The following is a 115,343-nucleotide window of genomic DNA, read 5'->3' on the forward strand; positions in this document are numbered from 1 at the left end:
TGTCACCGTCACGCTGCCCGCGTTGGTGTGCACCGTGACCGGGCCGAGCCGCTCGCCCGCGTGACCGGAGACCGCGGTCGGGGCGAGAGTCAGCGAGGCCTCGGGCTCCGGCAGGTTCCGCGCGTTCTTCTGCAGATAGTCCGCGAGCTTCTCCGCCCGCGGGTCCACGGCGTCCACGTCGGCGCCGTCCGAGTACCGCCAGATGGCCACCTGGGTGCCGGCCGCCGCGTCCTGCTCGGTGAGGCCGGTGACACCGGCCTTCTGGGCCAGCGCCGCCAGGTCGTTCACCTGCGGGTAGGAGTTCTGCAGGATCCAGCGGATCCTGCCCGCGTCCTTGTTGCCGTTCAGCGATGTGCCGCTCCAGGAGGTCTCCTGGTACTTGGCGTCCTGCTGTGTCGGGTTGCGGAGGTCGATGCAGTAGGTCTGCAGCATGCCGCCGTTGTCGACGGACATCTCGAACAGGCCGGCCGAGACCCAGGAGTCCTCGCCGTTCTCGTGAATGACCGCCGACCCGTATGTCTTCAGGTCGCCTATGGTGGCGGTCGCTCCACCCTGGCTCTGCGGGGTCCCGTCGGCGGCGGCCGTACCGGCTGCGGCGATCGTCCCCGCGGCCGCGAGCCCCCACACCAACGCCGCGGTCGCGAGGCGGGCTGCCCCTCGCCCGCGCTGGGACAACACAGAGAACGCAGAAGACACAGAATTCCCCTTCGCGCAGGACCCTTTGACATGGGGGACGGTCCCGCCAGCAGAATCAGAAGCCCCGAGAGCTGTGTTCGGCATCCTAAAGAAGCGCTGCATCGCTCCCCCCGCTCATGTCATCCGATAACCGATCCGACTCGGAATCGTTATCGCGATCACGTCCGTGAGCTGCGCCTATCGACAAATCCACGAGGGTCGTTCGCAGTGTATTTGTCGATAAGCCGCAGTTCGGTCAGATGGTGGTTCTCTCTGACATCACGTCACCCCGGCCGGTTCGGAACGCTGTTGGGACGAGCCCTCGGACCGGGCCTCCGGCGCCGATTCCCAACTGGGCTCGGGGCGGTGCGCGGGAGCCGGCTCGCCCTCCTTGGACGGACGCCGGAAGGCCGACGTACCGCGGGAGAGGTCGTGGCCGATCGCCACCGCGTCGATGTCCGCCGACGTCCAGCTCTCCCCGTCGCGTGTCTCGGTCCGCACTTTCAGCCTGCCCTGCACCATGACGGGATCGCCCACGGACACCGAGGCCCCCACGTTCGTCGCGAGCGCGCGACTGGCCCACACCGTGAAGAAGTTGGTGTGCCCGTCCGTCCACCCGCTCTTCTCACGGTCCCAGTACCGCGAGGTCACCGCCAGCCGGAACCGCGCCGACGCGCCGTTCGCCAATTCCCGGTACACGGGCCGTGTCGCCACGTTGCCCACCGCGCACACCATCGTCTCGTTCATCGTGAATCCCTCCCGTGCGGATACGTCTGCCGCGGCGAGCGCATGCGCTGCGATCGCCGCGGGATCAGACTGCCTCCGGCGGGCCCGGCCCGCTGGGCGCTGTGTGCTACCAGCCGGTTGTGGAAAACCGCGTCATCCGACCGGGGTGCCCGTGTCATCCGACCGGAGCAACCGCGTCCTCCGACCCGGGTGCCCATGGCATCCGACCGGGGCACCGCGTCATCCGACCGGGGCGACCGCCGTCGTCGTCCCCATGACCCGCCCGTACTGCTCCCGCACCTCGCGGTACCGCAGCAGCTCCGCGGCCACGGGATCCAGTACCCGGGCTCTTCCGCACCCGGCGGCCGCCTCGCGCAATCGTCGTTCCGCTTCGAGGCCGTAGCGCCGGGCCGGGCCCCGGGCCGCCATTCTGCTGCCCCACTCGACGACCGGGCCGCCGACGATGCCCGACACCATCAGCAGGACCGGAACCCCGAGGTTCGGTGACATGACTCCGATGATCTGTCCCACCAGCCAGAGCCCGCCGATGACCTGGAGGATCGTCATCGCGGCCTGTGCCAGCACCGCGACGGGCCACCAGCCGGGCCGTGGCGGCCGTCCCGCCGGTGTCGTCGCGCGCGCCGCCATGTCGTCCAGCGCCTCCGGCAGCCCCTGCGCGCCGCGTACGGCCGCCTCGCGCACCGCCTGCGCCCAGGGCGCGGGAAGCCCGTACGCGGCCCGCTCGGCGACCGTCCGCACCGCCTGCTCGACGCGCTGCCGTGCGGTGGCCTCCTCGTCCGCGGGAGCGCGCACGGGCAGGCGCCCGGTCGGGGGTTCGCGCCGGTCCAGATACCAGCGCCACAGCCGCAGCCAGGGCGTGCCGCAGGCGCGGTTGGCGTTGCGCAGCCAGGCCCGCTCGGCGGCCTCGCCGGTCGCCACGGCGCCCACCGCGTCCGCGAGCCGGTCCGCGAACTCGTCGCGCGCCTCCTCGCTGAGCCCGACCCGCCGCCCGGCCGCGTAGACGGGCCGCAGCCGTGCGGCGGCCGCGTCGAGATCGGCCGAGATCCGTCGTGCGGCGGCGCCGCGCTCCGCCACGAACTGGCCGAGACACTCCCGCAGTTCGGGGACTCCGGCCCCGGTGAGCGCGGAGAGCGAGAGGACGGTCGCGCCCGGTTCGCCGTACTCGCCGAGCGCGATGCCGTCCTCGTCGAGCAGCCGCCGCAGATCGTCGAGCACCTGATCGGCCGCTTCGCCGGGGAGCCGGTCCACCTGGTTGAGGACCACGAAGGTGACTTCCGCGTGCCCGGCCAGGGGCCGCAGATAGCGCTCGTGGAGGACGGCGTCCGCGTACTTCTCCGGATCCACCACCCAGATGACCGCGTCGACGAGCGCCAGGACGCGGTCCACCTGCTCGCGGTGCTGGACGGCCGCGGAGTCGTGGTCGGGCAGGTCGACCAGGACCAGGCCGCGCAGCTGCGCCTCCGCCTCCGCGCTCTGCAACGGCCGTCTGCGCAGTCGCCCGGGGATGCCGAGCCGGTCGATGAGGGTGGCCGCGCCGTCGCTCCAGGTGCAGGCGATGGGTGCCGAGGTGGTCGGCCTGCGCACGCCGGTCTCCGAAATGGCCACGCCCGCGAGCGCGTTGAAGAGCTGCGACTTGCCGCTGCCCGTCGCCCCGGCGATGGCGACGACGGTGTGCTCCCCCGAGAGTTTGCGGCGGGCCGCCGCCTCGTCCAGGACCCGGCCCGCCTCGGCGAGCGTCCTGCTGTCGAGGCGGGCGCGGGAGAGGCCCACCAGTTCGCGGAGCGCGTCCAGGCGCGAGCGCAGCGGCCCGTCGTACGCGAGGGGAGCCGGCACCGCCGGGACGGCGGCCTTGGCCTCCACCAACGGTGTCTGGTACCGGCCGGGGGCCGCCTCCATCACCCGTCGCGCGATGAGGCCGTCGTCCCAGACGGGGCCGTCCTCCGCGCGCGTCGGGTCGTCGCCCTCCCCGCGCGCGCGGGGCTCCGAATCGGACGTGCCCTGCGGGGTGCGCTGGCCGGCCCCGCCACCGCTCCGCGCGGTCTTGCCGCTCCTGCCCCCCTTGGCATTCTCGGTGGCTTCTTCGGTGGCCTCCGGGGCCCCGGAGCTCGGAGCGCCGGGCGCACGGTTCTCCGAGCGGTTCTCCGAAGTGGTCTCGGTGTCCCCGGCGCGGTTGCCGCTCGCGGCGCCCGCGGTGCCCGAGGTACCCGCCCCGGAGGGCGCGTTTTCGGGGGCGCCGTCTTCGGAGTGGTCCTCTCCGGGACGGCCATCTCTTGAAGGGCCATCTGCGGGACGGCCGTCTTTGGGGCGGCTGTCTTCGGGACGGCCGTCTTTGGGGCGGCCGTTTTCGGGTCGCTCGTCTCCGGGGCGGTCGGCCTGATCCGTGCGGTCAGTGACGGCAGTCACCGCGGTCACCTCTCCTTCTGCAGTACGGACAGCGCGGCGATGAGTTCGGCCTGGGGTTCTGGATGGACGTCAAGCGCTTCAAGCGGTGCGAGACGGCGCTCGCGTTCGGTCTGCAGGGCCTTGTCGATGAGCTCCGTGAGCAGCCGGCCGCCCTTGTCGCGCAGCCGCAGCGCGCCGTGCGCCCCGATCCGCTCGGCGAGCCCCTCGCCCGCGCTGCGGGCCCTGCGGCCGCCCAGGAGCGCCGTGGCGACCAGTGCGGTCACCACCGCGGGGTCCGGAGCGACACTCTTGTCGAGGTCGCGCACTTCGTCCTCGGCGTACTCCTCCAGGACGCGCCGCCAGCGTCGTACGGCCAGACCGATCCGGTGCTCGGCGCTCTCCAGGGTCGGATCACGATCCGTCAGTCCCGGCGCGCCCGAGGCCGGTTCGCGGCGCCAGGCGTCGTCCACGCGTTCGTCGGCGGCCGTGACGGAGCACAGCAGCAGGGCGGACAGGCTCTCCACGAGCGCGTCCAGGAGTTCCTCGGCGGTGCAGTCGAGGGGATAGGCACGCCAGCGCTTGAGTGCGTCCCCGGAGAGCACGGCTCCGGCCTGCAGACGCCCCTTCGCGCGGGTGTGCTCGCTGTCGTACGCCCCGTCGACGGCCGCGGTGAGCCGGGTCGCGGCGGCGTACTGAGCGGCTGCGGCACTGGCCAGTTCCGGCATCCGCGACTTCAGTGAGTCGAGGACGCCGTGGGCCGTACGGGCCATCGCCCCGTGCCGGGCTCCCGGGTCCTGGGCCTGGTGCGCGAGCCACGTACGCAGCGGTGCGACGGCCGTGGCGGGCAACAGACCGCCGCCCCAGGCGGACTCGGGCAGTTCGGGCACGGTGAAGCGGGGTGCCTCGCCGAGCCCCGCCTTGGCGAGCAGCGCGCCGTACTGTCGTGAGACCTCGGACACCACCTGGTGCGGCACCCGGTCCAGGACCGTCACCAGGGTCGCCTTCTGTTCCTTGGCGGTACGCAGCAGATGCCACGGCACGGCGTCGGCGTACCGCGCGGCCGTGGTGACCATCACCCAGATGTCGGCCGCGCAGATCAGTTCGGCGGCCAGCACGCGGTTGTCGGCCACCAGGGAGTCGACGTCGGGCGCGTCGAGGAGGGCGAGGCCGCGGGGGAGCGTGTCGGCGGTCTCGATACGCAGCACCCGCTCCCCGCGGTCGGTCAGGGCGGGAAGATCGTCGCCGGGTTCCTGATGGGGCACCCACACGCGCGTGAGCTGCGGCAGCACGCGCATGCCGCTGAACCAGTGATGGTCCTCCGGATGGCACACCAGCACCGGTGTACGGGTCGTCGGGCGCAGGACGCCCGCTTCGCTGACCCGGCGCCCCACAAGGGAGTTGACGAGGGTCGACTTGCCGGCACCGGTGGACCCTCCGATGACGGCGAGAAGGGGTGCTTCGGGTTCTCTCAACCGGGGCACCAAATAGTCGTCGAGTTGTGCGAGCAGTTCGTCGCGGTTGGCACGCGCGCGTGGAGCCCCTGCCAGGGGCAGCGGAAAGCGTGCGGCGGCGACACGGTCGCGCAGGGCGGAAAGTGCGTCGAGCAGCTGAGGCCGTACGTCCAAGGTCACCACATGCGAAGAATGCCCAATTTTGGAGTCTTTCTGAAGCATATGGGTATGTCTGCGCGCCGACGGGACAGACGGGGCGGAAGGGATGACTGGGACGCAGGCATAACGAGTGCACAACACCCGATGCGCGAGACGTCAAAAGCGGTGCACGATTCGTACCCGCCTGCGATTATCAGGACCGCTTCACTGAACCTCCACATCGAGCCACGGAGGCGAAGCGCGAGGGACAGGGATGCGGGAGCCCTATTCTTGTCCCCGGCAAGGTCACGGATCAGCCCACACCCGGGCACCAGGACACAGGCCGACACACCCGGCCCCCGTAGCTCAGTGGATAGAGCAGGCGCCTTCTAAGCGCTTGGCCGCAGGTTCGAGTCCTGCCGGGGGCGCCAGTCTCCGCCCTCCCTTTTGGGAGGGCTTTTTGCTGGTCAGAGTAGGTTTCACTCGACACGGCGAAGCCCCGAACACCTCCCCGATGATCAAGGGGAAGGTCCGGGGCCGTACGGCTGTCACCGGGTTTTCGCGGGTGGCCCTGTCGAATACGTGTCGAAGTTTTCGGCGAGGGGCCTCAGCCCGCGGCGGGCGGCTCGGGAAGATCTCCGACGGCTTCGAGGCGCCTTTTCAAGTCAGGGAGCTGTCCCTCGACGCATCGCGCGTAGGTCGCCAGGAGCACCGGGACGCTGTTCCCGGCCCAGTCCGCCACCTGGGCGGGTGGAATCCCGTCGTTGAGCCATTTGGTCAGGCGCGTGTGTCGGTTGTCGTACGCCCGCCTTCCCGTGGGCGAGTCGAAGACGTGCGGGGGCAGGACGGCCTTGCGCGCGTGAGCAGCCCAACGGGTCCCCGTTCCGCGCGGACATGAAGGCCGTCGGCAGGCAAGACGACTGGGAGAGCCGGACCGATGCCAAGGTGCCGGCTCCGGCGGAGATCGCGGCGCGGCTCGGGATCGGCGAAGGCGATCTGTGCGTCCGAACGGCTTACGAGTTCCCTGCCGACGGTCGGCCTGTGCAGGTGTCGACGAGCTGGGAGCCGTACGACCGGCCTATGGACATGTCCCGCCGAGACGGCAAACGGGCAAATGCATCCCAGCCGCCTGGTCGTCACGGGGAAGGCCAGTCGGAGTCGGGGGACAACGGCCGTGAGGCGGCCTGGTGTTCCGTCCGCACGGCCCAGCAGCTGTCGCCGCCGGTCACCTCAGTGTGTGTGATGTCCTGCCCGAGGCCGCGTCGATCTCGTCGTGGGCCTTGGTGAGCAGTTGCATGGCGAGTTCGTTCAGGGCCCTCGCGCCCGCGACCTCCTCGCCGACCCTTGGCTGGTTCGAGTCGGAGGGGTGGCGGCTGGCGTACCCGTGGGCGCGTACTTCGTTCCCGTCGGGGAGTCGCAGGAGGGCGGCCGCGCGGGTGCGGTGGTCGTCCTCCTGGAATTCCATCTCGACGTGCCATCCGACCGTGGTCCGTGCCTGCATCGCTGCCATCTGTGTCATCGCGATCACCTCCGAAGCCGCCGCCCCCGGTGCACCCCCGCGGAGACTGATTGAGCCCCTCAGTAGAAGTGTCCTCCTCGGGCAGGCGGGGCACGAGGCGAGGCCGCGGGGGGTCACACCGAGTAGTGGGGCCGTGTCGGCGGGTGGTGCCGACGGCGGTGCCGGGCGTTCCCGAAGGGACGGCGAAGACCCGCGAGGTGCCGGTGGACGGACGCGTGTGGGCCCGGGATCAGGTGCCCTGACCAGGAATCCGGGCCTGGCAAGGGTCAGAGGCCGGCAAACGGTCCTCCGCCGCGTGGCCGAGGAGGCAGAACTGGTCGTGAGCGAGCCGAGCGCGAACATGATCAGCCATACGGCCAGGGGCAGCGACGCCGTGCAGCCGCCGGTTTCTGCCCCCACTGCTGACATCAACGCTGCCGGACGAAGGCGCAGAACAAAGGGCCGGCTCAGGAGGTTTCCCTCCCGGGCCGGCCCTTTGTCCGGTTCGACTCGGCGCCATGCACGTGCCACCGGCGCCGAAGCCGTCCGTCTCGCGGACCGCGTCCGGCGGACTCGCCGGGGTGCCCTTCAGACGCCCGCGCTCATCACATGCGCCGGGCGCTCCTGCGCGCCAGGAATTCGGCGGCCGCTCCGGTCAGCAGGGCAAGGCTCAGGCCCAGGACACCTGCGTTGATGACCGAGGGACCCTGAGACCAGGCCCAGGCGCAGCCGACCGCGAAGGCCACAGCCACGGCGATCCGCCCGGGCGTTCCGCTGACCGCGAGCAGGGGAACCTGCCCAGCCGCGCGCCGACGGTACTTGAGAACGACGATCACCGCGGCGATCAATACCAGGATGGTCGGTCCTGCAAAGCTGTCCATAACCTACGTGTGCCCTCTCTGCTTCCCCGTGGGTGAACTTCCCCGTGGGTGAACTCCCCCGTGGTGAACTCCCCGCGATGTCCCCTCGCGATGTACCCCGCGACGTACGGCGGATCTACTTGCAGTATCCGCCCTTGTATTCGTACGGAAGGAAGGTCGGCACCTTCACCTCGACGCACTTGCCGTCGGAGCCCGCGTTCCAGGCCACCCGGGATATGTTCGCCGCGTTCAGGATGCCGTACGCGTCGAACGGCGGCGGGGCGGCCGCGAACAGCACGGCCACGAACCCGGCATTGGAAGCTAGGTGGGCCGTCTCCTTCTTGTTGAAGTAGACCGTTCCGCTGATGATTCCCCAGGTCCACTTCGGGTCGGCGACGATGGGGTACACGGTGTTCGCACCGGTCTCCACGGTCTGGGTGACGGTGTCTCCATCGACCTGGTAAGCGGTGGGCACCGGGGCGCCGTTGGCGTCCTTCGCCCACGGCGTCTCCAGCCCGCCGATGATCTTTCCGGAGGCGTCGAAGACGACCAGGCCGCCCTCGGCGGTCTGCCGGATCGTGGCGCCCGTCGGCAGCGTCAGCTTGAACGACTGCTGCCGTGGAGCGTTGGCGTCCTCCAGCGTGAAGAGCGCGCGGAAGCCGCCGTCCGTCGTCGCCTGCGCGGCGGTGGAGACCGAGTCGTCGCGGCCGGCGAAGACGGTCGTGCCGCTCGTGCTGGAGGCTTCCTTCTCGCCGACTCCGGGAAGGGCGAGTTCGACGGTGTCCTCTCCCTTGGTCGCGCTGATCGGATCGTCGGCGCGGGTCGGAAGCGACACCCGGGCGCCTTCTGCGGCCACGGTGCCCGAGCCATTGAGAATTTCCTGGGTGCCCGTCGCCTTCTCGATCACCGTCGACGGTGTCGCGGTGTGTGATGACGTGTCAGCCATGGCGCACGGTGCGGCGAGCATGGTCAGTGCCGCCGCCCCGGCGACGAGGGCCAGATGTCCAACTCTCGATATGCGCAAAACAGTTCCCCCTGTTTGGTCTGTTTGGTCTGTGCCGATCTCGTCGGCCGGGGGATCTTCACACGGTTGACCAGGAGCCAACAAGATCAACTTCTCGCGGCCGTCGCCCTCGCACCTGCGGCATACATGACTCATTACCTGCATATTGAGGTCTCATGGTGAACCTTGGATGATTCGTCCTCTTTTGGAGAGGGGTATCGCGGGGGCTGAACGAGCCATGTGAAGTGAGCCACTTGACCGGAATCATGCGCACAGGGTCACTGCCGCCGACCGCGATCGGCAGTGAGGGGCTGTTGTCGGACTCGGCGTCAGACGTTTTGCTCGCAGGGTGCGTCGTCCGCCGCCTCCCGCTCACCCGGGCCGGGTGAACTCCCTTGCTTCTTGAGCGGGTTGAGCCACACATGGCCCGGCCCCGGGATCGCTACGATGCGCCGGGGCCGCGCCCCAGGAGGCGCGGAAACGTTTCCAGAGGGGGATCTCCGTGTTCGTGCTGTCCATCGTGCTGCTCATAGCGGCGGTAGTGCTCTTGCTCGTCGGCCGGGGCCGCACTGCCGCGGGCCGCTGGAGACTCGGGGCGGCACTCAGTGCCGTGGCGGGGCTACTGGCGGGCGCCTTCGCCTGTGTCCATGTCGTGAGTGCCTCCGAGGTCGGCGTGCCGGTGACCTTCGGCAGGATCGGCACGCCGATGGTCTCCGGCATCCACTTCAAATCGCCGTTCACCGACGTCGCGTCCTTCTCCACCCGCCCGGTGGATCTCGACCTCATCGACAAGGACGTGGTGGAGGTCCGCTCCTCGCAGGGAGGGGTGCTCTACGCGGACGTCACCATCAAGTGGGCCGTGGTGCCGGCCAAGGCGGTCGAGCTGTACCGGCTGGCGGGCAGCGAGGAGGCCGTCGAGGGGCGGCTGGTGCTGCCGGACAGCCGCGAGATCATCCGCAACGTCTTCGCGAAGCACACCAGCGAGGAAGGTTATGCGTCCGCCCGCGAACAGATCGGCTCGGAGATCGCCGGCCTGGTCAAGGAGCGGTTGGCACCCCGCGGCATCGACGTCACGTCCGTCAACCTGCGCAATGTGAGGCCCTCGGAGAAGCTTCAGGACCAGATCGACAAGAAGATTCAGCAGGAGCAGGCCACCGAGCGGGCCACCGAGGCGGCGCGCACGGCCAAGGTGGAGGCGGAGCGCAAGCGGATCGAGGCGGAGGGCGTAGCCCGCGCCAACAAGATCATCGAGCGGTCGCTGAGCGACAAGGTGCTGTACAACCAGTGCCTCGAGGCGTACAAGGAGGCCGCGAAGGCCAACCCGGTGTACGCGGTGCCGTGCGGCACGGACTCCAACGGCACGCCGGTCATCGTGGACGGCCGGAAGAAGTGATGCCGCTGTCCGGCTGGTGACGACGTCCGTCGGCCTTCGTCCCCCGAGCGGGAGGGCGAGGCCGACGGGCCTGTCGGCAGGTCCGGGCCGTCCGGGGCCGGCGCCGTCGCCCGGCAGTGGCCCACCGTGACAGTCGGTGACAGATCAGCCACGAGTGACCGCCATGAACCGCCAGGTCAGCGGCCCCGTCGCCAAGTTGGAAAGCGTGTGGCCCAACGCCCCCTCTCGCCTGGGGAGGGCGTCAGCTGCTTGTCTCCGGACCCCAGCGCTCCGGCCCCACTTCGCGCCAGTCGATCCACGGCGCCCCCGCAACCTCCGCCGGGTCGATCTCCAAGCCGGCTCGGCGGAGGAACTCGGCGACGTCGGCCACGTTGTGGGCCAGACCGAGGATCTCGCCGTCCACGCGCACGCGCCGGCCACCGGTGGGCGACGGCGGATGCACGATCACGCGAATCGGTCCGGACACGCCTTCAGCATCATCCGAGATGCACGGCCCCGCATTTCAGCGCGTCATTCGAGGACCCTCAGCCGCCGGACGGCAGAGCGCGTCATGTTGAAGCCGCAGGTAGATCCGGTGATGAATCCACTCAGCTCACGTCCCGGTCCGACTGTCCCAGCTCACGCAGTTCCCACCACTCCGCGGCGCTTGGTCGCCGTTGCCGCCAGTAGGGGTGGAAGAGCAGCTGCGCCGACAGCCGGTACAGATGTCGGCGCAACTCGGTTCTGCCGGGCTGCTCCGCAAGCTGCCGGTAGGTGGCACTCCACTCCTGCTGCGCCTGAGCGAGGTCGGCGGGAAGCGGTCGCATGCACAAATTCAAGCATGTGTTCGATTTATGGTCCAGCGAGGAGCGGAGGGACCTCCTCGCCTGCGATGTTGTGGCTCGGCTACCCGACCACGGCTCGCGTGAGCTGGTCGTGTTCAGCGTGGCCATCTATTGGTGAGCGAACACACTCGCGCCCCCCTTTGCACCGCGCTCTCGCCCCGGCCGCAGTCGAGGGAGGAGCATAGGAGTTGAGCGAGCAAGGGAGGCCTGCCATGAAGACCGGAGCCTCGGATTACGACCGCTGGCTGTACTCTCACACGCCCTCTCAGGCCGAGGGCGAGCGTGACGAACCGGCCGAGAGTGCGGCAATGGAGCAGCACCCCGACGTCCCCAGGACCGAACCGTCCCAGGCGGAGGGCGAGCGGGTGGACGACACCAGGACCGCCTGACCGTCGAACGGCGCCTGAGTGTCTAACTGCGTGACAACGCCAACGTACGGCGGCGGACAACGGCGCACGCCTGCGGACAGCCGCGGCAGGTGAGCAACCCACCGTTCCAGGTGGAGCGTGCACTCAGGTTGCTTCGGGACGAAGAAGTCCCCAGCTAAAGGCCATCGTGCTCGATCAGTGAGCCGTCAGGACCCATGGTGAAGAATCGCGGTGGGCCCATGCTCTCCATGATTTTTTGCCGCGCCGCTTCCTGCTCCGCGTGATCAGGGCCGTGCGGGTCCCGCACCCGGAAGCCGTGCAGTCGGATGGTGTCGGTGTCGATGTCGTCCGGTTCGGGGAGGCCCTCGCGGACGAAGCCGCAGAGTGCTCGTAGTGCATCTTCGCCCAGCTCCAGGGGGTGGAACGGCAGCGGGTACGGCTCTTCGTCCTCGTCCGGCCAGGGGATGACGTCGACCGGACGGTCTCCCGCCCAGTAGGGCAGTTCGAAGGGGAGAGGTTCGCCGATGTTCTCGATGATGCCGCTGTCGGGGGACAGGCTCAGGGAGCGGACGAGTCGGCCGTCTTCCCATACGGCGAACGCGAGCCAGTCCACGACGCTGTGCATGGCGTGCAGCACGAGCAGTCGGCCGGTGCTCGCCGCCACCAGGTGTTCCGGGAGCTCGGAGGGTCTGTCGACCATCACCCTCTGGTCACCGATGACCTCCACGCCGGGCCAGCTCGCCGCGTACGCCGTCCCTTCCGGGGGGTACACACCTCTCCAGAGGTTCGAGCCCTTGCTCACCTCGATCTCCCAGCCCGGGTAGAGCCGCCGCATCATGCCGACTGTGCGCTCAAGGTCTGCTGTGCCCACTGCGCGCAGAAGCCCCGGAACGTCGCCGTCGGCGTACACCAGAAAGCCCGTCTCGGCTCCCAAAGCCCCTCCCCAGGGTGTCGCCCTCGCTGGCGGATGCACCGTAACCGCCCCCACTGACAAAGGAGGCGACTCAGTCCGCGGGTCCGGCTGAGCCGTCTCTGGGCCGTCCGAGGCTGGCCGAGGCCGACCGACGGCGACCGACAATGACAGACGAGCCACAGACGTCGGCGATAGAACCCCAGGTCGGAGCCCCCTGACCGAACGGGTTTCCTTCAAGGGCTAGCCGTCAGGCAAGATGGGGTGTATCTGCCCACTGCCGATTTCAAGCGTCCGGACGGTTTCTCTTGGCTGAGTTCATTTACACCATGCGCAAGACGCGCAAGGCGCACGGCGACAAGGTGATTCTCGACGACGTCACCTTGAGCTTCCTGCCGGGTGCGAAGATCGGTGTGGTCGGTCCCAACGGTGCCGGTAAGTCCACCGTTCTCAAGATCATGGCGGGCCTCGAGCAGCCCTCCAACGGTGACGCGTTCCTGTCGCCCGGCTACAGCGTGGGCATGCTCCTCCAGGAGCCCCCGCTCGACGAGTCCAAGACCGTTCTGCAGAACGTGCAGGACGGCGCCGCCGAGATCATGGGCAAGCTGAACCGGTTCAACGAGGTCGCCGAGCTGATGGCGACCGACTACTCGGACGCGCTCATGGAGGAGATGGGCAAGCTCCAGGACGACCTGGACCACGCCAACGCGTGGGACCTGGACACCCAGCTGGAGCAGGCCATGGACGCCCTGGGCTGCCCGCCCGGCGACTGGCCCGTCACCAACCTCTCCGGTGGTGAGCGCCGCCGCGTCGCGCTGTGCAAGCTGCTGCTCGAAGCCCCTGACCTGCTGCTTCTCGACGAGCCCACCAACCACCTGGACGCCGAGTCCGTGCAGTGGCTGGAGCAGCACCTCGCGAAGTACCCCGGCACCGTCGTAGCCGTCACCCACGACCGGTACTTCCTCGACAACGTCGCCCAGTGGATCCTGGAGCTCGACCGCGGCCGCGCCATTCCGTACGAGGGCAACTACTCCACGTACCTGGACAACAAGGCCTCCCGCCTCAAGGTCGAGGGCCAGAAGGACGCCAAGCGCGCCAAGCGGCTCAAGGAAGAGCTGGAGTGGGTGCGGTCCAACGCCAAGGGGCGTCAGGCCAAGTCCAAGGCGCGTCTGTCGCGGTACGAGGAGATGGCGGCCGAGGCCGACAAGATGCGGAAGCTGGACTTCGAGGAGATCCAGATCCCGCCGGGCCCGCGTCTGGGCTCCATCGTCGTCGAGGTCAACAACCTCTCCAAGGCCTTCGGCGACAAGGTCCTCATCGACGACCTCTCCTTCACGCTGCCGCGCAACGGCATCGTCGGCGTCATCGGCCCGAACGGCGCCGGCAAGACCACGCTCTTCAAGATGATCCAGGGCCTCGAGACCCCGGACTCCGGCACGATCAAGGTCGGCGAGACCGTCAAGATCTCGTACGTCGACCAGAGCCGCGAGAACATCGACCCGAAGAAGTCGCTGTGGGCCGTCGTCTCCGACGAACTGGACTACATCAACGTCGGCCAGGTCGAGATGCCGTCCCGCGCCTACGTCTCCGCGTTCGGCTTCAAGGGCCCCGACCAGCAGAAGCCGGCCGGTGTCCTCTCCGGTGGTGAGCGCAACCGCCTCAACCTCGCGCTGACCCTCAAGCAGGGCGGCAACCTGCTGCTCCTCGACGAGCCCACGAACGACCTCGACGTGGAGACGCTGTCCTCGCTCGAGAACGCGCTGCTGGAGTTCCCGGGTGCGGCCGTGGTCGTCTCCCACGACCGCTGGTTCCTGGACCGGGTCGCGACCCACATCCTCGCGTACGAGGGTGACTCCAAGTGGTTCTGGTTCGAGGGCAACTTCGACTCGTACGAGAAGAACAAGGTCGAGCGGCTCGGTGCCGACGCCGCGCGCCCGCACCGCGCCACCTACAAGAAGCTGACCCGGGGCTGATCGATCTTGCGCCACATCTACCGCTGCCCGCTGCGCTGGGCGGACATGGACGCGTACGGCCACGTCAACAACGTGGTCTTCCTCCGCTACCTGGAGGAAGCCCGTATCGACTTCCTGTTCCGCCCGGAGAAGGACTTCAAGCAGGGGTCCGTGGTGGCGCGCCATGAGATCGACTACAAGCGGCAGCTGGTCCACCGGCACGCGCCGGTGGACATCGAGCTCTGGGTGACGCAGATCCGGGCCGCGTCCTTCACGATCTCCTACGAGGTGAAGGACCCGGACCAGGTCTACGTCACGGCCGCCACGGTGATCGTGCCGTTCGACTTCGAGCAGCAGCGCCCGCGCCGGATCACCGCCGAGGAGCGCGACTTCCTGGAGTCGTACCGCGACGACGAGGACGAGGCCGTCGCGGCATGACCGTCCTGCACCTCGCCGACGCGGGGGAGGCGGCCGATCTCGCCGCCTTCCTCTCCCGGCTCGTCCACTACGACCGCGCGGCCGCCGTGCGCCTCCAGGTGCACGGCACCACGCTCGCGGTCTTCGGCCGGCCGCCGTCGTTCGAGGTCCTCGCGATCCGTACGGCGCGGCTGGCCAAGCCGTACGAGAACGGGCTCGACGTCTCTCTCGACGTGACCGTCTCCGCCGGTGAACTCCTGGAGTCCGTCGAGGAGTCGGCGGCCACCGTCGGCGTTCCCGTCGCGGTCACCGGGCCCCCGTGGGCCGGGGTGCTGCCGCCCCGCGGCGGCTGGCGGCAGGAGCCGGGGCTGCCCGCCCCGGACGCCATACGGGCGAAGGTCGCCGCCGCGGTGGCCGAATTCCGGTCGCGCACCGAGGAGTTGGCGCCCGAGCTGCGGACCCGTGCCGAACTCGACCGTGTCGGGCGGGAGATCTGGTCCCGGCCGATCGGTGACACCGGACTTCCCGTGCGGGCCGCGCATGCCGCTCAGGCGCTGGGATTCCTGCGGCCCGTGCCGCCCGCGGCCGCGTCCGTCCCGGAGCAAGTCCCTTCGGGCGAGAGCCCGTTGAGCGACAGTTCTTTGAGTGAAAGCCCGTTGGTGCTGTACTCGTCGGGCGCCTGGCTGCGCCTGCGGACGCCGTTCGGGTCGGTCGCCGTCCGCCGGGCGGGACTTGGCGCGCTGGACGTCAGCGTTCGCTGATCCCCGTGCTCCTGTTCCGCCGTCGCGAGGCGGTCAGTCGGGTCGGCTGTCGTCCGGCCATACGCCGATGTGGTCCGGCTCAAGTTCCAGTGCCACGCGGTCCTTCATGCCCAGTGCCCGGGTGTACTCGGCGGGGAGCTGGAGGCGGCCGGCCCGGTCGAGCATGGCGTACTCGCGGGCCACGACCGCTTCCTGACCGGTCGTCGCGTCGACCTCCGTGCGGCGCAGGACCTCCGTGGAAGTGCGGCCGTCCCGGATGGCGACAGTGCGGCGTACCTCGGAGGCGACCGCCTGGTCGTGGGTGACGATCACGACGGTGGTGCCGAGGAGCTCGTTCGCCGTGCGGAACGCGGCGAAGATCTGCTCGGCGGTGTGGGAGTCCAGCTCGCCGGTGGGCTCGTCGGCGAGCAGGACGGCGGGGGCGTTGGCGAGGGCCACGGCGATCGCCACGCGCTGCTGCTGGCCACCCGACATCTCGTACGGGCGGCGACCGCGGCAGTCGGCGACCTCCAGCAACTCCAGCAGTTCCAGAGCCCGTTCGGACCGGGCGCGGCGGCTCGTGCGGCCCCCGGCCAGTTGCATCGGCAGGGCGACGTTCTGGGCCGCCGTCAGGTAGGGCAGGAGGTTGCGGGCCGTCTGCTGCCAGACGAAGCCGACGGCCTCCCGCTGGTAGCGCAGGCGGTTTTTCGCTCCCATCGTGAGGAGATCACGGCCCGCGACCCGCGCCGCGCCCGCGGTGGGCGTGTCCAGGCCGGCCAGGATGTTCATCAGCGTCGACTTGCCGCTGCCCGACGCACCCACCAGCGCCATCAACTCGCCCTTGCGGACCAGCAGATCGAGGCCCTGGAGCGCCTGCACCTCCACGCCGTCCGTGGAGAAGATCCGGACCAGGCGGTCGCAGGTGATCAGCGCATCGTGGCCGTAGGCGGGGAGGTCCCGGCGGGCGGCGGCACGGTCGGCGAGATCGGCGAAGGTGGGGCCCACGGGGTGTGCAGGGTCGGTGGCGCCCGTGGTGCCAGTGGCATCCGTAGGGTTGGCGGTGGTCATGGGCGACTCCTGGTGACGACGACGCTGACGCCGCTGGTCGGGCTGACGCTGGGCAGGTGGGTGCCCAGGGCCGGGGCCGGGGCCGAGCCTTGGACCGGGGTGTCGGCCGAGTCTTGGATCGGGCCGGTGGCCGATTCTTGGGCCGGGCTGGTCGCCGATTCTTGGACTGGGGTGTCGGCCGGGTCTTGGACCGGGCCGGTGGCCGGGGCCCGGGCCGGGGTCTCGGGCCGCGTGGGCAGCGCGTCGTACGCCCCGGGGCGTACGACGTACCCGGCGGCCCGCCTGCTCGCCGCCGCGCCGGACACCGGAGCGTTTCCCGGCGATGCGGGAGTGCTTCTCATCGGCTGTCGCCCGCCCTCAGCTCCCGGACCGATCCGCGTCTCCCCGTCCACCACGCCTGCGCCACCGCGATGCCCGTCGCGAGCGCCAGGACGATCGCCGACGGCAGGAGCAGCGAGAGCGTGTCCGTGCGGAGCCGGGCGGTCCCCGATGGTGTGCTGTGGGAGGCGAGGGCGATGGTCGTCAGGTCGATGCCGGGGGACAGGAGGCGGATCGCCGCCCAGCCCGTGAGCGCGCCGCCCGCCGCCGCGAGGAGGGCCTGGGGGAGCGACTCCAGAACCAGGAGGTGGCGCCCCTGGGCACGGGTGAGGCCCATCGTGCGCAGCCGGGCGAGGAGCGCCGCGCGTTCGGGGGCTGCGCGTACGAGGGCCAGCAGCAGGGCGAGCAGGGCGTACCCGGCGCTCGCCGCGACCGCCGTCGTGTAGATCCGCTCCGCCCCGGACTGCAGGGGCGAGTCGACGTACCGCGCCCGCGCCTCCGCCCGCAGCCGTACGTCCACGCCGGTGCCCGCCGCCTTGCGCAGCGCGCCTCCGTCGAGGCGGCCACCGGTCACGAGCAGGGCGGTCGGGCGGGCGGCACGGGCGTCGAGGCCGCTCCGGTCCACGACCAGGAAGTCCAGGTCGGACAGGGCGGGCGTCAGGTCCCGCACCGCCGCGATCCGCACGCTCACCTGACCGCCGTCCTCCATCCGCACGGCGAACGGGCGGGTGCCGTAGCGATCGGCGACGGCGGGGGAGGCGACAGCGGTAAGCACAGTGCCACCCGCACCGGACCCGGCCCCGGCGTCACCCGCACCGGACCCCGCGCCGCCCGCACCGGCCCTGGAGTCCGCCGTGGACGCACCGGCGCCGGACGCACCGGCGCCGGACCCCTGTCCGACCCCCGGCCGGGCAACCCTCAGCGTTCCCTCCGGGAAGCCGCCGAGTCCGAACTGTCGGGCCAGGCGTCCGTACGTCTTCGGTTCCACGCCCACCACCGCCACCGTCTCTTCCGCCGTGCCCGACCCCACTCCGGCCTCGGCCCGGTAGGCGATGCTCACCGGCGCGACCTCGCGTACGCCCGGTGTCCGGCCGATCTGGGCCGCAAGAGGGCCGGGCAGGGCGTGGGTCGCCTCGATACGGGCGTCGGCGCCGGTGGCGAGGAGGGCCGCTCGGTCGCGGGCCTCGTGGACGCCCGCGAGGACCGAGCCGCCGAAGGCCGCCGTGGTGAGCGCGGTGAGAAGCGCCAGCAGCGGCAGCACCGTGGAGCCGGACGTGCGGCCCGCGCGGGCCAGCGAGAGATGGGCGACCGCCCCGCGCAGCCGACCCGCCGGACGGGACAGGCGCCGCAGGGGCAACGGGTAGAGCCGCACCAGGACCAGCGCCGCGATGACACCCACCAGCACCGGTGCCAGGGCGACCAGTTGATCCCCGGAGGCTCCGGCGGAATCCGCGGCGCCGGTTCCCCTGCGCCGCAGAGCCGCCACCGCCCCCGTCGCCAGCACCAGCAGGGTGAGTTCCGCGACCGTGCGGCGCCGTGAGGGGCGTACGGTCGCGATGTCCCCGCGCGCCCCGTGGACGTGTACCGCGCGGTGGGCCAGCGCGGCGCGCACCGGCAGGGCGGCGCAGGCCAGGAACGTCACCGCGGACGCGGCGGCCACCGCTTGCCCGCTGCGGCCGTGCGGGACGGCGAGCAGGGCCCCGGCGAGGCCAAGGGCCCCCGCCGGGACGGCGACGACCGCCGTTTCGGCGAGCAGACGTCCGAAGGCCTCGCGGGCGTGCCGAGCATGACGGGCGCCGCGTCCGGCGGCAGCAGCAGGGCGCCGAGCCAGTACTTGTCCGCGTCGCCGCCCTGGATGGGCAGTTGGACGAGGGACGGCTCGCGCAGCACCGGCTGGGCCGTCCAGTACGCGCCGCCCGGCTCGCGCGGGTCGACGACGCCGGTGATCCGGACGGCCAGTGGCGCGCGCTGCACCGCGGGCAGGTGGATCACCGAACCCACCTTGATGTGAAGGGTCCTGGCGGTCTCGGCGGTGACGGCGGCCTCCACCTCGGGAGTCGCCGCGGTCACCGTGCCGGGCAGGCGCGGAACGCGCCCGGAGCGCAGCCGGGAGTGATCGCCGAGGCCGTTCTGCGCGACGAGCGCTATGCGGGTCGGCAGCCCGGTCGGCCGGGGGAGCCAAGGGTCCAGCGCGGCCGTGGGGTTGGTGGTGCGCACGCCGTACGAGGACTGCCCGGCGTCGACGGCCAGGGGTTCGTCGACCGAGGCCAGCACCTCGGCGTACGCGGTGCGCAGGGTGGCCGCGCGCACGGCCTTTTCCCTCTCCTCCTGCGGGAGTTCGACACCGGGCTGCGGGGCGAAGAGCTGGATGGTGGTCCGCCGGGCCGAGGCGTCGGCCAGCACCCGGCGCAGCCCCGCGTCCTCGTACCGGTCGAGCGCGCGCGGGAACACGGCGGCCAGGCAGGCGGTCAGCGCGACGAGCACGGCCAGGGCGAGGGCCGCCCCGGGTGCGGTGCGCAGCCGGGTCCGCACCCAGGGGGCCGCGACCGCCGTCCGGCCCCGTTGGGCCAGGACCGTCGTTCGGCCTCCATCGGCCAGGACCGTTGTTCCGTCCCCGTGGTTCAGGACAGCCGTCCCGTCCCCGTGGTTCACGGGAGTCGTTCCGTCTCCGTGGTTCACGGGAGTCGTTCCGTCTCCGTGGTTCACGGGAGTCGTCCCATCCCCGTGGTCCACGGGAGTCGTTCCGTCTCCGTGGTTCACGGGAGACGTCCGGTCCCCGTGGGCCTCGGCCGTCGGTCTGCCTTTGTCGGCGACCCCGTCGTGGCCGGTTCCGGTCAGGTCACTCACCTCCCAGCCGGCGCAGCGAACCCGCCGTGTCCGGGCGGCGCAGCGCCAGGAACGCCGTGATGGCCAGCGGCGCCACGGCCACCGCCGCCAGCAGCACGGCGACGTGCGTGAGCGGGAGCCGGGCCAGGACCCCGGGGACCGGCCGGGTGGCCTCCGACGTCAGCACGATCAGCGGGACGACCGCCCGAGCGAGCACCGTGCCCAGAGCGACCCCCACCAGCAATCCGAGAGCCACCAGGACGCCCTGTTCGGCGGCGATGAGCCGGGCCAGTTGGCGGCGCGGGGCACCCAGTGCTCTGAGCACCGCGAACTCGGCGCCGCGTTCGCGCAGCGATCCGGCCGTGCTCACCGCGAAACCGACCGCGGCCAGCGCCGCCGCCACCACGGCCGCCGCGGCGAACGCGGCCCGGGGACCCGCTCCGAACGGGTCGTCGCGCAGCCCGTCGGCGATCTCGTCGCGCACGACGACCTGCGCAGGATCGATGCCGGGCCGCGCCCGCAGAGCCGCCGCCACCCGAGCCGCGTCGCCTGGCGCGGTGTGCAGCCACCACTCCGTCGGCACGACGCCCTGCCCCTGCCGCGCCTGCAACACCCGGTTCACGGCCCGGAGATCGACCAGCAGCGCCCCACCCCCGCTGTCGCTGTCGCTGTCCGAGGTCGTCGGCAACGCCCGTACGGTGTCCACGATCCGCACCGGGACCGTCCCGCCGCCGTACGGCACATCCAGCCGCTGTCCCTTCCGAGCGCCAGCCGACGCCAGGAAACGGTCGGTCGCGATCGCGGTGATCCCCGGAACCGACGGCTGGGCGGCCCGCAGACGGACCGTCAGCGAGGTGATCTGCCAGGCGGATTCGTGCGGGACGTAGCCGGTGCCGTAGCGGACGGAGAGAGCCCGGTCCGAGGACTTCGTGGCCTTCGGGGGCGTGGGGCGGGTGGACGCGTCCGGTGCCGCCGCCGTGCTGTTGGTCTGCGAGGTGGTGTCCCAGGCCGTCGGCAGCGGAAGCCTCCGCGGTGTCCCGTCGGCGCCGGTCGCGTTCAAGTCCTCGACGTCCAGCCGGTGTTGCTGTGCCCTGTCGAGGGGCTGGCTCATGTCGAGTTGGAGTCCGGTGAACCGCAGCGGGCCCGGCGCGAGGTCCAGCGAGAGCGGGTGCCGCCTTCCGTCGCCGGGCAGTTGACCGATCCGTACGGTGTACGGCGTCCCGAAGAGGTCCTCCAGAGTGACCGACACGTCCGCGCCGGCCCCTTCCCCGGTGCTGCGCATCCGCAGCGTCAGGCCGAGCCGGGTCGAGCTCTTCGGGATCGCGGTGCCCTCGGTCGTGCCCTTCGGGGCGAGGTCCGCCAGCAGCGGTCCCACCGGGCGCCCGGCCAGATCGCCGCGCAGCAGGACCCCGTCCGCCGCGTGTGTCGTGTCCAGCGCGAGGACCGTCGCCGTGCGGCCGCCGGACAGCGGCAGGGTCGTACGGGCGGCGGGCGCCGCGGCGCGGACGTCCGGGAGTCCCGGGTACGTGGCGGCCTGGCCCAATCCGGTGTCGTCGCCCGCGAGCACACGCACGGACGTACCGGCCCGGAAGTCCGCCTGGTCGGCCTGCGAGCGGTCCCAGGAGGCGCCCTGACCGATGGCGAGCATGCCCATGGCCACGGCGAGGACCAGAAGCAGGACCGGTCCCGCGCCGCGCGCCGGGCGGCGGCCGATCTGCCAGCCCGCGAGGGCCGCGGGCAGTCCCCGGCCGCTCGCCGCCCGGCGCTCCGCGAGCCGGGCCACGGGCGGCAGCAGCCGCAGAGTGAGCACGGTTCCGGCGAGCAGCGCGAGGGCGGGCGCAGAGACCAGGAGCGGATCGATGCCGAGGGTGCCCCGGCCGCCTCCCCCGGAACCGGACGCGGGGGAGGCGCCGCCGCTCAGCGTGCCGGAGGTCTGCCGGTCCAGCTGCCAGTAGGCGACCGCGGCGATCACGAGCAGGCCGACGTCCGCGCCCGCCCGCACCGGAGCCGGCAGCGAACGCGCCCGGCCCACCGGCCCGGCCCCGGAGGTGAGCGCCGGGACCGTCACGGCCAGCGCGCACCCCAGCGCCACGCCCGCCGCCACCAGCCACACCCCGCCGCGCCCCGCGGTGAGGTCGAGGTGCAGTCCGATGCGCGCCGGTGCCCCCAGTCCGGCGAGCAGCCCGGTGAATGGCCCGGCGGCCAGAGGAGCGCACAGCGCCGCGGGCACGGCGAGCAGCAGCGCCTCCAGGGCGGCGAGTCCCGCGATCCGGCCCCGTGAGGCTCCTCGCGCCCGCAGCACCCGTGTCTCGGCCGCCCGTTCGGCGCTCAGCAGCCGGGCGACCAGCAGCAGCGCGTAACCGGCGAGCAGCGCCAGTTGCAGGGCGACGATCAGCAGCGTGGAGCGGGACACCAGCAGCGAGCGGTCGACACTGTCGAGGACTTCGGGCAGCGAGGTCGTCACGGCCGTCGCCCCGCTGAGGGCGTGGTCCTTGCGCAGCCCCGACTGGCCCGCACGGGCCGCCTCCCGGAGGGCGCCGATCCCGCCGGGCGTCAGTGTCGAGAAGTCGGCCGACGCCAGCCACGCGGACTCCCCGGCGCTCACCCGGCCGTCGGCGAGGGTGCCGGGATCGGCCAGCAGGGGGCCGTACGTGGTGAAGTCGACCTTCTTGATCCCGCGTCCGCCCAGTTCGTCGAGCTGCCAGTAGGCCGCGGAGGGCCGGGCGGGCCGGTACAGGCCGGTGATCCGGACGCGCACCTTCGCGCCGCCGAGCCGGTCGACGAGGGTGAGGCGCGCTCCCGGCCCCAGACCGAGCCTGTCGGCGGCCGTCGCGGGCAGGGCCACCTCGATGACGGGGGAGCCGGACGCGCCTGAGGCGACGGAAGGGGCGGAAGCGGCGGATCGCGCGGGCAGCCGTCCCGCGGTGACCCTGACCTGGGTGCGGTCGAGGGCGGCGAAGTGGGTGAGGTCCGGGTCGCCGGACCGTGCGGCGGGCGCCTGGAGCGAGCGGGGGAGCGCGTACGGGCCCGAACGCACCAGGGTGCGCACGGTGAACGGGAACCCGTCGAAGGTGCGCCGGGCCCCCTCGCGTACCGCGCGGTCGGCTGTGGCCCGCCGGCCCGAGGGGACGTCGGTGCGGACGATCAGCGAGGTGTCGGCGCTACGGTCGGGGTCCTGGAGCGCGTGGCGCAGCGAGGCGTCGCCGATCGCGCCCGAGTACGCGGTGAGCGTCGCGAGAACCGCCGTGGTCAGCAGGACGGTGAGCAGCGCGGCGACGAGCAGCAGCCGGTGTGCCCGCGCGCGCAGTAGGACGAACCCCGTCACCCGGCCCCCCGCCGCTGTCCCGGATCTCGGACTCTCGCGCGATGTTTTCAGAGGGGAAGGCCCGGGTGTAAGCGCCTGTAGGGCCGCCTTGACCGGATTGTGATCGGAATCCGGCGTCGCACGACCGGAATCCACGCGTCAGTGACCGGTGATCAGCTCGCTGTGTTCACCGTCGACGGCCGACGACCCGCTCGCTGTGTTCACCGTCGACAGCGGGCGACCGGCTCGCCGTGGTCACTGTCGACAGCGGGCGATCAACTCGCCGTGTTCACCATCGAAGCGGCCGCGTACGTCAGGTAGTTCCACAGCGTGTGCTCGTGCTCCTCGGAGAGGCCGAGCTCGTCGACGGCGACGCGCATGTGCTTGAGCCAGGCGTCGTGCGCGGCCTGGTCGACCTTGAAAGGGGCGTGCCGCATCCGCAGCCGGGGGTGGCCGCGGTTTTCGCTGTACGTCGTCGGGCCGCCCCAGTACTGGATCAGGAACAGGGTGAGGCGCTCCTCGGCCGGGCCCAGATCCTCCTCGGGGTACATGGGCTTCAGCAGCGGATCCCCGGCGACACCCTCGTAGAAACGGTGCACGAGGCGCCGGAAGGTCTCCTCGCCGCCGACCTGCTCGTAGAAGGTCTGCTCCTGAAGCGTGCCGCGCCGAATCTCTTTCACGCCCCCATGCTCTCAGACGGGGTGACCGAGGACTCAAGGCTTAGGACCACTCACGAAGCGCTCCGGACGCGCCCGCCGCGGACCCGGCCGGTCCGGCGCTCGCCTCACGGCCCGTTCGGCAGCACAGTGGAGGTATGGGCGCGCACGCTCTCGAATCCGACCCCGACCCGGGCCCCGAAGACCTCGCCGATGCGGCGCGGGCGTCCATGGTGCGCGGGATCGACCGGAGCGGGGCCTGGGAGAGCGACCCGGTCTGGCGGGAGGCCTTCGAGGCCGTGCCTCGCCACCTCTTCGTGCCCTACTACTACATCGGCGGCACCGGCGGCTTCGAGCGCGTGTGGGGCGAGGACCCGGACCCGCGGGCCAGGGACCGCTGGCTGCGCGGCGCGTACGCGGACGCGCCGCTGGCGACGCGGGTACGGGACGGGGAACTGGTCTCCTCCAGCAGCCAGCCGTCGCTGATGGCGACGATGCTGACCGAGCTGGCGGTACGGGACGGGGACGCCGTCCTGGAGATCGGCGCCGGGACCGGCTACAACGCGGCCCTGCTCGCGTACCGTCTCGGCGACGACCTGGTGACCACGGTCGATCTCGACGTGGAGATCACCGAGGCCGCGGGACGCCATCTGGCCGTCGCCGGGTACCACCCGACCGTCGTCACCGGCGACGGCGCCCGCGGGGTACCCGAGCGCGCTCCCTTCGACCGGATCATCGCGACCTGCACGCTGACCACGATCCCGCGCCCCTGGCTGCCCCAGTGCGTCCCCGGCGCCCGCATCCTCGCGCCGCTGGCCACCGGCCTGATCGCGCTGCAGGTCCGGGACTCGGAGCACGCCGAGGGACGCTTCCTGCACACGTCCGCCTTCTTCGTACCGCTGCGGGGTGCCAGCCGGTCCGGGCCGGAGCCGGAGCCGGCCCGGCTCGGCGACCTGCCGCGCCGGGCCCGCGGCCACGATCTGTTCCGGTTCCTGCTGGCCCTGACGGCGGGCAGCCTGGACCCGCTCGACGCCTACGCACTGTGGGAGCGCGAGGGGCGGCCGCAGCGCGAGCGGTACGGGATCACGGTCGGCGAAGAGGGTGCCCGGGCCTGGCTGGACCACCCCGAGGGGCCGTACACCTGGCCGCTGCCCTGAGCCGTCCGCGACCGGCGTTCCGTACGGGCCCCGAAGCGGCCGAGCGGCCCCCGGCGGCGGAAACCCCCGGAGCCGCCGTGAAAGGCCTGCTCAGCCCACCGGAACGGGTTCAGCGCCCGGGTGGCCAGGGTGCTGCCCTGGCCTCGGGACGGCCGGGATGGTGCCCTGCCTCCGGGGCGGCCGCGATGGTGGCCTGCCCCGGACGGCCGGGACGGTGCCTTGGCCCCCGGGGTGGCCGCGATGGTGCCCTGGCCCCCGGGGCGGCCGGGATGGTGCCCTGGCCCCGGACGGCCGGGATGCTGCCTTGGCCTCCGGGGCGGCCGCGATGGTGCCCTGCCCCCGGGACGCCCGGGGTGGTGCTCAGCCCCGCCTGATCGTGATCGTCGTCCAGGCGCCGACGTGCACCCGGTCGCCGTCCTGCAGTTGTACCGGCACGAACGGCTGGATGGGCTCCTCGCCGCCGTTGACCGTGGTTCCGTTCGTCGAGTTCTGGTCGACGACCGCCCAGGTGCCGTCCGGCTGCTGGACCAGCATCGCGTGCTGGTGCGAGACCCCCGGGTCCTCCGGGGGCACCGACAGATCGATGTCAGGGGATTCGCCGGTGGAGTGCCGGCGGCGGCCGATGGTGATCTGGTTGCCCAGGAGCGGGCGCTGCAGCTCCGGCGAGTACGCGGGCAGGTTCAGGCCCGCGGCCTCGGGCCCGGAGCGCTGCATCATCGCCATGAAGTACTCGCGGTCCGGTGCGATGGTCGCGCTCCAGGACAGCGACTGCTGTTGCTGGTAACCGGGAGCGGGCGGGGCCTGGGTGGCGCCGGGCTGCGGGTAGCCGTAGCCACCGCCCTGACCCGGGCCGTTCGGGCCGCCCTGACCACCCGGGCCGCCGGACGAACCGGACGACGGCGGGGGAATCACCCAGTCGTCGTCACCGCCGCCGAAGGCCGGGCCGCCGGGCTGCGGTCCGCCCTGCTGCTGCGGCGGTCCGCCCTGCGTGAAGGGCGAGGCGGGCTGCTGGGTGTAGGCCTGCTGCGGGGCGCCGGGGCCGCCGGGCTGCGGCGCCTGACGTGACGGATCGCCGCCGAAGCCCTGGGGGCCGCCGTACGGCGGGGCCTGCGGGGCCGGCGGGATCGGTTCGGCCGGCCGGTTCACCTGCGAGGGCCGCGAGCTCTGGTACTCGAACGGGTCGTGAGCGGGGCCACCGGCACCCGGACCGCCCGGCTGTCCCGGACCCTGCTGCTGGAACCGCTGCGCGGGATTCTGGCCACCGGAACCACCCGGACCACCCGGACCACCGGAGCCGCCGGGGCCGCCAGGACCGCCGTACGGTGACTGCCCACCGGGACCGCCCGGCGCGCCGGCGGGCGGACGCGGTGCCGCCGGTGTGTACGAGGTCGCCGTGTTGGTCAGGAAGTTCCACCGGCACTCCTCGCAGAACGGCGCCGCGCCCTCACGGGGCGTACGGCACTGCGGGCAGAGCTCCGGGTCGGCGCCCGGCATGCCGGACTGGTGGGGCCGGCCGCCGGGTCCCGGCGGCGGCGAACCGGGCGCCGGGTAGCCGTAACCGGCGCCGGGCGGCGGCGGGGGAGGGAGCGGGGGCACGGAACCGGCCATGCGGTGACCGCAGACCTCGCACCAGTCGTCGGAACCCGACTGGTGTCCGTTCGGGCATGTCGGCATGTCGGCGCTTCCCCCTTTCCTTTTCCGGCCGTTGTGACCGGGTTTCTCCGGCTCCCCACGGGAACCGGGCTCGCTACTTCTTTACACGAACAGTCTTTGTGGATCGTGTTTCGAGGGTCATCTCGTCAGCCTCTGCGACCCTTGCCTTCAATCGCACAGTACCTGCCGCGACGTCGACCACGTCCACCACCTTCGCGAGCAGTTTCGCAGTATCGGCGTTTCCGGAGGCTCCGGCGAGCTGAACGGCCCGTCCCAGCTTGGCCGTTGCTCCATCGACATCTCCCGCTTTACGAAGATCCAGCCCCTGTTGGATGACTTGTGCCAGTTCGGCCTGACCTGTGTAGTGCGCGACCTGCGGGTTGATGGACGTCGAGGCGACCATGTCGTCGGTCCACACGGCCCGTACGAGCCCCTGCGCGCCGAGGTTCTGCACACTGCCGTCGCCCTGCGGGATCACCAGCGAGACCCGGGCGGCGAGCATCTCCTGGCCGACCGCGGCCGTCGGGACCTGGACGCACACGTGGTAGTCGCGGGACTCGTCGCCCCAGGAGCCGGTCGGGTAGTCCCCCGCACGCGGTCCCGCCTCGGTCCGACGCTCCGTCAGTTCCTCGACGGTGGGCGCCACTTGCTTGATGAACTTGATCTCGGTGCCGACCGGCGTCCACAGTCGCAGGGCCACGTCGGCGACCTCCTTGCCCATGGCCGTCTCCATCATGTGGGTGAAGTCGGCGGCGAGGGCGGCCGGGTCGGCGACGATGTCGGCGGTGCCGAGCAGCGCCGAGGCGATCCCGGTGACCTCCTTGACCTCCCAGTCGGTGCCGACTCCACGCGCGTCACAGGTGAAACGTCCGGCACAGGAGTCGAGCGCGGCCCTCAGGTCCCCGGGCGACTCGTGCTCGTTGCGGCCGTCGGTGAGCACGATGCCGTGCCGGATCGACACCTCCGCCGAGGACAGCAGCCGGTCGGCGAGCCGCAGCCAGGTACCGATCGCCGTGCCGCCGCCCGCGCTCAGCTTGCGCAGTGCCTGCTTGGCCTGGTCGCGAGTGGCCGTGTCCGCCACCGCGAGCCGTCCGTTGCCCGGATAGACCTCCTTGGCGATGTGCGTGCCGCCGATCACCGCGAAGTGGACTCCGTCGCGCAGGGTGTCGATCGCGGCGGCGGTCGCGTCGCGGGCGTTGCGCATCTTGGCCGGCGGGTAGTCCATCGAGCCCGAACAGTCGACCATGATCGCCACGGCGGCGTCCGGGCCCTGCCCCGCCGTGTACAGGTGCGGCGCGGCGACCGCGCTTCCGATGGTGCCGCCGCCGGTCGCGCTCACCGTGACGATCGCGTTGACCTCGCGACCGCCCTCCGGCAGGTACTCGTTCTGGTACACGTCGACCGAGAACTGCGGCACGTTCGACTTCGAGAAATTGGCCATGCCTTCTCTGTCCCCCTCGGGCCTCCGGCTCTGGCGGAGGTGCTGACTGTGTGCGGACCGGTCCCCTCCGGTCCGCGGCCGCCCCCGTTCGTTCGCGGCCTCAGGCCGATCCTGCCCCCTGCGAGGGGGCGGGGAACGGCATGACGGCCACTGTTACGTTGTCGTGGCCCCCGCCGTCCAGGGCGTGGCCGACCAGAACCTGGGCGCTGCGCAGCGGCCTTTCGGCGGCGTCGAGGGGGACGACCTCGGCCATGTCCTCGGCCGCCTCCGCGTAGTTCCACAGACCGTCGGTGCACACCACGACCACTCCCGGCCGGTCCGGCTTGAACGAGACGGTGTGCGGCTCCAGTTCGTAGGCGTCGGCGCCGAGCCAGCCGGTGATCGCGTGGGCGCGCTCGTCGGCGTACGCCTCCGCCTCGTTCATCAGGCCCGCTGCGACCATCTGCGCGGCCCACGAGTCGTCCTCGGTGAGCCGGGCCGGCAGCGAGGAGCGGTCGACGGGAACCCAGTAGACGCGGCTGTCGCCGACCCAGCCGACGATCAGCAGGGTCGGCGTGACGACGGCGCCGACGATCGTGCAGGCGGGCGCGTTCACATGCGGAGCGTGCTCGCCCTGCGCGGTGGACGGGTCGGCCAGCGCGTTGACGGCCTCCGAGGCCGCGACGATCGCCTCGTGCATGGCCTGTTGGGGGTGCGTGCCCAGCGGAAGAGCGGCCAGGAGCGACTCGTTGGCCGCACGGGACGCGGCGAGCGAGGCCTCGTCCGGGCGGGTCGCGGAGGAGACCCCGTCGCAGACGATCGCGACGACCGCGGGGGAACCGTCGGGCAGCGCGGTCGAGGAGATCGCGAACGCGTCCTCGTTGCGGTGGTGGCGCAGACCCCGGTCACTGACCGCGGCGACCGCACCCAACTCCTGTTCCATGTGGTCCCGTTCCCGTGGCTGCGCATGCCCGCAGTTCTCGCAGTAGCCGTCGGTGTCCACCTGGCCCGAACGGCAGGCCACGCACACCTTGGCGCCCGCGGGGGGAGCCGGGAGGTCGGCGGTCCGGGGATCGGCGGGGACCTCGCGGTCCGGGCCGTCGGCCGGGTGGCCCTCCGGGGTCCGGACTTCGTCGGCCGGAGGGGCGAGCGGGTACTCGTCCGGCTCCGAAGGCCGGTCGAACCGCACGCCCGACGGCTGCCCGGCGGGCCGCTTGGCGACGGACGGCCGGATTCCCGCCGGATCCCCGCGCGGGTGCTCCGGGTGCTCGGCGTGCTCAGGATGCGGCAGTTCGGAACCACCCGAATCGGTGCCGTGGATGTCGGCGGCGCGGTGCACCGGCGCGGGCACGTCGGCGCTGTCGACCTCGGGGGCCAGGGGCCAGTCCACGGACGGGGCGGCCGGCGCAACGCCGGCCGAGGTGCCGTTCATGGTGATCGTGGGGTGGTCCTGCGGCGGTGCGGACACCGCCGACAGGTCGTAGCCGCACGCGCCGCAGAAACGGTCGGCCGCCTCCAGCGGCTCCTCGCAACTGGGGCACCGCGAAAGGGCCGTCGGCTGGGGCATCTGGGACATCAATCACACCCACGTCCGGGGGCGGTAACGGTTGGCACGTTCCACCAGGTCGATCCTCTCCTCGCCGCCCCGCGCGAGCCGGGCCAGCGTCCGGTACGAACGTTCGAGGCCGAAACGGAGGCCGCGTTCGTCCAACTCGCTGCCGAGCAGCGCAGGTCCGCCGCCGGAGGCCGGAGCGGAACCCTGGCTACCGGAGAGTACCCAGTCCAGCGCACAGCCGAGGACCTCCGTCGACAACTGCTCGCGGCGCACGGCGTCCAGACCGAATCCGTCGAGCGCCTCGACCTGCCCGGCGGCCGCCGTCAGATCGTCCAGGAACGGCCGCGCCGCCGCCTCCGTGGCCGGCCGCTGCCGCAGCCGCGCCCGCACGGCGGCGACGCGGGCCGCCGTGTAGTGGATCGACGACTCCGGTACGGATTCCAGGGTACGTACGGCGCCACGGCGGTCCCCCGCCGCGAGCTGCACCCGGGCCAGCCCGAAGGCCGCGCTCACATAGCTGGGGTCGGTCGTCCACACCAGGCGGTAGTACTCGGCGGCGTTGTCCAGCTGGCCGAGCACCTCCGCGCACACGCCGAGGGCCAGCTTGGGCGCGGGCTCGCCGGGGAAGGCGTCGTAGATCGCGTCGAAGGACAGTGCCGCGATCTCGTTCTGGCTGGCCGCCAGCGCCGTGACACCGCGGTACCAGACCACCCGCCAGTCGTCCGGGTGATCCGCCTCCAGGGCCTCGACGGCCCAGCCCGCGCCGCTCAGTTCGCCCATTTCCAGGCGGGCCCGCAGCTCCCGTAGCCGCAGCTCCGGCGAACCGGCCGGTGCCGCCCCCAGCGCCGCGATCAGCTCCGAGGGCGCGGACGCGATGAGCCCCGCGAGGAAACCGGCGTTCGGGTCGCCCGGGTCCACCCGGGGGACGGGCAGCGCGAGCGCGGTGGCCGCCGCCTGCACGGGCTTGACCAGGATGGCGGAGGCCGGCGGACCGGGAGGCAGCGGCCGGGTCCCGTTCGTCCCCGCGGGCAGCGAAGACGCGCTCCTTCTCCCCCGTACGGGGACCACGCGGGCCCCCAGCCGCGACACGTCCTCGGCCGCCCTGCCGAACAACTCCGTGTCCGTGACCTTGGTTTCGGGACCGAACAGGGTCGACAGCGCCGGCCGCGCACGCCCCGTCTGGAGGGAGACCACCTCGCGCAGCACGCCGGTCAGCTGCTCGGACATCTCCTGCGCGGAGGCGAAACGGCGGGCCGGGTCCGGGTCGGTGGCCCGGACGAGAAGCCGGTAGAAGGACTCGTACTGGCGGAAGACCTCGATGTTGTCGGGGTCGGGCAGGGAGTCCACGAAGACGTTCGTATAGCCCTGGAAGTCGAAGGCGAGGACGGCGAGCGTACGGGCGACGGTGTAGAGGTCGGAGGCGACCGAGGGGCCCACCTCGGCCACCTCGGGGGCCTGGTAGCCCACCGTGCCGTAGATGGCCGACTCGTCGTCGTCCATCCTGCGCACCGCGCCCATGTCGATCAGCTTGAGCTGGTCCTCGGTCTGGATCGCGTTGTCGACCTTGAAGTCGCAGTACAGCAGGTTGCGGCTGTGCAGATGACCGAGGGCCTCCAGGGCCTCGATGCCGTACGCGCAGGCCTGCTCCACCGGCAGCGGGTCGCGCTTGCCGTCCGCCGTACGGCGCTCGTTGGCGAGCTCCTTCAGCGACTTGCCGCCCACGTACTCCATCACGATGTACCCGTCCAGCGAACCCGTCCGCTGGTCGAGGTGCTCGACGAAGTTGTAGATCCGCACGATGTTGGCGTGCTCGATCTCCGCGAGGAAGCGCCGCTCGGAGATCGCGGCCGCCATCGCGTCCTGGTCGCCCGTGTCGAGCAGACCCTTCAGGACCACCCAGCGGTCGGACACCGCGCGGTCGACGGCGAGGTACACCCAGCCGAGCCCGCCGTGCGCCAGACAGCCCATCACCTCGTACTGGCCGTGCACGATGTCACCGGTGCGCAGCTTCGGCACGAACGAGTACGGGTGGCCGCACTTCGTGCAGAACCCCTCGGTGCGACCGGGCCGGTCACCGCGCGAACGCCCCACCGGGGCACCGCAGTCGGAGCGCGAACAGAACCGTTTGCGCTCGGGCACCTCCGGGTTCTCCAGGACCATCTCGCGCGGGTCGGGCCGCGGCACGCCCGGGACCTCGACGAGCCCGGCACCGAGCCGGCCCCGCCCGGAGGAGGAGGCCGTCGAACCGGAGCTGCGCACCGAGACCGAACGGCCCGTCGACGTGCCCGAAAGCGACCGCGACAGCCGGCCCGAGACCGAGCGCCGCGACTGCGACGAGCGCGACGACGTACGCGAGCTGGCGCGGGAACTGCCGCGCGCACTGCTGCTGTTGGAGCCGCCCGACCCCCGGCCGCCCCCTGTCGCGCCGGTCGACGGCGACCCCACCATGCCTTCGCCGGGTTCCCGGCCGCTCCCGGACCGGGACGACCCCGATGCCGACGCGACCGGGGCGAGCCCGCACGTGTCGCAGTACAGCTCGCCGCCGCCCATGTCCTCGTACGACCCCTCGCAACCGGGCCGTGCGCACTTCTGTTCATTCACCGGCTGCTCACTCCCGCCGCATCCCCTTCAACGCTCACGCGTCGGGCCCCCTCCGGTCCGCACGGTCATGAGGCCCGCCCTGCTCGGGCACCTGCGGGCTCAGCAGCTCGGCGGCCGCCCGCTGATAACGCAGCACCGCCTCCTCCGCCACCCGCAGATCACAGGGAGCGCTCCACAGCATGCGCCGGGCCGCGTCGTAGCGTTCCACCAGGAACGGGTCCTCGGCGAAGCCGTGCCGGGCCACCTTCGCCTTGTACGCGTCGAGACGGCCGCGCAGCTCGGCGCGGACCGCCAGCGGCTGGGTGACCGCCGTCAACGACTCGCGGGCGCGCAGGAGTTCGTCCTCCGCCTTCTCCTCCAGCGCCTCCAGAAGCGGCGAGAGGCGGTGCCACTGCGCGTGCCTGCGGTACTCAGCGGCCGTCGCCAGCTGCTCCTGCAACGCCGTCGGCGGACCGCTGACGGCCGGCACCTCGGACGCGGCGATCTTCGCGAGCACCTCGCCGCGGGCACTGCGCGCCTCGGCGAGCGTGCGGTCCGCGCGGCTGAGCACGTCCCGCAGCTTCACCAGCCGCGCCTCCGCGTCCTGCCGCACGGTGAGCACCGCGTCGATCTCCCGGCGAACCTCCTCCAGGGCGCGCGCCTCACGGTCGTACGCCTTGGTGTCGGGGCGGCCGCCGCCCGGGGCCGAACTCCCCTGCGCGGGAACCCAGAAGGCCAGTGGGTCGGAGACCACCCGCTCGCGCAGGGTGGTCAGCGTCCGGGTGATCCGCTCCAGGTCGTCGCCCGACGGGTGCTCGCCGGGGCGCACGCCCACGGAGTGCGCGAGCGTGCGGGTGCGCTGGAGCTCCGCGGCCAGTAAATCTATCCGGGCGGGCAGCGCGGACCACACGGCGTCCGCGGTGACGACCATGTCGAGCGAGGTCGCGTACAGCTCGTTCATCCGGTCCACCAGCGCGGCCAGCGAGAACCGTTCGCTGAGCTTGCCGGTGCCGGCCAGGGTCGGCGCGTTCGCGGTGGCCGTGGTGGAACCGGCGACCGTGATGCCCGAACCGCGCAGCAGCTCGGTCAGTTCGACCAGGTCCTCACGGCTGGACCAGCGTCTGCGGGAACGGATCTCGCGCGCAGAGCGCAGCGCGTCCGCGTACGCGTCGAAGTAGGCCCACAGCAAGGTGATCGACGCCTCCGCGGACGCCCAGCGCTCCTTGGTCGTGCCGGTGAGTTCGGCGCCTTCGAGGAGTCTGCGGCCCGCGTGGTCCTGCAGGGCGAGGAGCGAGGTCTCGATGGCCTCGTGCTCCGCGCCGAGGCGCGCCAGCGCACGGTCCGCCTCGTCCCGGTCCATCACCGGCCCGGGGGGTCCCGTGACGCCCATCGATCACCTCTCGTTCTCGTGCGTTTCCCGCGCGCTCGGTGTGAGCGGCCGGTCAACTCTCCAGTGGTATCAGGTCGGTCACTTGTACTGGGCGACGGGCGGGTTCTCCGAGGCGGAGTTCGCCCCGAGGGTCGGAGCGAGCCAGTGGTCGTACGACTGCTGCCAGCCGTCCTTGCGGTAGTCCGCGAGGATCCGGTTGACCCGGCGTACCAGATCGTCGGAGTGCAGGTTCATCGCCACGCCGTAGTACTCGGTGGTGAAGGTGCGGCCCTTGAGCTCGACCGTGGGGTCCTGGGCGGCCTGGCTGGCGGCGAGCGCGCCGTCGGTCACCACCGCGTCGACCTCGCCGAGCTGGAGGCGCACCAGACAGTCGAGCTGGTTGGGCACGGGTGGGGCGATGATGGCGGACGAGACGAGCGTGCCCGCGTCCCGGTCCGCCGTCAGCTGGTCGTACGCGGTGGAGCCCGCCGCCGAGCAGATCGTCTTCTTGGCGAGGGACTTGTCGTACCCCGTGATGCCGGACTCCGTCGGGGCCAGCACCTGCTGGCCGGTCTTGAAGTAGGGCGCGGAGAACGCGACCTGCTGGAGACGCTCACACGTGATCGTCATGGTGCGCACCACCATGTCGACCTTGCCGCCCTGGATCGCGGGGATGCGCTGGCTGGTCGGTATCGCCCGGAACTGGACGGCGTGCTCGTCGCCCAGGATGTCCTTGGCGATCGCGTGGACCAGGTCGATGTCGAAGCCCTCCAGGTCGCTGCCGGCCTTCGGGTTGTTCGGGTCGCGGTAGCCCCAGTGGTAGCTGTTCTGGTCGACGCCGACGATCAGCCGCCGGTCCTTGCGGTTCTTGATGGCGTCGATCGTCGTCCCGTCCGCGCCCGACGGGGCGAGACTCTGGTTCTGCGGGTCGCTGCAGTTGGCGGCCTTGGCCTGGATGCCACGGGCCAGGCCCTGCCCGCCGATGGCCGTGCCGCCGTCCCCGCGCGCGGAGTTCGGCAGCAGCAGCGCGAGGACCAGGGCCGTCGCACAGGCGACTGCCATCGCGCCCACGCCGCCCCAGCCCTTCAGGCTCGCCCTCAGGCGTCGTGCGATCATCGCCGCTCCCCCTCTCACCGGTACTCCGAAAGCCTGCGCCCGATGCCGAACACCGCGCCCGCCGCAGCCAGCACCGCGAGGACCGCCGCGCCGACCGGGAGGCCGGTCATCGCGCCCAGGCCGTTGGCCGCCGCCCGCTGGAACTCGCTCTCCTCGTGCGTCAGCGCGGAATTCAGGTTCGTGTCGACGCCGTCGAAGCACTCGCCCGTGGGCTTCTTGTCGGCGGAGCCGATGACCCGGTCCAGCGCGAGCTGGTAATTGCCGTCGTTGTCGGCCGTACGGGCTTCCTGGTGACGGGCCTTCCACACCTTCATGTTGGCGGTCGCGGCCTGTACGGGCTTCTTGCCCGACTGGTCGTCCGCGAGGTCCGCCGCCACCGCGAGGCCCTTGGTGAGCGCCTTCATGTCCTGGTCGAAGTTGTAGTCGTACAGGTCCACGGTCGTCTTGTCGGCCAGGGTCTTGGTCTCGGCGCCCCGGCTGACCAGGGTGAGGTTCTCGTTGCCGCGGGCCTTCAGGGACGCGATCTGGGCCGTGTGCAGCACGTTCAATGAACGGACCCCGTGGTCGTAGGACTCGTTCAGCCCGGACCGGGCGACCGTGTGCCCGACGGTGAGCCACAGCAGGACGACCACGGACGCCGCGGTGGCGGCGGCCATGCCCTGGTTCAGCACCCGGTTCGTGAGGCGGTAGTTGCGCCGCTGGGCCCAGGCGAGGGCGCCGAGCGCGACGAGACCGAGGGCGATCGCGGCCCACGGGTACGGCTTCGCGTCGGCGTAGTCGGCGCTCAGCCGCTGGTTCTCCCGGTTGTAGAGCTGCTCGGCCTTCGGGAGCATCTCGTGCTGCATCTTGTCGTTCGCGTACCGCAGATACGCGCCACCCAGCGGGTAGCCCTGCCGGTTGTTGGCGCGGGCCCGCTCGATCAGGCCCTTGTACTCGGGCAGCAGCTCGTTCAGCTGGGAGATGGTCTTGGCCGAAGGGGAGCCGGGATCCGAGCTGTTGGCCGCCGTGATCAGCTTCGCTGCCGCTGTCCTGATGTCCTGCTCGTAGCGGTCGCGGGAGGCCTTCGTCTCCTGGCCGCCCGCGAGGAAGCCGCTGGAGGCCGCGGTGTTGGCGTCGGCGAGCGAGCGGTAGATGTCCGCCGCGCTCGCGCTCAGCGGCTGGCTGCTGTGCAGCACGTTGTCCGCGGCGGCCGAACGCTCCGTCATCTGCCAGGCGGTGACCGTGCCGAACGCGACGACCAGCAGGGCGAGGACGGCGCCGATGATCCGCAGCCGCCCGGGCTCCGTCGTCGCCGCGGCACGCAGCCGGTCCACACCCTCCGCCCACGCCGTTCGCCGCGGCGGGGCGCCGGGAGCCGGGGGGACGCTCTGCGGGGTGGCGAACCCGGACTGAGGCACGGGGGATCCGCCCGGCGGCCCGGGAGGCCCGGACTGTGCCGGTACGGCCGACATCGTGGGCGCGCCCCGGCCCGGTGGCGCCGCGCTGCCCTTCGGCGGGTGTGTCACTGTTTGACCTCCCCCATGGTCATCCGGTCGGTCACGCTCGCCGCGGACGCGGATGCGTGGCCTGCCGGCGTACGTGCACGGCGGCAAGTATCGCCGCCGGGACCGGCATCCGCACAGGCCTTGCCTGGATCTTGTTCGGATCACGGCGCAGCACGATTTCCCCGCGCCACCCCCTTCCCATGAACACGTGTTCCGGTTCTGTTTGGTTCCCGCCCCTTCGCGCCAGGTCATGGCGGTTCGGGAGCTGTCGTACGTCCGTACCGGCGCCACTCGCCGCGCGGGCCTCCTCAGCCCCTTTCGTAGAACGCCCGCACCCGCGCGTGGATCTCGCCGGCGGCCCGTACATGGTCCAGGCCCAGGAGCGCCGCCCCCAGCACCGGCGGGGCCGTGACCACCCGGGGGACCGCCTTGGGCGCGCGGGCGGCCAGGAGTTCGTGGATGCGGTCGTCGAGCTGGGGATGACGGGCGGCGAGGATGCTGCCGCCGAGGAGGACCGGGGTCTCCTCGGCGAGGAGACCGAGGCGGGTCAGGGCCACCGTGGCCATGGCGACCACCTCGTCCGCGAGCCGGTCGACGAGTCCGCGGGCCACCGGATCGCCGTCCACCGCCGTGGCGAACAGGACCGGGGTCAGCTCGTGGCGCCGCGCGTTGCCGATGTGCTCCAGGTGGAGCGCCTCGATGAGCGCGTACATGGAGTCGAGGCCGAAGTGGGCGGGCAGCGTGCGGGCCAGCGCGGTCGGTCCGCCCCGGCCGTCCTCGGCCCGCGCCGCGTGCCACAAGGCCTCCTCCGCCAGGCCCCAGCCGCCGCCCCAGTCCCCGGAGATACGGCCGATGGCGGGGAAACGGGCGGTGCGGCCGTCGGGCCGCATGCCGACACAGTTGATGCCGGCCCCGCAGACCACGGCGACACCGCGCGGCTCGGCGATCCCGGCCCGCAGGATCGCGAAGGTGTCGTTGCGCACCTCCACCCCCGCGCCCCACGCCCGTGCGTGCAGCGCGGCCGCCAACTGTTCCTCCTCCACCGGCAGATCGGCGTTGGCGAGGCAGGCGGAGACATGGTCGACCGAGGTGACGCCCGCCTCGGCGAAGGCGCGTCGCACGGCGTCGGCGACCGCGTCCACCGCCGTCTCCACGCCGACCGCCGGGGGCCGGAACCCGCCCCCGCGCGAGGTGCCGGTCACCCGGCCGTCCGCGGCCACCACGGCGACGTCGGTCTTGCTGTTCCCCGCGTCGATGGCCAGTACGAGGCCCGCGGGGCGGGATCCGGCGGCCGTCCCGGCGCCGGATTCCGTTGACGTCATGCCCACGCGAGGTGCTCCCGGTTGTGCGCGATCAGCTGGTCGGTCAGGGTGTCGGCGTAGGCGTACTGGCCGATGAGGGGGTGCGCGAGCAGGGCCCGGAAGACCCGGTCGCGCCCGCCGCGCAGCGCCGCTTCCAGCGCGAGGTCCTCGTACGCGGTCACGTTCGCCATGAGACCCGCGTACAGCGGGTCCACGGCCGGCACGGGCAGCGGCGCGGGCCCCTTGGAGCTGACCGCGGCCTGTACCTCGATCACCGCGTCGTCCGGCAGGAACGGCAGGGTTCCCCGGTTGTACGTGTTCACCACCTGGTAGGGGCTGCCGCCCCCGCCGAGCAGCGCGGCCGCGAGATCGACGGCCGCCTCGGAGTAGTACGCGCCGCCCCGCCTGGCCAGCAGCTCCGGCTTCTCGTCGAGCGCCGGGTCGCCGTACATCGTCAGCAACTGCCGCTCCATCTCGGCCACTTCGGCCGCCCGGGAGGGCTTGGTGCGCAGCTCCCGGACGACCTCGTCGTGCGCGTAGAAGTAGCGCAGGTAGTACGAGGGGACCACGCCGAGGCTCTCGACCAGGGCGCGCGGCAGACGCAGGTCCGCGGCGACGGCGTCGCCGTGCTCGGCGAGCAGCTTGGGCAGGACGTTCTCGCCCTCGGGACCGCCCAGGCGCACACCGGTCTCCCAGGTGAGGTGGTTGAGGCCCACATGGTCGAGATGCACCTCGGCGGGGGAGACCCCGAGCAGTCCGGCGAACTTCCGCTGGAAGCCGATCGCCACGTTGCACAGCCCGACCGTCTTGTGGCCCGCCTGCAGGAGGGCGCGCGTCACGATGCCCACCGGGTTCGTGAAGTCGATGATCCACGCGTCCGGGTTGGTCCGGCGGACCCGCTCCGCGATGTCCAGCACCACCGGAACCGTGCGCAGCGCCTTGGCCAGACCGCCCGCGCCCGTCGTCTCCTGTCCGACGCAGCCGCACTCCAGCGGCCAGGTCTCGTCCTGCTCGCGGGCCGCCTGACCGCCGACGCGCAGCTGGAGGAGCACCGCGTCGGCGCCCTCGACGCCCGCGTCCAGGTCGGACGTGGTGACGATCCGGCCCGGGTGGCCCTGCTTGGCGAAGATCCGGCGGGCCAGGCCCCCCACCAGCTCCAGGCGTTCGGCGGCCGGGTCGACGAGGACCAGCTCCTCGACGGGCAGGGTGTCCCTGAGCCGCGCGAAACCGTCGATGAGTTCGGGGGTGTAGGTCGACCCTCCGCCGACCACGGTGAGCTTCATGGTTAGCCCTTCACTCCGGTGAGCGTGACACCCTCGACGAACGCCTTCTGCGCGAAGAAGAACACGAGGATCACGGGGGCCATGACCAGCACGGTCGCGGCCATGGTGAGATTCCAGTCGGTGTGGTGCGCGCCCTTGAACGACTCCAGGCCGTACGACAGGGTCCAGGCGTTCTGGTTCTCGGAGGCGTAGATCTGCGGGCCGAAGTAGTCGTTCCACGCGTAGAAGAACTGGAAGAGCGCCACGGCCGCGATGCCGGGCCTGGCCATCGGCAGGACGACCTTCAGCAGCGTCCTCAGGTCCCCGCACCCGTCCACCTTGGCCGCGTCCAGGTACTCGTTCGGGATGGTCATCAGGAACTGGCGCAGCAGGAAGATGGAGAACGCGTCCCCGAACGCCATCGGGATGATCAGCGGCCACAGCGTGCCGGACAGGTCGAGCTGCTTCGCCCAGAACAGGTACATCGGGATGATCACGACCTGCGGCGGCAGCATCATCATCGAGATGACCAGCATCAGCGACAGATTCCGGCCGCGGAAGCGGAACTTGGCGAGCGCGTAGGCGACCGGGATCGACGAGACGACGGTCAGCACGGTGCCGAAGCCGGCGTACAGCAGGGTGTTCTTCCACCAGGTGAGGAAGCCGGGGGTGTCGAAGACCTTCTTGTAGTTGCCCCATTCCCAGGTGTGCGGGATCAGATCGCGGCTGAGTGCCTGGCTGTCGCTCATCAGCGAGGTCAGGAACACGAACACGAACGGCAGCACGAAGAACAGGGCGGCCGCGACGCCGAGGGAGTGGATCGCGACCCACTCCAGGAGAGCCCTGCGGCGGGCGGTGCGCTCGGCGGGGGAGACCTGTGCGGTCAACTCCACCGGCTTGTCGAGTACTTGAGTCATCGGTCAGTCACCTGCCTGGATGAGACCGCCCCGGCGCCGCATCAGGAACGCGGTGAACACCATGGACAGGGCGAACAGCACAAGCGCGACCACACAGGCGGAGCCGTAGTCGAAGCGCTGGAAACCGAGGTTGTAGACGAGCTGGGGCAGGGTGAGCGTCGACTTGTCGGGATAGCCGGGCTCGAACTGCGTACCGGCGCCCTGGATGACGCCCGAGGCGACCTTCCCCGCGATCAGCGGCTGCGTGTAGTACTGCATGGTCTGGATCACGCCGGTGACCACGGCGAACATCACGATCGGCGAGATGTTCGGCAGGGTGACGTAACGGAAGCGCTGCCACGCCGAGGCGCCGTCCAGTTCGGCGGCCTCGTACTGCTCCGTCGGAACGTCGAGCAGCGCGGCCATGAAGATGACCATCAGGTCGCCGATGCCCCACAGGGCCAGCAGGGTCAGGGCCGGCTTGGACCAGGAGGGGTCGTTGAACCAGCCGGGAGCCGAGATGCCGGCCTTCTCCAGGAGCGAGTTGACCGGCCCCGTACCGGGGTTGAGGAGGAAGGCGAAGGCCATGGTGGCCGCCACCGGCGGGGCGAGGTAGGGCAGATAGAAGAGGGTGCGGAAGACACCCGTGCCCGTCTTGATCTTCGTGATCAGCAGTCCGACGCCGAGTCCGAACAGCACCCGCAGGGTCACCATGACGAGGACCAGCCACAGGGTGTTGCGCAACGCGGGCCAGAACAGCGGGTAGTTCTCGAAGACGTACGTCCAGTTCTTCGTTCCGCTCCACGTCGGCGGTTTGAAGCCGTCGTAGTGCATGAAGGAGAAATAGACGGTCGAGATCAGCGGGTAGGCGAAGAAGACCGCGAAACCGATCAGCCAGGGCGACATGAAGGCGAGGGTCCGAAGCGCCGAACGGCGGCGCTTCGAAGCCAGCGTGACAGTACTCATCGGCGTGCGGCTACTTCGCCTGCGCGATGTCCGTGTCGATCTGCTTGGCGGTGGATTCCAGACCCGCCTTCAGATCCTTGGTCTTGCCGCTCTCGTAGTCGTATCCGAACTGCTGGATCGTCACGAGGTAGGTGCCGCCGTTGATGGACGCCGGAGTCGTCGTCGAGTTCGGGTTCGAGGCGATGTCCAGGAACGTCTTGAACCGCGGGTCGTACTTCAGCTTGGGCGACTTGAGGGCCGCGAGCGTCGAGGGCACGTTGTGGATGTCGTTGGCGAAACCGACGACGGCGTCCGTGTTCGTGGTCATGTATTTGACCAGTTCCCAGGCCGCGTTCTGCCTCTTGCTGGTGGCCGCGATGCCCGCGATGGTGCCGGTGATGTAGCCCTTGCCGTACTGGTCCGCCTGGTCGTCGGGCACGGGCAGCGGGGCGACGCCTATCTCGAAGTCCGGCTTGGCCTCCTCGGCCATCCCGAGCCGCCACTCGCCGTCCAGCTGCATGGCGACCTGACCGGTGTGGAAGGGGTGCTTGGGACCCCACTCGTCACCGAGCTTGGAACGGTAGGTTTCCAGCTTCTTGAACCCGCCGAGTTCGTCGACCAGCTTCTTCTGGAGGGTGAACCCGGCCGTGAAAGCGGGGTCCTTGGCGATGTTCGACTTGCCGCTGCTGTCGAAGTACGTCGGCGAGAACTGCCCGAAGTAGTGCTCGGTGGTGGACTCCCAGCCGTGGTAGTCCGGCATGAAGCCCAGCTGGGAGTACGAGTCGCCCTTGGAGACGGTCAACTTCTTGGCGTCCGTCTCGAATTCGGACCAGGTCTTCGGAGGGCTGCCGATCCCGGCCTTCTTGAACGCGTCCTTGTTGTAGTAGAGCCCGTACGCGTCACCGAGGAGCGGCACCGTGCAGCGGTTGTCGTCGAACTGGGTGTACTCGTTCATCGCCTTCGGGAACGTCGCCTCGGGGTCGATGTGTGCCTTCTTGAAGAAGGGGTTCAGATCGATGAAGGCGCCGGACGAGCAGAACTTGCCCACGTTGTTGGTGGTGAAGGAGGAGACCACGTCGGGGGCCTTGTCGCCGCCCGCGCGCAACGCCTGGTTGATCTTGTCGTCGGTCATGTTGCCGACGATGTTCACGTGGATGTTGGGGTGCGCCTTCTCGAAGCCCGCCACCAGCGACTTCACGGCCTGGACCTCGTTCGGGGCGCTCCAGGCGTGCCAGAAGTTGATCGTCTGTTCCTTGGACGCGTCGTCGCTTCCGCCGGTGCCCGACTGGCCGGTACAGGCGGTGGCGAGGAGGACTGTCGAGGCGGAGGCGGCGAGCGCGACAGCCGCCTTTCGGGACATTCCGAGCATGGCGAGATCTCCCTGCGAGGGATGGGACGGGACGGGGGAGTTGCGGGCTTGGGGCGGGTTCAGCGGGAGGTGTCGAATACCTCGTCGCGGGTGGCTGCCAGGGCGCTCTCCAACGCGCCGCGCAGCACTGGGTGTTCGTGTACGTCACCGACGACGAGGCGCGGCCGCGACGCGGCCAGCTCCTCCAACTCGGCCTGAACCAGGGCGCGCAGCGGTTCCCCGCCCGCGGTGAGCGACGCTCCGCTGAGGACGACCAGCTCGGGGTCGAGCACGGAGACCAGGGAGGCCAGACCGGTGGCGAGCCCGGTCGCGTAGCTCTCCAGGAGCCGCCGGTAGGGGCCTTCGTCGACGGCGGCGGCCCGTTCGACGACGGTGGCCGCGACCTCGGCGTACGGGCCCGTGGGCAGGTCCTTGATGCCGAGCTCGCGCGCCAGCTTGGGGATGGCCTGTGAACCGGCCAGCTCCTGGTAGCCGCCGCTGTTGGCCCGGGTCACCTGGCGCACCAGTGGCGCGCCGGGCACCGGCAGGAAGCCGACCTCGCCCGCGCCGCCGGTCCAGCCGCGGTGCAGCCGGCCGCCGAGGACGAGCGCGGCGCCGAGACCGCCCTCGTTCCACAGCAGGACGAAGTCCTCGTGGCCCTGGGCGGCACCGAGCCGCTGCTCCGCGATGGCGACGAGGTTGACGTCGTTCTCGTACTCGACGGGCATCGGCAGCGCGGCCGCGAGCTCGTCGAGAAGGGTGGGGGAGTGCCAGCCCGGCAGGTGGGAGGCGTAGCGCAGCCGGCCGGTGTTGGGGTCGAAGGCGCCGGGGGTGCCGATGACGAGCCGGCGGACGTCGTCCCGGGCGAGCCCGGCCGCCTTCACCGCGCCGTCGAGGGCGTCGGTGACCTGGCGTACGACGGGCTGGGACTGGCGGCGGCCCGGGGTGGGCAGTTCGTACTCGCCGACCGTCCGGCCGGTGATGTCGGCGACGGCGGCGAGGATGCGCTCGGGGGTGACGTCCAGGCCCGCCGCGTGGGCGGCCCCCGGATTCACCTCGTACAACTGGGCGCTGGGGCCCGGCCGTCCCTCGCTGGTGCCGGTGGCCAGGACGAGTCCGGCGGCTTCCAGCCGGGCGAGGAGCTGCGAGGCGGTGGGCTTGGACAGCCCGGTGAGCTTCCCGATCCGGGTCCGTGAGAGCGGTCCGTGCGCGAGCAGCAGATCGAGGGCGGCGCGGTCGTTCATCGCGCGCAGAACGCGGGGAGTGCCCGGCGTACCGGCGGATCCTGCCATGTCTGTCGCCACCTGCCCTTCTTGGCCGACCAGTTTCCCAGGGGTGCCTTCGGGAAGTCCACCGCAAGATCATTGTTAGGAAAGTTTCCTATTGCTGGTGCGAGGAAAGTAGGCCGGACTGGGTGGAGGCGTCAAGAGAAACCGCCTCCTGGGCAACAGAGTCGTTACCCGGGAGGCGGTGGCGGTGGCAGTGGCGGGAGGACGCGAGCCGCCCCCGCCGCTGACGAACTCGTCTGCGGCGGGGGCGGCTTGGGGTGCTGGGGGCGCTGGGGGCGGGTCCGAGGAGGACCCGGCCTCGGTTACTTCACGTCGACGTAGTCGCCCGTGGCCGTGGCGGTGCCCGTGGTGGTCGTGCCCGCGAACGTGTAGCGGTACGAGCCGTCGGCCGAGGCCTTGACCGTGGTGGTCAGCGCGCCAGCCGTGCCGGACGTCACCGTCTTGACGGTCTTGTAGGCGGTCGCGCCCTTGGCCTTGAACTGGAGGGCGACCGGCTGGCCCGTGTAGCCGGCGTACTTGGTGGTCGCCCAGTCGGCGCGGGTCAGCGCGCCCTTGACCGTGAGGGTGCTGCCCTTCTTGACGGGCTCGGGGGTGGCGTTGGCAGTGAGCCTGGCGGCGCGCTTGACCTGGACGGTGCCGGGGAGGCCCCACATGTCGTAGCCGAAGGTGAAGCTGATGTGGTTGCCGGAGTCCTCGGTGGTCGAGGTGGAGCGGCCGTAGAAGCCGGCCACCTTCCAGGTACCGGCGTCCGCCGCATCGAAGAAGTAGTCCTGGGGCGCGATGGAGATGACCTCGGTGCAGGACGCGGTGACCGTCGTGGCGGTCGTGGCCGTCGTGGTGCACCTCGCGGCTTCGTCCGACTCCATCTCGTTCTGCATCTTCGAGAGCGACGGTCCGCGGTACAGAGCGATGCCCACGTCGTTCGTCAGGCCGTCGATGACGAGGCCGGCCGGGCGGACCAGGGTGTACTTGACGGGGACGTTCACCGTGCTGGCGGTGCCCACGACGATGGCCTTGCCGTTGTTGACCACCACGTTGGAGAAGGTGAGGTCCGGCGTGGCGGCCGAAGCGGACGGCACGGCCAGGGCGGACAGGGCCAGGGCGCCGGAAACGACGGCGCCTATGGCGTACTTGCGCATGGATTTCCCCACATTCGAAGCGGGCCCCCGGGCGTTGAGCTCCAGAACAAGGGCCCGCTGTTGGGGCGACAGTAGACGGTTGAACAATGTGGCCGAAATGCGGGGGTCGTGTGAAGGGGTCGCGTCCGCGAGCGTGTGCGGGGGCAGACGCGGAGGCGATTCCGGCACGTCGGCAACGGGGTGGGCCTTGCCCATCACGGCATCGTCACGATCGACCCGCGTGCGGTGGGGCGGGGTGCGGGACTTTGTGGTGATCCGCCCCCTCGAACGGGGTGACTTCGCCGCGCGGGTGACGGTGGCCGAGGTGCTCCGCCGTCACCGTCACAGGATCCCCTTCTTATGATCCACCGCATGAAGGCGAACCGTTTGGCGTGGGCTGTGGCGACCTGTCTGGCCACGGCCTTCGTCGCGTCCCGCGGGGGCGGTGACGGCGAGAATCGTTCGTTGCCGGGGACAGGTTCCCGGGTGGCGCCCACGACCTCCAGTGCCTCACCGGACTGCTCCAAGGCCTCCATACGGTGGGGCGAGGTGACGGTGGGCAGGAAGCTGATCGCCGTGTCGCAGCTCGTGACGGTGGAGGACGGCCGGAAGCCCGGGTGGGTGGAGCTCGCGCCCCACCACGTGCGGACCGTGACGTCCCGTATCGAGGCGGGCGGTACCGGTGTGCCGACGCGGCGCCTCTTCGCCTCGCTGGAGAAGCGGCTCGGGTACGACTCGCCGATCTTCAAGAGGCCCGGGACATCGACGTCCGCCCGGCTGGAGAAGGAGGAGCTCGGCCGTGTCGACTTCCTCGGGCATCCCGGGCGATTTGTAGAAGCCGCGGGAGTCGGAGTCGTCGACGCGAGCTTCGCCCTCGGCTGCTCAGGCACGCACGGCGCCACCGGCACACCGGTCTACGGCACGCTCACCTCGTGGTACGGGAACAGCGGGGCCTCGATGAAGTGCGGGATCGTGCCGGACAAGGGCGAGTGGTTCCGGGAGGCCTACGACATGGTGTGCCCGGAGGCGCACTCATGAAGCTGCTCATGGCGTGCTGGCGCGCTGCCGCCGGCAAGTGCGTGCCCATGGCGCTCAGTCTGATGGGCGTCGACTTCGTGAATGACGGTTTCACGCGGGAGACCGTGGTCTTCGGGCCTCTGGCGTGGGGAATCGTGTCGCTCGCGATGGCGGCCTTCGGGGTGTGGTCGCTGCGGCGGCGGGCCGGTGCGGCCGGCATCGCCCTCTCCGCCGACAGGCTGGAGGCGCGGCAGACACACGTACTGCGCCCGGTGCGGTTCTCGAACGGGTGGCGGGAACGGGTCCACGAGGAACTGGTGGCCTCGGAGCGGGCGTTCCTCGTCTCCGGGCAGGGCCATGAGGAGATCCGCTTCCTGTGGCGTCCCAGTTGGGGGAATCAGTCCGTCCGGGCATCGATGTGCTTCGACCTGCCCTCGGGAGAAGTCGTCCTCGACGTCCGTGACGCTGAGGGGCTCCTGGGGGTGGCCGGACTGGGCAAGGGGTCCTCGTTCGCCGCGGTGTGTCAGATAGCAGGGGCCACCGGGCTGGAGTCCGGGAACGCCCGTGCATGACCCGTCGCGGCACGGCCTCCGGACCGGCTGACGACGAGGGCTGACGACGAAGGCTGATGACAAAGGGGCGGCGCCCGGAACACCCGGGTGCCGCCCCTCTCACGTCAGTCGGCCCTGTCTCGGCCTCTCACGTACCGCCGGTCCTACCCCGGCCTCCTGCCTGGAGCCGGCCTACTTCGGCGCGCTCGACGGAGCCGGGACCGAGCCGGGGGCCGGGATGGGGGTGGTCGCCTCCGACTGGGGCGAAGCCGGGTTCCCCAGGGCCGACGGGGCCGCCACCGCGGACGTCGGGTCGAGGGGCTCCTCGTCCACCGGTGCCGTGGGGCCGCCCACGATGCGGATGTCCGCCGCGTCGAAGGCGCGCTTGATGCGCCAGCGGAGTTCGCGTTCCACGGAGCTGGCCTTGCCGGGCATGGTCTTGGCCGAGACGCGGACCACCATGGAGTCGAGGAGGACGCTGTCGAGGCCCAGGATCTCGACCGGGCCCCACAGGCGCTCGTTCCAGGGCTCTTCCTTGCTGATGGTCTCGGCGACGTCGTCGATGACGGACCGGACGTGGTCCAGGTCCTCCGAGGCGCGGACCGTGACGTCCACACCGGCCGTGGCCCAGCCCTGGGAGAGGTTGCCGATGCGCTTGACCTCGCCGTTGCGGACGTACCAGATCTCGCCGTTGTCGCCGCGCAGCTTGGTCACGCGCAGGCCCACCTCTATGACCTCGCCGGAGGCGACGCCCGCGTCGATCACGTCGCCGACGCCGTACTGGTCCTCGAGGATCATGAAGACGCCGGAGAGGAAGTCGGTGACCAGGTTGCGGGCGCCGAAACCGATCGCGACACCGGCCACACCCGCCGAGGCGAGCAGCGGGGCCAGATTGATCTCGAACGTGCCGAGGATCATCAGCGCGGCCGTACCCATGATCAGGAAGGACGCGACCGAGCGCAGCACCGACCCTATGGCCTGGGAGCGCTGCCGTCGGCGCTCCACATTCACCAGCAGACCGCCGAGCGCCGTGCCGTCGACGGCCTGGACGGTCCGGGTCATGCGATCGATGAGCTTGGTGATCGCCCGCCGCACGAACACTCTCAGTACGGCGGCGACCACCAGGATCAGCAGTACGCGCAGACCTATGGCCAGCCAGGTCGACCAGTTCTCCTCGACCCAGCTCGCCGCGTGGGTCGCGCTTTCCTGGGCGTCCTGAAGCGTGGGGGTCACCGGACCGGTCGACGTCGAGGGAGACGGCGACGGGGTCGAACCGGCGGCCAGGGCCAATAGGACGGGCAGGGACACAGCAGGTACCTCCAGGCGTAGCGGTCTGCCCGCGGCCGTGGACACAAGAGGGGTGCCGTTCGGGCAGAACCACAACCCTAACGGGGCAACGCGCGAGGCTCGTTGCCATGTTCAGGGGAGAGACCGTGCTCACCTGGGGATGAAGGGGGTGTGGTCGAAAACACTCCCAGCCCGTTACCGGGACATGGTGGCGCTTCCACCAGGCATGAGGAGAGACTGGCTACAGATCGTCCCGGCGCGAGCCACGCGCCGCCGGCGTACAAGGAGGCATCCGTGCCGCACGTCCTGGTCCTCAACGCGTCGTACGAGCCGCTCGGCGTCGTACCGCTCCACCGCGCGCTCGTCCTCGTCCTTGAGAACAAAGCCGTCTCTCTCGAGGAATCCGGCGCCTTCATGCACAGCGCGACCGTTACTGTCCCCGCACCCAGCGTGGTCCGGCTGAAGAGGTTCGTACGGGTTCCCTACCGAGGGCCCGTCCCGCTGACCAGGCGAGCTCTGTTCGCCCGTGACGGCGGCCGGTGCATGTACTGCGGTGGCGTCGCAACCAGCGTCGACCACGTCATCCCGCGCTCCCGCGGGGGTCAGCACGCCTGGGACAATGTGGTGGCGTCCTGCCGCCGCTGCAACCACACCAAGGCCGACCGCCACCTGGTCGAGATCGGCTGGCGCCTGCGCCACAAACCCGCCCCGCCGACGGGGCTCGCATGGCGCATCATCGGAACCGGGCACAGGGACCCACGCTGGATGCCTTACCTGCAACCGTACGGCGCGGACGACGCCATGGCCCGGATCGACGGCATTTCAGCCTGACGATCCGGGCCTTCGTGTTGGCGGCGGCACCCTTGGCCGCCGCCTGTTCCGGCTCCCCAGGAGGACCCCCGTGCCTCCCGGGGAGCTCGTCGTGCCCGTGGGCAGGACGGGGCAGGGTCACTGGTGGCGCAGCTCCGCGGGGCGCACCGAGCGGCGCAGCAGGGGCAGCGAGGTGGCCGCGGCCAGCAGGCAGGCCGCGTAGACGATCACGGGGACGATCACCGGCAGCAGCGGCACCGTTCCACCGCCCGCGAGCTGTCCGTACCCGACGCTGATCCCGAGGCCTCCCGCACCGGCCAGCGCGACCGCCGGGGCCAGCGGCAGGGCTGTCTCCAGGAGCATGGCCCTGCCGAGCACGGCCTGCGGCACCCCGGCGGCGGCCTGCGCGGCGAGGCCGCGGCGGCGGGTGGCCAGCGATTCGGCTGTCCCCACGGCCAGCCCGGAGAGCGTGATCGCGAGGGCGAGCAGGATCGCGGCGCCCGTGAGATCGATACCGGTGGTGTAGAAGGACAGGCTCTCGGAGAGCGCGTCGCGGTCGCGCCCAGTGATGTCATCGAGCAGCACCTGGCGTACGCCCACGAAGCCCGTCCCCACCACGGTCACCAGCAGCACCGCCGCATGGGTGCGCGCGCCGGCCCAGGGATCGTCCCGCAGCCGCTCGGCCGCGATCAGGGTCGCCGGGTTCCCGGTCCGCTCGGCGAGCACGCGGCCCGTCAGCCGGGCGCTCGCGCCGACGGCCCGGATGGCCCCGAAGCCCGTGAGAATCACCACGATGAAGACGAGCGCCGGGGCCGGGGCGAGCCTGCCGAAGCTTCGCGGGGCGATGGCGAGTCCGGTGAGAAGCATCACGAGCGCCGTCACGAGGAGGGCGAGACCCGGACCCCGCCCGCCGCTCGGGCGCACGCGGCGCACCCGGCCCAGTGGCGAGGCGACCACCCGGCGCAGAGCGAGCCTGCTCGCCAGAGCGCCCAGTACGGGTACGGCGACCGCGACCGCGACGCATCCGGCCCAGACGGCGGCCGGCGGGTTCTGCCACTGGCTCAGCAGGATCCATACGGAGAGGACGGTGGCGACGGTCGAGCCGATGAGGCACGCGAGGCCCGCCTCCAGCGCGGCGATCCGCCGAACCTGCGCCGGGGTGGCCCCGGCGAGGCGCAGCCCGGCCAACCTGCGGTCGCGGTGCACGGCGCCGATACGGGCGCACTGCCCGAGGAAGCCGAGCACCGGCACCAGCAGGAGCAGCAGGGTGAGCACCACGCCCGCCCGCTCGCCGGGCTGCTCGAGCAGGCCGTCGGCGAGGGTCAGGTGGTACTGCCCCTGGAGCGAGGCGATCGCGACGGCGGCCAGGCAGAGTCCGGTGGCGAGGGCCGCCCCCACGGCCGTGAGGGTGACCCGCCACCACTCACGCCGGTCGGAACCGCTGGTCAGGAGCAGCGCGAGCCTGAGGTCGGTCCTCACCGGGACACCTCCGCCGCGGCCGAGGTCGCGAAGGCCGTCGGCAGGGCGCCGGGGTCGGCCACGGTGCCGTCCCGCAACGACACCTCCCGGTCCGCGTACGCCGCCACCTGGGCGTCGTGCGTGATCAGCAGGACCGCCGTGCCGGCCTCCCGGGCGGTGTGGATCAGGGCGGTCATCACCTGCTCCCCGGCGAGGGAGTCGAGCGCGCCGGTCGGCTCGTCCGCGAAGACGGCCTTCGGGGCCGTCACCAGGGCCCGCGCCAGCGCCACCCGCTGGGCCTGCCCGCCGCTCATCTCGCCGGGCCGCAGCGCCTCCTGTCCCCGTACGCCGAACCGCTCCAGCCACTCGCCCGCCCGCTCCCGCGCCGCCGCCCGCGAGGTGCCCGCGAGCAGCAGGGGCAGTGCCACGTTGTCGGCGGCGGTCAGCTCCGGGATCAGCTGGCCGAACTGGAACACCACCCCGAAGTCCGTGCGGCGCAGCTCGCTGAGCCGCTTCTCGGGCAGCAGGTCGAGACGCTCGCCCCCGTACTCCACCGTGCCGCTGTCGGGTCTGACGATGCCCGCCAGGCAGTGGAGCAGGGTGGATTTTCCGCTGCCGCTGGCCCCGGTGACGGCGAGAACCTCGCCCGCGGCCAGCTCCAGCGAGGCGCCGCGCAGCGCCGGGGTGGGACCGTGCGCCTTGACCAGGTCCCGGGCGGCCAGAAGGGGGGTGCTCATGCTGTGTGGACCTCCGCGGTCAGGTGGGTGAGCCGGTCCGCCGTGGTGGTCATCCAGCGGAGGTCGGCGTCGAGGTGGTTGAGGGCGTAGTCGGCCGAGAGGACGGTGGCGAGATCGGCGCCGGGCGCCGTCTTCACCGCCGTGAGCTCGCGCATCCGCGCCATGTGGGCCGCGCGCTGGGCCAGCAGGTAGCCGGCCGGGTCCGCCGAGGCGAGGATCGAGACGACGACCTTGGCGAAGATCTCGTTCGTCACGAAGGGCGCGGGCGGTGCGATCTCGCCCGCCCACTGGGTCAGTTCACGCGATCCGTCGTCGGTCGAGCGGTACAGGGTCCGCTCGGGACCGCCGTCCGAGTCGGTGCCGTCGACCGCGGCGAGACCGTCGCGGACCAGCCGCTGCAAGGTGGTGTAGACCTGCCCGTAGGCCAGTGGGCGGGCCTGCGGGAAGCGTTCGTCGTGCCGTCGCTTGAGGTCGTAGCCATGGCTGGGGCCTCCGGCGAGCAGCCCCAACAGGATGTGACGGGTGCTCATGGAGATCAGTATGTACTCAAGATATGTACTGAGTGAATAGCTAGGCGGGAGGTGGTTGAAGATCACCGGTGATCGATCGTGGGAGTGCCGCCCCGGTGCCGACCGGCGGGGTGACCCCCTGTGCGGTTCTGGTCGGGCGTCAGTCCGCGACGGCGTACGCCTGGGCCGACCACAGCGAGTATCCGTACCGCGTCGCCCGGTGGATGCCCTGGACGCGCACGTAGCGGACGTCGCGTTCGTCGAAGCGCAGGGATTCCTGGCCGCCGCGGCCGTCGTTCACGGTCGTCGCCGTGCGCCAGACGCGTCCGTCGGCGGAGACCTGGACGCGGTAGGCGGAGGGGTACGCGTCCTGCCAGCTCAGCACGAGCCGGCCGAGGCGCACAGGCTCGGCGAACTGCACCTGCCACCAGGCGCCGTTGTCGACGGGGGAGGACCAACGGGTGGCCGGATCACCGTCGTTGGCCGCCGACGCCGGGAAGTCGGGGGTCTCGTCGCCGGACGAGGAGGCCGTGCCGGTGCGGGCCAGGTCGGGGCCCGCCGTGCGCGGGAAGGCGCGGACGGTCAGGGTGCGGGTCTGCGCGCCGAAGGCGACCGTGACGTCGTACGTGCCCGCCGGCGTCCCCGGCGGGACCGTGACCTCGACGAGGCTGTCGACGACGGCGCCGCGGGAAAGGGTCGGCGAAGGCCGCGAGACCTTGACCTCGATGCCCTTCGGGGCCCGCGCGGTCAGTTCGCCGCTGATGTCGGTGGGGCGCAGTGACGTCAGCCGGGCCGTGATCCGCTGCGTGCCGCCGATCTCCACGTCCGTCGAGGAACGGGTCAACTCCAGTGCCGCGGCGGGGGAGTCGGCGAACCACGGCACGAGATGGCGGACCTGTGCGGGCGCGGGACCGCTGACCCGGAGCGCGTCCGCGCGCACGCCCGCCGCACCGACCTCCGTCGCGCCCCCGGCCACGAGCGCGCCGAGGTACCGCCAGCCCTCGCCCGGGACATGCGCCTCGACGAAACCCGGCGTGCCGGGGTCGGTGAGCACGCTCACGACGGTGAGCGTGCGGGGGTGCGGGAGACGGACGACGCGGCCGTCCAGCGCGGTCCCGTCCCCCGGCACGCCGCCCTCCTGCTGCCGGTCGCCCTGGCCGGTACCGCCGTTGTCCGCGCGTCCGTCGTCGCCGGTCCTCGCGCCGTCGTCCCCCGCAGCACCGGGGTCCTTCGGGGTGTCGTGGCCCGCGGAGGGCTCGTTGTCGAGGCCCGCCCACCTCTCGTACGCCGTGCGTGCCCGCGTGAGGAACGGGTCGAGCACGCCCTTGCCGACCGTCACCCCGCTCGCCGCGAGCTCGGCCCGCAGCCGGTTCAGCGTGCGGTAGGCCGTCCACGCCGCCGTCGCGTCGCCGCTCGACTGGGCGCTCAGCAGTGCGACGGCGGTCTCACCGGCCTCGCCGTACCGCGCCAACTGCTCGGTCCAGGGCTGCACTTCGGTGGCGATCGGGCGCCCCGCCAGCCGCTTCGGAGTCTCGCGCATCACCGTGAACGCGGCGCGCAGCCGCTCGGCCGCGCTCTCGTCGGCGGCCCGGTCCGTGGTCGTCCGCGCCTGCCAGAAGGCCTCCATGAGCGGGCGCAGATACGCCGACTCCTCGCCGCCCAGAACGGAGGACGCGTCGTTCCCGGCCAGCGCGCGGAGCGCGTCCGCGCTCCGGGCGTCGCCGCCCGCCAGGTCCTCGATCGCCGCTCCCCAGGACTCCTGGGGCCGGTAGTCCCGCGGGTTCCAGGCGTAGTCGGCCGCGGTGAACAGCGGGATGCGGGAGGCCTCCGCCTGGGGCATCGCGTTCGCCAGCAGGGCCGCCGAGCCCGAGGCCACCGCCGGCTCGCGCCCCTGGTAGGGACCGAGGAACACCCGGTCCTGGGCGTAGTCGTTGACGGGATAGTTGTCCATGGTGACGAGCGGATGGCTGCCGAACACCGCGCGGGTACGGGCCAGTTCACCGCCGGTGATCGTCTTCGGCACGACACCGACACCCGTCCACGCGACCTCGACGCCCCCGTCCAGGGCGCTCGCCAGCTGCCGCCGGTAGTCGGTCGAACCGTCCTCGTAGTACTCCGTCGGCATCAGGGACAACGCGGCCACGTCCGGGTGGCGGGCGGCGAGATGCCGGGCCACGGCGTTCGCCACCCGCGCCTGCGCCTTCGCCGCCGCCTCGGAGCCGGAGCCGAACGCGTCCGCGTCCGCCCCGCAGTGCCATTCGGTGTAACTGACGTCCTGGAACTGCAGTTGGAAGGCCCGGAACCCGAGCGCCCACATGGCGTCGAGCTTGCGCGTCAGCGCCTTCACGTCGGCGTCCGAGGAGAAGCACATCGCCTGTCCGGGGGCCACCGCCCAGGTCAGCGTGACGTGATTGCGGCGCGCCCGCTCCACCAGGTCGCGGAAGTGGGCGCGCTCTCCGGCCGGGTACGGCTCACGCCAGCGCGCCTGTCGGAAGAGGTCGTCGCCGGGCGCGTAGACATAGCGGTTCTGCTTGGTCCGGCCCATGAAGTCCAGCTGCGTGAGGCGCTGTTCAGGGGTCCAGGGGCTGCCGTAGAACCCCTCGGTGGTGCCGCGCACGGCGGTGCCGGGCCAGTCCCGGACGACGGCACCGGCGATCCGGCCGTCGGCGCCGAGGAGCTGACGCAGCGTCTGCACCGCGTGGTACAGGCCGTCCTCGCCCACTCCCGCGAGGGCGACGGTGTCGCGGCCGTCGGTGCGGCCGACGGCCAGCCGGTAGCCGCCGGAGGGGAGATCGGCGCGGGGCGCGGCGCCGAGCGCCGTGAGCGCCCGCTCCAGGGAGCCCGAAGCGGCGCGCGCGCCGGCGAAGGAACCTGCGCCCTGCCGAACGGTGTTCGCCGGTTCCGTGCCCACGCGCACCACCAGAGCGTGCGCCGGGAGCGCTTCACCGTCGCGCGCCGTCGTGATCGTACGGGCGCCGGCTTGCCGCAGCAGTACGCGCAACGCTTCGAGGGCGTACGGGTCGAGCTCGGCGTCCGAGGCATGCGGATCGATGCTCGCGCCGGGGGCGTACGGGGTGAGGGGGGCGCCGGGGGAGTACGAGCCGGCCGGCGAGCCGGAGCGCGCGCTGCCGAACGTGCCGGGCGATCCGGATGCCGTCGGCTCCGTCGTGCCGGTGACCAGGACGACCTCGTCCGTGACCGCGACCGGAGTGCCGTTCGCGCGCAGCGACTGCGGGCGGGGCCAGACGGCGGGCACCCCGCTCGCGGTGGACTCCCGGTCGCCGGCGGAGGCCGCCGGACCGTGAGTCGCCGCGACAGCCGCGGGAGCCGTGCCGAACGCGGTCGCGACCACGGCGAACGCGAGTGCGGTCGCTCCTTTTCCACGCCCGAGTCGCACGGTTCCCCCTCGTAGCCCGCCACCCCGGCTGCGGCGTCGGGGTGGCGTCGAGCCCACCATCCGGGTGGTGAAGGTGTCAACGAGAGTGGCCGATGTGCCGGGATTACCCCAGCCTGGAGGGGCGGCCCGGACATGCGGGACGGCGACAGAATGTGACCAGAAGCACGTTGTTCGTCCCTGTACGTCTGCCGTCGCGCCCACGGGGTAGGGCTGCGGTGACCGCCAGGGCATCCGTTTCCGGCACGATCCGCCGGAATGCCCTCGGCCGCCGTACCCGACCTCGACAAGGAGGCCCCTGTGGCCGCATCGGCACACCTTCTCCTCTCGGCCCTGTCCAAACGCGGAGCGGAGCCGTCCGTCCCCGGCCCCCGCGCGGGCCGGGCGTCCGCCGAGCCCGAGGGCGCCCGGATGTGTCTGCTCAGCTCGGAAGACGCCTGCTCCGAGGCGCCGCTGACCAGTGAGCCCCCGCTGCCCGACGCCGAGCCGCTGACCAGTGAGCCGCCGCTCGCGGACGCCGCGCATCTGACGAGCGAGCCCACCTCGACCGGCGCCGCGTCGGGGGTCTGATGGCACCCAGTGGGCCCGCCGACCCGCCGCGGACGGCATCGGAGCCGGCGCCGCGGACGCCCCTGTCCCGGCTCGCCGAACTGCACGGTGTCGCCCCCGCCTACAGCCCCTCCCCGGACCGCACGGTCGCGGCCCCGGACACCGCGCTCGTCGCGATCCTGGCGGCGCTCGGCGTCGACGCGAGCACCCCGGACGCCGTACACGCCGCCCTCGCGCTCCACGAGGCCGAGACGGCGCGGCGGCTGCTGCCGCCGACGCTGGTGTGCTGGGGCGGCCTCGTCCCCGCCGAACTCGCCGGACTGCCGGACGAGACCCGGCTGCGGATCACCACCGAACAGGGCGAGGCCCGAACCGATGCCGACCACCTCCCGCCCGGCGTCCACACACTGCACGCCACCGCCCCCGACGGCCGCACCGCCGACGCCCACCTCGTCGTCGCCCCCACCCGGCTGCCCGCGCCCCCCGGGCGCACGTACGGCCTGCTCGTCCAGCTCTACTCCCTGCTCTCCCGCCGCTCCTGGGGCATGGGCGACCTCGGAGACCTCGCCGAGCTGACCGCCTGGGCGGGGCGGGCGCTGGGCGCCGGATTCGTCCAGGTCAACCCGTTGCACGCGGCCGTGCCCGGCGACCCGACCGACCCCTCCCCGTACCGGCCCTCCTCCCGCCGCTTCCCCGACCCGGTGCACCTGCGCGTCGAGGACATCCCCGAGTATCCGTACGCCGAGGACCGCGACCTGCTGAGTACGGTGCTGGAGCGCGCCGAACAGTTGCGTGAATCCGTCCTGCGCAAGGGCGCGTTGATCGACCGCGACGCCGTGTGGGACCTCAAGCGGGCGGCGCTCGAATCGGTCCGCGCGGTGCCCCTCGGACCCGGCCGACAGGCCGCGTACGCCGACTTCCTCGCCGAGGAGGGCCAGGCGCTGGAGGACCACGCCACCTGGTGCGCGCTCGCCGAGGTGTACGGCTCCGACTGGCGGAACTGGCCCGAAGCCCTGCGCGACCCCCGCTCGTCCGGAACCGCCCGCGCACGGGGCGAACTGATGGACCGCGTCGACTTCCACAGCCGGCTCGCCTGGCTCACCGACGCCCAGCTCGCGCGCGCCCAGCGTTCCGCGCGCGACGCGGGCATGACCGTCGGGCTCGTGCACGACCTCGCCGTCGGTGTCCACCCCGACGGAGCCGACGCCTGGGCCCAGCAGGAGCACTTCGCGGCCGGCATGTCCGTCGGCGCGCCCCCGGACGCCTTCAACGCGCGCGGCCAGGACTGGGGGCTGCCGCCCTGGCGGCCCGACCGGCTCGCCGCCTCCGGATACGCCCCCTACCGCCGCCTGCTGCGCGCACTCCTGCGGCATGCGGGCGCCCTGCGCATCGACCACGTCATGGGCTTGTTCCGGCTCTGGTGGATCCCCGAGGGGCAGCCGCCCACGGAGGGCTCGTACGTCCGCTACGACGCCGAGGCGATGCTCGCGATCCTCGTACTGGAAGCCTCGCGGGCCGGAGCACTGGTGATCGGCGAGGACCTCGGCACCGTCGAACCCGGGGTGCGCGAGACGCTCCAGGAACGCGGGGTGCTGGGCACGTCGGTGATGTGGTTCGAACGCGACTGGGACGGTGACGGCCTGCCCCTGCCGCCCGACAGCTGGCGGGCCGACTGCCTGGCCACCGCCACCACCCACGACCTGCCGCCCACCGCGGCCCGGCTCACCGGAGAACACGTCGAACTCCGCGACCGGCTCGGCCTGTTGACCGGTTCCCTGGACGAGGAACGGGCGGCCGCCGCCGCGGACACCCGGGAGTGGCTGGCCCTGCTCTCCCGGCTCGGGCTGCTGCGCGGCGCGAACGGCGGGGCCCCCGCTTCGGCCGAGGAGGCCGAGATCCAGGCCGTGCACCGCTTCCTCCTGCGCACCCCCGCCCACCTGATCGGCGTCTGGCTCCCGGACGCGGTCGGCGACCGCCGCCCGCAGAACCTCCCCGGCACCTCGGACCAGTACCCCAACTGGCGCCTGCCCGTCGCCGACGCCGAGGGCCGCCCGGTGACCCTGGAGGAGCTGGCCGCCTCACCCCGGCTGCACGCCCTGATCGACGTGGTGCGGTCGGAGAGCGGCCGGGCCGGCGCACCCGGGAGCCCCCAGAGCCCCCCGCGCCGAGCCCCGTGACCTCCGTGCGGCACCCCCGGAACCTCCGTACGGCACCCCCGGGCGCGCGGCCCCGTCGGGTGTTCGCTACGTTTGCACCGTGGACAAGAAGAACGCTCTGCGCGCCGGTGCCCTGGCCGCCGGTACGACGCTGATGATGCTGCTCATGTCGTCCCCCGCGCTCGCGCTGACCCGCGACGACGGTGACGACCCCGGCTCCCACCTGAGCGTGGTCGAGACGCTCGGCCTCTATGTCGTGACGCCGATCGTGCTGTTCCTGATCATCGCCGGCCTCGTGATGGTCCTGGACAAGTCCCACAAGCAGCCGAAGCAGGGCTGACCCCCGCCCTTCGTACCAACTCTCCGCCGAGGGAGTCCCCGCACCACGTGTGCGCGGACTCCCTCGCCGCGTTTCACACGACTGCCCCGGGCCGCCGGTTCGTCCTGAGCCGTCTGTCGCTGCGCGCGGAGCCGGACCGGCTCCCGCAGCGGCCGTCGGCGCTCCGGAGGGGCTCCGACTAGGAGGTGGTGGCGGCCAGGAGCGGGCGCAGCAGGTCGGCCAGTTGGGCGGCCTGCCCGCTGTCGAGGGCCGAGAGCGCGGCCGTCTGGACGGCCAGCCCGGCCCCGACGGCCTCGTCGATCAGCCTCAAGCCCTCGTCGGTCAGGGTGACTTGGAGGCCGCGCCGGTCGTGCGGATCGGGGGATCGGCGGAGCAGCCCGGCGCGCTCCAGCTTGTCCAGACGCCCGGTCATCCCACCCGTGGTCAGCATGAGCGTGGCCGAGAGTTGGCGCGGGGGGAGTGTGTACGGGGCGTCCGAGCGCCGCAGTGTCGCCAGCACGTCGAACTCCCCGCGCGAGATCCCGTACCGCGCGTAGGCCTTCTCCATCCGGTCGCCCATGGTGCGCGAGAGCCGGAAGACGCGCCCGAAGACCTCCATCGCCGCGGTGTCGAGGTCCGGCCGGACGGCGGCCCACTGCTCGATGATCGCGTCGACGGGGTCCTTGGGGGTGCTCATGGGGGCGAGTATCCGCCGCGTCGCAGGTCGGTCGCAAGAAAGCAGCTCGGAAGCAAGTGGGTCGCCGGGAAGCGGGTCACCAGAAAGCGGCTTGAACATAAGTAGCTTAGGGGTAAGCTACTTATTGCTGACCTACTTTGTTCGGCCTCCTCGAAACCGGGTGTCCCGTGGACGCGAAACGACCCGCCCTCATAGCCCTCACCGCGCTCGCCCCCATCTCCTGGGGCAGCACCTATGCCGTCACCACCGAGTTCCTCCCGCCCGACCGGCCGCTGTTCACGGCCCTGCTGCGCGCCCTGCCCGCCGGGCTGCTGCTCCTCGCGCTCGCACGCGTGCTGCCGCGCGGCGTGTGGTGGGGGAAGGCGGCCGTGCTGGGCGCGCTGAACATCGGCGCGTTCTTCCCGCTGCTGTTCCTCTCCGCGTACCGACTGCCCGGCGGAATGGCGGCCGTGGTCGGGTCGACCGGTCCACTCTTCGTGGCGGGCCTCTCGGCGGCGCTGCTCGGCGACCGGCCGACCCTCCGGACGCTCCTCACCGGTATCACCGCGGCCCTCGGCGTCAGCCTCGTCGTCCTGAAGGCGGCGGGCGCCCTCGACCTCGTGGGCGTTCTCGCGGCGCTCGCCTCCACCGCGTCGATGTCCACCGGCACGGTGCTCACCAAACGGTGGGGGCGGCCGGACGGAGTCGGTCCGCTGGCGCTGACGGCTTGGCAGTTGACCGCCGGAGGGCTGCTGATCGCGCCGGTCGCCCTCGTGGTCGAGGGCGGGCCGCCCCCACTGGACGGCCGGGCGATCGGCGGCTACCTGTACCTCGCGCTGGCGAACACGGCGGTCGCGTACTGGCTGTGGTTCCGGGGCATCGGCCGGCTCACCGCCACACAGGTGACGTTCCTCGGCCCGCTCTCGCCGTTGACCGCGGCGGTCATCGGCTGGGCGGCGCTTGGGCAGGCGCTGACGCCGGTGCAGTCGGCGGGCATGACGCTGGCGTTCGGGGCGACCGTGTTCGGCCAGCTGAGAGCGCGCACGAGCGCCGTCGGCCCCGCCCCGACCGCCGTCGGCCCCGCCCCGACCGCCGTCGACTCCGGCCCGGCTGTCGTCGGCCCTGGCCCGGCCGTCGGCCCCACCCCCGTCGCCAGTGGCTGAACAGCGATACCCGGGCCGCGGCCCCTAGCCCCGCCGCACCTCGTACAGGAAGCAGCCGTACTCCACCGCCCGTACGTGGACCAGTGCCACCTCCGGGTCGGTGAACGCTGCGGTGAAGGCCTCGTCGAACGTGGCCGGCTTTTCGACCAGTTGTCCGCCCAGGATGTGTCCCTCGGCCGAGTAGCGGCGGACCGTGCGGTGGGCGTTCGTGAAGGGGAGGGCGTCGGTGGCCGGGCCCGCGCAGGTGTCCGCGTGGATGAAGACCGGGCCCTGCTCGTCGTACGCGCCCGGTTCGGCGCCGGTCTCGGCGGCCCAGCGGCGCAGAGGGGCGTAGGAGACCAGGGCGATGCGCTCGCCGGGCTCACTGCGGCGCAGGCAGCAGCGCAGCGGCGCGCCGCCCTCCTCGTCGGTCTGCGGGGCGAGCCGACGGCCCGCGTCGTCGGCGTCGCGGAGCTCCTCCAGGACGGCCGGGCCGATGGGGTGTGCGGTGTACGTCGTCATACGTCCAGGCTCGTGCCCCCGACAGCCCGGCGCCGGCGGTAAACGGACATCGCGTTCCGTGTGGGTCCCGTGGAAGGATGGCGCAACCCACACATAACGAGGAGATGACCGCGTGCCTGGCACAAACCTGACCCGCGAAGAGGCGCAGCAGCGGGCGAAGCTGCTCACCGTTGACTCGTACGAGGTCGATCTCGACCTCTCCGGCGCGCAGGAGGGCGGCACCTACCGGTCCGTGACCACGGTGCGCTTCGACTCCGCCGAGACCGGCGCGGAGTCGTTCATCGACCTGGTGGCCCCGACCGTCCACGAAGTCACTCTCAACGGCGACCCGCTCGATGCGGCCGAGGTCTTCAAGGACTCGCGGATCGCGCTTCCCGGGCTCCTGGAGGGGCGCAACGTCGTCCGCGTCGTGGCCGACTGCGCCTACACCAACACCGGTGAGGGCCTGCACCGGTTCGTCGACCCCGTCGACCAGCAGGCCTACCTCTACACCCAGTTCGAGGTACCGGACGCACGCCGTGTCTTCGCGTCCTTCGAGCAGCCCGACCTGAAGGCCACCTTCCAGTTCACCGTGAAGGCGCCCTCCGGCTGGACCGTCATCTCCAACTCGCCGACCCCGGAGCCCAAGGACGACGTCTGGGTCTTCGAGCCGACGCCGCGGATCTCGACGTACATCACCGCGCTGATCGTCGGCCCGTACCACTCCGTGCACAGCGTGTACGAGAAGGACGGGCAGTCCGTGCCGCTCGGCATCTACTGTCGTCCCTCGCTCGCCGAGTTCCTCGACTCGGACGCGATCTTCGAGGTCACGCGGCAGGGCTTCGACTGGTTCCAGGAGAAGTTCGACTACGCGTACCCGTTCAAGAAGTACGACCAGCTCTTCGTGCCCGAGTTCAACGCGGGCGCGATGGAGAACGCGGGCGCGGTCACCATCCGCGACCAGTACGTCTTCCGCTCCAAGGTCACCGACGCCGCGTACGAGCTGCGCGCCGAGACGATCCTGCACGAGCTGGCCCACATGTGGTTCGGCGACCTCGTGACGATGGAGTGGTGGAACGACCTCTGGCTGAACGAGTCGTTCGCCACCTACACCTCCATCGCCTGCCAGGCCTACCACCCCGACAGCCGGTGGCCGCACTCCTGGACCACGTTCGCCAACTCCATGAAGACGTGGGCGTACCGGCAGGACCAGCTGCCCTCCACGCACCCGATCATGGCCGAGATCCGCGACCTGGACGACGTGCTCGTCAACTTCGACGGCATCACGTACGCCAAGGGCGCCTCCGTCCTCAAGCAGCTTGTCGCCTACGTCGGCATGGACGAGTTCTTCAGCGGCGTCCAGGCCTACTTCAAGGCCCACGCCTTCGGGAACACCCAGCTGTCCGACCTGCTCGGCGCCCTGGAGCAGACCTCCGGACGCGACCTCGGGACCTGGTCGCAGAAGTGGCTCCAGACCGCCGGGATCAACGTCCTGCGCCCGGAGATCGAGACCGACGCCGACGGTGTCATCACCTCCTTCGCCATCCGTCAGGAGGCCCCGGCCCTGCCCGCCGGCGCCCAGGGCGAGCCGACGCTGCGCCCGCACCGCATCGCGGTCGGCCTCTACGACCTCGACGGCGCCGAGGGCGGCAGCGGCAAGCTGGTCCGCGACGAGCGCATCGAGCTGGACGTCGACGGGGAACTGACCGCCGTTCCGCAGCTCGTCGGCAGGCGTCGCCCCGACGTGATCCTGCTCAACGACGACGACCTGTCGTACGCCAAGGTCCGCCTCGACGAGGACTCGCTGGCCTTCGTCACCGAGCACCTCGGCGACTTCGAGTCCTCCCTCCCGCGCGCCCTGTGCTGGGCCTCGGCCTGGGACATGACCCGCGACGCCGAGCTCGCCACCCGCGACTACCTGGCTCTGGTGCTGTCCGGCATCGGCAAGGAGTCCGACATCGGGGTCGTGCAGTCGCTGCACCGGCAGGTGAAGCTCGCGATCGAGCTGTACGCCGACCCGACCGCCCGCGAGGCGCTGCTGACCCGCTGGACGGACGCGACGCTCGCCCATCTGCACGCGGCCGAGGCCGGCGGCGACCACCAGCTGGCCTGGGCGCGCGCCTTCGCGGCGACCGCGCGCACGCCGGAGCAGCTGGACCTCCTGGAGGCGCTGCTCGAAGGCCGCGAGACCATTGAGGGCCTCGCCGTCGACACCGAGCTGCGCTGGGCGTTCGTGCAGCGGCTCGCGGCCGTCGGACGCTTCGACGACGCGGAGATCGCCGCCGAGTACGAGCGTGACAAGACGGCCGCCGGCGAGCGCCACGCGGCCACCGCCCGGGCGGCCCGTCCCACCGAGGAGGCGAAGGCGGAGGCGTGGGCCTCGGTCGTCGAGTCCGACAAGCTCCCGAACGCCGTGCAGGAAGCGGTCATCGCGGGCTTCGTCCAGACCGACCAGCGTGAGCTGCTCGCCCCGTACACGGACAAGTTCTTCACCGTGGTCAAGGAGATCTGGGACGCCCGTTCGCACGAGATCGCGCAGCAGATCGCGACCGGTCTCTACCCGGGCATCCAGGTCGCCGAGGAGACCCTCGCCAAGACGGACGAGTGGCTGCTCTCGGCCGAGCCCAACGCCGCCCTGCGACGACTCGTCTCCGAGTCCCGCTCGGGCGTCGAGCGAGCCCTGAAGGCCCAGGCGGCGGACGCGCAGGCGGCCACCTCCTAGTCCCCTCACCAGTAGGCGCACACCTGGGCGCCGGCATGCCATGTCGGCGCCCAGGACGGCGGGCGGGACACCGATTCGGTGTCCCGCCCGCCGTCGTATGCCGTGGGAGTGCCCTCGGGCAGGCCCGGCGTCGCGAAGCGGCCCCGCTGCGGGCGCCCGTGGCGGCGGCGCGGGCTCAGTGGGGGACCATCCCGCCCGTGACGTTGACGAACGTGCCGGTGATGCCGCCCGCCAGGTCGGAGGCGAGGAAGGCGGCGGTGCCGGCGATCTCGGCCAGGGTGGGGTTGCGGCGGGTCATGCGCATCCCCGCGAGGTTCGCGAGCAGCCCCTGGAGTGCCGCTTCGTCGAGGTCCATGGCGCTGTCGACCGCGAGGAGCTTCTCCCGGGTCAGCGTCTCGGGCACCCCGGCCGCCCACAGACCCACGACCCGCAGTCCGCGCGGCCCCAGCTCCGCCGCCAGGTTCCGCACCAGCGTGTCGATCGCCGCGTCCGCGGGTCCGGTGCCGCCCATCATCGGACTGCCGTGCGCGGAGCCGCTGTTGAGCGTGAGCACCACGCCGGAGCCCGCCTCGGCCATGCGCCGGGCTGCGGCGCGGGCGGTGATGAACGTGGTGCGGATGCCGGTCTCGACGGGTCGTACGAAGTCCTCGACCGCCATGTCGACCAGGAGGACGCCCTGCACATCGCCGCGTGTGACGAGGTTGAAGGAGATGTCGACGGCGTCCAGCGAGCCGATGTGCGCGTCGACCGCCGTCTCGTCCAGGGCGTCGAGCACCGCGGTCTCGGCGTGCCCGCCCGCCGCCGCGATGTCCTTCGCCACCGCGTCCAGCGTCTCGGCCGTACGCCCCACCAGGTGCACGCGAGCACCCTCACGGGCGAAGGTGCGGGCCACGGCACCGCCGATGGATCCGCCGGCGCCGTAGACGACGGCGGTCTTGTCGGTGAGCAGCATGATGATCTCCTGAGGTGTTCGCCGTGCGAGTCGGTCGTACGAGTCGGTCGTACGTGTCGCTCATGCAGACGTACGCCACCTCCCGCATTCATCGGTCGGCGTCCGGCGCGGGCCGCTCACCTGTCGGCAGGAAGGCGCAGCGGCAGTCCGAACGCCGGGAACAGGTGGGGCTCGAAGGAGGTGATCTCCACGATGCGGTCGCCCTCGATGCGCAGTACGTCGAGGACCTGGGCGCGGTACACCGTCGTACCCGGGCGTCGCACATAGCCTCCGGCCGCGAGCCCGCCGTTGGCGCGGGCGGGAAGGTGGCGCCAGTGGCCGAGGAACAGCGGGGACGCGGGGTCGAGGCTGATCCGCAGGAACTCGGTGATCGCGGCGCGGCCGACGAACCAGAACGGGTTCGGCGGCATGGTCAGCCTGACGTCCTCGCTGAGCAGGTCGGTGAACGCGTCGAGGTCGAGACGTTCCGCGGCGGCCATGTAACGCCCGAGGATCGCGCGCTCGTGGTCGTCCGCCTCGGCGGTCCACTCGGTGCGGCGGGCGGGCAGCCGGTCGCGCAGGGTGGGCCGGGCCCGCTGCAGGGCGCTGTTGACCGAGGCCACCGTCATCTCCAGGGCCTCGGCGGTCTCGGCGGCGGACAACCCGAGAACGTCGCGCAGGACCAGGACGGCGCGCTGGCGGGCCGGCAGATGCTGGATGGCGGCCAGGAAGACCAGTTCCAGGGTCTCCCGGGAGACGGCACGGGCGTCCGGCTGCTCCTCGGCCGAGGGCAGGTCCTCGTCGGGGTACGGCTGGAGCCAGGTGATGCGGGCCGGGGGCTCGGCCGTGCCGTGGTTCATGCCGGGCACCGGCTCGTAACGCCGGGGGCGGCGGGCGGTGCGCCGCTGGAAGTCCAGACAGGTGTTGGTGGCGATCCGGTACAGCCAGGTCCGCAGGCTCGCCCGCCCCGCGTAGCCCTCCCGCGCCCGCCAGGCCCGCAGGAACGTCTCCTGGACGAGGTCCTCCGCGTCGTCGTACGAGCCCGACATGCGATAGCAGTGCACGCGCAGCTCACGCCGGTACGGCTCGACGAGCGCGGCGAAGTCGCCTTCACCGAGAGAACCGTGCGCCTCGGAGCGCCGCGCCACGGAGTCGTCGGTCGCGGGTTCGTCGGTCGCGGGTTCGTGGGTCATGGAGCCGGGCGTCACGGACCCGTACGTCACGGAGTCGTGCGTGACGGAATCCTGCGCGGGGGATGGGCTCTGGTCGGCGGAGGCGCGCGGGACGGCGGTGCGCGATACGGCGGAGTCCCTCGTGGTCGCTTCATCGGCCGCGGCGGAGTCCACGGTGGCCGCTTCGCCGACGGAAGCCGGTGCGCCGGGGGCTTTCGTCACGGCGGCCCGCGTGACGGAATCGTCTCTCGCGGTGTCCCGGGCGACCCGGGCGATGCGGCGGAGCCGTCCGACCGAGGAGGCCAGTTCGCTCACGCCGGAGTAGAAGACGGACGGCGGCAGCGGCACCAGCGCCTCGACCTGCCGCCCGACCTCCTCGATCAGTCCGCGCACGGTGTCGGCCGGTGCCGTCCGGCGGTCCCGGTACGCCTTCTGCCGGCAGGCCGCGGAGCAGTACACCGAGGTCCGCCCGGTGCGCCCGGCCCGCTCGGGCAAGGTTTTTCCGCAACTCGGGCACACGGCATCGACGACCACGGGGACCTCCGGGCTTCCGTCATGCGGGTACGACGTGACGGTATCCGTTGGGTCGCCCGAGGCGCCGCGGAAGCGCCGCACCCGTGGAATCCGGAGGGGGCGGGGCACCGGCCGGTGCCCCGCCCCCTCGGACGCGCGGTGGATCCGGGTGTCAGCCCTTGAGCTCGGCCGCCACCAGCTCCGCGATCTGGACCGCGTTCAGCGCGGCGCCCTTGCGGAGGTTGTCGTTGGAGACGAAGAGCGCGAGGCCGTGCTCGGCGGTCTCGTCCTGCCGGATGCGGCCGACGTACGACGCGTCCTTGCCGGCGGCCTGGAGGGGGTTCGGGATGTCGGAGAGGACGACACCCGGGGCGCCCGCGAGCAGCTCGGTGGCGCGCTCGGCGGAGAGCGGGCGCGCGAAGCGGGCGTTCACCTGGAGGGAGTGTCCGGAGAAGACCGGGACACGGACGCAGGTGCCGGAGACCTTGAGGGCCGGGATCTCCAGGATCTTGCGGGACTCGTTGCGGAGCTTCTGCTCCTCGTCGGTCTCGTTCAGACCGTCCTCGACGATCGAACCCGCGAGGGGGAGCACGTTGAAGGCGATGGGGCGCTTGTAGACCTGCGGCTCGGGGAAGTCGACCGCCTCGCCGTCGTGGGTCAGCTTGTCGGCGTCGCCGACGACCTTCAGGGCCTGGCCGTGCAGCTCCGCCACGCCGGCGACGCCGGAGCCGGACACCGCCTGGTAGGTGGCGACGACCAGCGCCTCCAGGCCCGCCTCGTCGTGCAGCGGCTTCAGGACCGGCATCGCGGCCATCGTCGTGCAGTTCGGGTTGGCGATGATGCCCTTGGGGCGGTCGGCGATCGCGTGCGGGTTCACCTCGGAGACGACGAGGGGGACCTCGGGGTCCTTGCGCCAGGCGGAGGAGTTGTCGATCACGACCGCGCCCTGGGAGGCGACCTTCTCGGCCAGTGCCTTGGAGGTGGCGCCGCCCGCCGAGAACAGCACGATGTCCAGGCCCGAGTAGTCCGCCGTGGAAGCGTCCTCCACCGTGACCCCGTCGACGACCGTCCCGGCCGAACGGGCCGAGGCGAACAGACGCAGTTCCTCGACCGGGAAGTCCCGCTCGACGAGGATTCTGCGCATGGCTGTGCCGACCATCCCGGTGGCTCCGACGATTCCGACCCTCACGGCGACTCCCTTGACGTGCGTTCTACGTGGTCCAGCGCTTCCATCATGCGTCTGACCGGGGCCCGCGTGTCCAATCCTTTCGTCGCGCGGCTCACAGCGTGGGACGCGGCCGGGCACGCGGCGGAGCCCGATCCTGCGGCGCCCGGGCGTCCGGGTACGAAGAAATCGCCCGGCGACGGAGGGGAACCGCAAGCCGTACGGTGTGGGCGCCGTGATGGATTCGGGCCCGGTGTGACGTACGACTCGAAGCGGGCCGAACGTTTTGGCCCGCACCGGCGTCGTAGAGGGGACGCGGGAGGGGAGGGGTGGCTGTGCTGCGCAGAAAGCCACGTCGGGGGCCGGGGGCGGACGATCCCCTGGACGCGGCGCAGGAACGCCGGGTGCGGGCGGTGCTCGCGCTCGGCGGCGTACCGCAGGCGGACCTGCCGGACGGGGTACAGCAGGTCCGGCTGCGGTTGCTGGAGCGTGCCGCCAAAGGGGACGAGGCGCCGCGCGATGTGTCGGCCTGGGCGGCGGTCGTCGCCTCGAACCTCGCGATGGACTGGCACCGGGCCAAACGCCGGCAGGAGCGGCTGGGTGAGCGCCTCGCCTCGCTGCGGCAGTTCGAGCAGCCCTCCGACGAGGAGGCCAGTGTGCTCTCGCTGGCCGTCGCCCGGGGCCTGGACGAACTGCCCGACGCCCAGCGCCAGGTCCTCGTCCTGCGGTTCTACGCCGACCTGCCCGTGCGTGACATCGCCGACGAGCTCGGCATACCCGAGGGCACGGTCAAGAGCAGGTTGCACACGGCGGTCCGCGCGCTGCGCGCCCGCCTGCACGAGGACGAGGTGGTGTGACGTGGCCGAGTACGAAGGTGTGGACGCGCTGTTGGCCGCGATCACGGACGAGGCGCTGCCCGAAGGCGCCCGCTACGACGTCCTGTTCATGGCCGAGCACCAGTCGGCCGCCGCGGACGTGGACGTGCTTCGGGAGCAGTTGGTCATCATCGGCGACGCGCTCGCGGGCTCCGGGAAGGCGGGCGAGTCGGCCGGTGCGTCCCAGACGTCCCAGACTTCCCAGAAGTCCAAGAAGCTCCAGAGGTTCAAGAAGTCCGGGAAACACCAGCAGGCCCAGGGGGCACGGGCGGCGTCCGGGGGCGGGCGTCCGGGGGGCGTCCCGAAGAAGCGCTCCTGGAATCCGGGCGCCCTCGCCGTCGGCACCCTGGCGGCGGCCGCGGTGGCCACGCTGGTCGTCGGAATGGGCTGGCTGGTCGCGCACGGCGGGGGCGGAGCGGACGTCACGAGCTCTGCCGACTCCAAGGCGCGCCGTCCCGGCGAGAGCTCGCTCAGCGCCCCCGGTTACATCGCCTGCTCCCGGCTCATCGCGGAGGGCAAGGTCACCGAGGTGCTCCCGGTCCCCGGCACCACCCGGAACCGGATCACCCTCGACGTGTACCACTACTACAAGCCGGCCAAGGGCGAGAAGGAGGTCACCTTCCTGACGGACGAGGACATCGCCCCACGGCCGCACCGGGGCGACGAGGTGCTGGTCGCCATCCAGCAGCACGCCACGGCGCCGGACGTCTGGATCACGGGGGAGAAGAACATCGCCCGCGACCGGTCCTGGATCGTCGAGGCGCTGCCCGAGTCCCAGGGCATGAAGTGCGGACAGTAACCCGCGGACAGTAACCCGCGGGCGGTGACGCGCGGGCGGTGACGCGCGGCAACGGCCGGGCGGCACGCGAAAGAGACGGCACGCGAAAGAGACCGCACGCGAAAGGGCGGGCGTCCGCTTCCGGACGCCCGCCCCGTGCCCCTGGGCCGCTCGCGCGGCCGCGGGTCACACCGTTACGGCGTGACCTTCTCGATCTTCACGCTGCCGAGGCCCGCGACCGTGCCGCGCGCGTTCACCAGCTGGACCTGACCGAAGAACTCGCGTCCCTCGGGCGCCGCCGCGGCGGCGGTGACCGAGCCGGACACCGTGGCCGAGGCGCCGGTGGCGAGCTTCACCGAGGCGGAGTCGTCGACCGAGACCGTGCCGAGCGCGGTCGAGAAGAACACGTCCCGGTAGTCGTACGCGGTCGAACCCGACGGGACCGAGTAGCCCGCGACCTCGATGGTGTACGTCCCGGCGGCGGGGTTGGCGATGGAGACCGCCTCCTCCGAGTCGCCGTCCGCGGACTGCCCGACGACGCTCCCGGCGGCGTTCTTCACCGTCAGGTCGAGGTCGGCGGCGTTGTCCGAGACATTGCCGATGGCCACGTCGAGCGACGCGGCGCCCGCGGGCACCTCGACGGTCGTGGTCTGCGTCGCGCCCTCGGTGATGGTCGGCCGCGCGTTCTTCGAGGAACCGAGCGGACCGCCCTTCAGCTTGCCGTCGAGCGCGGCGAAGTTGTTCGTCACCTTCCAGGAGGCGGTGGCCGGGGTACCGACCTTGGCCTCGGGGACGGTCACGACGGCCGGGTCGAAGGCCGCGCCGAGCACGGCGACATCGAGCTTGTACGGGTTGTCGAGCAGCGGCGACGTACGGCGCGCCTCGACCTCGATCTCCCAGACGCCGGGCTGCGGGTCCGCGTACGAACGCACGTCGGGCTTGCAGCCGTTGCCGTCGAGGTAGTTGTTGTAGCAGTACGGGGTGCTGGTGTTGTCGACCGGAACGCCGTACGGGTGGATCGCGATGAACCGGGTCTGGCTCTTGTCCTTCAGCCCGCCGATCGCGACCTCCAGGGACTTGGCGCCCTCGGGGACCGTGACGAAGTACGACGCGGTGCTGTTGCGCTGCACCGAACTCGACGCGGCGTAGGTGTACTTGAGGGGAGCCGAGACCACGACGGTCGACAGGATCTGCTTGTCGACGCCCTCGGTCCGCGGGTCGTCGACCTCGAGGATCGCGCTCTTGAGGCCGGCCGACTTCGGCGCGGCCTGGACCTTGACGGTCACGGGCTGGTTCAGCGGGAGCTTCACCTCGTCCGAGCCGACGATCCGGAAGGTGTCGGAGGCGTTGTTCTCGAAGTACAGCTCGTGCCGGATCGGCCGGTCCTCGCCCGACGTACGCGTGACGGTGATGTCGTACGTCTTGCGCTCGCCCGCCTTGAGACCGCCCTCGCGGTCGTACAGGCCGGTGCCGAAGCCCGGTGTCTTCAGCGCGTAGTCGATCGCGGTGTCGACCGGTGCCTTCACGGTGTAGTCGTGGGCGGTGGCGCCGTCCTTGATGGCGTCCCAGGCGTCACCGATGTTGATGAGGCCCGCACCCTCCTCGTACGCCTGAACGCCCTTGATGTGGTCGGCGGTCGACGTGAGCGCGGTGCGCAGGCCGGCCGGGCTGAGGGCGATGCCCTTCTGCTTCGCCGCGCTCAGCAGCAGCGCCGAGGCGCCCGCTGCCTGCGGGGACGCCATCGAGGTGCCCTGGAGCATCGAGTAGCCGGCCGGAAGGGTGTAGCCCGCCTCGGCGACCGGGGATCCCGGCATCCAGGTCTGGGTGGAGTTGATGGAGGCGCCGGGCGCGCTCAGTGTCGGCGTGAAGCCGCCGTCCTCACGCGGGCCGCGCGAGGAGAAGGGCAGCATCGCGTACTTCTTCTCCACCTGGGAGCCGTAGTTGGCGGCCCAGGTCTCCTTGGAGATGGTCGCGCCGACCGAGATGACCTTGTCGGCCAGGCCCGGGTCACCGATGGTGTTCGCGCCGGGGCCGGAGTTGCCCGCGGAGATCACCAGCTGGACGCCGTAGGTGTCGATGAGGCGCGTGTAGAGCTCGGAGCGCGCGTTGTTGCCGTCGTTGAGCGCGGGCAGACCGCCGATGGACATGTTGACGATGTCCACGCCACGGTTGGCGACGAGGTCGATCATGCCCTCGGTGAGCGCGACGTTGGTGCAGCCGCCGGTCCAGGTGCAGGCGCGCGAGGAGACGATCTTCGCGCCGGGCGCTGCACCGTTCATCTTGCCGCCGAACAGGCCGTTCGCGGCGGTGATGCCGGCGACGTGGGTGCCGTGCTCGGCCTCGATGACGCCGATGTTGACGAAGTCGGCCTTCTTGCCGATCCAGGACCCGCCGTACGGGTCCATCGGCACGTCCTTGCGGATCTCGACGACGAACGGCTGCCGCTCGACGACGTCCGTCGCCGGGTTGTCGGTACCGAAGTAGCCGATCTGGAAGCCGTCCTTGTACGGCTTCATCGGCTTGTCGTCGGTGAAGTCGTTGTTGTTGTTCAGGTCGACGGTGACCGTGCCGGCCGCCGGGTCGTAGAGCACGCCCCACGCGTCGGTGGTGTCACCGTCGCGGTTCGCGTCGCCGGCGGCGTCGCCGCCCGCCGTCGCCGACTCCCGGAACGTGCTGATCTCGTACGAACCCGCGGGCGCCGTCCACGTCTTGCCGCTGTACGTGAAGGTGGGCCCGGCCACGGGGGTGATCACCGGGCGCCAGGTCGCGTCGCTGTCGAGGATCGGGTCGGTCGAGGTGACCCAATCGACGATCTTGCGCTCGCCGGTGGTGGTCTTCTGCAGCGCGGGGTGGCCCAGGTCGACACCGGAGTCCAGGATGCCGATGGTCACGCCCCGGCCGTCCGCCTTCGGGTGATCCTTGACGAAGTCGACGGCACCCGTCTCGAAGGACGGGTTGTACGGGTTCTCGGCGGGGGTGTTCTTGCCGGGGCCCGCGTAAGTGGCGGCCGTGGAGGCGTTGTCGCCCCTCTTGGCGGTGTCGGCGCTCGGCGTCGGGTCGTCCAGCGCGATCTCCTGGCGCAGGTCGATCCCGTGCACCGAGGGAAGCTTCGCGGCGGCTGCGATGGCCGAGTCCGCCCTGCTCGTCGGGACGGTGGCCCGGACGTAGCCGAGCTTGTCGTAACTGCGGCCCACCGAGCCGCCCTTGACCGCGTCCAGCTCCTTGGCGACCTGCTCGGTCTGGCCGGGAGCCGTCGCGATCATCATGGTGACGTTCTTGTCGCCGTTGGCCTTGGCCTCGGCCAGGAGGTCGGCGTCGGTCGAACCGAGCTTGGCGGCGGCGGACTTGGTGCCCGGGTCGGCCGTGGGCGCGCCCGTGTCCGAGGAGAAGGCCATTGGTATCGGCCCGGCCGCGGAGAACGCGGCCACCAGGCCCGCGGCCACGGCCAGGCGGGCCACGCGTCTCGCGCCCGATATCGGGGCGCGCTGAGGGTCGGAGGTCATCTGCATCCCTTGTCGGTAAAGGAACGAGCGTGGAACGGCCGGTTCCGACGGTCGTTGTGGACCGGTCGCGTCAGTCCGGTATGTGAACCCGGATGACCGCTCAGCTTTACCCAAGGGGCAGTTGTTTGGGGAGAGTTGACCGAGTCGGGATGGACGCATGGCGTACTTCCGCCATGCGTCATGCCGGTGATGATCCACTATGAGTGGATATCTCGGACGACTCGGATGTCTCTCTTTGTCGATTCAGCTCTCTTTTGTGCGCGCGTAGTGGCGGGACGCTTTCGCGCGGTTACCGCAGGCCGCCATCGAGCACCAGCGGCGGGTGCCGTTCCGTGAGGTGTCGAAGAAGTGCAGGATGCACGCGTCGTGGGCGCAGCGGCGGATGCGGTCCGGGGCGGTGTCCAGCAGCTCCAGGTAGTTGCGCGCGGCGAGCCAGGCCGGCCCCCAGGAGGGATCGTCGAACTCGGGTGTCCCGCCCGGCCCTTGGGTGGTCAGCGTCAGCCGGACACGTCCGTGCGCGAGCACGGCGTCGACGCGGGCGGCGGCTTCCGCCGCGATTCGGGGGCCGACGCGCTCCGGCCCGTCGCCGTCGGCGGTCCCGCCCGGCCCGTCGTCGTCCTGTCCATGGGACGCGTCGATCACGGCGCGCAGGGCGTCGCGGGTTTCGAGCGTGTGGCGCAGGACGGTGTCGTCGGCCGGGAAGTCGAGCCGGTTGTCCGCCAGCCACACCGCGAGGCCCTCGGTGTCGGTCAGCAGGTCCCGCACCACTCCCTCGTGGATCCAGCGCGTGTTGAGCAGGTCGAGCGAGACCGGCTCGCCGGTGAGGGGGCGGGGGTCGGGACGGGTGGACATGGGTGGGTCTCCCTTCGCTGCTAACCGCTCAAGAGTAGGTCACTGGTTGACGCTGTCGATTCTAACCCTTAATGTCGATGACAGGGGTTAGCCCTGCTGTGGGGGCGGCCGACGAACAGAAAAGGGACTGCCATGACGCTGCGCACCGGTCACATCGGCCTGAACGTCACGGACCTCGACCGCTCGCTCGCCTTCTACCGCGACGTCCTGGGCTTCGGGGTGCTCGGCGAGGGCAAGGAGGGCGACGAAGGGGAGCGGCGGTACGCGTTCCTCGGCTCCCTGTCCGGGGACGGCCGCCCGGTGCTCACGCTCTGGCAGCAGGCGAGCGCCGGGTACGACGCCGGCCTGGCGGGCCTGCACCACCTCGCCCTCGAAGTCGACTCCGTCGAGCAGGTCAGGGAGTACGAGGCGGCCCTGCGCGCCTACGGCGTGATGTTCGCGTACGAGGGCGTGGTCGCCCACCGCGAGGGCGCGGCCTCGGGCGGCATCTTCTTCCACGACCCGGACGGCACCCGTCTGGAGATCTTCGCGGCGAGCGGCGCCGAGGAGGCACCGGTACCGAACGCGTCCGCGCCGACCTGCGGTTTCTTCTAGTACCAGGGAGCGGTCATGACGTATCACTCGGGCTCACGGACGATCCAGGACCGCGTCGGCGTCCGCGACCTCGCCGATCACGTGGGCCGGGCCATCGGCGAGGGTATCCGCCCCGTGGCCGCCGCCTTCCTCGAACTGCAGCCGATGCTGGTCGTCGGCGCGGCGGCCCCGGAGAGCGGGGCGGGAGCGGGCGGCGGTGCCTCGGGGAGGGGCGGGGAGACCGGGGTGGAGCCCGGGAGGGGTACCGACTCCGAGGGCGGCGCGGCCCCGGGCGGCGGTGACGTGTGGGCCTCGCTGCTCACCGGGAGGCCCGGATTCGTGCGCGCCACCGGGCCCCGGCAGGTCTCCGTCGCGGGCGGACTCCCCGCCGGTGATCCGCTCACGGCCGCGCTCGCCACCCCGGGCACTCCCGTCGGCACCATCGCACTCGATCCGCGCACCCGTCGCCGTATGCGCCTGAACGGCCGGGTCCGGCCGACCCCGCGCGGCTTCGCGGTCGAGGCCGATCAGGTCTTCGCCAACTGCCCCAAGTACCTCCAGAAGAGGGAGACGTACGAGACAGTGGCCGACCGTACGGCGGGCGTTCCCCGGCACGGCAGGGAACTCACGCCGTCCCAGCGGCAGTTCGTCGAGGCCGCCGACACCTTCTTCCTCGCCACGGTCCACGCGCACGGCGCCGACGCGAGCCATCGCGGCGGCAACCCCGGCTTCGTGCACGTCGATACGGCCGACGAACTGAGCTGGCGCGACTACCCCGGAAACTCGATGTTCCCGACCCTCGGCAACCTCGCGGCCGACCCGCGCGCCGGTCTGCTCTTCCTGGACTGGACATCGGGAGCGGTGCTCCAGCTGACCGGCACGGCCCGCACGGAGTTCACCCCCGACGGCGAACGGACCGTCCGGTTCACCCTCACCGAAGCCGTCGAGACACCCGGCGCCAGCCCCCTGCGCTGGTCCGCGCCCGCGTACTCACCGGCAAATCCGTGAACGGGCGGGCGGCGGCCCCGGAATCACCTCCCCTACCCCGCAAGATGAACACGGAGTGACCGCCCACCGGCTGTTCGGACAGGACTCCATGGACGTCCAGGGCGCGCCAAGATCGACGTACGGTGATCGGCGCTGCCCGTTGCGGCCCAGTTAACGCGCAGGTCATCCCCAGTGCCAACGATCCAGTATGAGCGGGGAGTTCGCGAGTCGAGCGCCCCGCGGCCACTGCCGACGCATTCGCACTCGGGGAGACCGCGCCATGCCGCGCATACGCTCTGTCGCCACCGTACCCGCCCTCGACCGCCGCACCCTGCTGGCCGCCACCGGAGCGGTGTCCCTCTCCGCGGGGATCGGTCTCGCCCTTCGCCCGGAGTCCCCGGCGCACGGCGCGACACCGGGGCAGTCGCCCGTCGCCGACTCCGTCGCCCACGCCACGGAGCAGTCGGCCGCGGTCGGTCGGAAGACACCGGCCGGGCTCGCCCCGTACACCCGGGGCACGACACTGAGCAGCGTCGCCGCTCCGCACTTCAACGTCCCCGGGACCACCGGGTACCGCCGGCTCGGGAGCGGCGCCGGCTGGAAGCGGGTCGTGCGCGACGAACTGGCCGCGGGCAAGACGGGCCGCGCGGACCGGCGCACCGCGCTCGCCGCGTTCGTACAGCTCACCGACCTGCATCTGACCGACGTCCAGCACCCGATGCGGGTGGAGTATCTGCGCTCCGGGAAAAGGAACGCCTGGCGCCCGCAGGAGGCGCTGACCGTCGCGGGCGCGGTCTCGCTGGTCGAGCGCGTCAACTCCCTTCACGGAGCCCCCGTCACCGGCTCTCCGCTGCACTTCGTCATGACGACCGGGGACAACACCGACAACAACTCCAAGACGGAACTGGACTGGTTCCTGAAGGTCATGAGCGGTGGCCGCATCAGCCCGAACAGCGGTGATCCGCGGCACTACGAAGGAGTCCAGGCCAGCGGCCTGAAGACGTACTGGCAGCCCGACGCCGCCCTGCGCGACGCCGACAAGCAGGTCGGCTTCCCGCACATCAAGGGCTTCCTGGAGGCCGCGATCCGCGAGCTGCGCAGCCCCGGCCTGAGCCTGCCCTGGTACTCCACCGTCGGCAACCACGACGCTCTCCCGCTCGGCGTCTACGGATCGCGCGGCGACTCGTACCTCACCGAGTTCGCCGTCGGCGGCAAGAAGCTGATGTCACTGGGCTCGGCGGAGAGCAACGCGCTCCTCGCGTCCATCAAGTACGCCCGCAGTCCGAAGGGCGCCGAGTTCCACAGCCTGCTCAAGGCGCACGCCCGGCAGATGCGCTCGGTCACGCCCGACGAGCGGCGTGCTCCGTTCACGCCCGCCGAGTACATCAAGGCGCACCTCGACCCGGCGCACACCGGACCGGGCCCGATCGGTCACGGCTACTCCTCCGCGAACCTCTCCGCGGGCACCCAGTACTACACGTTCCGCATCGCCGAGGACGTCATCGGCGTCAGCCTGGACACCACCGACCCCGGCGGTCATTTCGAGGGCTCGATCGGCACGGCGCAGCTGCGCTGGCTGGAGAAGACGCTGCGCGAGAACAAGGACTCGTACGTCGTCGTCTTCAGCCATCACACCAGCAAGACGATGCGCAACACCCAGGCCGACCCGGCCCACGCGGCCGAGAAGCGGCACGGCGGGGACGAGGTCGTCGCCCTCCTTGCCAAATTCAGCAACACCCTGGCCTGGGTGAACGGTCACACCCACGAGAACGAGATCATTCCGCACGCCGCCCCCGGCAACCGCTCCTTCTGGGAGATCTCCACCGCCTCCCACGTCGACTTCCCCCAACTCGCCCGTGTCATCGAGCTGGTGGACAACAAGGACGGCACGCTCTCGCTGTTCACCACCCTCATCGAGTCCGCCGCCCCGCACGCCACGGACTTCTCCGACCTCACCCAGACGGGCCTCGCGGCGCTCTACCGTGAGCTCTCCTTCAACGCGCCCGACTCCCGCACCGACCTGGCGGGCACCTCGCGTGACCGCAACACCGAGCTGATCCTGAAGAAGGGCTGAAAACGGCTCAACCCGCACGGTTCGGGCAACCCGCCGGTGTGCCCTCGTGTCCGTCCCGTTGACCAAGTCCGTCAGTGAGATGGGGAAGACATGAGGGTACGTACGGGACTGGTGGGGGCGACCGCCGTGGCGGTCGCGGTGACGTTGGCGGGACCCGCGGCGGCGGCGCCCGCGAGGGGCGACCACTCACCGACCCGGCAGGCCATGGAGGCGGCCGTGCAGGGCGGTGTGCCGGGTGCGACGGCGACGGCCGTGGACCGGCACGGCGCATGGTCCGCCACGGCGGGCGTGGGCGACCTGCGGACCGGCGCACCGCGCTCCACGGCCGACCACTACCGCGTCGGCAGCATCACCAAGACCTTCATCTCCACCGTCCTGCTCCAACTGGAGTCGGAGGGAAGGCTGTCACTGGACGACACGGTGGACACCTGGCTGCCCGGCGTCGTGCGGGGCAACGGCAACGACGGCACCAGGATCACCGTCCGCCAGCTCCTCAACCACACCAGCGGGATCTTCAACTACACGACCGACGACGACTTCATCGGCACCCACTTCCTCAAGGACGGATTCCTCCGGCACCGTTACGACACGGTGACCCCCGAGCAGATCCTCGCCGTCGCCCTGTCCCACAAGCCGGACTTCGCACCGGGCACGTCCTGGAACTACTCGAACACGAACTACGTCCTGGCCGGCATGGTGATCGAGAAGGTCACCGGCCACTCCTACGCCTCGCAGATCCGCGACCGGATCGTCAAACCCCTCGGCCTGCACGCCACTTCGGTCCCCGGCACCAGGGTGACGGTTCCGCGGCCCAGCGGCAGGGCGTACTCCAAGCTGGCCACGACCACGACGGGACCGACGTACGACGTCACCACGCTGAACCCCTCCATGGCGTCCTCCGCGGGGGAGATGATCTCCGACAGCGCCGACCTGAACCGCTTCTACACGGCCCTCCTGCGGGGCAGGCTCCTCCCGCGCAAGCAGCTCACGGAGATGCGGACGACGGTCGGGATCGACGGCGTCCCGGACATGCGCTACGGCCTCGGCCTCCTGGAGCAGAAGCTGAGTTGCGGCGTCCAGGTCTGGGGCCACGACGGCGGCATCCACGGCTCGTCCTCCGTGGCCGTCACCACGGCGGACGGCCGCCACTCCCTCGCCTTCAACTTCAACGGCGACTGGACGGGGGACAGCGAGGCGGTGGTCGAGGCGGAGTTCTGCGGGAAGTAGCCGGCCCCCTCGATCCGGCCCCGGCCCCGCTCCCGCCGTCCACGGCCGGCCGCTTCTAGTCCGCGGCTCTCGTCGCGAAGCTCACCTTCGCCGTCTCGACGGTGTCCCCGCGCCGGCCGGGCGCGCTCTGCCACTTCCAGTACAGGTTGGTGTGGGCGACGACCTCGGCCGGGGTGGGGGCGCCGTACGCGGTGAGGTCCTCCGTGGTGTGGGCGTCGCCGACCAGGGTGACGTCGTACCCGCGGGTGAACGCGCCGTGGAGGGTGGAGCGGACGCAGGCGTCGGTCTGGGCGCCGGTGACCAGAACATGGCCGACGGCGCGCTCGGCGAGCAGGTCCTCCAGGTCGGTGGCCTCGAAGGAGTCGCCGTAGTTCTTGTGGACGACGGGCTCCGCGTCCTGGCGGACCAGCTCCGGCACGTACTGCCAGGACTCGCTGCCCCGCTTCATGTGGTCGTCGGAGTGCTGCACCCAGATCACCGGCACCGCCTCGGCGCGGGCCCTGGCGACGAGCGTGTCGATGTTCGCGATCACACGGGCGAGGTCGTGGGCGCCGTCCACCGCGCCGTGCTGCATGTCGATCACCAGCAGCGCCGTGTTCGGGCGATCGGGCAGGGTCGTCATCAGGGTCTCCTGTCTCTCGTCTGTCTCACGGCCGCTCGTCACGGCAGCCGCGTCCGGCCATGGATCCTCTGCTCGCCCACACTAGATCGGGGCACTGACAACGCCACCGGAACGCGGGAAGGGGCCCTCGAGAACATCTCGTGGGCCCCTCCCTCCCCTCCGGGCGCCGCCCGGTCCGTCACTACCGGGGCAGTACAACGACATACGCGGCCGGATCGCGGTCGTTCGAGGCCATCAGCGCCGTGCGCACGACCGTGGCCTGCTGCTCCATCGCGTCCCGGAGCCGCCGCGGGGTGATGTGGACGACGGTGATGCCCAGCCGCTCCAGGTACTCGCGCTTGCGGGCGTACTCGGACCGCACGGCGTCCGCGTCCTGGCACGGGGTACGGGTCTCCAGTTCGACCGCCACCGCGTGCTCGGGCCAGTACGCGTCCAGACCGCCCAGGTGCGGGCCGCCGGGCAGCCGCAGGTCGACGTTCCAGACCGGGTCCGGCAGCCCGTGTTCGAAGACCATCCGGTACAGACGGTTCTCCGCGATCGCCCTGCCCTCCGCCACCAGCGAGTCCACGGCGCCCACCACGTGCGGGCGGTCGAGCAGCCGGGCCGCCGTCAACTCCTCCACGACCGAGCGCGGTTCGCAGTGGCCGCGGCGCACCGCCTCCGTCAGCAGCCCGCGCACGGCCTCCGCGTCGGTCAGCTCCGCCACCGCGTCGGCCAGCGCGCGGGGGACAGGGGCGACCGGGACCCCGGCCACGAACGAGGGGGAGGGCAGCGCGGTCGTGCGCACGATGCGGACGCAGCCGGTCGAGCGCAGCCGGCGGAGCCGGGGGACCAGTACGTCGATCGTGTCGAGGGAGTCCAGCGGCGGTCCGGAGGTGAAGCCGTGCAGGGCCAGCGCCGCCAGGCCGGTGACCAGCGCGTCCGCGGGGGGCCGGGTGGTGCGAGGTTCGTCGGAGACCGGCTGGGCGGGGATGTGGGCCGCCGCGCGGGCGGCGGGGGTGCGGGCGGCGTAGAGCAGCGCCGCGTGCAGTCGTTCCTCGGGGGTGGGCGGGCCGGGACGCAGGAGGAAGACGCCGGGAAGGATCCGTTGCCAGGGCCCGCCGGGCCGGCACCGCTCGTTGGCGTCCGCGGTGGTCACGCCGCGGCCGCGCAGCTGGGCGGTGGTCACGACCCGGTGCCGCACGGGGGACGAGTGGCGGAAGGGGTGGGGGGAGAGCGGGGTGCTGGGGTTCATGAACCCGGGATTCCCGCCCGGGTGCCGCTCTCTAACCGCTGTTACGCGCCCGTCGGCAAATCGGGACAAGCGCGCCCTGAGGTACGGAGGTTCGACTACCGAAAGGCGCTGGTCCGGCGGGGGATTAATAGGGGTTACGGCTCTGAATACCTGCATTTCGTAACCAGTGCGCGCAGGTGATCAGTTCACCGGACAGGGCACCGGACGCGGTGGCGCCGGTGCCCTGTCGGGTGTGGTTGGCGTGGGGCGGCTGTCAGCCCGCCGCGGCGATGTCGCAGGCCTGACCCCGCAGCGCCCGTGCCAGATCGTCCCGGGACTCCAGCACCAGTCGGCGCAGCGCGGGCGGCGCGTCCTCGTGCGCCGCGAGCCAGGCGTCCGTCGCCTCCAGGGTCTCCGGGTGGTCCAGGAGCGAGGGGAACAGCCCCCTGACCACGTCCATGCCGATCTGGATGGACCGCTCCGCCCAGACGCGTTCGATCGCGGCGAAGTACTTGGCGGCGTACGGCGCGAGCAGGTCCCGCCGGGACGGCTGGGTGAAGCCGGAGATGGTCGCCTCGACGAGGGCGTTGGAGAGCGCGTCGGACTCCACGACGGCCGCCCAGGCCTGGGCCTTGACCGCCGCCGAGGGGCGGGCTGCGAGACAGCGGACCTGGTGCCGCTTGCCGGACGCCGTGTCGTCGCGGGCGAGTTCGGCGGAGAGGACGGACTCGTCGGCGGCGCCCCGCGCGGCCAGCGGCTCCAGGAACGCCCAGCGCAGCTCCTGGTCGACCTCCAGTCCGTCGATCTTGGCCGTCCCCTCCAACAGGCCCTGGAGCAGCTGGAGATCGGCCTCGCTCGACGCGACGTCGGCGAAGAAGCGGGCCCAGGCGAGCTGGTGCTGGCCGCCCGGTTCGGCGAGCCGCAGCTCCTTCAGCGCGCCCTCGGCGAGCAACTGTCCGCCCTGTGCGCGCCAGTCGGGCGCCACGTAGTTGACGAGCGCGGACTTCGCCCAGGCGTGCAGCATCTGGAGCACGCCGATGTCGGACTCGCGGCCCGCGAAACGCAGCACCAGAGCGATGAAGTCCCGGGCCGGCATGAGAGCGTCGCGCGTGAGGTTCCACAGCGCGGACCAGCACAGCGCTCGGGCGAGCGGGTCGGTCATCTCGCCGAGTGCGTCCCGCAGCGTGGCCAGCGAGCCCTCGTCGAAGCGGATCTTGCAGTACGTGAGGTCGTCGTCGTTGACGAGGACGAGCTCGGGGGCCTCCGCGCCGACCAGGTCGGCGACGACCGTGCGCGGCCCGTCCACATCCACCTCGGCGCGCGCGTAGCGGACGAGCGAGCCGTCCCCGCCCTCGCGCAGCGACTGGCGCCGGTAGAGGCCCACGGCCACGCGGTGCGGGCGCAGTTCAGGATGGGACTCGGCGGCCTCCTGGACGACGGCCAGCTCGGTGACGCGCCCGTCGGAGCTCAGGATCACCTGCGGGGTGAGGGAGTTGACGCCCGCGGTCTGGAGCCAGGACCGGGACCAGGCGGCCATGTCCCGTCCGCTCGTCTCCTCCAGGGCCGACAGCAGATCGCCGAGGCGGGTGTTGCCGTACGCGTTCAGCTTGAAGTAGCGGCGGGCGCCCTCCAGGAAGGCGTCCTGTCCGACGTACGCCACCAGCTGCTTCAGGACGGAGGCGCCCTTGGCGTAGGTGATGCCGTCGAAGTTCAGCTTGGCGTCCTGCAGATCACGGATGTCGGCCGTGATCGGGTGGGTGGACGGCAGCTGGTCCGCGCGGTAGGCCCAGGCCTTGCGGCGGTTGGCGAAGGTGATCCAGGCGTCGGTGAAGCGGGTCGCGCCGACGTTCGCGAACGTGCCCATGAAGTCGGCGAAGGACTCCTTCAGCCACAGGTCGTCCCACCACACCATGGTTACGAGGTCGCCGAACCACATGTGCGCCATCTCGTGCAGGATGACGTTGGCCCGCGCCTCGTACGACGTCTGCGTCACCTTGCCGCGGAAGATGTACTCCTCGCGGAAGGTGACGAGACCCGGGTTCTCCATCGCGCCGAGGTTGTACTCGGGCACGAACGCCTGGTCGTACTTCCCGAAGGGGTACGGGTAGTCGAAGTGGTCGTGGAAGAAGTCCAGGCCCTGCTTGGTCACCAGGAACACGTCGTCGGCGTCGAAGTGGGGGGCCAGGCCCTTGCGGCACATCGCGCCGAGGGGGATCTCCAGCTTCGTACCGTCGTCGAAGGTGCGGGAGTAGGAGTCCGTCACATAGTGGTACGGGCCCGCCACGACCGCCGTGATGTAGGTCGAGATCGGCTTCGTCTCGGCGAACTTCCACAGGCCGTCGGTGAGTTCACCGGCGCCGTTGCTCCAGACGGTCCAGCCCTCCGGGGCCCGCACCTCGAAGCGGAACGGCGCCTTGAGGTCGGGCTGCTCGAAGTTCGCGAAGACGCGCCGCGCGTCGGCGGGCTCGTACTGCGTGTACAGATACACCTCGCCGTCCTCGGGGTCGACGAAGCGGTGCATGCCCTCGCCGGTGCGGGAGTAGGCGCACTGGGCGTCCACGACGAGTTCGTTCTCGGCGGCGAGGTCCTCCAGCCGGATCCGGGAGCCGTCGAAGACCTCACCCGGGTCGAGGTCCCTGCCGTTGAGTGAGACGGCCGTCACACGTGGTGCGATCAGGTCCGCGAAGCTCGTCGCGCCCGGCTCGGCGCAGCGGAAGCGGAGCGTGGTGACCGAGCGGAAGGTGCGGGGCTCACCGGCCGGCTCGCCGGGCTCCGTGTCCCCGACGGCCGAGCGCAGGTCGAGGGAGACGTCGTAGCTGTCGACGGACAGCAGTGCCGCCCGCTCCTGGGCTTCGTCGCGGGACAGATTCTCACCGGGCACGGCTGCACTCCCTCATGACGTCATGGACATGTGTGAACAGGACCGATCCTGCCATGTGCTCCTGACGGCGGGCACTGTCACGGCGGAGACACCGGGGAATCGCGCCGACGCGCGGGAGTCTCACGTACACCCGGGAATGGTGCGGGCGCGTGCCGGTGTTGGTGACGGAAAAGACCGCGTTCCGAGGAGAGCCATGCCCGAGCAGACCGCTCAGACCAGTTCCGGCAAGACCCCCGTCGACTTCTGGTTCGATCCGCTGTGCCCCTGGGCCTGGATGACCTCGCGGTGGGTGCTGGAAGTGGAGAAGGTCCGCGACATCGAGGTCCGCTGGCACATCATGAGCCTCGCCGTACTGAACGAGCCCAAGCTGGACGAGCTTCCCGACCACTACCGCGAGATGCTCGCGACGACGGCGTGGCAGTCCGTCCGGGTGGTCACCGCCGCCTGGCAGAAGCACGGCGACGACGTCCTCGGCCCGCTGTACACCGCGCTCGGCACCCGCTTCCACAACGACGGCATGGGTCCGACCAAGGAGGCGATAGCCGGCGCCCTCGAAGAGGTCGGGCTGCCCGCCGACCTGATCGACTACGCCGACCAGGACGACTTCGAGTTCGACGCCGAGCTGCGCGCCTCCCACAAGGAGGGCATCGAAAAGGTCGGCCAGGACGTCGGCACCCCGGTCATCGCCGTCCCCGGCGCCGACGGCGAGCAGCTCGCCTTCTTCGGCCCGGTCGTCACCCCCACGCCCAAGGGCGAGGACGCCGCCAAGCTCTGGGACGGCACGCTCATGGTCGCCTCGGTGCCGGGCTTCTACGAGATCAAGCGCACGCGCACGGCGGGACCGGACTTCAGCAACCTGTAGTCACGTGGTCTTGGGCTCGGGAAAGTTGTCGCCGTCGCGCCAGTTGCTCCAGCGCTGGAAGCGGCGGCAGCCCTGACGGGTGCAGCGATGGTAGGCGGCCGGGTCGTCCACCTGCTTGATCCGCCGTACGGCCTCCTCCTCGTCCCTGTTGAGCTTGCGGAACGTCTGCAGGGGGCCTCCGCAGTTCGGGCAGCGCACATCCACGGCGATACCTCCGTATGAGAACGGTCCGTGCGAGAAACGGGCCGTGTGAGAACGGACGGGATCCGGCGAGGGGCATCCGGGTGCCGAACGCCGGCCCCGCGAGCGTATGCGCTCGCGGGGCCGGGGGTGGGGCGGCCGGCTCCCCGGTCTCCTCGAGGCGCACCCGCGGGCCCGCCTCGACCTGGATACTGCGGCCTCATGAGTACTACGAGCCGCAGTACGACCCTCCTCCTGGCCCGGCACGGGCAGACCGTCTGGCATGCGGAGAACCGCTACGCCGGAGTGAGTGACGTCCCCCTCACCGACGAGGGCCGCGCCCAGGCGGACGCCCTCGGCCGCTGGGCAGCCGCGCACCCGGTCGACGCGATCTGGACCTCGACCATGTCCCGTGCCGTCGCCACCGCCGAGCCCGCGTGCCGCGCCCTCGGACTCACCGCGCAGCGCGAACCCGGGCTGCGCGAATGCGACTTCGGGGTGGTGGAGGGCCGTACGCTCGCCGAGTTCGAGCTCGAGAACCCGGTCCGGGCCAAGGCGTTCCAGGCCGATCCGGTGTCCTACCCATTCCCCGAGGCGGAGGATCCGCGCACCGCGGCGGCCCGTGGCACGCGCGCCCTGCGCCGCATCGCCGCGGCCCATCCCGGCGAACGCGTGCTGGTCGTCGCCCACAACACCCTGCTGCGCCTCGTGCTGTGCACCGCCCTGTCCATCCCGCTGGGCGAGTACCGCCGGGTCCTGCCGAGCCTCGGCAGCGCGGCGATCACCGCACTCCGGGTGGAGGACGGGGCGGCCGCTCTGCTCTCGCTCAATGTGCCGTGCGCTTTGTGACGGGAGGACCCTCGTGCGGCACGTCCGCGCGGGCGCCCTCCCCTTCTCCGCCTGCCGCCCGGAAGCACGAGGGGGCCCTCGCATGACGAACGGCGTCACGCGAGGGCCCCTTCGGGGAGGCGGCACACCGGTCAGGCGCGGGCGTGAGCCTGCCGCCGGACATGGCCGACCGCCGCCGGGATCGGCGTCATGCGGCCACCGATGTGTAGTGCGACGCGTCACCCGCGATCGAGTAGCTCTCCTTGCCCTCGATGCCGACCGGCACGTCACCGGCGACCGTCACACGGTGCAGGCGGCGCGGCTGACCGTCGTAGTTGTCGATCGCGTAGTGCTGGGTGATCCGGTTGTCGAACAGGACCAGCTGGTTCGAGGACCAGCGCCAGCGCAGGATGTTCTCGGGCCGGGTGACATACGACTGGAGCAGGTCGAGGATCTTGCGGGACTCGCCCACCGACAGCCCGGCTATCCGCTGGGCGAACCCGCCGATGAACAGCCCGCGTTCACCGGTCAGCGGGTGGACCCGGACGACCGGGTGGGCGGTGCGGAACTTGATGGACGTGAACTGGGCCCGCTGCGCGGCCTGTTCCTCGTCGAGGTTCTCGTCCGGTACCGCGTAGTCGTAGTCGTTGGTGTGCTCTGCCCACAGGGTGTCGGCGAGCGCGCGGAGCGGTTCGGGCAGATCGCGGTAGGCGGCCGCGGAGTTGGCGATGAGCGTCTCACCGCCGTACGGCGGGACGGTGATGCTGCGCAGGGTGCTGGCCTGCGGAGGGTTGAGCACGAAGGTCACGTCGGTGTGCCAGTGGTTGGCGCGGCCCCGCTCGCTGTCGACGGGCAGCACGTTCGGGGCGCCGTCCACGGCGGGCACGGTGGGGTGCGCGGTGGTGAGGTCGCCGAAGTGGCGGGCGAAGGCCTGCTGGCCCTCGTCGTCCAGGTCGACGTCGTCGAAGACCAGCGCCTTGTGCTGGTTGAGGGCGGTACGCAGGGCGGCGGCGGTGACGTCGTCCAAGGGCTTGGAGGTGTCGACGCCGGCGACACGGGCACCGATGTGCGCGGTGACCTTCTGGATCTCGATGTCTGCCATGGGTGCGGGTCCTTTCGGAACGGCGGATCGGACAGGAGCAGGAGCAGGAGCAGGAATGGAGGAGGGATGGGAACGGGGAAGGGGGTGTGCGCGGTTCAGGCGGGTGCGGGTGCGGGTGCGGGTGCGGGTGCCGTTGTGGGGGTGGGTGCGGTGGTCGTGGGCGGGATCGCGTACTGGTTGGCCGGGCGCGGGAGGCCGTAGCGTTCCCGCAGCGTCTGCCGGGGCCCGTACTCCCGGCGGAGCAGATCCCGGTCGCGCAGGATCGGCACCACGTGGTCCACGAAGAGGTCGAGGCCGGACGGCAGCACGGCGGGCATGATGTTGAAGCCGTCGGCGGCGCCCCGCCGGAACCACTCCTCGATCGCGTCGGCGACCTGCTCGGGAGTGCCGGTGAAGGTCAGATGGCCCCGCCCGCCGCCGAGTCGGCCGATCAGCTCGCGCACGGTGAGCCGCTCGCGCCGGGCGAGCTCCACGACGAGGGTGTAGCGGCTCTTGGCCCCCTCGATCGCGCTCTCCGACGGCAGATCGGCGGGCAGCTGTGCGTCGAGGCCGAGGGTGCCCGGCTCCAGGCGCAGCAGATGCTCCAGGCGGTTCAGCCCGTGCTCGTAGACGATGTGGTCCTCCAGGACACGTTCGTGGGCGCGCGCCGCCGCCTCGGTCGAGCCGATGACCGGGACGATGCCGGGCAGGACCTTGATGTGGTCCGGGTCCCGGCCGGCCCGTGCGGTACGGGACTTGAGGTCGGCGTAGAAGTCCTGGGCGTCCGCCAGGGTCTGCTGGGCGGTGAACACCGCTTCCGCGTACCGGGCCGCGAACCGCTTGCCGTCCTCCGACGAGCCCGCCTGCACGAGGAGCGGGTAACCCTGCGGTGTGCGGGGCACGTTGAGGGCGCCGTCGACGCTGAAGTACGTCCCCTTGTGGCGCGCGGGATGGATCTTGCCCGGGTCGCCCCAGACGCCCGCCGCCTTGTCGGCGACGATCAGGTCGTCCTCCCAGCTGTCCCAGAGCTTGAGCGCCACGTCCAGGAATTCGGCGGCGCGTTGGTACCGGGTGGCGTGTGCGGGCTCGTCGTCGAGACCGAAGTTGCGGGCGGCCTCGGCGCCCGCGGTGGTGACGATGTTCCAGCCCGCGCGGCCGCCGCTGATGTGGTCGAGGGAGGCGAATCTGCGGGCCAGGTTGTAGGGGGAGTTGTAGGAGGTGGAGGCGGTGGCGATCAGGCCGATGTGTTCGGTGGCGGTGGCCAGCGCGGTGAGCAGGGTGATGGGTTCGAGGGCACCGGACGGGCGCTGGCCCACGCTGTTGAACAGGACCGGGCCGTCGGCGAGGAAGAGCGAGTCGAAGGTGCCGCGTTCGGCGATCCGGGCGAGACGTACGTAGTGGGCCGTCTCGACATGGGCGTACGGGTCGCTCTCCGGAAGCCGCCAGGAGGCCTCGTGGTGGCCGGTGTTCATCAGGAAGGCGTTGAGATGGAGTCGGCGCGGGCTGGTCACTGGTGCTTCTCCTTCTGATGCGCGGACAGGTCGTGCAAGGCGACGCCGGCCACCGTTCCGTCCGCTCCTGCGGCGAGCTGTGCCGTGGCTCCCTCCGGTTCCGCGGCCGGCCGTACCGCCGTTCCCTCCGGTTCCGCGGCGGGCCGTACCGTCGTTCCGTCCGGTTCCGTGGCCGGCCGTACCGTCGTTCCGTCCGGTTCCGCGGCGGGGTGCGTCGTCGTTCCTCCGCGTTCCGAGCCTTCCGGTGCTCCTGTCACGTCCTCGGTCACCCCGAGGGCGCTCAGCAGCCGTTCGCGGTACTCGCCCAGCAGCGGATCGCGGTACGAGCGGGGGTGCGGGCGGTCGATGGCCAGGTCGAGGCCGATACGTCCGCGGTCGAGCACCAGCACCCGGTCGGCCAGCACGATCGCCTCGTCGACGTCGTGCGTGACGAGCAGCACCGACGGCCGGTGGCGCTCCCACAGTTCGCGCAGCAGCACGTGCATCCGGATCCGGGTGAGCGCGTCCAGCGCCCCGAACGGTTCGTCGGCGAGCAGCAGTTCGGGTTCCCGTACGAGCGAACGCGCCAGGGCGGCGCGTTGTGCCTCCCCGCCGGACAGCTCGTTGGGCCAGGCCCGTTCGCGTCCCGCGAGTCCCACTTCGGCCAGGGCGGAGCGGCCCTTCTCCGCCGCCTCCCGGCCGTCCGTGCCGAGCAGGACGTTGTCGAGGAGGCGGCGCCAGGGCAGCAGCCGGGAGTCCTGGAAGACGACGGACACCCTGTCCGGGGCGGTGAGCCGTCCGCTCCCGGCGACGCCGTGATCCAGGCCGGCGATGGCGCGCAGCAGTGTGCTCTTGCCGGAGCCGCTGTGTCCGAGCAGGGCGGTGAACTGGCCCGCCGGGAGGTCGAGGTCGATTGCGTCGAGAACCGTGCGACCCTCGAACGATCTGCTGAGACCGCGCAGTTGGACTGTGTGAGAGAGGTTCGGTTGCCGGCGGGTCAGTTGCTGAGTGTGCGTCGCCACGACAGCACCTTTCGTTCGATGAGACGAACCGCGCTGTCGGAGACGAGCCCGAAGATGCCGTAGATCAGCAGGCCGACGAGGATGATGTCGGTCCGGCCGTAGTTCTGGGCCTGGAACATCATGTAGCCGAGGCCGCTGGTGGCGTTGATCTGCTCCAGGACGACCAGGGAGAGCCAGGAGCCGGTCACGCCGAGCCGCAGTCCGACGAAGAAGCCGGGCAGCGCGCCGGGGATCACGATCTCCCGTACGAAACGGAGCCTCGACAGCCCCTGGACCTCGGCGAGTTCCACGTACCGGTGGTCGATGCCGGACAGGGCGGAGTGCAGATTCAGGTAGATCGGGATGTAGACGACGATGGCGATGATCGCGATCTTGAAGGTCTCGCCGATGCCGAGCCAGAGGATGAAGAGCGGGATCAGACCGAGGGTCGGGATGGCCCGGTTGAGCTGCACTGTCCCGTCGATCAGCGCCTCCCCGACCCGGCTGAGCCCGGACGCGAGGGCGAGGACGACGCCGGCGGTCAGGCCGAACGCGAATCCGTATCCCGCGCGCTCCAGGGACGTCAGCACGTCGGTGGGCAGGGTGCCGTCGGTCCACAGACGACCGGTGGTTTTCAGCACCGTCCAGGGCGCGGGAATCGCGCCGGGGTCCAGTTGTCCGGCGGCGGACGCGACGGCCCACAGGGCGAGGAACAGCGCCGGACCGATCAGCCGGGAGGCGGGCAGCCGCTTGCCGGGCGCGAGGCCGCGGCGCCGGGAACGAGGAGACCGACGGGACCGACGACTGTCGGTCCCGGTCTCGACCGCTCCTGTCTCGACCGGTGCGGCCGGGGCGGGGACCGGTGCCTGCTCGGTTCCGGTTCCGGCGTCGATATCGCTGCCGGCGGGCGAGGCGGAGGTCGAAGCGGAGACGGAGGCGGAGGCGGTGTCGTCCGTGATCGTGGTCGAAGGAGTGGAGGCGTGCGTGGCCCCGGTTGTGGTCCTGGCCGCGGTCGTGGTCCTGGTCGTCATGGCCGTCACCTCTGGTATTCCGCGGGTACGGACTTGGCCGCGATGGCCTCGAAGCGTCGGTCGAAGAGCGAGTCGACCTTGAACCCCTTCACGAAGCCGCCCGCCGCCAGCAGATCGGCGGTCTCCTGCTCCCACTTGATGGCCTCATCCCAACTCGGCGGGAACAACGGCTTGTTGGCGAGCTCGGTGATCGACTGCGCCTGTGCGAGCGTCAGGTTCTGTGTCTTGACGTAGAACTCCTCGTTCCAGGCGTCGGGGTGTTCGTACGCCCACACCTGGCCCTTCGCCCAGCGCGGGATGTACGCGGCGACCGCGGCCGCCTTCGCGCGGTCGGCCAGCACCGAGGTCGGCGCCCAGAGCAGGTTGAGCAGGTCCACCACGTCGGTGTCGATGGTGTGGGCGCCCTTGGGCCCGTACTGCTTGAGGTAGGCCGGCGCCTGGCTGTTGGCGAGCGGGGCGATGTCCACCTGGCCCGCCTGGAGCGCGGTGAGGAACTGGTTGCTGGTCAGCGGTACGAGATTCACGTCGTCGTAGGCGATACCGGCCTGCTTCAGGGCGCGCAGCAGGACGACACCCTGCGCCTGGCCCTGCGAGAAGGCCAGCTTCCTGCCCTTGAAGCCCCGCACGTCCCGGATGTCGCTGCCGGGCTTGGTGGCGAACAGATAGTTGGGCTTGCGGGTGATGTTGATCGCGACGATCTTCGCGTCGAAGCCCTGGAAGTGCGCCTGGATCGGCGGGATGCCCGCGTTGTTCCCGACGTCCAGGGACTTGGCGCGGAAGGCGTTGATGACATCGGGACCGGCACCGATGTTCACCCAGTCGGAGACGGCGAACGGCAGTCCGGCCAGTCCCGCCAGCTTCAACTGGAGTTCCTGGACGCCTTGGTACGAGGCGATCGAGAGCTTGGTTCCCCGCGGCACCTTGCCGGACAGGGGCGCCGATATGTCCCCCCGGGACCGGGCGTCGGCCGCATCGGCACCGGCGCAGCCGCTCAGCCCGGCCGCGGCGGCGACGCCCAGCAGGGAGGACAGGAACACACGCCGGTCGACACCGGACCTGGAGGGAGACGAGGAGGACAAGGGGGAAGGCGGGGACAGTGGTGGCATGGAAGGACTCCGGGGATTCCAAGTGGCGGATCGGCGCACGGTGTTCCGGGCAGGGCGAAGCCGGAAGGGACGGGCGCGCCGAAAGGACACACGCCGGTGGCGTGCCTGAGAGGACGAGCCGACCAGGGGCGACGACAGGTGAACGGTCCGCGCGGTGGCGTCGGCGGACCGGCCTTCGTGGCCACGAAGGCCGATCGATCTTCCTCGTGACGGCGTGACGGCGTGACGTGAGCGCGTGATGGCGCAACGGCAGCCGAGGGGCTTTCACGGCGAAGGCTGCCGAGTGAGCCTCAGCGCTTCAGCGGATCAGCCTGTCAATGGATCGGCGTGTCAGCGGATCAGTGGATCAGCGACAACGTGTCAGCAACAACGTGTGCGTGCGACCCGCATCAGGTCGACCACACGGCACTTGGTGAGCGGAACCTGCACCCGCGCGCTGCTCATGCACACGATGCTCCTGTCCGGGAACGAGCCCTGTCAACATTCCGACTTTCTGAATTAATTCGCTCCCGGTGGGGAGCCCGAGGAACCCAGGTGTGAGCCCTAGGAGCCCAGGCGGGAGCCCGGGGAACCCAGCGGATCGCGGTACAGGACGTCGAGCACGACCGACCCGCCCGCCACGGCCAGCACCGAATCCGGGAAGCTGGTCGGGGCGACCGCGGACGCCCGCTCCGGGCCCACCGCCTCGCGCAGCGCACGGAGGCAGTCCTCCCGGTGTAGGGCACCGATCTCGGTGACGACGACCGTCTCCGGGTTGAGCACGTCGAGCAGCAGCCCCGCCGCGCGCCCGACCATCCGGGACCGCTCCGTCAGCAGCCGTACGGCCGACGGGTCGCCGGCGGCCGCCGCGGAGATTACGTGCATCGGGTTCGAGCCGTCGATGACACCCAGCTCCCGGGCCCGTCGGCACAGTGTCCGTTCGCTCAGTTCGGCCTGGAGGCACCCCGTCCGCCCGCAGTCGCACAGCTCCGACCCTCCCGTCAGGGGCAGATGGGCGATCGCACCGGCCTGCGAACGAGGCCCGTAGTGCACCTGGTCGTGGGTGGCGAAGGCGGCATCCACCACATTGCCGACAAAGAGATGCAACACGCTCCGGCTGCCCCGGGCCCGCCCGAACAGCCGCTCCCCGTTGACCAACGCCCGTGCGTGGCCGTCCACATGGACCGGCAGTCCCGTGCGCGCCCCGATGGCCTCCCGGACGGCGACGTCGCGCCAGCCCAGCAGCGTGTGCTCCACGATCGTGCCGGAGTCCGGGTCGACCCAGCCGCCGGCCGCCACCCCGATGCCCAGGGCGGTACGGCCCGGGACGCCCGCGAGGAGGGCGGTGATCCCGTCCGCTGCGTTCGCGAGGACGAGGCCCGGCTCGGTGCGGTCGTGCCGCAGACGGCGCTCGGCGACGATCCGCCCGCGCAGGTCCAGTAGCGCGACGGTCGTGTACGGCACGGCCACATGCACTCCGCCGACCACGAACCGGGAGCGGTCCAGGTCGACCGGGAGATGCGGCCGCCCGACCCCGCCCGACCGGCGGGGCGCGGCGGCCTCCCGGATCAGACCCCGTTCGGTGAACCGGGCGCAGTAGTCGGTCACCGACGCCGGGGAGAGTCCGGTCAGCCGGGAGATGGTGCTGCGGGCGACCGGCCCGTGCTCCAGCACGGACCGCAGGATCACGCTGGCGCTGGCCCGGCGCCGGTCGAGAACGGGGGAGGGCGGGGACGTCGAAGGGGGTGCCACGGTACTGGCCATGGAGTTCTTCCTCGGGAGCTGGTCCGGCACTGCGCCGTCACGTACGCCACGTCACAACGGGTGCGACGTGCGACTGGTGTGGTCCGCTGTGGTCTCGTCGCGGCGAGCCGGATCCGCTCCGCCCCGCCTCAGGACGGGCGGCGACAGGTGGCAGTGCCCTGGCGTCGCAGGTCGACATAGCGACGCGACGCGAAGTTCAGGGCCTGGGGAACCATGGGGTGAAGGGTAGGGGTTGGCCGGGAGGCCTGCCAGGTACGCCCAAGGGCCGGACAGTCCGGGCACGTTCCCGCTCCGGCTCGCACCGGATCACGCCGGATCGGCCTGGTCGGCGTCCCTGACGAGCGCGCGACGCGCACCGCGGGTCCGCAGTCGGAACGCCCGGCGGACGTGAGAGGCGTACTTCGGGTCCGGGCCCGGGTCCGGAGGTTGAGGCTGAGATTGAGGTGGAGACGGAGGCGGGACCGAGGCGGAGCCCCCGGAGGGGATGACGGGCGGCGGTCCGGCGGCGGGAGAGCCCGGCGGGCCCCGCGGGACGCAAGCCCCGGCGAGGGTCGGCGGAGGTCGGCGCCGCGAAAGCCTCTTTGGTGAGTTTCCACAGTCCCGGCCCCGAACCGTCCCGTAGCGGAAACGACTTCACCTCAGTGACCAGCATCACCTCCGCACAGGTGTACCGGCCACTCTTTGTGAGGAGCCCACCAATCTCCGGATCCGCGCTTTGTCGAGCACTGACGGTGATCACCCGTGTGCCCCTGGGATAGCGTCACCGTGTCCCGACCTGTCCTCCCCCGAGCTCCCCGTGAGCCAAGGGGGTAATCCCGTTCGCCGGAGTCCTCATGAGCACCGCTGTCGCCACGCCCTCCCGACCCGGCGAGGTCCTCGCCGACCTCCTTCCGGCCTCCCGCGTCCGTGACGTCGCCCTCGTGCTCGGCGGTGCCGCGCTCACCGGCCTCGCCGCCCAGATCTCGCTGCCCGTCCCGGGTTCCCCGGTGCCGGTGACCGGCCAGACCTTCGCCGCGCTGCTCGTCGGCACGGCGCTCGGCGCGCGCCGCGGCTTCCTGTCGCTCGCGGTGTACGCGCTGGTCGGCATGGTCGGCGTCCCGTGGTTCGCGGACGGCGGCTCCGGCGCCGCGGCACCGTCCTTCGGCTACATCCTCGGCATGCTGCTCGCGTCCACCGTCGTGGGTGCCCTGGCCCGCCGCGGCGCCGACCGCTCCGTGCTGCGCATGGCGGGCACGATGCTGCTCGGCGAGGCGATCATCTACGCGATCGGCGTTCCCTACCTGGCCCTGGCCACCGGCATGTCGGCGAGCGCGGCCGTCGCGGCGGGCCTCACCCCGTTCCTGATCGGGGATGTCCTCAAGGCCGCCCTGGCGATGGGCGTCCTGCCCACGGCCTGGAAGCTCGTCGACAAGAAGTGACATCCACGCCGGTGACGTGATGGCGTCTGCCGTCAGGTGACGCCCACGTCGGTGACGTGACGAGGTCGCCGGTCGTACGACGCCCGTGTCCGTGACGTCGTCGTTCCGTGCAAGAGGCTCGCCGGGTCGTGTTCCGACCTCGACCGGCGAGCCTCTTGCGCGTTTCATCCTGTGCCGTGCCCGGCGGTCAGTTCTCCTGCCTGGGCCTGCGGCCCACCCACCACAGTCCCGCCGCTCCGGCCGACATCAGTGCCGCACCCGCCATGCCGAGCGGCAGGACCTCGCTTCCGGCCCCCGTCTTCGGCAGTCGGTCGCCGCCCGGTGCCACCGGCTTGTTGTCGGTGCCCAGCAGCAGCGGGGTCGCGGGGGCGTTCGGCGACGGGTTCGTCGTGCCGAACGGAACCGGGCCCTGCTGCCAGTACGTCTTCTTCCCGTCGCTCGTCTGGACCGGAAGACAGATCTTTCCGGTCTTGCTCAGATCGAACGTCGCGTCGACGGAATACGATTTCGATTTCCCCACCCCGAGATTTCCGGTGGAACAGATGAAACCGCTGTTCGACCCCTTGGGGAGATCTTTTTCGGCCATGGCGGTGCAGCCTTTGACGTTCTTGACCTTCAGGCCGTCGAAGCCGACCACCAACAGCCTGATGTCGCCGCTTTCCTTGGCCCCTTCGTTCTTTACCGTGGCGGTAATCGCCGTCTTCTGAGTACTGTTGTCGACCGAGATCTTCTCCGGCAGCAGCGTGGTCACCCTCACGCCCGCCGGCGGCTTGTCCATCGCCTTTCCGCCCTTGCCGCTCCCCGGTCCCTGGTCGTCCGCGACGGCAGTGTGGGAAAGGATCATCACGGTCGAGAAGCAGGCCGTGAGCAGCGATCCCGTAATGGTCGTCGTCCGACGAGAACTCATGTTCGCCCCCCTTTGCTGCGCCTGAATTCGCAGTACTTGAAGAGGTACCACAAGATTTCTCCGCACTATGCTGGTACGGCCTGAAGTGTGACCATTGTGTTTCTGCTGTGACGGGCGATTGTGGCTGATGTTGAGGGGGTGCAGAGATTGTCGGCGAACGTACAGGGTGGTGTTCCGGGATTATTGGTGACCGGACGTTATCGGCTGGTCGAGAGTATTGGTCAGGGAGGAATGGGGCGGGTGTGGCGAGCCGCCGACGAAATGCTCGACCGGCAGGTCGCGGTCAAGGAAATGCGCATAGACGGACTCGATCCCGAGGACACCCGCACGCGCCGGGAACGCACCCTGCGCGAGGCGAGGGCGACGGCCCGGATCGACCATCCCAACGTCGTCCGCATCTACGACGTCGTGGACGCGGGCGAGCGGCTGTGGATCGTCATGGAACTCGTCGCAGGCCGCTCGCTCGAACGGATCGTGGTCGAGGACGGCCCGCTGGACGTGCGCGAGGCGGCTCGCGTCGGCCTCGAACTGGTCGGGGCACTGCGCCAGGTGCACGTCCAGGGAGTGCTGCACCGCGACATCAAGCCGGGCAACGTACTGGTCGAGCGCGCGGGACGGCACCGTGTCGTCCTCACCGACTTCGGCATCGCGGCGCTTCAGGACGCCGAGGCGCTCACCATGGTCGGCATGCTGGTCGGTTCCCCCGACTACATGGCGCCCGAGCGGATCTCCGGCCGCCCCCAGGGCCCGCCCTCCGACGTGTGGTCCCTCGGCGCCACGCTCTGCGCGGCCCTCGGAGGCCGTTCCCCGTTCTCGCGCTCGACCACCCTCGCGACCTTGCACGCGGTTCTCTACGAGGAACCCGAACTCCCCTCTGGTGCGGGCGAGTTGAGGGAAATCCTGGCCACCCTCCTGGAGAAGGACCCGACCGTACGGCCCGGTCTGGAGGAACTTGAGGCGGGACTTGAGGGAGTCGTCCGTCCGCGGAGGACGGGCACACCGAGTCCCGCCGGGCCGCCGACAGGGGGGCCCGAGTACGACTTCGCCTCCGCGTTCGAGTTCGGGACCGCGCACGAGCCCGCTCCCGAGAACCGCCCCGCACCCCACCCCCTCCCCGAGTCGGAGCGCTTGCCGATACCCAGTCCGGATCCGGATCGCGAGCCGAATCCCGAGCCGGACCCCGAGTCGGTGGTCGGGCCGGTGGTCGGGCGAGCGTCCGATCCGGCCCCGGCGTCCGATCCGACCCCGGACCACGAGCAGACCGGGCCGACCGCGGGGCGTGACCCGGCCGAGGCGGCCACGCCCGCTCTGCTGGACGCCCAGTCCGTGAGCGCGGCGCGGCACCCCCCGGCGGACCTTCCCGAAGTCGCTCCGACTCCGGACGAACGCCACAGCGACACGAGCGATCTGCGGGGGCCGGCGCGGGGGCCCGCGACCCGAGCAGAACCCGGACCCGGACCCCGACCCGGACGTGAACCCGAACCCGAATCCGAACCCGAACTTCAACCCGAGGCCGAACCCGAAGCCCAAACTCAATCCCAATCCCAATCCCAATCCCAAGACGGGAACGAGTCGGATCACCCCTCCGTGCACGATGCCGTTCCGATACGGCCGACTCCGACCCTGAAGAGCGCGCCCGACTTCCGGAAGGATCCTCGGGCGCGTTCCCCAGAACACCCCGTGGTCTCCGGACCCGAAGCCGTCACCGGGGGCCCCGACCCGCGCGCGACGGCGAACGCCTCCACCGAAGTCCCCTCCGAGCCGCGCACGGAGCCCAGTTCACAGACCCCGTCCGAGCCGCGCGCGGAGGCCGGGGTGCGTACGCCCTCCCAACTGCCCACGGCACCCGCGCCCGTAGTGCGGCCACGGCGTGAACTCCCGGACCCAGCCGTGCCGTCCGGCTCCGAAGAGGGCTGGAGCCAGGGCCGCGACAGGCGTCGGATCGGATTCGCCGCCGCCGGGGTGGTCGCGGCGGGAGCCGTCACCTGGGCCGTCGTGGCCATGGCCGGCGGATCGCACGGCGCCGGCACCGGGGCCTCCACGGGCCCGTCCGTGTCGACGGCCTCCACCACCGGCGCCCCCTCGTCCCCGGCTCCCACCGTCGAGGGCACCTCACGCCCGCCCAGCCTGCCCCCGGGAGCGCACCGGGAGGCCGGCGGATACGCGTGGGTGACGCCCAAGGGCTGGCGGCGCGATCTGCAGACCGGCTCCGAGGTGCACTACACGGCGCCCGACGGGGCCCAGGAACTGGCCGCCAAGTCCTCCCTCGCCAAGGGGAATCTGATGGACACCTGGACGACCTCCGAGCAGAACGCCCGCCAGGGGCAGGACTACCGGAAGATCCGGCTGGAGGAGACGACGTTCCGGGGCCGGACCGCGGTCGTCTGGGAGTACACCTTCACGCTCAAGGGGGTGAGCTGGCACGCGCGGCTGCTCGGCTTCGACGCCGACGGGAAGTCGTACCAGATCAACACCTGGTACCACCAGGACATCGAGGACCGGGCCCTCACGGTCTACAACCAGGTCAAGAACAGCTTCACCGTGCTGTGAGCCGGCCGCCGCCGGGGGCGGCCGGAAGGACCCGGCAGGAGACGGCCGCCACCGTGGGCCGCCCGGCGGAAGAACGGAAGAAGGGGAACGGAGAGGGGCCCGCGGCGATGTGCCGCGGGCCCCTCTTCGCTCAGGCTTCGGTGGCGGGTCAGGCGCCGACCTTGGCCTGGGTCTCATCGCGGGAGCCGCTCGCGGACGGCGGCGCGGACGGCCGGGCTCCCGCGCCGACCTTCTGCCGGACGACCGCGATGACCAGCACGATCGCCGCGACGAGCAGCGACAGCAGCACGGTCTCCCGGCCGTCGTGTTCGGTGTCGGTCAGCATGTAGCCGAGCACGAAGACGATCATCGCGGCGGTCGCCCAGGTCAGGTACGGGTACAGCCACATCCGCACGACGAGCTTCTCCGGTGCCTCGCGCTGGATGATCTTCCGCATCCGCAGCTGCGAGAAGCAGATGACGAGCCACACGAACAGGGCGACCGCGCCGGAGGAGTTGACCAGGAAGAGGAAGACCGAGTCGGGGAACTTGTAGTTGAAGAAGACGGCCACGAAGCCGAACACGACCGAGACGACGATGGCGGTCATCGGCACACCGCGCCGTGTGGTCCGGGCGAACGCCTTCGGCGCGTCTCCGCGCTGACCGAGCGAGAAGGCCATCCGGGAGGCGGTGTAGAGGCCGGAGTTGAGGCAGGACAGCACGGACGTCAGCACGATGACGTTCATGATCTGACCGGCGTGCGCGATGCCGAGGGAGTCGAGGGCGGCGACGTACGAGCCCTTGGCCTTGATCGACGGGTCGTTCCACGGGAGCAGGGCGATGACGACGAGGATCGAGCCCAGGTAGAAGACGGCGATACGCCAGATGATGCTGTTCGTCGACTTGGTGACGGCCCGCTGCGGGTTCTCGGACTCACCGGCGGCGAGGGTCGCGATCTCACTGCCCATGAAGGAGAAGACGACCAGCAGTACACCGGTGAGGATCGCGCCGGGCCCGTGCGGCAGGAAGCCGCCGTGCTCGGTCAGATTGCCCATGCCTGCCTTCGGGGCGTCCACACCCGGCAGCACCCCGAAGATCGCGAGAGCGCCGACCACGATGAACGCGCCGATCGCCACGACCTTGATCCCGGCGAACCAGAACTCGAACTCGCCGTACGAGCCGACCGAGACCAGGTTGGTGGCCGTGAGCACCACCATCACGATGAGCGCCCAACCCCACTGCGGTACGCCGGGCATCCATCCTTCGAGGATCTTGGCTCCGGCGGTGGCCTCAACGGCCAGCACCACCACCCAGAAGAACCAGTACAGCCAGCCGATGGAGAAGCCCGCCCAGCGGCCGAGCGCGCGGTCGGCGTGCGCGGAGAACGAACCCGAGGTCGGATTGGCGGCGGACATCTCACCGAGCATCCGCATCACCAGCACCACGAGCGTGCCGACGAGGGCGTACGAGAGCAGGATGCCGGGGCCCGCCGTGGCGATGCCGGAGCTGGAGCCCACGAAGAGCCCGGCGCCGATGACGCCACCGATGGCGATCATCGACAGATGACGGTTCTTGAGCCCGGCCTGGAGGCCGCCACCGGGTTCTCCGGGGCCTCCAGGGGCCTGTGCGGCCTTCGTGGGGGTCGGCTGCGAGGTCATGAGGGGGATTCCTTTGCGCCGGATGAGCAGATTCCCGTACAGAGCGCCCAACCCGTACGAGCGGTGTACGGGGCACGCACTGATCCATCGTGTGGACCGGCGTACGAGTTGGTCCAGTGAAACGGAGGCGAAGAGATTCGTGAACCTTTGAATCCAGATCGTTACTTGAGGTTTCCTTGAGGTTCTGTAGGATTGCTTGCGCTTTTCCAGGGAAGCCCCCGGCGAGGCCGACCGGAAACGGTCGTGTCACACTCGGACCATGCGCGTGTATCTCGGCTCCGATCATGCCGGTCTCGAACTGAAGAACCACCTCGTCGAGTGGCTCAAGGCCGCCGGCCACGAGCCCGTCGACTGCGGGCCCCACATCTACGACGCCCAGGACGACTACCCGCCGTTCTGCCTCCGCGCCGCGGAGCGCACCGTGGCCGACCCGGGCGCCCTCGGCGTCGTGATCGGCGGCTCCGGCAACGGCGAGCAGATCGCCGCGAACAAGGTCGCCGGTGTACGGGCCGTACTCGCCTGGAGCGAGGAGACGGCGGCGCTGGGGCGCGAGCACAACAACGCGAACGTCATGTCCGTCGGCGCCCGTATGCACACCCAGGAAGAGGCGACGAAGTTCGTCGAGACCTTCCTCGGCACCCCCTTCACCGGTGAGGAGCGTCACGTCCGCCGCATCAACATGCTCGCGGACTACGAGACGACCCGGGAACTCCCGCCGATTCCGGCCCATCACCCGCAGCAGCCGCAGGCGTAGCACCGCCGGGCCGACGGGCCGCAGGACGAGAGACAGCAGGAGGAACGGTGCCCGAGGGGCACACCATTCACCGGCTCGCGGAGGACTACCTCGCCGCGTTCGGTGGCCGCGGCGTCCGTGTGACCAGCCCCCAGGGCAAGTTCAGTGACGCCGCGGCCCTCCTCGACGGATCGGTCCTTACCGCGGCACAGGCCCACGGCAAGCACCTCTTCCTCGGCTTCCGTCCGGCGCAGTGGATCCACATCCACCTGGGCCTCTTCGGCAAGGTCGGCTTCGGCGCCGTGCCCGCCGTGCCGCCCACGGACACCGTCCGTCTCCGCCTCACGAACGACACCGCGTACGTCGACCTGCGCGGCCCCACGACCTGCGCCCTGATCACGGACGACGAGAAGCACGCGATACACGACCGCCTCGGCCCGGACCCGCTGCGCCCGGACGCCGACCCGGCGGCCGCGTACCGCCGGGTGTCCCGCAGTCGTACGACGATCGCCGCGCTGCTCATGGACCAGAAGGTCATCGCGGGCGTGGGCAACGTCTACCGCGCGGAGGTCCTCTTCCGGCACGGCATCGATCCGTACCGCGCGGGTAAGGACCTCGGCGCGACGGAGTGGGACGCGATCTGGGCCGACCTCGTGGATCTCATGCGTGAGGGCGTCCGCAACAACCGCATCGACACGGTCCGCCCGGAGCACACCCCCGAGGCGATGGGCCGCCCGCCGCGCGTGGACGACCACGGCGGCGAGGTCTACGTGTACCGCAGGGCCAACCTGCCCTGCCACATCTGTGGCGGCGAGATCAGCACCGCCGATCTCGCCGCCCGTAACCTCTTCTGGTGCCCGGCCTGCCAAAAGGCCTGAATCCGGGCCGAGTCGGGACCCGGCGCCATTGCCTGTCCGCCGGACCCCGGCCGGCCGCCCGAAGCGCGGTCACCAGCTCCTAGAAACCGTGCGGCAGCCATGGGGCGACCACCGAGGTGAACGCCAACGACGCCTCCGCCAGCGCCCCCTGCCGCAGTTCACGCACCAGGCCGCCCGCCGCGAGCGAGGCCAGCGACACCCCGCCGAGATAGACCATGGCCAACTCCTTTACGGACAGGGCGAGATCGGGGGTGTCCTCGGTCCGGACGCACGACGCTCCCTTCGCGTCGCCGGTGAGCCGCCAACGCCCCTCGTTCCAGGGGCAGAAGGAGTCCTCGACCTCGAACACCACGTCCACCGGGGCCTGATAGGTCCGTGCCTCCAGCGCGGCCCCGACGTCGATGAGCCGTACATGCAGCGCGTCCTTCATCTGCACCTGGCAGCGGCGGATGTCGGAGACCATGTGCTGCCATGCCTCGTCCACGGGGCGGCCCCGGGTGTGCAGCGACGTCGTCAGGTCGATGTCGAAGAGGAACCGCCACAGCGCGGCCCGCACCGCCGGGTCCACTCCCTCCAGATCCACCATCATGACCGCCCCGTTGTGCCCGGCCGGACCCCAGTCCGGCTTGACCCGGAAGCGCGTGTAGCCCACGACCTCGCCGTCCCGATCGGCCACCACGCACTGCAACGGTGACGCTCCGCTCCGCTGGTCCTCCGTGTCGAGCACCCCGAGCCGCTGCCAGCCCGGCTGCCGGGCCAGCATCCCGGGACGCTCCGGTACGAGCTGCGCGTACACCGCCTCGCACGCGTCCAGCACCTCCCTGGGCACCGCGTAGCGCAGCCGTACGTCGTCGGTCCCGGCCGGAACGGACAGACGTACGCGGCTGGTGTCGATCTCCGCGCGGATCTGCAGGGTCCCGATGCCGTAGCCGAACCGCCCGTAGATCGCCGGTTCCGACGCGGTCAGGACCGCGAGCGGCTCGCTCCCGGCACGGATGTCGTCCAGCTGGCGGCGCATCATCGCGGTGAGCACCCCGCGCCGCCGGTGGGTGGCCGCGACGCTCACCGCCGTGATCCCGGCCGCCGGTACCGACGCGCCGCCCGGGACCGTGACGCGGAAGGAGAAGGCCCCCGCCGTACCCACACACTGCTCGCCGTCCCACACCCCCAGCGAACGGTCGTACTCTGTGAGCGCGTTCCACAGTTCGCGCTCCTCGGACGACTCCGCCACACCTCCGAACGCGCGGATCAGGTTGTCGTACCACTTGTCCCAGTCGGCCTGCCGCAGCACCCGAACGTCAGTCGTCATAGCCCATGCCTACCAGGGCAATGCGGCACGAGCGAGGGAATTTCGCCCGGCCGCCACAGCCCCCAACCGGAATACACCTGTGCAGTTCTCTGTGAAGTTGAGCGCTCGGAGGGGGGACAAGTGGGACCTCCCGTGCCAAGCACCTGGTCCGATGGATAGGGTCCCGAACTAATGGCAGCAGGACGACAGCGGCGCGCGGAAGCCGACACGTTCACGGCCCGGTTGAAGAAGCAATGGCACCGGGCCCGCACAGGGCTGCGCAGATCCGCTGTCGACTACTTCCGCGGGGACGGTTCGGACTGGATCGCGCTGGCCGGTCTGCTGATCACGATCCCGGTGATCGCCTCCACGACCCTGGTAAATTCGGTGTGGTGCTCGCCGTCCGCCCTGGTCCTGCCGATCGTGGCCGGCGGACTGCTGCTCCGGCCCGCCAGCCTGCTCGGGCTGTACGCGGCCGCAGCCACCGCGCTGATAGTGGAGTCCGTGAAGCTCGGGCCGTACACGGAGGGGCCGTCCCGGGTCACCCCGGGCGTGGTCCTGGTGGTCGCGGCCTGCGGCTTCTTCGGACTACTGATCGCACAGTTCCGCAGCCGGGTGGGTGTGCCCTGGCGACGCGGCGGCACCATGCTCTTCGACCTGCGCGAACGCATCCGGGTGCAGAGCAAGCTGCCGAAACTGCCGCTGGGCTGGCACCGCGAGATGGCACTGCGCCCGGCGGGCGGACAGTCCTTCTCCGGGGACTTCGTCGTGGCCGCTCGGACGAACGGCGGCCGGACCCTCGAAGTCGTCCTCACGGATGTGTCCGGCAAGGGCATGGACGCGGGTTCACGCGCCCTCCTGCTGTCCGGAGCCTTCGGCGGTCTCCTCGGTTCACTGCCGCCGCACGCGTTCCTGCCCGCCGCGAACGGCTATCTGCTGCGCCAGGACTGGGACGAGGGCTTCGCCACCTCGATCCATCTGGTGCTCGATCTCGACTCGGGCGACTACGAACTCTTCTCGGCCGGACACCCGCCGGGTCTTCAGCTCAGCGCGGGCAGCGGCCGCTGGGAGGAGAAGGCGGCGGAAGGCCCCCTGCTGGGGGTGTACGACGGCGCCCAGTTCGACCCGGTGAAGGGCTCACTGCGGCCCGGGGACGTGCTGATGCTGTTCACCGACGGTCTGGTCGAAACCGCGGACCGGGACATCGTCGAGGGCATCGACCGGCTCACCGGCGCGGCCGACCGCTACGTCGCCGGCGGCTTCCACGGCGCCGCCTGGCACCTCATCGAGGCGGTGGCCAGGGACGTCAACGACGACCGGGCCCTCCTCCTGATCTGCCGCGAGGGCCTGACCCCGGTACGCTGACCGCGCCCCACGGATTTCGGCAACGCGGCGGCAGCGGCCCGTACCGAGGAGACACTGATCGCGTGACGCAACCTCTCCTGACCCTGGCCGAAGTCGAAGCGCTCGCCCGCGCGGCGCACGCCGCCCAGACCGACAAGGCCGGCCGGCCGTACGCCGAGCACCTCCAAGCCGTGGCGGACGGCGTCCGCGAGCGCGGCGGCGACGACGAGCAGATAGCGGCGGCCTGGCTGCACGACGCCGTCGAGGACGACGCCCTCTCCGAGGACTGGCTGAACGAAGCCGCGCTGACCCCCGGTACGAAGGACATCGTGCTGGCGCTCACCAAACAGGACGGCGAGTCCCCGGAGTCGTACGCGCGACGCATCCGCACCACACGGGGCGCCCTGCTGGTCAAGGCGTCCGACCTGGCGCACAACGCCGACCCGAGCCGCCTCGCGGTCCTCGACGAGCACACCCGGGCCCGCCTGACGAAGAAGTACACGACGATGCGCGCCCTGCTGGGGCTGCCGCCCAGCTGAACGCGGTGCCTTCCACCGCCTTCCGCCGTTGTGCGCTGTCGTCCACCGTCGTCCGCTGTCTTCTGCGCGGGCGTGAGCCGAAGAGGGCGGGCCCGGAGACTCCGGGCCCGCCCTCTTGGAATGCCGATCGGCCGGCTGCGTGGCGGCCGGTTATACGTTGGCCGGCTGTGCGGCGGCAGGCTGCGCGGCGCCCGGCTGCACGTTGGCCTTCGTCCGCTCCCGGGCGACTTCCGTCGCGTCATGCTTGAACGCCCACGCCATCTTCGGCTCCATCGCGAAGCGGAAGATCCGCTGCACGGGCCGCGTGCACAGGGCGGTGACGAGCGCGGCCGCGACGACCGTCACGAAGACCTCGCCGAGCGGATCGCGCACCCACCCTTCGTCGAACAAGCCTCCGTACGCGCACGCCTTGAGGGCCAGGCCGTGCAGCAGATAGCCGTACAGCGTGCCCGCGCCGAGCGCCGTGAACCAGAACGTGCGCCGCGGCACCCAGGCGAAGAAGCAGGCGGTGAGCACCAGTGAGCAGCTGTAGAGCGCGAGCGTCATGAAGACACCCGCCCACCACGGGGCGCCCATCTCCTGTGCGCTGTCGCGGTGGAAGAACCAGGCGATGTTCATCCGGGGCGCCGCCCAGTAGCCCACGACCAGCGCCGAGGCCAGGATCGGGACCGCCAGGATGCGTACCTCGCGGCGGCGCACCAGCTGGAAGTGCTCGGGCTTCATGTTCAGGCCGAGGACGAAGAACGGCAGGTACTGCAGCACCCGCTGGAGGTCCAGATCGTCACCGATCTCCGGTGAGACGGACGCGATCAGGCCGAGACACAGGGTCAGCGGAAGCGGCCAGCGGACCACCTTCCACAGGGGGGTCGTCAGCCGCCAGACGAAGAGCGCGGCCAGGAACCAGGTCAGGTACCAGGGGTCGAGCAGACTGATCGTCAGGTCCGAGCCGCCGACCCAGCGACTGAAGAGGGAGTACGCCGTCTCGAAGAGGACATACGGTACGACGACGCCGGTGACCAGTCGTTTCAGACGGTCGGGGCGCATGTCGAAGCTGCGCGAGAAGTAGCCGGAGATGACGATGAAGGCCGGCATGTGGAAGGCGTACACGACCATGTACAGCGCTTCCAGGAAGCGGCTCTGGCCCTTCAGCGGATCCCACACATGGCCCATGGCCACGAGCACGATCGCCAGGTACTTGGCGTTGTCGAAGAAGGCGTCGCGCGGTTTGGCGGGCTTGCCGCCCGGTGCGGTGGCGACGGCCGCGGCAGGGGTCCGGGGCGAGCGCGGGCCCGGCAATCGGTCCGCCGGCCGCTGGGCCGGTGGGAGCGGTGATCCGTGGTGGCCATGGGGTCGGGGCGAGTCGGTCACAGGCACTCCCGCCAAGAACTCCGGGAGACGATTCTGGACCTCGCTGCGCGTATGGGGGGCGTGGCGGCGTGGAACATCTGAGGCACCTTAGCGTTGTCAGCACGTTCTCGTAAAACGCTCGATCTCATTCCTGCTTATCGCCTGCGCCTACCCCGGATTCGGAGATGTGTGCCTGTCGATCCGCAGGTGGTTCTGTAATCGATTCCCTTACTGGCGGCGGGTGTTCTGTCCTACTTCATGCCGACTAAGCGGTACATAGCACCCGAAGGCGAATCCGAGGATATGTCCGGTCGGGTGGGCTTTGGTTGCCCGCGTTCCGGGCTCGCGGTGTGCCTGTGGCGGCAATTCGAATTGCCTGCGAACAGGATGTGTGGACATGGCAACGATCGCCGTGAATTCGCTGTCCGGGAACACTCCCGAATTGCGGTGCGGGGCAGCGCGGTTGACATGTTTTCGCGGGGCCGGGGGAGGGCGGTACCCCACTGTTCCGGTGCGCCGCCGACTCGCTCCCGGGTCTGCCCCTGGCCAACGATGCGTCACCTGTCGCATACGAGTGGCCGGTTGGTGGCACGATGGTTCTGGCGGGGGTGTGCGGGGCTGCACCTCCGGGCCGGGAGAGCGGACCGACCGTAGGGTGTGATCAGTTGTGGCCATTTCGCTGTCAGTGGTGCTGCTGTTGGCGATCATCCTCGTGGTGCTGATCCGAGGAGGATCTATCAAGGCGGGACCTGCCATCGTCGCGGTGCTCTTCGGCTTCTTTCTCGCGTCGACCGGTATGGCTCCGTCCATCAACCGGTTTCTCGATTCGATAGCGCAGACCATCAACTCGATCAGCTTCTGAACGGGACACGGCGAAAGATGCCCATCGCCGGATCGCGGACGTGCGCGGGGCGCGTGGCGCGGCCTGCGCCGGGCGCGTGTCACCGGCTCCACGCGCCGGTCACGCACCCCACTGCGCCCGAAACACCGTGTCCGAAGGGCCGGTCGTCATGACGAAGGTCCGCCACAACGTCCGCGCGGTCCTGTGCGAAGCCGGCCATCTGGTGTTCCTGCGTCGCGAGTGGCCCGGTGGCACCCGTTACTGCACCACCGTCGGCGGTGGCGTCGAGCCCACGACGCCGGCCTGGAGGCGGCCCTGCGCCGCGAGGTCATGGAAGAGATCGGCGCCACCATCGGCCCCGCCGTCGAGTTCCTGACCCTGACCGAACCGGGCGAGCGGACGACCGTCGTACGGCACCACTTCCGCGCCGATGTGCTGGACAGGGACCCGAGCCGCCGGAGCGGCCCCGAACTCGACGACCCCGACACGGGCGACTTCTCGGCCGTCCGGGTCGTACCGGAGGCGTCGGCCCTGGCAGCCCTCGAACTCCAGCCTCCCGAACTCGCCGCGTACCTGCGTGAGCACGCCGAGACCTGGCGGATCTGACGACCGACGCCGGCTGCCCATCCCTGCCCGACCCCCGCCGGGCCCGTTCACCGGTGCCGAACAAGCGTGAAGCCCACGCTCGGCCCGGGGCTCATCGGTAGTCCTCCGGGTGACCCTGCATCCAGGTATTGATCCTGTCCCGCGTTCCGGTGAGCAGGGCTTGGTGCTTCTTGAGGTTCTCGAAGGATCTGTCGCCGCCCAGTTCGGCCCGCAGTTTCGCGATCCAGGCGAGAGGTTCCTTGAAGTGTCCAGGGCCCTGCGGGTCGGCCTTCATCGACTCGTCGAGGCTGCTGAGCTCATCGAGCACCCGCCCCAGGAAGTACTCGCAGTTCCCCGGAGTCGTGCACCCGTCGTTGTAGGTGGCCTGAAGCCCCGCGAACACATCGCGGACCTTCTCGACTCCCGGTGTCGGTTCTGCCGTGCTCGGGGCGGGCGGCTCCTCGGTCGCCGGGGCCGATGCCGTCTTGCGGACATCACGGACGGGCGAAGCCGCGTCACTCGGAGTCGTGCCCGGACTGCCTGAGCAGGAGAGCAGCAAGGACGCCAGGGCCACGACGAGCGTCGGGGCGCCGAGAGTGTGCCGTGCGCGCAGATTGATCATGCCGCGTACGACTCCTCAGGGGGCTCACTGGTTGTGCTGCCCGCCGTCGAAGAGGAAGGACGCGCGGGGAGGCCGAAGGGGAGGCCGAAGAAGAAAGACCGGAAGCCAAGGGGCACGCGGGGCACATGGGGGCCGCGGCGGACCGGACACGACCCCGGAAACGACTCAGGGCCAGGCAGAGAATCCAACCTCTGGCCTGGCCCTACGCCATATGGAGCGGGCGACGGGAATCGAACCCGCGTAGCTAGTTTGGAAGACTAGTGCTCTACCATTGAGCTACGCCCGCACAACGCGCGCCGCAGGTCAGCGACCGCGGCACAGAATGCATCGTAGCGGGTCGACCGCCCACATCGCACACCCCGTTCCCGCTCGCGTCGGCGCTCGGGAAATGCGGCAGCCGCGCTGCCTGCGGGCATGTACCCTACGTGTCGCACCGACGGGGTGTGGCGCAGCTTGGTAGCGCGTCCGCTTTGGGAGCGGAAGGCCGTGGGTTCAAATCCCGCCACCCCGACCACCGACACGACCCGCCAGGGATCCGCCCGGACAAGATCGCCTTTTGGGGCGTGTACCGCCTGCGGTTACTATGCAAGCTGCGTGCCCGTATGTCTGCAGTGTTACGTCTCTCAAGGGCCGCGCGAATCCGCCCAAGGCTCTGCCCGACCGGCAGCAGCACGCAGCAGAACCCCCCAAGAAGTCAGCCACAAGGAGACCGAACCGTGAAGAGCGCCGTGGAGACCCTGAACCCGACTCGGGTTCGGCTCACTGTCGAGGTGCCCTTCGAGGAGCTCAAGGACAGCCTCGACGCGGCGTACAAGAAGATCAACCAGCAGGTCACGGTGAAGGGGTTCCGGAAGGGCAAGATCCCGGCGCGCATCATCGACCAGCGGTTCGGTCGCGGCGCCGTGCTCGAAGAGGCCGTCAATGACGCGCTCCCGAAGTTCTACACCGAAGCGGTCAACGAGGCTGAGCTGAATGTCCTCGGACAGCCTGAGGTCGACATCACCGAGCTGAAGGACGGCGAGACGCTGAACTTCACCGCTGAGGTCGACGTCCGCCCGACCATCGAGATCCCGGACTACTCCGGCATCGAGGTCGAGGTCGACGCCATCGAGGTCAGCGACGAGGACGTCGAGAAGGCCGTCGCCGACCTGCGCGAGCGCTTCGCCTCGACCTCCCCGGTCGAGCGCGCCGCCCAGGACGACGACGTCGTCACCCTCGACCTCGAGGCCAAGGTCGACGGAGAGGTCCTGGAGGACGGTGTCGCCAGCGGTGTCTCGTACACCATCGGTTCCGGCGAGCTCCTCGAGGGCATCGACGAGGCCGTGAAGGGCCTGGAGGCCGGTGGCGAGGCCACCTTCACCTCCGAGCTCAAGGGCGGCTCCGCCACCGGCAAGGAGGCCGAGGTCACCGTCAAGGTCACCCAGGTCGCCGCCCGTGAACTGCCCGAGCTGGACGACGAGTTCGCGCAGCTCGCCTCCGAGTTCGACACCCTCGACGAGCTCAAGGCGGACAGCCGCAAGCGCCTCGAGAACATGAAGCAGTACGACCAGGCCACGCAGGCCCAGGAGCGTGTCCTGGAGAAGCTGCTCGAGCTGGTCGAGGTGCCCGTCCCCGAGAAGCTGCTCGAGGACGAGATCAACACCCGTAAGCACAACCTCGAGCACCACCAGCTCGGCCAGATGGGCCTCGACCTCGTGAAGTACCTGGAGATCCAGGGCAAGACCGAGGAAGAGTTCGACGCCGAGACCAAGGAAGCCGCGGTCAAGGGCATCAAGACGCAGTTCGTCCTCGACGAGCTCGTCAACAAGGAGAAGCTGAACGTCAACCAGGAGGAGCTCACCGAGCACCTCATGCGGCGCGCTGCCTCCTCCGGCATGTCCCCCGACCAGTTCGCCCAGGCCGTCGTCGAGGGCGGCCAGGTGCCGATGCTCGTCGGTGAGGTCGCCCGCGGCAAGGCCCTCGCGGTCGTCGTCGAGGCCGCCACGGTCAAGGACACCAACGGCGAGGTCGTCGACCTCGACGACGAGGAGGACGAGACGGCCGAGACCGTCGAGGCCACCGAGGGTGCCGAGGCCGAGGCCGAGGAGAACACCGAGGCCTGATCGCCTCTCTTGTACGCCTGACGGGCCCCCGGGGACTTCATGTCCCCGGGGGCCCGTCCGCTTTGGGGGCGCGAGGAACTGCGCGAGCAACCCCCACCCGGCCGCGGTCGCGTTCCTGGGCTCTGGCACCCCCACGGGTGCGGTGTTTCGGGGGTGCGCGTCACCGGCCCGCGCCGGTGACGCGGCCAGTTCCGGCGGGCCGGGCACAGAGGCACCCAGCCCCTTGAGGGGCGGCCCCGAGAGCCCGGTCGGGCCGGCGCAGCGCATGCGCTCACAGCGAACAGTTCCCTCTGCGGGATTCCCCGGAGGGACCCGCGCGTTAGGGTCCATGAATACGAGGGCAGGGGAGTCCCCGGACGCCGTCGGGAGGCGGCGCGGAACCCGGGGTCCCAGGTCCCTGCAGAAGACGTGAGACGGCCCGGCGCCGTCGTAAGACGAGCAGGTGGATACGTGACGAATCTGATGCCCACAGCTGCCGGCGACCCTATCGGTGGTGGCCTCGGCGACCAGGTCTACAACCGACTGCTCGGCGAGCGGATCATCTTCCTCGGCCAGGCGGTCGACGATGACATCGCCAACAAGATCACGGCGCAGCTGCTGCTCCTTGCCTCCGACCCGGACAAGGACATCTACCTTTACATCAACAGCCCCGGCGGATCGATCACGGCCGGCATGGCGATCTACGACACCATGCAGTACATCAAGAACGACGTGGTGACGATCGCCATGGGCATGGCGGCCTCGATGGGCCAGTTCCTGCTCAGCGCCGGTACGCCCGGCAAGCGTTTCGCCCTGCCGAACGCCGAGATCCTGATCCACCAGCCCTCCGCGGGTCTCGCGGGCTCCGCGTCGGACATCAAGATCCACGCCGAGCGGCTGCTGCACACCAAGAAGCGGATGGCGGAGCTGACCTCCTTCCACACCGGTCAGACCGTCGAGCAGATCACTCGTGACTCGGACCGCGACCGCTGGTTCGACCCGATCGAGGCCAAGGAGTACGGCCTCATCGACGACATCATGCCCACCGCTGCCGGAATGCCGGGCGGCGGCGGCACCGGGGCGGCGTAAGCCCCTCCAGCGCCCCCGAGAGCGGCGCAGGGCCCTTTCCCGCCCCGGAGTGGCGCCGGGCCCCCAGCGTGCTCTCAGCCGACCGCTCAGCCCTTTCAGGTTTTTCAGGAGACACAGTGAACGACTTCCCCGGCAGCGGCCTCTTCGCCCGCACGCAGGCCGAGTACACCGGTCCTCGCGCGGAGTCCCGCTACGTCATCCCGCGCTTCGTCGAGCGCACCTCGCAGGGCGTGCGTGAGTACGACCCGTACGCGAAGCTGTTCGAGGAGCGCGTCATCTTCCTCGGCGTGCAGATCGACGACGCCTCCGCCAACGACGTCATGGCGCAGCTGCTGTGCCTGGAGTCGATGGACCCCGACCGTGACATCTCCGTCTACATCAACAGCCCCGGTGGCTCGTTCACGGCCCTCACGGCCATTTACGACACGATGCAGTTCGTGAAGCCGGACGTTCAGACGGTCTGCATGGGCCAGGCCGCCTCGGCCGCCGCGATCCTGCTGGCCGCCGGAACCCCGGGCAAGCGCATGGCACTTCCGAACGCCCGTGTGCTGATCCACCAGCCGTACAGTGAGACCGGCCGCGGGCAGGTCTCGGACCTCGAGATCGCGGCGAACGAAATCCTCCGGATGCGCGCGCAGCTGGAAGAGATGCTGGCCAAGCACTCGACCACGCCGATCGAGAAGATCCGCGAGGACATCGAGCGCGACAAGATCCTCACGGCCGAGGACGCCCTGGCGTACGGCCTGATCGACCAGATCATTTCCACCCGGAAAATGAACAACTCCGCGGTCGTGTGACGTATCGCTGTATCGTCTGCCGCTCCTTGGCACGGTTCACGACAAAGTGAACCGTGCCAAGGGGGGCCCGGACGAGGGGCTCGGCAAGGTACCGTCGGACATAAGGCAGCACCAGGAGCCGCTGGACCTAGGCGTCTCCCAGGCGAAGGGGAAGCACACCGTGGCACGCATCGGTGACGGCGGCGATCTGCTCAAGTGCTCGTTCTGTGGCAAGAGCCAGAAGCAGGTCAAGAAGCTCATCGCAGGCCCCGGTGTGTACATCTGCGACGAGTGCATCGATCTCTGCAACGAGATCATCGAGGAAGAACTCGCGGAGACGAGCGAGGTGCGCTGGGAGGAACTCCCCAAGCCCCGCGAGATCTACGAGTTCCTCGAGGGCTATGTGGTCGGTCAGGAGTCGGCCAAGAAGGCCCTCTCGGTCGCGGTGTACAACCACTACAAGCGCGTCCAGGCCGGTGAGAACAGCACGGGCCAGAACCGTGAGGACGCCATCGAGTTGGCGAAGTCCAACATCCTCCTGCTGGGCCCCACGGGCTCCGGCAAGACGCTTCTCGCCCAGACTCTCGCGCGCATGCTGAACGTTCCGTTCGCCATCGCCGACGCGACGGCGCTGACGGAGGCGGGATACGTCGGCGAGGACGTCGAGAACATCCTGCTGAAGCTGATCCAGGCCGCCGACTACGACGTCAAGAAGGCCGAGACGGGGATCATCTACATCGACGAGATCGACAAGGTGGCTCGTAAGAGCGAAAACCCGTCGATCACGCGCGATGTCTCCGGCGAGGGCGTCCAGCAGGCCCTGCTCAAGATCCTCGAGGGCACGACGGCCTCGGTGCCGCCGCAGGGCGGACGCAAGCACCCGCACCAGGAGTTCATCCAGATCGACACGACGAACGTCCTGTTCATCGTGGGCGGTGCCTTCGCGGGTCTGGAGAAGCTCATCGAGTCCCGGGCCGGCGCGAAGGGCATCGGCTTCGGCGCGACGATCCGCTCGAAGCGCGAGCTGGAGTCCAAGGACCAGTTCGAGGCCGTCATGCCGGAGGACCTGGTCAAGTTCGGCATGATCCCCGAGTTCATCGGCCGTCTCCCGGTCATCACCTCGGTCCACAACCTGGACCGCGAGGCACTCCTCCAGATCCTGGTCGAGCCGCGCAACGCGCTGGTGAAGCAGTACCAGCGCCTCTTCGAACTCGACGGTGTGGAGCTGGACTTCGAGCGCGAGGCGCTGGAGGCCATCGCCGACCAGGCCATCCTCCGCCAGACCGGCGCCCGAGGCCTGCGCGCCATCATGGAGGAAGTCCTCCAGGCCGTGATGTACGAGGTCCCGTCCCGCAAGGACGTGGCCCGCGTCGTCATCACCGCCGACGTGGTCCTGCGGAACGTCAACCCGACCCTGATCCCGCGCGACGCGCGAGGCCGGGGACCGGGGGAACAGAAGACGGCGTAGCGACACGTCCACGATCTACGACGAAGGGGCGCCCGGCGAGCAATCGCCGGGCGCCCCTTGTCTGTTGCGTTCACCGCGTCCTGCGTTCGCTGTCTTCTGCGGTGGAGGGCCCGGCCGATGACCGAACCTCCCACGCGCCAAGACCGGTTGAGCCCGTCCGCAGGACGGTCGGCGTCAGGTCAGGAGACCGGGACCCGGACGTCCTTGCGCAGCTTCGCGGCGATGTCGGCCGCGGCCTCGGGGGTGCTGCCCTTGCCGGCCATCATGCTGGCGTAGTCGATCGGCATCACAAGTCCGAGCGTGCTGTGGTCGCCCCAGATGCAGATCGGCATCGTGAACGAGCTGGGACCGGCGCCCGCAGTCGACGAGTCACCCTTGATCTTGATTTCCTGGCACTTGAGGACGGCACCGTCGAGCCCGCTCGGGGTGTACGCCTTCGGACTGCCGACGAACTCGCCGTCCTTGGTGCCTTCCTTCTGCTGGCTCTTCTTCATGCCGGCGAACATGTTGTCGACAGTCGTCTCCGGGTTGTCGATGGTTCCCCAGACACCGCCGAACGTGACCTGCTTCATGGCGAGCGGGTTGCTCTTGTCGCCCGACTGGTACGCCGCGTTGACGTCCTTGGGGTTCTTCACACCCCAGCCTTCGGCGTCCTTCAGGTCGTCCTTGGTCATGCCGTCATCGGCGCCGCCGGCGTCGGTGGACTTCTTGTACTCGCCGCCGAGGACCGTCGCCGGCGTCGTCAGCTTGTGCGGGCCGTCGTCGGCGACGGTGCTTCCGCCGTTGCTTCCGGCGAACAGGAGGTACGCCCCCACCGCGATGGCCGCCACCACGGCGACGCTGCCGATTATCAGGCCCGTCCGCTTCTTGCCGCCGGACGGTACGGGCGGCATCGGGACCGTGCCGTAGGGAGGCTGCTGTCCGTAGGCGGGCGGCTGGCCGTACGGAGGGGTCGGCGGCTGGGCGCCGGGAGCCTGCTGGGGGTAGCCGTAGCCGGGCTGCGCGGGGGGAGCCTGGGGCGGGTAGCCGTAGCCGGGCTGAGGGGCCTGCGGCTGCTGGCCGTAAGGGCCCGGCTGGCCCGGCTGACCGTACGGTCCGGGCTGCTCGGGCTGCCCGCCGTACGGGCCCGGCTGGTTGTAGCTCATTCCTGGGTTCCCCTCCAGATACTTATGTGTTCCGAACATCCTGGCGTACAGGTCACGCCCCCAAGCCCCCGGGGGCCGCACCGTTACGAAGTAATCGCGTTTCGGGACAGGGGCATGACGCCTCTAAACTGATCCCGTGACCGAAAACGCTCAGCAGCAGCCACCAGAGCCCAACGCCGAACTGCCGACCCAGTACGCGCCGGCCGATGTAGAGGGGCCGCTGTACGAGCGCTGGGTGGAGCGCGGCTACTTCGAGGCGGACGCGAAGAGCGACAAGCCTCCGTTCACGGTCGTCATCCCGCCGCCGAACGTCACGGGCAGCCTGCACCTCGGGCACGCCTTCGAGCACACCCTCATCGACGCACTCACCCGCCGTAAGCGCATGCAGGGGTTCGAGACGCTGTGGCAGCCCGGCATGGACCACGCCGGCATCGCCACCCAGAACGTCGTCGAGCGGGAGTTGGGCAAGGAGGGCAAGTCGCGGCACGACCTCGGCCGGGAGGCGTTCGTCGAGCGCGTCTGGCAGTGGAAGGCGGAGTCCGGCGGGCAGATCTCCGGGCAGATGCGCCGCCTCGGTGACGGCGTCGCGTGGTCGCGTGAGCGCTTCACCATGGACGAGGGTCTCTCCCAGTCCGTCCAGACCATCTTCAAGAAGCTCTACGACGACGAGCTGATCTACCGCGCCGAGCGCATCATCAACTGGTGCCCGCGCTGTCTCACCGCCATCTCGGACATCGAGGTCGAGTACCAGGACGACGACGGCGAGCTGGTCTCCATGAAGTACGGGGAGGGGGACGACTCCATCGTCGTCGCCACCACCCGTGCCGAGACCATGCTCGGTGACACCGCCGTCGCCGTTCACCCCGGTGACGAGCGGTACAAGCACCTCGTCGGCAAGCTCATCCGGCTGCCGCTGACCGAACGTTTCATCCCGGTCGTCGCGGACGAGCACGTCGACCCCGAGTTCGGCACCGGCGCCGTCAAGGTGACGCCCGCGCATGACCCGAACGACTTCGAGATCGGGCAGCGCCACAACCTGCCCAACATCGCCGTGATGGACGAGCACGCGGTCATCACGGTCCCCGGTCCCTTCCAGGGCCTGGACCGTCTGGAGGCCCGTTCCGCCATCGTCGCCGCCCTGCGCGCCGACGGCCGGATCGTCACCGAGAAGCGGCCGTACAGCCACTCCGTGGGCCACTGTTCGCGCTGCAAGACGACCATCGAGCCGCGGCTTTCCATGCAGTGGTGGGTCAAGGTCGGTCCGCTGGCGAAGGCCGCGGGCGATGCCGTCCGCGACGGCCGCGTCAAGATCCACCCGCAGGAGATGGAGAAGCGGTACTTCGACTGGGTCGACAACCTCCACGACTGGTGCATCTCGCGGCAGTTGTGGTGGGGTCACCGGATTCCGGTCTGGTACGGGCCCGGCGGCGAGATCGTCTGCGTCGGTCCCGACGACGAGGCCCCGACGGGCGAGGGCTGGCACCAGGACACCGACGTCCTCGACACCTGGTTCTCCTCCGGCCTGTGGCCGTTCTCCACGCTCGGCTGGCCCGAGCAGACCGAGAGCCTCGCGAAGTTCTACCCGAACTCCGTCCTGGTCACCGGCTACGACATCCTCTTCTTCTGGGTCGCCCGGATGATGATGTTCGGCCTGTACGCGATGGACGGCACCCCGCCGTTCCACACCATCGCCCTGCACGGCATGGTCCGCGACCAGTTCGGCAAGAAGATGTCCAAGTCCTTCGGGAACGCGGTCAATCCGCTGGACTGGATGGACAAGTACGGCAGTGACGCGCTGCGGTTCACGCTCGCCCGCGGCGCCAACCCCGGTGTCGACGTGCCGATCGGCGAGGACTGGGTCCAGGGCTCGCGCAACTTCGCCAACAAGATCTGGAACGCCACCCGCTTCGCGCTGATGAACGGCGCGACGGTCGAGGGTGAACTCCCGCCCGCCGAGAAGCTGTCGGCCACCGACCGCTGGATCCTGTCCCGGCTGAACGCCACGGTCGCCGAAGTCGACGCCCTGTACGACGACTTCCAGTTCGCCAAGCTGTCGGACGCCCTGTTCCACTTCGCGTGGGACGAGGTCTTCGACTGGTATGTCGAGCTGTCCAAGACCACGTTCATGGCCGGCGGCGAGCCCGCGAAGGTCTCCGGCCGGGTCCTCGGCGAGGTCCTGGACGTGACGCTGCGCCTGCTGCACCCGATCGTCCCGTTCGTGACGGAGACCCTCTGGACCACCCTCACCGGTGGCGAGTCGGTCGTCATCGCGGACTGGCCGAAGGCCGTGTCCGTTCCCGGCGCCGACGCACCGGGCGGCTTCCGCGACACCGCCGCCGAGCAGGAGATCGAGAAGCTCCAGCAGGTCATCACGGAGGTCCGCCGCTTCCGTGCCGACCAGGGTCTCCAGCCGGGCCAGCGGGTCCCGGCCCGGCTGACCCTCGACGGGACCGCGCTGGCCCCGCACGAGGCCGCCATCCGTCAGCTGCTGCGACTCCAGCCGGAGGGCGAGAGCTTCTCGGCCACGGCGACGCTGCCGGTGGCCGGTGCCACGGTCGCGCTCGACCTGTCGGGCACGATCGACATCGCCGCGGAGCGCAAGCGTCTGGCCAAGGACCTCGCCGTCGCGGAGAAGGAGAAGGCCCAGGCGAACGGCAAGCTCGGCAACGAGGCGTTCCTCGCCAAGGCCCCGGACAACGTCGTGGAGAAGATCCGCGGGCGGCTCGCCAAGGCGGACGAGGACATCGCCCGTATCCAGGAGCAGTTGAACCGGATGCCCGAGGCGTAACCGCCGGTCGTACGCACGTGACGAAGGCCCCCGGGACCACCAGGTCCCGGGGGCCTTCGCCCTGTCCCCGACCCTCCGCCGCCCGGCCCGCACCGACCAGGGCGGCGCCCGGGCGCGTACCGGACGGCCTTCCGTCGGCGCCTGCCCAGGACCGGCTTCCGTCCGGCCCTGCCCAGGACCGGCTTCCGTCCGGCCCTGCCCAGGGCCGGCTTCCGTCGTCCCTCCCCCCCCCGGCACCGGCTTCCGTCCGGCTCTGCCCAGGACCGTCCCCGCCCGGGCCACGAGGGCCCGTCCACCCCTCGCGTGCCGTCCGACCCGGACCTGTTCCGCTCCGCCCCGTAGCCGAGCAGTCCGGGGCGGAGGCGGGCGAAACCCCCGTACGGCCCCATACGCCCCCACACGTCCCCACACCCCGCCGTCTCCGTAGACTGGCCCCGTGAGTGACCTCCCCCCGCACGACAGCAGCGCGTCCGACGAGTCGGAACACCCTGACCCGCACGGTCTCTTCGATGAGATCGTGGCGGCCGAGGCCGACCGCGACCCCGACCTCGCGGTGATCGAGGCCGGCAGCCGTACCCTGCGAACCCAGGGCGCAGGCGGCCCGCAGGCCGACGTACCCGGGCGGCCCTCCGACCCCGAGGTCGACAAGGCGCTGCGCGAGGTGGAGGCCGAGCTCGCCACCCGCTGGGGCGAGACCAAGCTGGAGCCGTCCGTCAGCAGGATCGCGGCGCTGATGGATGTCCTCGGGGAGCCGCAGCGCGCGTACCCC

General features: G+C 71.0%; 90 protein-coding genes, 3 tRNA genes and 3 pseudogenes (2 of these 96 running past the window's edge). 39 read left to right on the plus strand and 57 right to left on the minus strand.

What is annotated here, in order from left to right; genetic code table 11:
- The 4 genes from ACZ4N5_RS15500 to ACZ4N5_RS15515 all read right to left on the minus strand — a co-directional run.
- Positions 1-696, minus strand: the start of a protein-coding gene (locus ACZ4N5_RS15500) for a Cys-Gln thioester bond-forming surface protein (RefSeq protein ID WP_467757602.1). The gene continues 711 nt to the left of window position 1, outside the view; 696 of the gene's 1,407 nt are visible here — the first part of the coding sequence; it begins with the start codon at positions 694-696; the stop codon falls past the left edge of the window.
- A 258-nt stretch (positions 697-954) separates the two neighbouring features.
- Positions 955-1,422: a single-stranded DNA-binding protein gene (locus ACZ4N5_RS15505; RefSeq protein WP_467757603.1), complete on the minus strand. Its 468-nt coding sequence runs from the start codon at positions 1,420-1,422 to the stop codon at positions 955-957.
- 219 nt (positions 1,423-1,641) lie between these two features.
- Positions 1,642-3,834, minus strand: a complete 2,193-nt coding sequence (locus ACZ4N5_RS15510) for a YfjP family GTPase (RefSeq protein ID WP_467757604.1) — start codon at positions 3,832-3,834, stop codon at positions 1,642-1,644.
- Positions 3,831-5,477, minus strand: a complete 1,647-nt coding sequence (locus ACZ4N5_RS15515; protein WP_467757605.1) for a dynamin family protein — start codon at positions 5,475-5,477, stop codon at positions 3,831-3,833. Before ACZ4N5_RS15515 ends, ACZ4N5_RS15510 begins: the two co-directional genes overlap by 4 nt.
- A gap of 271 nt (positions 5,478-5,748) precedes the next feature.
- On the opposite strand from ACZ4N5_RS15515, the gene ACZ4N5_RS15520 reads away from it, so the two are divergent.
- A tRNA-Arg gene (locus ACZ4N5_RS15520) sits at positions 5,749-5,824 on the plus strand.
- A 463-nt stretch (positions 5,825-6,287) separates the two neighbouring features.
- A pseudogene (locus tag ACZ4N5_RS15525) lies at positions 6,288-6,467 on the plus strand (GntR family transcriptional regulator); the annotation flags it as partial.
- Between the two features lie 151 nt (positions 6,468-6,618).
- Here ACZ4N5_RS15525 and ACZ4N5_RS15530 read toward each other — a convergent pair.
- The 3 genes from ACZ4N5_RS15530 to ACZ4N5_RS15540 all read right to left on the minus strand — a co-directional run bounded on the left by ACZ4N5_RS15530 (position 6,619) and on the right by ACZ4N5_RS15540 (position 8,775).
- A complete protein-coding gene (locus ACZ4N5_RS15530; protein WP_467757706.1) occupies positions 6,619-6,903 on the minus strand; it encodes a DUF1876 domain-containing protein in 285 nt (94 codons plus the stop codon).
- Between the two features lie 593 nt (positions 6,904-7,496).
- Complete coding sequence (locus ACZ4N5_RS15535; RefSeq protein WP_467757606.1) at positions 7,497-7,772, minus strand: hypothetical protein; 276 nt, start codon at positions 7,770-7,772, stop codon at positions 7,497-7,499.
- A 115-nt stretch (positions 7,773-7,887) separates the two neighbouring features.
- On the minus strand, positions 7,888-8,775 hold the full coding sequence (locus ACZ4N5_RS15540; protein ID WP_467757607.1) for a hypothetical protein: 888 nt from the start codon (positions 8,773-8,775) through the stop codon (positions 7,888-7,890).
- 481 nt (positions 8,776-9,256) lie between these two features.
- On the opposite strand from ACZ4N5_RS15540, the gene ACZ4N5_RS15545 reads away from it, so the two are divergent.
- Positions 9,257-10,147 carry a prohibitin family protein gene (locus ACZ4N5_RS15545; protein ID WP_467757608.1) on the plus strand — a complete coding sequence of 297 codons (891 nt, stop codon included), beginning with the start codon at positions 9,257-9,259 and terminating at the stop codon, positions 10,145-10,147.
- A 241-nt stretch (positions 10,148-10,388) separates the two neighbouring features.
- Here the strand turns inward: ACZ4N5_RS15545 and ACZ4N5_RS15550 are convergent, their stop codons facing one another.
- Together ACZ4N5_RS15550 and ACZ4N5_RS15555 are read right to left on the minus strand one after the other, a co-directional pair.
- On the minus strand, positions 10,389-10,613 hold the full coding sequence (locus tag ACZ4N5_RS15550) for a hypothetical protein (RefSeq protein ID WP_351122054.1): 225 nt from the start codon (positions 10,611-10,613) through the stop codon (positions 10,389-10,391).
- A gap of 121 nt (positions 10,614-10,734) precedes the next feature.
- The gene (locus tag ACZ4N5_RS15555) at positions 10,735-10,953 is read right to left on the minus strand and encodes a hypothetical protein (RefSeq protein WP_467757609.1); all 219 of its coding nucleotides are present in this window, start codon (positions 10,951-10,953) and stop codon (positions 10,735-10,737) included.
- A 230-nt stretch (positions 10,954-11,183) separates the two neighbouring features.
- Here ACZ4N5_RS15555 and ACZ4N5_RS15560 point away from each other — a divergent pair, with 230 nt between their 5' ends.
- Entirely contained in the window at positions 11,184-11,360 is a 177-nt protein-coding gene (locus ACZ4N5_RS15560; RefSeq protein ID WP_467757610.1) for a hypothetical protein, read from the plus strand.
- Positions 11,361-11,514: 154 nt separating this feature from the next.
- Here the strand turns inward: ACZ4N5_RS15560 and ACZ4N5_RS15565 are convergent, their stop codons facing one another.
- A complete protein-coding gene (locus ACZ4N5_RS15565) occupies positions 11,515-12,273 on the minus strand; it encodes a DUF6928 family protein (protein ID WP_467757611.1) in 759 nt (252 codons plus the stop codon).
- A gap of 284 nt (positions 12,274-12,557) precedes the next feature.
- Here ACZ4N5_RS15565 and ettA point away from each other — a divergent pair, with 284 nt between their 5' ends.
- Genes ettA through ACZ4N5_RS15580 form a run of 3 tightly spaced genes read left to right on the plus strand, consistent with a single transcriptional unit; the run spans position 12,558 to position 15,379 of the window.
- Positions 12,558-14,222, plus strand: a complete 1,665-nt coding sequence (ettA, locus tag ACZ4N5_RS15570; protein WP_351546881.1) for an energy-dependent translational throttle protein EttA — start codon at positions 12,558-12,560, stop codon at positions 14,220-14,222.
- Positions 14,223-14,228: 6 nt separating this feature from the next.
- Entirely contained in the window at positions 14,229-14,639 is a 411-nt protein-coding gene (locus ACZ4N5_RS15575; protein WP_467757612.1) for an acyl-CoA thioesterase, read from the plus strand.
- Entirely contained in the window at positions 14,636-15,379 is a 744-nt protein-coding gene (locus tag ACZ4N5_RS15580) for a DUF8185 domain-containing protein (protein WP_467757613.1), read from the plus strand. The genes ACZ4N5_RS15575 and ACZ4N5_RS15580 overlap by 4 nt, the downstream gene beginning before the upstream one ends.
- A 33-nt stretch (positions 15,380-15,412) precedes the next feature.
- Here the strand turns inward: ACZ4N5_RS15580 and ACZ4N5_RS15585 are convergent, their stop codons facing one another.
- The 4 genes and pseudogenes from ACZ4N5_RS15585 to ACZ4N5_RS15600 form a co-directional block, all read right to left on the minus strand.
- The gene (locus ACZ4N5_RS15585; protein WP_467757614.1) at positions 15,413-16,426 is read right to left on the minus strand and encodes an ABC transporter ATP-binding protein; all 1,014 of its coding nucleotides are present in this window, start codon (positions 16,424-16,426) and stop codon (positions 15,413-15,415) included.
- A 337-nt stretch (positions 16,427-16,763) separates the two neighbouring features.
- Positions 16,764-19,315: pseudogene (locus ACZ4N5_RS15590) on the minus strand (ABC transporter permease).
- A gap of 268 nt (positions 19,316-19,583) precedes the next feature.
- Positions 19,584-22,895 carry an FtsX-like permease family protein gene (locus tag ACZ4N5_RS15595; RefSeq protein ID WP_467757615.1) on the minus strand — a complete coding sequence of 1,104 codons (3,312 nt, stop codon included), beginning with the start codon at positions 22,893-22,895 and terminating at the stop codon, positions 19,584-19,586.
- Positions 22,896-23,149: 254 nt separating this feature from the next.
- Positions 23,150-23,554, minus strand: coding sequence for a globin (locus ACZ4N5_RS15600; RefSeq protein WP_385698285.1), 405 nt, complete (start codon positions 23,552-23,554; stop codon positions 23,150-23,152).
- 134 nt (positions 23,555-23,688) lie between these two features.
- On the opposite strand from ACZ4N5_RS15600, the gene ACZ4N5_RS15605 reads away from it, so the two are divergent.
- Complete coding sequence (locus tag ACZ4N5_RS15605; RefSeq protein WP_467757616.1) at positions 23,689-24,687, plus strand: methyltransferase domain-containing protein; 999 nt, start codon at positions 23,689-23,691, stop codon at positions 24,685-24,687.
- 360 nt (positions 24,688-25,047) lie between these two features.
- On the opposite strand, the gene ACZ4N5_RS15610 is transcribed toward ACZ4N5_RS15605, so the two are convergent.
- From ACZ4N5_RS15610 to ACZ4N5_RS15675, 14 genes are all read right to left on the minus strand, one after another.
- The gene (locus ACZ4N5_RS15610) at positions 25,048-26,361 is read right to left on the minus strand and encodes an FHA domain-containing protein (protein WP_467757617.1); all 1,314 of its coding nucleotides are present in this window, start codon (positions 26,359-26,361) and stop codon (positions 25,048-25,050) included.
- 73 nt (positions 26,362-26,434) lie between these two features.
- Entirely contained in the window at positions 26,435-27,781 is a 1,347-nt protein-coding gene (locus tag ACZ4N5_RS15615) for a VWA domain-containing protein (RefSeq protein ID WP_467757618.1), read from the minus strand.
- A 100-nt stretch (positions 27,782-27,881) separates the two neighbouring features.
- The gene (locus ACZ4N5_RS15620; protein ID WP_467757619.1) at positions 27,882-29,339 is read right to left on the minus strand and encodes a PP2C family serine/threonine-protein phosphatase; all 1,458 of its coding nucleotides are present in this window, start codon (positions 29,337-29,339) and stop codon (positions 27,882-27,884) included.
- Positions 29,340-31,865, minus strand: a complete 2,526-nt coding sequence (locus ACZ4N5_RS15625; protein ID WP_467757707.1) for a serine/threonine-protein kinase — start codon at positions 31,863-31,865, stop codon at positions 29,340-29,342. It lies immediately after the preceding gene.
- An 85-nt stretch (positions 31,866-31,950) separates the two neighbouring features.
- Positions 31,951-33,285 (minus strand): zinc ribbon domain-containing protein, encoded by a 1,335-nt coding sequence (locus ACZ4N5_RS15630; RefSeq protein ID WP_467757620.1) that lies wholly within the window; start codon positions 33,283-33,285, stop codon positions 31,951-31,953.
- 78 nt (positions 33,286-33,363) lie between these two features.
- Positions 33,364-34,380, minus strand: coding sequence for a glutamate ABC transporter substrate-binding protein (locus tag ACZ4N5_RS15635; RefSeq protein ID WP_467757621.1), 1,017 nt, complete (start codon positions 34,378-34,380; stop codon positions 33,364-33,366).
- Between the two features lie 14 nt (positions 34,381-34,394).
- Positions 34,395-35,831 carry a hypothetical protein gene (locus ACZ4N5_RS15640; RefSeq protein ID WP_467757708.1) on the minus strand — a complete coding sequence of 479 codons (1,437 nt, stop codon included), beginning with the start codon at positions 35,829-35,831 and terminating at the stop codon, positions 34,395-34,397.
- Positions 35,832-36,172: 341 nt separating this feature from the next.
- Entirely contained in the window at positions 36,173-37,186 is a 1,014-nt protein-coding gene (locus ACZ4N5_RS15645; RefSeq protein WP_467757622.1) for an N-acetylglucosamine kinase, read from the minus strand.
- Entirely contained in the window at positions 37,183-38,448 is a 1,266-nt protein-coding gene (locus tag ACZ4N5_RS15650) for a 6-phospho-beta-glucosidase (protein ID WP_467757623.1), read from the minus strand. Before ACZ4N5_RS15650 ends, ACZ4N5_RS15645 begins: the two co-directional genes overlap by 4 nt.
- Positions 38,449-38,450: 2 nt before the next feature.
- Positions 38,451-39,344 (minus strand): carbohydrate ABC transporter permease, encoded by an 894-nt coding sequence (locus ACZ4N5_RS15655; RefSeq protein ID WP_467757624.1) that lies wholly within the window; start codon positions 39,342-39,344, stop codon positions 38,451-38,453.
- A 3-nt stretch (positions 39,345-39,347) separates the two neighbouring features.
- On the minus strand, positions 39,348-40,289 hold the full coding sequence (locus ACZ4N5_RS15660; protein ID WP_467757625.1) for a carbohydrate ABC transporter permease: 942 nt from the start codon (positions 40,287-40,289) through the stop codon (positions 39,348-39,350).
- A gap of 10 nt (positions 40,290-40,299) precedes the next feature.
- A complete protein-coding gene (locus ACZ4N5_RS15665; protein WP_467757626.1) occupies positions 40,300-41,637 on the minus strand; it encodes an ABC transporter substrate-binding protein in 1,338 nt (445 codons plus the stop codon).
- A gap of 59 nt (positions 41,638-41,696) precedes the next feature.
- Positions 41,697-42,908 carry an ROK family transcriptional regulator gene (locus ACZ4N5_RS15670; RefSeq protein WP_467757627.1) on the minus strand — a complete coding sequence of 404 codons (1,212 nt, stop codon included), beginning with the start codon at positions 42,906-42,908 and terminating at the stop codon, positions 41,697-41,699.
- A 299-nt stretch (positions 42,909-43,207) separates the two neighbouring features.
- Positions 43,208-44,044 carry a hypothetical protein gene (locus tag ACZ4N5_RS15675; RefSeq protein ID WP_467757628.1) on the minus strand — a complete coding sequence of 279 codons (837 nt, stop codon included), beginning with the start codon at positions 44,042-44,044 and terminating at the stop codon, positions 43,208-43,210.
- Between the two features lie 351 nt (positions 44,045-44,395).
- Here ACZ4N5_RS15675 and ACZ4N5_RS15680 point away from each other — a divergent pair, with 351 nt between their 5' ends.
- Both ACZ4N5_RS15680 and ACZ4N5_RS15685 read left to right on the plus strand, forming a co-directional pair.
- Entirely contained in the window at positions 44,396-45,061 is a 666-nt protein-coding gene (locus ACZ4N5_RS15680; protein WP_467757629.1) for a hypothetical protein, read from the plus strand.
- On the plus strand, positions 45,058-45,612 hold the full coding sequence (locus ACZ4N5_RS15685) for a hypothetical protein (protein ID WP_467757630.1): 555 nt from the start codon (positions 45,058-45,060) through the stop codon (positions 45,610-45,612). The genes ACZ4N5_RS15680 and ACZ4N5_RS15685 overlap by 4 nt, the downstream gene beginning before the upstream one ends.
- 171 nt (positions 45,613-45,783) lie before the next feature.
- Here the strand turns inward: ACZ4N5_RS15685 and ACZ4N5_RS15690 are convergent, their stop codons facing one another.
- Positions 45,784-46,899 carry a mechanosensitive ion channel domain-containing protein gene (locus ACZ4N5_RS15690; RefSeq protein WP_467757631.1) on the minus strand — a complete coding sequence of 372 codons (1,116 nt, stop codon included), beginning with the start codon at positions 46,897-46,899 and terminating at the stop codon, positions 45,784-45,786.
- Positions 46,900-47,172: 273 nt separating this feature from the next.
- On the opposite strand from ACZ4N5_RS15690, the gene ACZ4N5_RS15695 reads away from it, so the two are divergent.
- A complete protein-coding gene (locus tag ACZ4N5_RS15695; RefSeq protein ID WP_326787747.1) occupies positions 47,173-47,709 on the plus strand; it encodes an HNH endonuclease in 537 nt (178 codons plus the stop codon).
- 117 nt (positions 47,710-47,826) lie between these two features.
- On the opposite strand, the gene ACZ4N5_RS15700 is transcribed toward ACZ4N5_RS15695, so the two are convergent.
- The 4 genes from ACZ4N5_RS15700 to ACZ4N5_RS15715 form a co-directional block, all read right to left on the minus strand.
- Positions 47,827-49,167 (minus strand): FtsX-like permease family protein, encoded by a 1,341-nt coding sequence (locus ACZ4N5_RS15700; RefSeq protein ID WP_467757632.1) that lies wholly within the window; start codon positions 49,165-49,167, stop codon positions 47,827-47,829.
- Positions 49,164-49,883, minus strand: coding sequence for an ABC transporter ATP-binding protein (locus ACZ4N5_RS15705; protein ID WP_467757633.1), 720 nt, complete (start codon positions 49,881-49,883; stop codon positions 49,164-49,166). Before ACZ4N5_RS15705 ends, ACZ4N5_RS15700 begins: the two co-directional genes overlap by 4 nt.
- The gene (locus ACZ4N5_RS15710) at positions 49,880-50,413 is read right to left on the minus strand and encodes a PadR family transcriptional regulator (RefSeq protein WP_467757634.1); all 534 of its coding nucleotides are present in this window, start codon (positions 50,411-50,413) and stop codon (positions 49,880-49,882) included. The genes ACZ4N5_RS15705 and ACZ4N5_RS15710 overlap by 4 nt, the downstream gene beginning before the upstream one ends.
- Positions 50,414-50,552: 139 nt before the next feature.
- On the minus strand, positions 50,553-53,789 hold the full coding sequence (locus tag ACZ4N5_RS15715; protein ID WP_467757635.1) for a beta-N-acetylglucosaminidase domain-containing protein: 3,237 nt from the start codon (positions 53,787-53,789) through the stop codon (positions 50,553-50,555).
- A gap of 297 nt (positions 53,790-54,086) precedes the next feature.
- Between ACZ4N5_RS15715 and ACZ4N5_RS15720 the strand changes: the two genes are divergently transcribed.
- The 3 genes from ACZ4N5_RS15720 to ACZ4N5_RS15730 all read left to right on the plus strand — a co-directional run bounded on the left by ACZ4N5_RS15720 (position 54,087) and on the right by ACZ4N5_RS15730 (position 56,831).
- Positions 54,087-54,356: a hypothetical protein gene (locus tag ACZ4N5_RS15720; RefSeq protein ID WP_467757636.1), complete on the plus strand. Its 270-nt coding sequence runs from the start codon at positions 54,087-54,089 to the stop codon at positions 54,354-54,356.
- Positions 54,356-56,512: a 4-alpha-glucanotransferase gene (malQ, locus tag ACZ4N5_RS15725; protein ID WP_467757637.1), complete on the plus strand. Its 2,157-nt coding sequence runs from the start codon at positions 54,356-54,358 to the stop codon at positions 56,510-56,512. The genes ACZ4N5_RS15720 and malQ overlap by 1 nt, the downstream gene beginning before the upstream one ends.
- 79 nt (positions 56,513-56,591) lie before the next feature.
- Positions 56,592-56,831 carry a hypothetical protein gene (locus tag ACZ4N5_RS15730; RefSeq protein WP_467757638.1) on the plus strand — a complete coding sequence of 80 codons (240 nt, stop codon included), beginning with the start codon at positions 56,592-56,594 and terminating at the stop codon, positions 56,829-56,831.
- A gap of 178 nt (positions 56,832-57,009) precedes the next feature.
- Here the strand turns inward: ACZ4N5_RS15730 and ACZ4N5_RS15735 are convergent, their stop codons facing one another.
- Entirely contained in the window at positions 57,010-57,507 is a 498-nt protein-coding gene (locus tag ACZ4N5_RS15735; RefSeq protein ID WP_261709050.1) for a MarR family winged helix-turn-helix transcriptional regulator, read from the minus strand.
- A gap of 167 nt (positions 57,508-57,674) precedes the next feature.
- Here ACZ4N5_RS15735 and ACZ4N5_RS15740 point away from each other — a divergent pair, with 167 nt between their 5' ends.
- A complete protein-coding gene (locus ACZ4N5_RS15740) occupies positions 57,675-58,649 on the plus strand; it encodes an EamA family transporter (protein WP_467757639.1) in 975 nt (324 codons plus the stop codon).
- Between the two features lie 24 nt (positions 58,650-58,673).
- Here the strand turns inward: ACZ4N5_RS15740 and ACZ4N5_RS15745 are convergent, their stop codons facing one another.
- Entirely contained in the window at positions 58,674-59,150 is a 477-nt protein-coding gene (locus ACZ4N5_RS15745; RefSeq protein ID WP_467757640.1) for a DUF1203 domain-containing protein, read from the minus strand.
- Positions 59,151-59,262: 112 nt separating this feature from the next.
- On the opposite strand from ACZ4N5_RS15745, the gene pepN (ACZ4N5_RS15750) reads away from it, so the two are divergent.
- Positions 59,263-61,851 carry an aminopeptidase N gene (pepN, locus tag ACZ4N5_RS15750; RefSeq protein ID WP_467757641.1) on the plus strand — a complete coding sequence of 863 codons (2,589 nt, stop codon included), beginning with the start codon at positions 59,263-59,265 and terminating at the stop codon, positions 61,849-61,851.
- A 175-nt stretch (positions 61,852-62,026) separates the two neighbouring features.
- Here the strand turns inward: pepN (ACZ4N5_RS15750) and ACZ4N5_RS15755 are convergent, their stop codons facing one another.
- The 3 genes from ACZ4N5_RS15755 to ACZ4N5_RS15765 form a co-directional block, all read right to left on the minus strand.
- Complete coding sequence (locus ACZ4N5_RS15755; protein WP_467757642.1) at positions 62,027-62,803, minus strand: SDR family NAD(P)-dependent oxidoreductase; 777 nt, start codon at positions 62,801-62,803, stop codon at positions 62,027-62,029.
- Positions 62,804-62,919: 116 nt separating this feature from the next.
- Positions 62,920-64,449, minus strand: coding sequence for an RNA polymerase subunit sigma-70 (locus ACZ4N5_RS15760; RefSeq protein ID WP_467757643.1), 1,530 nt, complete (start codon positions 64,447-64,449; stop codon positions 62,920-62,922).
- A 190-nt stretch (positions 64,450-64,639) separates the two neighbouring features.
- Positions 64,640-65,656 carry an aspartate-semialdehyde dehydrogenase gene (locus ACZ4N5_RS15765; protein ID WP_467757644.1) on the minus strand — a complete coding sequence of 339 codons (1,017 nt, stop codon included), beginning with the start codon at positions 65,654-65,656 and terminating at the stop codon, positions 64,640-64,642.
- A gap of 305 nt (positions 65,657-65,961) precedes the next feature.
- Between ACZ4N5_RS15765 and ACZ4N5_RS15770 the strand changes: the two genes are divergently transcribed.
- Together ACZ4N5_RS15770 and ACZ4N5_RS15775 are read left to right on the plus strand one after the other, a co-directional pair.
- Complete coding sequence (locus tag ACZ4N5_RS15770) at positions 65,962-66,489, plus strand: RNA polymerase sigma factor (RefSeq protein ID WP_467757645.1); 528 nt, start codon at positions 65,962-65,964, stop codon at positions 66,487-66,489.
- Position 66,490: 1 nt separating this feature from the next.
- Positions 66,491-67,306, plus strand: coding sequence for a hypothetical protein (locus ACZ4N5_RS15775; RefSeq protein WP_467757646.1), 816 nt, complete (start codon positions 66,491-66,493; stop codon positions 67,304-67,306).
- 173 nt (positions 67,307-67,479) lie between these two features.
- Here the strand turns inward: ACZ4N5_RS15775 and ACZ4N5_RS15780 are convergent, their stop codons facing one another.
- On the minus strand, positions 67,480-70,788 hold the full coding sequence (locus ACZ4N5_RS15780) for a S8 family serine peptidase (protein ID WP_467757647.1): 3,309 nt from the start codon (positions 70,786-70,788) through the stop codon (positions 67,480-67,482).
- 243 nt (positions 70,789-71,031) lie between these two features.
- A complete protein-coding gene (locus ACZ4N5_RS15785; RefSeq protein ID WP_467757648.1) occupies positions 71,032-71,640 on the minus strand; it encodes a CGNR zinc finger domain-containing protein in 609 nt (202 codons plus the stop codon).
- A 132-nt stretch (positions 71,641-71,772) separates the two neighbouring features.
- Between ACZ4N5_RS15785 and ACZ4N5_RS15790 the strand changes: the two genes are divergently transcribed.
- From ACZ4N5_RS15790 to ACZ4N5_RS15805, 4 genes are all read left to right on the plus strand, one after another.
- On the plus strand, positions 71,773-72,234 hold the full coding sequence (locus tag ACZ4N5_RS15790; protein ID WP_467757649.1) for a VOC family protein: 462 nt from the start codon (positions 71,773-71,775) through the stop codon (positions 72,232-72,234).
- Positions 72,235-72,249: 15 nt separating this feature from the next.
- Positions 72,250-73,221 (plus strand): pyridoxamine 5'-phosphate oxidase family protein, encoded by a 972-nt coding sequence (locus ACZ4N5_RS15795; protein ID WP_467757650.1) that lies wholly within the window; start codon positions 72,250-72,252, stop codon positions 73,219-73,221.
- A gap of 259 nt (positions 73,222-73,480) precedes the next feature.
- Complete coding sequence (locus tag ACZ4N5_RS15800; protein WP_467757651.1) at positions 73,481-75,274, plus strand: TIGR03767 family metallophosphoesterase; 1,794 nt, start codon at positions 73,481-73,483, stop codon at positions 75,272-75,274.
- A gap of 90 nt (positions 75,275-75,364) precedes the next feature.
- On the plus strand, positions 75,365-76,501 hold the full coding sequence (locus ACZ4N5_RS15805; RefSeq protein WP_467757652.1) for a serine hydrolase domain-containing protein: 1,137 nt from the start codon (positions 75,365-75,367) through the stop codon (positions 76,499-76,501).
- A 55-nt stretch (positions 76,502-76,556) separates the two neighbouring features.
- Here ACZ4N5_RS15805 and ACZ4N5_RS15810 read toward each other — a convergent pair whose 3' ends face one another.
- The 3 genes from ACZ4N5_RS15810 to pepN (ACZ4N5_RS15820) form a co-directional block, all read right to left on the minus strand.
- Positions 76,557-77,123 (minus strand): isochorismatase family protein, encoded by a 567-nt coding sequence (locus tag ACZ4N5_RS15810; RefSeq protein WP_467757653.1) that lies wholly within the window; start codon positions 77,121-77,123, stop codon positions 76,557-76,559.
- A gap of 181 nt (positions 77,124-77,304) precedes the next feature.
- Positions 77,305-78,357, minus strand: a complete 1,053-nt coding sequence (locus ACZ4N5_RS15815; protein WP_467757654.1) for a hypothetical protein — start codon at positions 78,355-78,357, stop codon at positions 77,305-77,307.
- Between the two features lie 253 nt (positions 78,358-78,610).
- A complete protein-coding gene (gene pepN, locus ACZ4N5_RS15820) occupies positions 78,611-81,217 on the minus strand; it encodes an aminopeptidase N (RefSeq protein WP_467757655.1) in 2,607 nt (868 codons plus the stop codon).
- 193 nt (positions 81,218-81,410) lie between these two features.
- On the opposite strand from pepN (ACZ4N5_RS15820), the gene ACZ4N5_RS15825 reads away from it, so the two are divergent.
- Positions 81,411-82,079 (plus strand): mycothiol-dependent nitroreductase Rv2466c family protein, encoded by a 669-nt coding sequence (locus ACZ4N5_RS15825; RefSeq protein WP_467757656.1) that lies wholly within the window; start codon positions 81,411-81,413, stop codon positions 82,077-82,079.
- On the opposite strand, the gene ACZ4N5_RS15830 is transcribed toward ACZ4N5_RS15825, so the two are convergent.
- Positions 82,080-82,283: a hypothetical protein gene (locus ACZ4N5_RS15830; protein WP_467757657.1), complete on the minus strand. Its 204-nt coding sequence runs from the start codon at positions 82,281-82,283 to the stop codon at positions 82,080-82,082.
- 198 nt (positions 82,284-82,481) lie between these two features.
- Between ACZ4N5_RS15830 and ACZ4N5_RS15835 the strand changes: the two genes are divergently transcribed.
- A complete protein-coding gene (locus ACZ4N5_RS15835; RefSeq protein ID WP_467757658.1) occupies positions 82,482-83,108 on the plus strand; it encodes a histidine phosphatase family protein in 627 nt (208 codons plus the stop codon).
- Between the two features lie 187 nt (positions 83,109-83,295).
- On the opposite strand, the gene ACZ4N5_RS15840 is transcribed toward ACZ4N5_RS15835, so the two are convergent.
- The 6 genes and pseudogenes from ACZ4N5_RS15840 to ACZ4N5_RS15865 all read right to left on the minus strand — a co-directional run bounded on the left by ACZ4N5_RS15840 (position 83,296) and on the right by ACZ4N5_RS15865 (position 90,539).
- Entirely contained in the window at positions 83,296-84,189 is an 894-nt protein-coding gene (locus ACZ4N5_RS15840) for a TauD/TfdA dioxygenase family protein (RefSeq protein WP_467757659.1), read from the minus strand.
- A 95-nt stretch (positions 84,190-84,284) separates the two neighbouring features.
- Positions 84,285-85,679: an LLM class flavin-dependent oxidoreductase gene (locus ACZ4N5_RS15845; RefSeq protein WP_467757660.1), complete on the minus strand. Its 1,395-nt coding sequence runs from the start codon at positions 85,677-85,679 to the stop codon at positions 84,285-84,287.
- A gap of 257 nt (positions 85,680-85,936) precedes the next feature.
- Positions 85,937-86,680 (minus strand): annotated as a pseudogene (locus ACZ4N5_RS15850) (ABC transporter ATP-binding protein); the annotation flags it as partial.
- On the minus strand, positions 86,656-87,690 hold the full coding sequence (locus ACZ4N5_RS15855; protein ID WP_467757661.1) for an ABC transporter permease: 1,035 nt from the start codon (positions 87,688-87,690) through the stop codon (positions 86,656-86,658). The gene ACZ4N5_RS15855 and the pseudogene ACZ4N5_RS15850, both read right to left, overlap by 25 nt.
- 5 nt (positions 87,691-87,695) lie before the next feature.
- The gene (locus tag ACZ4N5_RS15860; RefSeq protein ID WP_467757662.1) at positions 87,696-88,796 is read right to left on the minus strand and encodes an ABC transporter substrate-binding protein; all 1,101 of its coding nucleotides are present in this window, start codon (positions 88,794-88,796) and stop codon (positions 87,696-87,698) included.
- A gap of 543 nt (positions 88,797-89,339) precedes the next feature.
- Positions 89,340-90,539: an ROK family protein gene (locus ACZ4N5_RS15865; RefSeq protein ID WP_467757663.1), complete on the minus strand. Its 1,200-nt coding sequence runs from the start codon at positions 90,537-90,539 to the stop codon at positions 89,340-89,342.
- A gap of 833 nt (positions 90,540-91,372) precedes the next feature.
- Here ACZ4N5_RS15865 and ACZ4N5_RS15870 point away from each other — a divergent pair.
- Positions 91,373-91,957 (plus strand): biotin transporter BioY, encoded by a 585-nt coding sequence (locus ACZ4N5_RS15870; protein ID WP_355852020.1) that lies wholly within the window; start codon positions 91,373-91,375, stop codon positions 91,955-91,957.
- Positions 91,958-92,144: 187 nt separating this feature from the next.
- Here the strand turns inward: ACZ4N5_RS15870 and ACZ4N5_RS15875 are convergent, their stop codons facing one another.
- Positions 92,145-92,864 (minus strand): LPXTG cell wall anchor domain-containing protein, encoded by a 720-nt coding sequence (locus ACZ4N5_RS15875; RefSeq protein ID WP_467757709.1) that lies wholly within the window; start codon positions 92,862-92,864, stop codon positions 92,145-92,147.
- A 231-nt stretch (positions 92,865-93,095) separates the two neighbouring features.
- On the opposite strand from ACZ4N5_RS15875, the gene ACZ4N5_RS15880 reads away from it, so the two are divergent.
- The gene (locus tag ACZ4N5_RS15880; protein WP_467757664.1) at positions 93,096-95,414 is read left to right on the plus strand and encodes a serine/threonine-protein kinase; all 2,319 of its coding nucleotides are present in this window, start codon (positions 93,096-93,098) and stop codon (positions 95,412-95,414) included.
- Between the two features lie 148 nt (positions 95,415-95,562).
- Here the strand turns inward: ACZ4N5_RS15880 and ACZ4N5_RS15885 are convergent, their stop codons facing one another.
- Positions 95,563-97,050, minus strand: coding sequence for an amino acid permease (locus ACZ4N5_RS15885; protein WP_467757665.1), 1,488 nt, complete (start codon positions 97,048-97,050; stop codon positions 95,563-95,565).
- Positions 97,051-97,309: 259 nt separating this feature from the next.
- Here ACZ4N5_RS15885 and ACZ4N5_RS15890 point away from each other — a divergent pair, with 259 nt between their 5' ends.
- Both ACZ4N5_RS15890 and ACZ4N5_RS15895 read left to right on the plus strand, forming a co-directional pair.
- Positions 97,310-97,804: a ribose-5-phosphate isomerase gene (locus ACZ4N5_RS15890; protein ID WP_467757666.1), complete on the plus strand. Its 495-nt coding sequence runs from the start codon at positions 97,310-97,312 to the stop codon at positions 97,802-97,804.
- A 47-nt stretch (positions 97,805-97,851) separates the two neighbouring features.
- Positions 97,852-98,661, plus strand: a complete 810-nt coding sequence (locus ACZ4N5_RS15895) for an Fpg/Nei family DNA glycosylase (RefSeq protein WP_467757667.1) — start codon at positions 97,852-97,854, stop codon at positions 98,659-98,661.
- A 79-nt stretch (positions 98,662-98,740) separates the two neighbouring features.
- Here the strand turns inward: ACZ4N5_RS15895 and ACZ4N5_RS15900 are convergent, their stop codons facing one another.
- Positions 98,741-99,970: a GNAT family N-acetyltransferase gene (locus tag ACZ4N5_RS15900; protein ID WP_467757668.1), complete on the minus strand. Its 1,230-nt coding sequence runs from the start codon at positions 99,968-99,970 to the stop codon at positions 98,741-98,743.
- A 171-nt stretch (positions 99,971-100,141) separates the two neighbouring features.
- Here ACZ4N5_RS15900 and ACZ4N5_RS15905 point away from each other — a divergent pair, with 171 nt between their 5' ends.
- Together ACZ4N5_RS15905 and ACZ4N5_RS15910 are read left to right on the plus strand one after the other, a co-directional pair.
- Positions 100,142-101,314 carry a PP2C family protein-serine/threonine phosphatase gene (locus tag ACZ4N5_RS15905; RefSeq protein WP_355852002.1) on the plus strand — a complete coding sequence of 391 codons (1,173 nt, stop codon included), beginning with the start codon at positions 100,142-100,144 and terminating at the stop codon, positions 101,312-101,314.
- A 62-nt stretch (positions 101,315-101,376) separates the two neighbouring features.
- Positions 101,377-101,832: an HD domain-containing protein gene (locus ACZ4N5_RS15910; RefSeq protein ID WP_467757669.1), complete on the plus strand. Its 456-nt coding sequence runs from the start codon at positions 101,377-101,379 to the stop codon at positions 101,830-101,832.
- A gap of 150 nt (positions 101,833-101,982) precedes the next feature.
- On the opposite strand, the gene ACZ4N5_RS15915 is transcribed toward ACZ4N5_RS15910, so the two are convergent.
- The gene (locus ACZ4N5_RS15915) at positions 101,983-103,200 is read right to left on the minus strand and encodes an acyltransferase family protein (protein WP_467757670.1); all 1,218 of its coding nucleotides are present in this window, start codon (positions 103,198-103,200) and stop codon (positions 101,983-101,985) included.
- Positions 103,201-103,846: 646 nt separating this feature from the next.
- On the opposite strand from ACZ4N5_RS15915, the gene ACZ4N5_RS15920 reads away from it, so the two are divergent.
- Positions 103,847-104,041 (plus strand): hypothetical protein, encoded by a 195-nt coding sequence (locus tag ACZ4N5_RS15920; RefSeq protein WP_037618829.1) that lies wholly within the window; start codon positions 103,847-103,849, stop codon positions 104,039-104,041.
- A 309-nt stretch (positions 104,042-104,350) separates the two neighbouring features.
- Positions 104,351-104,626, plus strand: coding sequence for an NUDIX hydrolase (locus tag ACZ4N5_RS15925; RefSeq protein ID WP_467757671.1), 276 nt, complete (start codon positions 104,351-104,353; stop codon positions 104,624-104,626).
- Positions 104,627-104,717: 91 nt separating this feature from the next.
- On the opposite strand, the gene ACZ4N5_RS15930 is transcribed toward ACZ4N5_RS15925, so the two are convergent.
- Together ACZ4N5_RS15930 and ACZ4N5_RS15935 are read right to left on the minus strand one after the other, a co-directional pair.
- Positions 104,718-105,227: a hypothetical protein gene (locus tag ACZ4N5_RS15930; RefSeq protein WP_467757672.1), complete on the minus strand. Its 510-nt coding sequence runs from the start codon at positions 105,225-105,227 to the stop codon at positions 104,718-104,720.
- A 212-nt stretch (positions 105,228-105,439) separates the two neighbouring features.
- A tRNA-Gly gene (locus ACZ4N5_RS15935) sits at positions 105,440-105,513 on the minus strand.
- Between the two features lie 151 nt (positions 105,514-105,664).
- Between ACZ4N5_RS15935 and ACZ4N5_RS15940 the strand changes: the two genes are divergently transcribed.
- The 5 genes from ACZ4N5_RS15940 to clpX all read left to right on the plus strand — a co-directional run bounded on the left by ACZ4N5_RS15940 (position 105,665) and on the right by clpX (position 110,641).
- Positions 105,665-105,741 (plus strand) — tRNA-Pro (locus ACZ4N5_RS15940).
- Between the two features lie 202 nt (positions 105,742-105,943).
- Positions 105,944-107,329 carry a trigger factor gene (gene tig, locus ACZ4N5_RS15945; RefSeq protein WP_467757673.1) on the plus strand — a complete coding sequence of 462 codons (1,386 nt, stop codon included), beginning with the start codon at positions 105,944-105,946 and terminating at the stop codon, positions 107,327-107,329.
- 462 nt (positions 107,330-107,791) lie between these two features.
- Positions 107,792-108,397, plus strand: coding sequence for an ATP-dependent Clp protease proteolytic subunit (locus ACZ4N5_RS15950; RefSeq protein ID WP_060897745.1), 606 nt, complete (start codon positions 107,792-107,794; stop codon positions 108,395-108,397).
- A gap of 116 nt (positions 108,398-108,513) precedes the next feature.
- Positions 108,514-109,194: an ATP-dependent Clp protease proteolytic subunit gene (locus tag ACZ4N5_RS15955; RefSeq protein ID WP_467757674.1), complete on the plus strand. Its 681-nt coding sequence runs from the start codon at positions 108,514-108,516 to the stop codon at positions 109,192-109,194.
- Positions 109,195-109,354: 160 nt separating this feature from the next.
- The gene (gene clpX, locus ACZ4N5_RS15960; RefSeq protein WP_467757710.1) at positions 109,355-110,641 is read left to right on the plus strand and encodes an ATP-dependent Clp protease ATP-binding subunit ClpX; all 1,287 of its coding nucleotides are present in this window, start codon (positions 109,355-109,357) and stop codon (positions 110,639-110,641) included.
- 179 nt (positions 110,642-110,820) lie between these two features.
- On the opposite strand, the gene ACZ4N5_RS15965 is transcribed toward clpX, so the two are convergent.
- Positions 110,821-111,786: a hypothetical protein gene (locus ACZ4N5_RS15965; RefSeq protein ID WP_467757675.1), complete on the minus strand. Its 966-nt coding sequence runs from the start codon at positions 111,784-111,786 to the stop codon at positions 110,821-110,823.
- Positions 111,787-111,922: 136 nt separating this feature from the next.
- Here ACZ4N5_RS15965 and ACZ4N5_RS15970 point away from each other — a divergent pair, with 136 nt between their 5' ends.
- Both ACZ4N5_RS15970 and folC read left to right on the plus strand, forming a co-directional pair.
- Positions 111,923-114,574 carry a valine--tRNA ligase gene (locus ACZ4N5_RS15970; protein ID WP_467757676.1) on the plus strand — a complete coding sequence of 884 codons (2,652 nt, stop codon included), beginning with the start codon at positions 111,923-111,925 and terminating at the stop codon, positions 114,572-114,574.
- A 436-nt stretch (positions 114,575-115,010) separates the two neighbouring features.
- Positions 115,011-115,343: the start of a bifunctional tetrahydrofolate synthase/dihydrofolate synthase gene (gene folC, locus ACZ4N5_RS15975; RefSeq protein ID WP_467757677.1), read on the plus strand. Its footprint extends 1,206 nt past the window's final position; only the first 333 of its 1,539 coding nucleotides appear in the window; it begins with the start codon at positions 115,011-115,013; its stop codon lies off the right edge, out of view.

It is taken from the genome of Streptomyces sp. NPDC026500 (assembly GCF_055567635.1).

Coding starts and splice junctions, on each gene's coding strand:
- ACZ4N5_RS15890 (WP_467757666.1), top strand. CDS start 97,310: ATGCGCGTGTATCTCGGCTCCGATCATGCCGGTCTCGAACTGAAGAAC.
- ACZ4N5_RS15625 (WP_467757707.1), bottom strand. CDS start 31,865: ATGGGCGGCGGCGAGCTGTACTGCGACACGTGCGGGCTCGCCCCGGTC.
- ACZ4N5_RS15615 (WP_467757618.1), bottom strand. CDS start 27,781: ATGGCCAATTTCTCGAAGTCGAACGTGCCGCAGTTCTCGGTCGACGTG.
- malQ (WP_467757637.1), top strand. CDS start 54,356: ATGGCACCCAGTGGGCCCGCCGACCCGCCGCGGACGGCATCGGAGCCG.
- ACZ4N5_RS15580 (WP_467757613.1), top strand. CDS start 14,636: ATGACCGTCCTGCACCTCGCCGACGCGGGGGAGGCGGCCGATCTCGCC.
- ACZ4N5_RS15795 (WP_467757650.1), top strand. CDS start 72,250: ATGACGTATCACTCGGGCTCACGGACGATCCAGGACCGCGTCGGCGTC.
- ACZ4N5_RS15650 (WP_467757623.1), bottom strand. CDS start 38,448: ATGAAGCTCACCGTGGTCGGCGGAGGGTCGACCTACACCCCCGAACTC.
- ACZ4N5_RS15925 (WP_467757671.1), top strand. CDS start 104,351: ATGGAAGAGATCGGCGCCACCATCGGCCCCGCCGTCGAGTTCCTGACC.
- ACZ4N5_RS15585 (WP_467757614.1), bottom strand. CDS start 16,426: ATGACCACCGCCAACCCTACGGATGCCACTGGCACCACGGGCGCCACC.
- ACZ4N5_RS15660 (WP_467757625.1), bottom strand. CDS start 40,289: ATGAGTACTGTCACGCTGGCTTCGAAGCGCCGCCGTTCGGCGCTTCGG.
- ACZ4N5_RS15835 (WP_467757658.1), top strand. CDS start 82,482: ATGAGTACTACGAGCCGCAGTACGACCCTCCTCCTGGCCCGGCACGGG.
- ACZ4N5_RS15805 (WP_467757652.1), top strand. CDS start 75,365: ATGAGGGTACGTACGGGACTGGTGGGGGCGACCGCCGTGGCGGTCGCG.
- ACZ4N5_RS15865 (WP_467757663.1), bottom strand. CDS start 90,539: ATGGCCAGTACCGTGGCACCCCCTTCGACGTCCCCGCCCTCCCCCGTT.
- ACZ4N5_RS15630 (WP_467757620.1), bottom strand. CDS start 33,285: ATGGGCGTCACGGGACCCCCCGGGCCGGTGATGGACCGGGACGAGGCG.
- ACZ4N5_RS15665 (WP_467757626.1), bottom strand. CDS start 41,637: ATGCTCGGAATGTCCCGAAAGGCGGCTGTCGCGCTCGCCGCCTCCGCC.
- ACZ4N5_RS15780 (WP_467757647.1), bottom strand. CDS start 70,788: ATGACCTCCGACCCTCAGCGCGCCCCGATATCGGGCGCGAGACGCGTG.
- ACZ4N5_RS15535 (WP_467757606.1), bottom strand. CDS start 7,772: ATGGACAGCTTTGCAGGACCGACCATCCTGGTATTGATCGCCGCGGTG.
- ACZ4N5_RS15745 (WP_467757640.1), bottom strand. CDS start 59,150: ATGACGACGTACACCGCACACCCCATCGGCCCGGCCGTCCTGGAGGAG.
- ACZ4N5_RS15710 (WP_467757634.1), bottom strand. CDS start 50,413: ATGAGCACCCGTCACATCCTGTTGGGGCTGCTCGCCGGAGGCCCCAGC.
- ACZ4N5_RS15885 (WP_467757665.1), bottom strand. CDS start 97,050: ATGACCTCGCAGCCGACCCCCACGAAGGCCGCACAGGCCCCTGGAGGC.
- ACZ4N5_RS15505 (WP_467757603.1), bottom strand. CDS start 1,422: ATGAACGAGACGATGGTGTGCGCGGTGGGCAACGTGGCGACACGGCCC.
- ACZ4N5_RS15860 (WP_467757662.1), bottom strand. CDS start 88,796: ATGCCACCACTGTCCCCGCCTTCCCCCTTGTCCTCCTCGTCTCCCTCC.
- ACZ4N5_RS15670 (WP_467757627.1), bottom strand. CDS start 42,908: ATGGCAGGATCCGCCGGTACGCCGGGCACTCCCCGCGTTCTGCGCGCG.
- ACZ4N5_RS15790 (WP_467757649.1), top strand. CDS start 71,773: ATGACGCTGCGCACCGGTCACATCGGCCTGAACGTCACGGACCTCGAC.
- ACZ4N5_RS15560 (WP_467757610.1), top strand. CDS start 11,184: ATGAAGACCGGAGCCTCGGATTACGACCGCTGGCTGTACTCTCACACG.
- ACZ4N5_RS15755 (WP_467757642.1), bottom strand. CDS start 62,803: ATGCTGCTCACCGACAAGACCGCCGTCGTCTACGGCGCCGGCGGATCC.
- ACZ4N5_RS15555 (WP_467757609.1), bottom strand. CDS start 10,953: ATGCGACCGCTTCCCGCCGACCTCGCTCAGGCGCAGCAGGAGTGGAGT.
- ACZ4N5_RS15930 (WP_467757672.1), bottom strand. CDS start 105,227: ATGATCAATCTGCGCGCACGGCACACTCTCGGCGCCCCGACGCTCGTC.
- ACZ4N5_RS15635 (WP_467757621.1), bottom strand. CDS start 34,380: ATGATCGCACGACGCCTGAGGGCGAGCCTGAAGGGCTGGGGCGGCGTG.
- ACZ4N5_RS15515 (WP_467757605.1), bottom strand. CDS start 5,477: ATGCTTCAGAAAGACTCCAAAATTGGGCATTCTTCGCATGTGGTGACC.
- ACZ4N5_RS15875 (WP_467757709.1), bottom strand. CDS start 92,864: ATGAGTTCTCGTCGGACGACGACCATTACGGGATCGCTGCTCACGGCC.
- ACZ4N5_RS15675 (WP_467757628.1), bottom strand. CDS start 44,044: ATGCGCAAGTACGCCATAGGCGCCGTCGTTTCCGGCGCCCTGGCCCTG.
- ACZ4N5_RS15705 (WP_467757633.1), bottom strand. CDS start 49,883: ATGAGCACCCCCCTTCTGGCCGCCCGGGACCTGGTCAAGGCGCACGGT.
- ACZ4N5_RS15950 (WP_060897745.1), top strand. CDS start 107,792: ATGCCCACAGCTGCCGGCGACCCTATCGGTGGTGGCCTCGGCGACCAG.
- ACZ4N5_RS15900 (WP_467757668.1), bottom strand. CDS start 99,970: ATGACGACTGACGTTCGGGTGCTGCGGCAGGCCGACTGGGACAAGTGG.
- ACZ4N5_RS15610 (WP_467757617.1), bottom strand. CDS start 26,361: ATGCCGACATGCCCGAACGGACACCAGTCGGGTTCCGACGACTGGTGC.
- ACZ4N5_RS15680 (WP_467757629.1), top strand. CDS start 44,396: ATGAAGGCGAACCGTTTGGCGTGGGCTGTGGCGACCTGTCTGGCCACG.
- ACZ4N5_RS15880 (WP_467757664.1), top strand. CDS start 93,096: ATGGGGCGGGTGTGGCGAGCCGCCGACGAAATGCTCGACCGGCAGGTC.
- ACZ4N5_RS15840 (WP_467757659.1), bottom strand. CDS start 84,189: ATGGCAGACATCGAGATCCAGAAGGTCACCGCGCACATCGGTGCCCGT.
- ACZ4N5_RS15870 (WP_355852020.1), top strand. CDS start 91,373: ATGAGCACCGCTGTCGCCACGCCCTCCCGACCCGGCGAGGTCCTCGCC.
- ACZ4N5_RS15825 (WP_467757656.1), top strand. CDS start 81,411: ATGCCCGAGCAGACCGCTCAGACCAGTTCCGGCAAGACCCCCGTCGAC.
- ACZ4N5_RS15855 (WP_467757661.1), bottom strand. CDS start 87,690: ATGACGACCAGGACCACGACCGCGGCCAGGACCACAACCGGGGCCACG.
- ACZ4N5_RS15605 (WP_467757616.1), top strand. CDS start 23,689: ATGGGCGCGCACGCTCTCGAATCCGACCCCGACCCGGGCCCCGAAGAC.
- ACZ4N5_RS15800 (WP_467757651.1), top strand. CDS start 73,481: ATGCCGCGCATACGCTCTGTCGCCACCGTACCCGCCCTCGACCGCCGC.
- ACZ4N5_RS15685 (WP_467757630.1), top strand. CDS start 45,058: ATGAAGCTGCTCATGGCGTGCTGGCGCGCTGCCGCCGGCAAGTGCGTG.
- ACZ4N5_RS15965 (WP_467757675.1), bottom strand. CDS start 111,786: ATGAGCTACAACCAGCCGGGCCCGTACGGCGGGCAGCCCGAGCAGCCC.
- ACZ4N5_RS15735 (WP_261709050.1), bottom strand. CDS start 57,507: ATGAGCACCCCCAAGGACCCCGTCGACGCGATCATCGAGCAGTGGGCC.
- ACZ4N5_RS15785 (WP_467757648.1), bottom strand. CDS start 71,640: ATGTCCACCCGTCCCGACCCCCGCCCCCTCACCGGCGAGCCGGTCTCG.
- ACZ4N5_RS15815 (WP_467757654.1), bottom strand. CDS start 78,357: ATGAACCCCAGCACCCCGCTCTCCCCCCACCCCTTCCGCCACTCGTCC.
- ACZ4N5_RS15530 (WP_467757706.1), bottom strand. CDS start 6,903: ATGGCAGCGATGCAGGCACGGACCACGGTCGGATGGCACGTCGAGATG.
- ACZ4N5_RS15645 (WP_467757622.1), bottom strand. CDS start 37,186: ATGACGTCAACGGAATCCGGCGCCGGGACGGCCGCCGGATCCCGCCCC.
- ACZ4N5_RS15810 (WP_467757653.1), bottom strand. CDS start 77,123: ATGACGACCCTGCCCGATCGCCCGAACACGGCGCTGCTGGTGATCGAC.
- ACZ4N5_RS15655 (WP_467757624.1), bottom strand. CDS start 39,344: ATGACTCAAGTACTCGACAAGCCGGTGGAGTTGACCGCACAGGTCTCC.
- ACZ4N5_RS15905 (WP_355852002.1), top strand. CDS start 100,142: ATGGCAGCAGGACGACAGCGGCGCGCGGAAGCCGACACGTTCACGGCC.
- ACZ4N5_RS15640 (WP_467757708.1), bottom strand. CDS start 35,831: ATGTCGGCCGTACCGGCACAGTCCGGGCCTCCCGGGCCGCCGGGCGGA.